This window comes from Streptomyces sp. NPDC002386, from assembly GCF_053593175.1.
The window spans coordinates 1-112183 of sequence record NZ_JBSFBX010000019.1; the positions used below are offsets into that span (position 1 = coordinate 1).

General features: G+C 68.4%; 96 protein-coding genes and 19 pseudogenes (1 of these 115 cut by a window edge). 71 read left to right on the top strand and 44 right to left on the bottom strand.

Annotated features, from left to right (window positions below; genetic code table 11):
• A pseudogene (locus ACWCPN_RS30495) lies at positions 1-141 on the top strand (DNA-directed RNA polymerase subunit alpha); the annotation flags it as partial.
• A gap of 757 nt (positions 142-898) precedes the next feature.
• Here the strand turns inward: ACWCPN_RS30495 and ACWCPN_RS30500 are convergent.
• Positions 899-1657: a DUF899 family protein gene (locus ACWCPN_RS30500; RefSeq protein WP_451212630.1), complete on the bottom strand. Its 759-nt coding sequence runs from the start codon at positions 1655-1657 to the stop codon at positions 899-901.
• A gap of 167 nt (positions 1658-1824) precedes the next feature.
• Between ACWCPN_RS30500 and ACWCPN_RS30505 the strand changes: the two are divergent.
• The 6 genes and pseudogenes from ACWCPN_RS30505 to ACWCPN_RS30530 all read left to right on the top strand — a co-directional run.
• A pseudogene (locus ACWCPN_RS30505) lies at positions 1825-2297 on the top strand (amino acid permease); the annotation flags it as partial.
• A gap of 74 nt (positions 2298-2371) precedes the next feature.
• Positions 2372-2557: a hypothetical protein gene (locus tag ACWCPN_RS30510; protein ID WP_451212633.1), complete on the top strand. Its 186-nt coding sequence runs from the start codon at positions 2372-2374 to the stop codon at positions 2555-2557.
• Positions 2554-2643, top strand: coding sequence for a K(+)-transporting ATPase subunit F (gene kdpF / locus ACWCPN_RS30515; RefSeq protein WP_016434100.1), 90 nt, complete (start codon positions 2554-2556; stop codon positions 2641-2643). The genes ACWCPN_RS30510 and kdpF overlap by 4 nt, the downstream gene beginning before the upstream one ends.
• Positions 2644-2651: 8 nt before the next feature.
• Positions 2652-4313 carry a potassium-transporting ATPase subunit KdpA gene (gene kdpA, locus ACWCPN_RS30520; RefSeq protein WP_451212636.1) on the top strand — a complete coding sequence of 554 codons (1662 nt, stop codon included), beginning with the start codon at positions 2652-2654 and terminating at the stop codon, positions 4311-4313.
• Positions 4313-6454 carry a potassium-transporting ATPase subunit KdpB gene (kdpB, locus tag ACWCPN_RS30525; RefSeq protein ID WP_451212639.1) on the top strand — a complete coding sequence of 714 codons (2142 nt, stop codon included), beginning with the start codon at positions 4313-4315 and terminating at the stop codon, positions 6452-6454. The genes kdpA and kdpB overlap by 1 nt, the downstream gene beginning before the upstream one ends.
• 5 nt (positions 6455-6459) lie before the next feature.
• The gene (locus tag ACWCPN_RS30530) at positions 6460-7167 is read left to right on the top strand and encodes a potassium-transporting ATPase subunit C (RefSeq protein WP_451212642.1); all 708 of its coding nucleotides are present in this window, start codon (positions 6460-6462) and stop codon (positions 7165-7167) included.
• 538 nt (positions 7168-7705) lie between these two features.
• On the opposite strand, the gene ACWCPN_RS30535 is transcribed toward ACWCPN_RS30530, so the two are convergent.
• Together ACWCPN_RS30535 and ACWCPN_RS30540 are read right to left on the bottom strand one after the other, a co-directional pair.
• Positions 7706-7975: a hypothetical protein gene (locus tag ACWCPN_RS30535; RefSeq protein ID WP_392295877.1), complete on the bottom strand. Its 270-nt coding sequence runs from the start codon at positions 7973-7975 to the stop codon at positions 7706-7708.
• A gap of 145 nt (positions 7976-8120) precedes the next feature.
• Positions 8121-8285, bottom strand: a pseudogene (locus ACWCPN_RS30540) (phosphatase); the annotation flags it as partial.
• 106 nt (positions 8286-8391) lie between these two features.
• On the opposite strand from ACWCPN_RS30540, the pseudogene ACWCPN_RS30545 reads away from it, so the two are divergent.
• A pseudogene (locus ACWCPN_RS30545) lies at positions 8392-8986 on the top strand (IS5 family transposase).
• On the opposite strand, the gene ACWCPN_RS30550 reads toward ACWCPN_RS30545, so the two are convergent.
• From ACWCPN_RS30550 to ACWCPN_RS30560, 3 genes are all read right to left on the bottom strand, one after another.
• Positions 8968-9402, bottom strand: coding sequence for a hypothetical protein (locus ACWCPN_RS30550; RefSeq protein WP_451212645.1), 435 nt, complete (start codon positions 9400-9402; stop codon positions 8968-8970). The pseudogene ACWCPN_RS30545 and the gene ACWCPN_RS30550 overlap by 19 nt on opposite strands.
• Before the next feature lie 784 nt (positions 9403-10186).
• Positions 10187-10591 carry a type II toxin-antitoxin system PemK/MazF family toxin gene (locus tag ACWCPN_RS30555; protein WP_451212647.1) on the bottom strand — a complete coding sequence of 135 codons (405 nt, stop codon included), beginning with the start codon at positions 10589-10591 and terminating at the stop codon, positions 10187-10189.
• Positions 10592-10797: 206 nt separating this feature from the next.
• Positions 10798-11940 (bottom strand): alkane 1-monooxygenase, encoded by a 1143-nt coding sequence (locus tag ACWCPN_RS30560; RefSeq protein WP_451212650.1) that lies wholly within the window; start codon positions 11938-11940, stop codon positions 10798-10800.
• Between the two features lie 213 nt (positions 11941-12153).
• On the opposite strand from ACWCPN_RS30560, the gene ACWCPN_RS30565 reads away from it, so the two are divergent.
• Together ACWCPN_RS30565 and ACWCPN_RS30570 are read left to right on the top strand one after the other, a co-directional pair.
• Entirely contained in the window at positions 12154-12789 is a 636-nt protein-coding gene (locus ACWCPN_RS30565; RefSeq protein WP_451212653.1) for a TetR family transcriptional regulator, read from the top strand.
• Positions 12790-13220: 431 nt separating this feature from the next.
• A complete protein-coding gene (locus ACWCPN_RS30570) occupies positions 13221-13631 on the top strand; it encodes a hypothetical protein (protein ID WP_451212656.1) in 411 nt (136 codons plus the stop codon).
• 619 nt (positions 13632-14250) lie between these two features.
• Here ACWCPN_RS30570 and ACWCPN_RS30575 read toward each other — a convergent pair.
• Together ACWCPN_RS30575 and ACWCPN_RS30580 are read right to left on the bottom strand one after the other, a co-directional pair.
• Positions 14251-15087, bottom strand: a complete 837-nt coding sequence (locus ACWCPN_RS30575; protein WP_451212659.1) for an oxidoreductase — start codon at positions 15085-15087, stop codon at positions 14251-14253.
• Positions 15084-15677: a TetR/AcrR family transcriptional regulator gene (locus ACWCPN_RS30580; protein WP_451212662.1), complete on the bottom strand. Its 594-nt coding sequence runs from the start codon at positions 15675-15677 to the stop codon at positions 15084-15086. The genes ACWCPN_RS30575 and ACWCPN_RS30580 overlap by 4 nt, the downstream gene beginning before the upstream one ends.
• Positions 15678-16558: 881 nt before the next feature.
• On the opposite strand from ACWCPN_RS30580, the gene ACWCPN_RS30585 reads away from it, so the two are divergent.
• Complete coding sequence (locus tag ACWCPN_RS30585) at positions 16559-17011, top strand: OsmC family protein (protein ID WP_451212665.1); 453 nt, start codon at positions 16559-16561, stop codon at positions 17009-17011.
• A gap of 980 nt (positions 17012-17991) precedes the next feature.
• A complete protein-coding gene (locus ACWCPN_RS30590) occupies positions 17992-18231 on the top strand; it encodes a peptidoglycan-binding domain-containing protein (RefSeq protein WP_451212668.1) in 240 nt (79 codons plus the stop codon).
• Positions 18232-18239: 8 nt separating this feature from the next.
• Here ACWCPN_RS30590 and ACWCPN_RS30595 read toward each other — a convergent pair whose 3' ends face one another.
• From ACWCPN_RS30595 to ACWCPN_RS30605, 3 genes are all read right to left on the bottom strand, one after another.
• On the bottom strand, positions 18240-19643 hold the full coding sequence (locus ACWCPN_RS30595; protein WP_451212671.1) for a sensor histidine kinase: 1404 nt from the start codon (positions 19641-19643) through the stop codon (positions 18240-18242).
• Positions 19640-20317, bottom strand: coding sequence for a response regulator transcription factor (locus tag ACWCPN_RS30600; RefSeq protein ID WP_451212674.1), 678 nt, complete (start codon positions 20315-20317; stop codon positions 19640-19642). The genes ACWCPN_RS30595 and ACWCPN_RS30600 overlap by 4 nt, the downstream gene beginning before the upstream one ends.
• A 324-nt stretch (positions 20318-20641) precedes the next feature.
• Entirely contained in the window at positions 20642-21181 is a 540-nt protein-coding gene (locus ACWCPN_RS30605; RefSeq protein ID WP_451212677.1) for a sigma-70 family RNA polymerase sigma factor, read from the bottom strand.
• 1032 nt (positions 21182-22213) lie between these two features.
• Between ACWCPN_RS30605 and ACWCPN_RS30610 the strand changes: the two genes are divergently transcribed.
• The 6 genes from ACWCPN_RS30610 (at position 22214) to ACWCPN_RS30635 (ending at position 27537) form a co-directional block, all read left to right on the top strand.
• Positions 22214-23038, top strand: a complete 825-nt coding sequence (locus ACWCPN_RS30610; protein ID WP_451212680.1) for a hypothetical protein — start codon at positions 22214-22216, stop codon at positions 23036-23038.
• Positions 23039-23228: 190 nt separating this feature from the next.
• On the top strand, positions 23229-23942 hold the full coding sequence (locus ACWCPN_RS30615) for a FadR/GntR family transcriptional regulator (RefSeq protein WP_451212683.1): 714 nt from the start codon (positions 23229-23231) through the stop codon (positions 23940-23942).
• Position 23943: 1 nt separating this feature from the next.
• Positions 23944-24777, top strand: a complete 834-nt coding sequence (locus ACWCPN_RS30620; protein ID WP_451212686.1) for a sterol desaturase family protein — start codon at positions 23944-23946, stop codon at positions 24775-24777.
• 1 nt (position 24778) lies between these two features.
• Entirely contained in the window at positions 24779-25483 is a 705-nt protein-coding gene (locus ACWCPN_RS30625; protein ID WP_451212689.1) for a lysoplasmalogenase family protein, read from the top strand.
• 779 nt (positions 25484-26262) lie between these two features.
• Entirely contained in the window at positions 26263-26388 is a 126-nt protein-coding gene (locus ACWCPN_RS30630) for a hypothetical protein (RefSeq protein ID WP_451212692.1), read from the top strand.
• A gap of 165 nt (positions 26389-26553) precedes the next feature.
• Entirely contained in the window at positions 26554-27537 is a 984-nt protein-coding gene (locus tag ACWCPN_RS30635; protein WP_451212695.1) for a hypothetical protein, read from the top strand.
• A 505-nt stretch (positions 27538-28042) separates the two neighbouring features.
• On the opposite strand, the gene ACWCPN_RS30640 is transcribed toward ACWCPN_RS30635, so the two are convergent.
• A complete protein-coding gene (locus ACWCPN_RS30640) occupies positions 28043-28522 on the bottom strand; it encodes a hypothetical protein (RefSeq protein WP_451212698.1) in 480 nt (159 codons plus the stop codon).
• Positions 28523-28614: 92 nt separating this feature from the next.
• Here ACWCPN_RS30640 and ACWCPN_RS30645 point away from each other — a divergent pair, with 92 nt between their 5' ends.
• The 3 genes and pseudogenes from ACWCPN_RS30645 to ACWCPN_RS30655 form a co-directional block, all read left to right on the top strand.
• Positions 28615-29007, top strand: coding sequence for a MerR family transcriptional regulator (locus tag ACWCPN_RS30645; protein ID WP_451212701.1), 393 nt, complete (start codon positions 28615-28617; stop codon positions 29005-29007).
• A 554-nt stretch (positions 29008-29561) separates the two neighbouring features.
• Positions 29562-29948, top strand: coding sequence for a hypothetical protein (locus tag ACWCPN_RS30650; protein WP_451212704.1), 387 nt, complete (start codon positions 29562-29564; stop codon positions 29946-29948).
• A gap of 1086 nt (positions 29949-31034) precedes the next feature.
• Positions 31035-31255 (top strand): annotated as a pseudogene (locus ACWCPN_RS30655) (IS630 family transposase); the annotation flags it as partial.
• Positions 31256-31330: 75 nt separating this feature from the next.
• Here ACWCPN_RS30655 and ACWCPN_RS30660 read toward each other — a convergent pair.
• Together ACWCPN_RS30660 and ACWCPN_RS30665 are read right to left on the bottom strand one after the other, a co-directional pair.
• Complete coding sequence (locus ACWCPN_RS30660) at positions 31331-31978, bottom strand: LysE family translocator (RefSeq protein ID WP_451212707.1); 648 nt, start codon at positions 31976-31978, stop codon at positions 31331-31333.
• Between the two features lie 656 nt (positions 31979-32634).
• Positions 32635-33225, bottom strand: coding sequence for a TetR/AcrR family transcriptional regulator (locus ACWCPN_RS30665; protein WP_451212709.1), 591 nt, complete (start codon positions 33223-33225; stop codon positions 32635-32637).
• Positions 33226-33387: 162 nt separating this feature from the next.
• On the opposite strand from ACWCPN_RS30665, the gene ACWCPN_RS30670 reads away from it, so the two are divergent.
• Together ACWCPN_RS30670 and ACWCPN_RS30675 are read left to right on the top strand one after the other, a co-directional pair.
• Positions 33388-33840: an iron chaperone gene (locus ACWCPN_RS30670; RefSeq protein WP_451212712.1), complete on the top strand. Its 453-nt coding sequence runs from the start codon at positions 33388-33390 to the stop codon at positions 33838-33840.
• Positions 33841-34054: 214 nt separating this feature from the next.
• Positions 34055-34528, top strand: a pseudogene (locus tag ACWCPN_RS30675) (helix-turn-helix domain-containing protein); the annotation flags it as partial.
• Positions 34529-34867: 339 nt separating this feature from the next.
• Here ACWCPN_RS30675 and ACWCPN_RS30680 read toward each other — a convergent pair.
• Complete coding sequence (locus tag ACWCPN_RS30680) at positions 34868-35425, bottom strand: MarR family winged helix-turn-helix transcriptional regulator (RefSeq protein ID WP_451212715.1); 558 nt, start codon at positions 35423-35425, stop codon at positions 34868-34870.
• Between the two features lie 224 nt (positions 35426-35649).
• On the opposite strand from ACWCPN_RS30680, the gene ACWCPN_RS30685 reads away from it, so the two are divergent.
• The 3 genes from ACWCPN_RS30685 (at position 35650) to ACWCPN_RS30695 (ending at position 38981) form a co-directional block, all read left to right on the top strand.
• A complete protein-coding gene (locus tag ACWCPN_RS30685) occupies positions 35650-36720 on the top strand; it encodes an alkene reductase (protein ID WP_451212718.1) in 1071 nt (356 codons plus the stop codon).
• Positions 36721-36809: 89 nt separating this feature from the next.
• Complete coding sequence (locus ACWCPN_RS30690) at positions 36810-37712, top strand: NADP-dependent oxidoreductase (protein ID WP_451212721.1); 903 nt, start codon at positions 36810-36812, stop codon at positions 37710-37712.
• Between the two features lie 1056 nt (positions 37713-38768).
• Positions 38769-38981 (top strand): hypothetical protein, encoded by a 213-nt coding sequence (locus tag ACWCPN_RS30695; protein WP_451212724.1) that lies wholly within the window; start codon positions 38769-38771, stop codon positions 38979-38981.
• Positions 38982-39811: 830 nt separating this feature from the next.
• Here ACWCPN_RS30695 and ACWCPN_RS30700 read toward each other — a convergent pair.
• On the bottom strand, positions 39812-40612 hold the full coding sequence (locus ACWCPN_RS30700; protein WP_451212727.1) for a maleylpyruvate isomerase family mycothiol-dependent enzyme: 801 nt from the start codon (positions 40610-40612) through the stop codon (positions 39812-39814).
• Positions 40613-40671: 59 nt separating this feature from the next.
• Between ACWCPN_RS30700 and ACWCPN_RS30705 the strand changes: the two genes are divergently transcribed.
• The gene (locus ACWCPN_RS30705; protein WP_451212730.1) at positions 40672-40857 is read left to right on the top strand and encodes a hypothetical protein; all 186 of its coding nucleotides are present in this window, start codon (positions 40672-40674) and stop codon (positions 40855-40857) included.
• A gap of 168 nt (positions 40858-41025) precedes the next feature.
• On the opposite strand, the gene ACWCPN_RS30710 is transcribed toward ACWCPN_RS30705, so the two are convergent.
• Complete coding sequence (locus tag ACWCPN_RS30710) at positions 41026-41424, bottom strand: hypothetical protein (RefSeq protein WP_451212733.1); 399 nt, start codon at positions 41422-41424, stop codon at positions 41026-41028.
• Entirely contained in the window at positions 41424-41699 is a 276-nt protein-coding gene (locus ACWCPN_RS30715) for a hypothetical protein (protein ID WP_451212736.1), read from the bottom strand. Before ACWCPN_RS30715 ends, ACWCPN_RS30710 begins: the two co-directional genes overlap by 1 nt.
• Positions 41700-42075: 376 nt before the next feature.
• On the opposite strand from ACWCPN_RS30715, the gene ACWCPN_RS30720 reads away from it, so the two are divergent.
• The 12 genes and pseudogenes from ACWCPN_RS30720 (at position 42076) to ACWCPN_RS30775 (ending at position 58394) form a co-directional block, all read left to right on the top strand.
• Positions 42076-42705 (top strand): phosphatidylserine decarboxylase, encoded by a 630-nt coding sequence (locus ACWCPN_RS30720; protein WP_451212739.1) that lies wholly within the window; start codon positions 42076-42078, stop codon positions 42703-42705.
• A 560-nt stretch (positions 42706-43265) separates the two neighbouring features.
• Positions 43266-43985, top strand: a pseudogene (locus ACWCPN_RS30725) (2-phosphosulfolactate phosphatase).
• An 852-nt stretch (positions 43986-44837) separates the two neighbouring features.
• Positions 44838-46517, top strand: a complete 1680-nt coding sequence (locus tag ACWCPN_RS30730; RefSeq protein WP_451212742.1) for an NAD-dependent malic enzyme — start codon at positions 44838-44840, stop codon at positions 46515-46517.
• Complete coding sequence (gene fumC / locus ACWCPN_RS30735; protein WP_451212745.1) at positions 46514-47980, top strand: class II fumarate hydratase; 1467 nt, start codon at positions 46514-46516, stop codon at positions 47978-47980. Before ACWCPN_RS30730 ends, fumC begins: the two co-directional genes overlap by 4 nt.
• 472 nt (positions 47981-48452) lie before the next feature.
• Entirely contained in the window at positions 48453-50570 is a 2118-nt protein-coding gene (locus tag ACWCPN_RS30740; protein WP_451212748.1) for a SpoIIE family protein phosphatase, read from the top strand.
• Between the two features lie 431 nt (positions 50571-51001).
• A complete protein-coding gene (locus tag ACWCPN_RS30745; RefSeq protein ID WP_451212751.1) occupies positions 51002-51832 on the top strand; it encodes an alpha/beta fold hydrolase in 831 nt (276 codons plus the stop codon).
• 250 nt (positions 51833-52082) lie between these two features.
• Positions 52083-53582, top strand: coding sequence for a CoA transferase (locus ACWCPN_RS30750; protein ID WP_451212754.1), 1500 nt, complete (start codon positions 52083-52085; stop codon positions 53580-53582).
• Positions 53583-53636: 54 nt separating this feature from the next.
• A complete protein-coding gene (locus ACWCPN_RS30755) occupies positions 53637-54527 on the top strand; it encodes a 3-hydroxyacyl-CoA dehydrogenase NAD-binding domain-containing protein (RefSeq protein WP_451212757.1) in 891 nt (296 codons plus the stop codon).
• Between the two features lie 40 nt (positions 54528-54567).
• Complete coding sequence (locus tag ACWCPN_RS30760; RefSeq protein ID WP_451212760.1) at positions 54568-55473, top strand: hypothetical protein; 906 nt, start codon at positions 54568-54570, stop codon at positions 55471-55473.
• Positions 55474-55513: 40 nt separating this feature from the next.
• Entirely contained in the window at positions 55514-56257 is a 744-nt protein-coding gene (locus ACWCPN_RS30765; protein ID WP_451212763.1) for a DUF1275 family protein, read from the top strand.
• 218 nt (positions 56258-56475) lie between these two features.
• The gene (locus tag ACWCPN_RS30770) at positions 56476-57336 is read left to right on the top strand and encodes an alpha/beta fold hydrolase (protein ID WP_451212766.1); all 861 of its coding nucleotides are present in this window, start codon (positions 56476-56478) and stop codon (positions 57334-57336) included.
• A 296-nt stretch (positions 57337-57632) separates the two neighbouring features.
• A complete protein-coding gene (locus ACWCPN_RS30775) occupies positions 57633-58394 on the top strand; it encodes a ZIP family metal transporter (RefSeq protein ID WP_451212768.1) in 762 nt (253 codons plus the stop codon).
• Between the two features lie 538 nt (positions 58395-58932).
• Here the strand turns inward: ACWCPN_RS30775 and ACWCPN_RS30780 are convergent.
• The 4 genes from ACWCPN_RS30780 to ACWCPN_RS30795 form a co-directional block, all read right to left on the bottom strand.
• A complete protein-coding gene (locus ACWCPN_RS30780; RefSeq protein WP_451212771.1) occupies positions 58933-59763 on the bottom strand; it encodes an alpha/beta fold hydrolase in 831 nt (276 codons plus the stop codon).
• 941 nt (positions 59764-60704) lie between these two features.
• Positions 60705-61640: an alpha/beta hydrolase family protein gene (locus tag ACWCPN_RS30785; RefSeq protein WP_451212774.1), complete on the bottom strand. Its 936-nt coding sequence runs from the start codon at positions 61638-61640 to the stop codon at positions 60705-60707.
• Positions 61641-62400: 760 nt separating this feature from the next.
• Entirely contained in the window at positions 62401-63051 is a 651-nt protein-coding gene (locus ACWCPN_RS30790; protein ID WP_451212777.1) for a TetR/AcrR family transcriptional regulator, read from the bottom strand.
• 220 nt (positions 63052-63271) lie between these two features.
• The gene (locus tag ACWCPN_RS30795; RefSeq protein WP_451212780.1) at positions 63272-63409 is read right to left on the bottom strand and encodes a hypothetical protein; all 138 of its coding nucleotides are present in this window, start codon (positions 63407-63409) and stop codon (positions 63272-63274) included.
• A gap of 112 nt (positions 63410-63521) precedes the next feature.
• On the opposite strand from ACWCPN_RS30795, the gene ACWCPN_RS30800 reads away from it, so the two are divergent.
• The 5 genes and pseudogenes from ACWCPN_RS30800 to ACWCPN_RS30820 all read left to right on the top strand — a co-directional run bounded on the left by ACWCPN_RS30800 (position 63522) and on the right by ACWCPN_RS30820 (position 67752).
• Positions 63522-64058: an SMI1/KNR4 family protein gene (locus ACWCPN_RS30800; protein WP_451212783.1), complete on the top strand. Its 537-nt coding sequence runs from the start codon at positions 63522-63524 to the stop codon at positions 64056-64058.
• A 98-nt stretch (positions 64059-64156) separates the two neighbouring features.
• Positions 64157-64459 (top strand): annotated as a pseudogene (locus tag ACWCPN_RS30805) (IS5/IS1182 family transposase); the annotation flags it as partial.
• Between the two features lie 25 nt (positions 64460-64484).
• Positions 64485-65288, top strand: coding sequence for a tetratricopeptide repeat protein (locus tag ACWCPN_RS30810; RefSeq protein WP_451212786.1), 804 nt, complete (start codon positions 64485-64487; stop codon positions 65286-65288).
• A 621-nt stretch (positions 65289-65909) separates the two neighbouring features.
• Positions 65910-66718, top strand: a protein-coding gene (locus ACWCPN_RS30815; protein WP_451212789.1) for an IS5 family transposase whose coding sequence is annotated in 2 segments (ribosomal slippage) — positions 65910-66257 and positions 66260-66718 — 807 coding nt in all. Because the reading frame shifts where the segments join, the coding sequence is not laid out codon by codon here.
• A gap of 113 nt (positions 66719-66831) precedes the next feature.
• Positions 66832-67752, top strand: a complete 921-nt coding sequence (locus ACWCPN_RS30820; protein WP_451212792.1) for a serine hydrolase — start codon at positions 66832-66834, stop codon at positions 67750-67752.
• Positions 67753-67933: 181 nt separating this feature from the next.
• Here ACWCPN_RS30820 and ACWCPN_RS30825 read toward each other — a convergent pair whose 3' ends face one another.
• Both ACWCPN_RS30825 and ACWCPN_RS30830 read right to left on the bottom strand, forming a co-directional pair.
• The gene (locus tag ACWCPN_RS30825; protein WP_451212795.1) at positions 67934-68386 is read right to left on the bottom strand and encodes an SMI1/KNR4 family protein; all 453 of its coding nucleotides are present in this window, start codon (positions 68384-68386) and stop codon (positions 67934-67936) included.
• A gap of 129 nt (positions 68387-68515) precedes the next feature.
• Positions 68516-68827: pseudogene (locus ACWCPN_RS30830) on the bottom strand (IS5/IS1182 family transposase); the annotation flags it as partial.
• Positions 68828-68862: 35 nt separating this feature from the next.
• Between ACWCPN_RS30830 and ACWCPN_RS30835 the strand changes: the two are divergent.
• Positions 68863-68946: pseudogene (locus ACWCPN_RS30835) on the top strand (IS5 family transposase); the annotation flags it as partial.
• A gap of 843 nt (positions 68947-69789) precedes the next feature.
• Positions 69790-70089, top strand: a complete 300-nt coding sequence (locus tag ACWCPN_RS30840; RefSeq protein ID WP_451212798.1) for a WhiB family transcriptional regulator — start codon at positions 69790-69792, stop codon at positions 70087-70089.
• Between the two features lie 289 nt (positions 70090-70378).
• Here the strand turns inward: ACWCPN_RS30840 and ACWCPN_RS30845 are convergent.
• Positions 70379-70582: pseudogene (locus ACWCPN_RS30845) on the bottom strand (nucleotidyltransferase domain-containing protein); the annotation flags it as partial.
• A 359-nt stretch (positions 70583-70941) separates the two neighbouring features.
• Here ACWCPN_RS30845 and ACWCPN_RS30850 point away from each other — a divergent pair.
• From ACWCPN_RS30850 to ACWCPN_RS30860, 3 genes are all read left to right on the top strand, one after another.
• Positions 70942-72909 carry an acyl-CoA dehydrogenase family protein gene (locus ACWCPN_RS30850; protein ID WP_451212801.1) on the top strand — a complete coding sequence of 656 codons (1968 nt, stop codon included), beginning with the start codon at positions 70942-70944 and terminating at the stop codon, positions 72907-72909.
• Positions 72910-73191: 282 nt separating this feature from the next.
• The gene (locus ACWCPN_RS30855; protein ID WP_451212804.1) at positions 73192-73746 is read left to right on the top strand and encodes a PadR family transcriptional regulator; all 555 of its coding nucleotides are present in this window, start codon (positions 73192-73194) and stop codon (positions 73744-73746) included.
• Positions 73747-73824: 78 nt separating this feature from the next.
• On the top strand, positions 73825-75549 hold the full coding sequence (locus ACWCPN_RS30860; protein ID WP_451212807.1) for an acyl-CoA dehydrogenase family protein: 1725 nt from the start codon (positions 73825-73827) through the stop codon (positions 75547-75549).
• 142 nt (positions 75550-75691) lie between these two features.
• Here the strand turns inward: ACWCPN_RS30860 and ACWCPN_RS30865 are convergent, their stop codons facing one another.
• Entirely contained in the window at positions 75692-76279 is a 588-nt protein-coding gene (locus ACWCPN_RS30865) for a TetR family transcriptional regulator (protein WP_451212810.1), read from the bottom strand.
• Between the two features lie 145 nt (positions 76280-76424).
• On the opposite strand from ACWCPN_RS30865, the gene ACWCPN_RS30870 reads away from it, so the two are divergent.
• The 3 genes from ACWCPN_RS30870 to ACWCPN_RS30880 are packed head-to-tail and all read left to right on the top strand — an operon-like array spanning position 76425 to position 78061.
• Complete coding sequence (locus ACWCPN_RS30870; RefSeq protein WP_451212813.1) at positions 76425-77117, top strand: NAD(P)-dependent oxidoreductase; 693 nt, start codon at positions 76425-76427, stop codon at positions 77115-77117.
• Positions 77114-77362 (top strand): pyridoxamine 5'-phosphate oxidase family protein, encoded by a 249-nt coding sequence (locus tag ACWCPN_RS30875; protein ID WP_451212816.1) that lies wholly within the window; start codon positions 77114-77116, stop codon positions 77360-77362. Before ACWCPN_RS30870 ends, ACWCPN_RS30875 begins: the two co-directional genes overlap by 4 nt.
• 42 nt (positions 77363-77404) lie before the next feature.
• A complete protein-coding gene (locus ACWCPN_RS30880) occupies positions 77405-78061 on the top strand; it encodes a hypothetical protein (protein WP_451212819.1) in 657 nt (218 codons plus the stop codon).
• A gap of 516 nt (positions 78062-78577) precedes the next feature.
• On the opposite strand, the gene ACWCPN_RS30885 is transcribed toward ACWCPN_RS30880, so the two are convergent.
• From ACWCPN_RS30885 to ACWCPN_RS30895, 3 genes and pseudogenes are all read right to left on the bottom strand, one after another.
• A complete protein-coding gene (locus ACWCPN_RS30885) occupies positions 78578-80320 on the bottom strand; it encodes an endo-1,4-beta-xylanase (protein WP_451212822.1) in 1743 nt (580 codons plus the stop codon).
• Positions 80321-81300: 980 nt separating this feature from the next.
• Positions 81301-81384: pseudogene (locus ACWCPN_RS30890) on the bottom strand (hypothetical protein); the annotation flags it as partial.
• Between the two features lie 163 nt (positions 81385-81547).
• Positions 81548-82461 (bottom strand): annotated as a pseudogene (locus ACWCPN_RS30895) (alpha/beta hydrolase).
• Between the two features lie 108 nt (positions 82462-82569).
• On the opposite strand from ACWCPN_RS30895, the gene ACWCPN_RS30900 reads away from it, so the two are divergent.
• On the top strand, positions 82570-83004 hold the full coding sequence (locus ACWCPN_RS30900; RefSeq protein ID WP_451212825.1) for a MarR family winged helix-turn-helix transcriptional regulator: 435 nt from the start codon (positions 82570-82572) through the stop codon (positions 83002-83004).
• Between the two features lie 63 nt (positions 83005-83067).
• On the opposite strand, the pseudogene ACWCPN_RS30905 reads toward ACWCPN_RS30900, so the two are convergent.
• From ACWCPN_RS30905 to ACWCPN_RS30925, 5 genes and pseudogenes are all read right to left on the bottom strand, one after another.
• Positions 83068-83679: pseudogene (locus tag ACWCPN_RS30905) on the bottom strand (hypothetical protein); the annotation flags it as partial.
• A gap of 198 nt (positions 83680-83877) precedes the next feature.
• A complete protein-coding gene (locus tag ACWCPN_RS30910) occupies positions 83878-85269 on the bottom strand; it encodes a Fic family protein (protein ID WP_451212828.1) in 1392 nt (463 codons plus the stop codon).
• Between the two features lie 138 nt (positions 85270-85407).
• Positions 85408-86208: an 8-oxoguanine DNA glycosylase OGG fold protein gene (locus ACWCPN_RS30915; protein WP_451212831.1), complete on the bottom strand. Its 801-nt coding sequence runs from the start codon at positions 86206-86208 to the stop codon at positions 85408-85410.
• Positions 86209-86928: 720 nt separating this feature from the next.
• Positions 86929-87462 (bottom strand): CbrC family protein, encoded by a 534-nt coding sequence (locus ACWCPN_RS30920; protein ID WP_451212834.1) that lies wholly within the window; start codon positions 87460-87462, stop codon positions 86929-86931.
• Positions 87459-88022 carry a DUF4240 domain-containing protein gene (locus ACWCPN_RS30925; protein WP_451212837.1) on the bottom strand — a complete coding sequence of 188 codons (564 nt, stop codon included), beginning with the start codon at positions 88020-88022 and terminating at the stop codon, positions 87459-87461. The genes ACWCPN_RS30920 and ACWCPN_RS30925 overlap by 4 nt, the downstream gene beginning before the upstream one ends.
• Before the next feature lie 223 nt (positions 88023-88245).
• Between ACWCPN_RS30925 and ACWCPN_RS30930 the strand changes: the two genes are divergently transcribed.
• Complete coding sequence (locus tag ACWCPN_RS30930; RefSeq protein ID WP_451212840.1) at positions 88246-88713, top strand: hypothetical protein; 468 nt, start codon at positions 88246-88248, stop codon at positions 88711-88713.
• An 84-nt stretch (positions 88714-88797) separates the two neighbouring features.
• On the opposite strand, the pseudogene ACWCPN_RS30935 reads toward ACWCPN_RS30930, so the two are convergent.
• The 4 genes and pseudogenes from ACWCPN_RS30935 to ACWCPN_RS30950 all read right to left on the bottom strand — a co-directional run bounded on the left by ACWCPN_RS30935 (position 88798) and on the right by ACWCPN_RS30950 (position 91542).
• Positions 88798-89532: pseudogene (locus ACWCPN_RS30935) on the bottom strand (transposase).
• A 42-nt stretch (positions 89533-89574) separates the two neighbouring features.
• Entirely contained in the window at positions 89575-89913 is a 339-nt protein-coding gene (locus ACWCPN_RS30940; RefSeq protein WP_451212843.1) for a hypothetical protein, read from the bottom strand.
• 258 nt (positions 89914-90171) lie between these two features.
• Positions 90172-90585 carry a hypothetical protein gene (locus ACWCPN_RS30945; RefSeq protein WP_451212845.1) on the bottom strand — a complete coding sequence of 138 codons (414 nt, stop codon included), beginning with the start codon at positions 90583-90585 and terminating at the stop codon, positions 90172-90174.
• Positions 90586-91137: 552 nt separating this feature from the next.
• The gene (locus ACWCPN_RS30950; protein ID WP_451212848.1) at positions 91138-91542 is read right to left on the bottom strand and encodes a peptidoglycan-binding domain-containing protein; all 405 of its coding nucleotides are present in this window, start codon (positions 91540-91542) and stop codon (positions 91138-91140) included.
• A 528-nt stretch (positions 91543-92070) separates the two neighbouring features.
• Between ACWCPN_RS30950 and ACWCPN_RS30955 the strand changes: the two genes are divergently transcribed.
• The gene (locus ACWCPN_RS30955) at positions 92071-92712 is read left to right on the top strand and encodes a carbonic anhydrase (protein WP_451212851.1); all 642 of its coding nucleotides are present in this window, start codon (positions 92071-92073) and stop codon (positions 92710-92712) included.
• An 825-nt stretch (positions 92713-93537) separates the two neighbouring features.
• On the opposite strand, the gene ACWCPN_RS30960 is transcribed toward ACWCPN_RS30955, so the two are convergent.
• A complete protein-coding gene (locus ACWCPN_RS30960; RefSeq protein ID WP_451212961.1) occupies positions 93538-94605 on the bottom strand; it encodes a pentapeptide repeat-containing protein in 1068 nt (355 codons plus the stop codon).
• A gap of 268 nt (positions 94606-94873) precedes the next feature.
• Here ACWCPN_RS30960 and ACWCPN_RS30965 point away from each other — a divergent pair, with 268 nt between their 5' ends.
• From ACWCPN_RS30965 to ACWCPN_RS30980, 4 genes are all read left to right on the top strand, one after another.
• Positions 94874-96100 (top strand): serine/threonine-protein kinase, encoded by a 1227-nt coding sequence (locus ACWCPN_RS30965; protein WP_451212853.1) that lies wholly within the window; start codon positions 94874-94876, stop codon positions 96098-96100.
• Positions 96101-97013: 913 nt separating this feature from the next.
• Complete coding sequence (locus ACWCPN_RS30970) at positions 97014-97454, top strand: WhiB family transcriptional regulator (RefSeq protein ID WP_451212856.1); 441 nt, start codon at positions 97014-97016, stop codon at positions 97452-97454.
• 521 nt (positions 97455-97975) lie between these two features.
• Positions 97976-98527, top strand: a complete 552-nt coding sequence (locus tag ACWCPN_RS30975) for a SigE family RNA polymerase sigma factor (protein ID WP_451212859.1) — start codon at positions 97976-97978, stop codon at positions 98525-98527.
• Positions 98524-99744 (top strand): WD40 repeat domain-containing protein, encoded by a 1221-nt coding sequence (locus ACWCPN_RS30980; RefSeq protein WP_451212862.1) that lies wholly within the window; start codon positions 98524-98526, stop codon positions 99742-99744. Before ACWCPN_RS30975 ends, ACWCPN_RS30980 begins: the two co-directional genes overlap by 4 nt.
• 87 nt (positions 99745-99831) lie before the next feature.
• Here the strand turns inward: ACWCPN_RS30980 and ACWCPN_RS30985 are convergent.
• Positions 99832-100044: pseudogene (locus ACWCPN_RS30985) on the bottom strand (SpoIIE family protein phosphatase); the annotation flags it as partial.
• A gap of 320 nt (positions 100045-100364) precedes the next feature.
• Here ACWCPN_RS30985 and ACWCPN_RS30990 point away from each other — a divergent pair.
• Entirely contained in the window at positions 100365-100886 is a 522-nt protein-coding gene (locus ACWCPN_RS30990) for an Imm50 family immunity protein (protein ID WP_451212865.1), read from the top strand.
• Positions 100876-101274, top strand: a complete 399-nt coding sequence (locus ACWCPN_RS30995; protein WP_451212868.1) for an Imm50 family immunity protein — start codon at positions 100876-100878, stop codon at positions 101272-101274. The genes ACWCPN_RS30990 and ACWCPN_RS30995 overlap by 11 nt, the downstream gene beginning before the upstream one ends.
• A 751-nt stretch (positions 101275-102025) precedes the next feature.
• On the opposite strand, the gene ACWCPN_RS31000 is transcribed toward ACWCPN_RS30995, so the two are convergent.
• A complete protein-coding gene (locus tag ACWCPN_RS31000; RefSeq protein WP_451212871.1) occupies positions 102026-102484 on the bottom strand; it encodes a nucleotidyltransferase domain-containing protein in 459 nt (152 codons plus the stop codon).
• A 556-nt stretch (positions 102485-103040) separates the two neighbouring features.
• On the opposite strand from ACWCPN_RS31000, the gene ACWCPN_RS31005 reads away from it, so the two are divergent.
• A complete protein-coding gene (locus ACWCPN_RS31005) occupies positions 103041-103205 on the top strand; it encodes a hypothetical protein (RefSeq protein ID WP_451212873.1) in 165 nt (54 codons plus the stop codon).
• Between the two features lie 112 nt (positions 103206-103317).
• Here ACWCPN_RS31005 and ACWCPN_RS31010 read toward each other — a convergent pair whose 3' ends face one another.
• The gene (locus tag ACWCPN_RS31010; RefSeq protein WP_451212876.1) at positions 103318-103590 is read right to left on the bottom strand and encodes a hypothetical protein; all 273 of its coding nucleotides are present in this window, start codon (positions 103588-103590) and stop codon (positions 103318-103320) included.
• A gap of 595 nt (positions 103591-104185) precedes the next feature.
• Here ACWCPN_RS31010 and ACWCPN_RS31015 point away from each other — a divergent pair.
• The 8 genes and pseudogenes from ACWCPN_RS31015 (at position 104186) to ACWCPN_RS31050 (ending at position 110443) form a co-directional block, all read left to right on the top strand.
• Positions 104186-104839 carry a hypothetical protein gene (locus ACWCPN_RS31015; RefSeq protein ID WP_451212879.1) on the top strand — a complete coding sequence of 218 codons (654 nt, stop codon included), beginning with the start codon at positions 104186-104188 and terminating at the stop codon, positions 104837-104839.
• Positions 104778-105113 (top strand): hypothetical protein, encoded by a 336-nt coding sequence (locus tag ACWCPN_RS31020; protein WP_451212970.1) that lies wholly within the window; start codon positions 104778-104780, stop codon positions 105111-105113. Before ACWCPN_RS31015 ends, ACWCPN_RS31020 begins: the two co-directional genes overlap by 62 nt.
• Positions 105114-105358: 245 nt before the next feature.
• A pseudogene (locus tag ACWCPN_RS31025) lies at positions 105359-105469 on the top strand (IS21-like element helper ATPase IstB); the annotation flags it as partial.
• A 139-nt stretch (positions 105470-105608) separates the two neighbouring features.
• Positions 105609-105737: a hypothetical protein gene (locus tag ACWCPN_RS31030; RefSeq protein WP_451212882.1), complete on the top strand. Its 129-nt coding sequence runs from the start codon at positions 105609-105611 to the stop codon at positions 105735-105737.
• A 37-nt stretch (positions 105738-105774) separates the two neighbouring features.
• Entirely contained in the window at positions 105775-106536 is a 762-nt protein-coding gene (locus tag ACWCPN_RS31035; protein ID WP_451212885.1) for a hypothetical protein, read from the top strand.
• Between the two features lie 626 nt (positions 106537-107162).
• Positions 107163-107423: a hypothetical protein gene (locus ACWCPN_RS31040; protein ID WP_451212888.1), complete on the top strand. Its 261-nt coding sequence runs from the start codon at positions 107163-107165 to the stop codon at positions 107421-107423.
• Between the two features lie 442 nt (positions 107424-107865).
• Positions 107866-108279: a hypothetical protein gene (locus ACWCPN_RS31045; protein ID WP_451212891.1), complete on the top strand. Its 414-nt coding sequence runs from the start codon at positions 107866-107868 to the stop codon at positions 108277-108279.
• 385 nt (positions 108280-108664) lie between these two features.
• Entirely contained in the window at positions 108665-110443 is a 1779-nt protein-coding gene (locus tag ACWCPN_RS31050) for a PA14 domain-containing protein (RefSeq protein ID WP_451212894.1), read from the top strand.
• A 52-nt stretch (positions 110444-110495) separates the two neighbouring features.
• Here ACWCPN_RS31050 and ACWCPN_RS31055 read toward each other — a convergent pair.
• Positions 110496-110680 (bottom strand): annotated as a pseudogene (locus ACWCPN_RS31055) (IS5/IS1182 family transposase); the annotation flags it as partial.
• A gap of 261 nt (positions 110681-110941) precedes the next feature.
• Here ACWCPN_RS31055 and ACWCPN_RS31060 point away from each other — a divergent pair.
• Complete coding sequence (locus ACWCPN_RS31060; protein ID WP_451212897.1) at positions 110942-111727, top strand: class I SAM-dependent methyltransferase; 786 nt, start codon at positions 110942-110944, stop codon at positions 111725-111727.
• On the opposite strand, the pseudogene ACWCPN_RS31065 reads toward ACWCPN_RS31060, so the two are convergent.
• Positions 111692-112183 (bottom strand): annotated as a pseudogene (locus ACWCPN_RS31065) (IS630 family transposase) (it continues 642 nt past the right edge of the window). The gene ACWCPN_RS31060 and the pseudogene ACWCPN_RS31065 sit on opposite strands and share 36 nt — an antisense overlap.

Genomic DNA, 112183 nt, shown 5'->3' on the forward strand with positions numbered 1-112183 from the left:
GACGAGGTCAAGGCGAAGCTGGCCGGTATGGGCCTGGCCCTCAAGGACAGCCCGCCCGGATTCGACCCGACCGCCGCCGCCGACGCCTTCGGCGCGGACGAGGGCGGGAGCACGGGCTTTATGGAGACCGAGCAGTACTGATCGTTGCGCCGGGCTGTGGGAGGAACCTAGGCGAAGTTGGCCCTTGCAGCGCGCCGCACGCGGGGGCCGACTGCTCGGCCGATGGGCGCCGGCCGGCCGTGCACGTGCCTGCCGCAGCGGTCCCGTTCCGGCCGGCCGGTTCGTCGGCACGGCCGGAACGTGGCTGAAACGCTGTCGGAGACGAGGGCGACGCGGTGCGGGACATCGCGGCAGTCTCGCCACGGACCAGTCAGCATCTACGCCCGCACTCGCGATGCCCTCGGGTGGCAGCCGGTGCAGTCCCGCCTCGCCCCAAGGGTCAGGCGGGTACGCCGGGGTGGTGGCAGCGTCCGCTCGCGAGTCGGCAGGCTGCGGGCCGTGGTCAGATGGGCTGTGCCGTCAGGAGGTAGGACGTGCCCACCACTGCGGGGTCATCCGTCGTCGACCCGGGCGACGAGGATCCGGGAGCGTTCGAGTAACAGGACGGATCGTGCGCCCGCCGGTCAGGCCGTGTTCCTCCCACTCCGCATCAGCGGCGAGCCGGTCCCACCCTGGATCCTCGAGCACCTGCCTCTACCTCGGCGCGATTGTGGTGGTCCTGCCAGGCCCGGGAGGGCCCCGCCCGGCTCTTTCCGGTCGGCGCAGTGTCACCGCTTCACCAAATGCGACGACCTCTCCCGGAGAACTGGCAGTGCGTCATATCGAAAGGGCTGCCACCTGCGCTGCTGGCCCAGACGGGGTCGCGACCGCGTAGCCGGCACCGCCGACGGGTTCCAGTTCAGGAGCAGCAGCCTGAGCCGTCCGTGACGGGCTGTCCGCTGTGGAGACTGTCGTCGTGGCCTGTGGTGATCCGCGCCCATTGCGCGGTCGGCCGTCCGTCCTTGCGGAACTGCTGACCGCGGGTTTCGTAGGGCTGCGGCCGGCCTGGCGGGGAGTCCTCCCAGGTTTCCTGCCGTCCGTGGACGGTCATGTCGAGGATGCCGTAGGAGGGCGCCATGGGTTCGACACCGCGGCCGGTGGTCCAGTACGTCTCGTAGACGCGATCTCCGTCGCGGAGGTAGCTTGCCTTCATCCCGAAGTGGCGGCCTGCCAGAAGCGGTTCGCGTGATTCGGCGGGCACGGAGTACCAGGGCATGTCCCAGCCCATGAAGCGGCGGTAGCGTTCGGACTCGTCGAACGGGCCCTGGCAGAAGACGGCGAAGGTGACGTCACGCTGGTGCAGATAGGACAGCTCGCGGACCTGGCCGGTGAAGAAGGTGCAACCCTCACACTGGTCGGCTGCGGGGCGGCCGTCGTGCCACATGTGATACGAGACGAACAGTTGGGTGCGGCCCTCGAAGACATCGATCAGGGGGACGTCTCCGTTGCCTCCGACGACCGGGGTTGATGCGTCCACCTCCGTCATGGGAAGCCGTCGCCGCGCGGCGGCGATCGCATCGCCCTCCCGGGTGTGCGCCTTCTCCCGGGCACGCAGGGTGTCGACGGCGGTCAGCCACTCCCGGCGGGAGGCGACCGGTGGTTTGTTCACAGCAGTCATGTCCGTACTGACCCGACCGCACACGAGAACTCATCGGTGCGCGGGCTTCCGCCTGATGTGGGACCAGACCTTGCCAGTGAATCCGGCATCATGATGGCTGCCTCGCCCGCATCGCCCGTCCCGGTTGCACGGGCCGGTCCGACTCGCAGGCTTTATGAGACAGCGCACGTGCCTACAACCGGATCGGCGACAGGCTCGGACTCGGCCGCGTGCCCGAGGCGCCCCACCCAGACCGCTCCCTGGTTGTCGTGCCGGTCTCCTCGCTCTCCCGGCTGACCTCGGATGCGCTGACGGCGGCGGTCTCGCTCGGTGACGAGGTCCGTGCGGTGACCGTCTGCTACTCGGACACCGAGGACCGGGCACGGACGCACGCCTTCGAGCGGTCCTGGGCGGAGTGGAACCCGGGCGTGGATCTGGTGCGGCCGGCGTGCGAGCGGCGTGGCCTGGGCCGTCCCATAGCCGCGTGCGTCCGCGAGAGGTGGCCGCGCCCGGCACCCGGGGGACCGTGCTGATCCCGGAGGCCGAACCGGAGCGGCTGTGGCAGCGCCTGCTGCAGAACCAGCTGGGTGCCGTGGTCGCCCACGCGGTGCGGCGCGAGACGGACGCTGTGATCTGCCGGCTGCGCCGCTTGCTCCTGTGAGGTGGGTCACCGACGGTGACGGCGGCCTGCTCACCGGCACGGGTCGACGGCCGTAAGGGTCGCGTCAAGGCCGAATGGCTCGCCGTAAGAGAGCCGTCAACGGCGACGGATTTCGGCCAGAGGCGCGGTTTCCTCTAATCGTCCGTTTCAACCGCACCTCACTCCAGGAGTTCGCGATGGCCGATCTGGCCTTCGTCGTCACCGTGCTCGCGGCGTTCGCGCTGGTGGCCCTCGTCGCCAAGGGGGTGACGAAGCTGTGACCGCCGAGAACATCGTCGGCCTCGTCGTGGCCGTCGCCCTGCTGGGCTACCTCGTCCTCGCTCTGATCTTCCCGGAGAGGTTCTGAGACAGGCGATGAGTCCCGTAACCGCAAGCGTCCTCCAGCTACTGGCCCTCATAGGTGCGCTGGCGCTCGTCTACATCCCGTTCGGCAATTACATGGCCCGGGTCTACTCCTCCGCGAAGCACCTGCGGGTGGAGAAGTGGATCTACAAGGGCATCGGTGCCGATCCCGACACCGAGATGACCTGGCCCGCCTATCTGCGCGCGGTCCTCGCCTTTTCGGTCGTCGGTGTCCTGTTCCTCTACCTGCTCCAGCGGCTCCAGGGTGTGCTGCCCGGCTCGATGGGCTTCTCGTCGGTGAACCCGGCGCAGTCGTTCAACACGGCCGTGTCGTTCGTGACGAACACCAACTGGCAGTCGTACTACGGCGAGCAGACCATGGGGCACGTCGTGCAGACGGCCGGTCTGGCCGTGCAGAACTTCGTGTCCGCCGCCGTCGGCATGGCCGTCGCCGTTGCGTTGGTGCGTGGCTTCGCCCGCTCGCGTACCGGTGAGCTGGGCAACTTCTGGTCCGATCTGGTGCGCGGCACCCTGCGGATCCTGCTGCCCGTCGCCGCGGTGGCCGCGGTGGTCCTGGTGGCCTGCGGTGCGATCCAGAACTTCTCCGGCATCCACGAGGTCGGGCAGTTCATGGGCGGTCCGCAGCAGTGGAACGGCGGCGCGGTCGCCTCCCAGGAGGCCATCAAGGAACTGGGCACCAACGGCGGCGGCTACTTCAACGCCAACAGCGCTCATCCCTTCGAGAACCCCACCCCGTTCACCAACCTCTTCGAGATCTTCCTGATCCTGGTCATCCCGTTCTCGCTGACCCGCACCTTCGGCGTGCTGGTCGGCAGCGTCAAGCAGGGCTACGCGATCCTCGCCACGATGTTCACCATCTGGCTGGGCTTCGCGGCTCTGATGATGGCGACCGAGTTCGCCCACCACGGCGCGGCGCTGCAGGCCGCGGGCGGCGCGATGGAGGGCAAGGAGACCCGGTTCGGAGTCGGTGCTTCCTCGATCTTCGCCGTGTCCACGACGCTGACTTCGACCGGTGCGGTGGACTCCTTCCACTCCTCCTTCACCGGCCTCGGCGGCGGTATCACCATGCTGGGCATGATGCTGGGCGAGATCGCGCCCGGTGGCACCGGCTCCGGGCTGTACGGCATGCTGATCATGGCGGTCATCGCGGTGTTCATCGCCGGTCTGATGGTGGGCCGCACGCCCGAGTACCTGGGCAAGAAGATCGGCGGCCGGGAGATGAAGCTCGCCGCGGCCTACATCCTGATCACCCCCGCGCTCGTGCTGGTCTTCACGGCCGCCTCGATGGCGCTGCCGACTCCGCCGAATTCGATGCTCAACTCGGGTGCGCACGGGTTCTCCGAGGTGCTGTACGCCTTCACCTCGGCGGCGAACAACAACGGTTCGGCCTTCGCCGGCCTGAACGCGAACACGGACTGGTTCAACACCATGACCGGACTCGCGATGCTGCTCGGCCGCTTCCTGCCCATGGTGTTCGTGCTTGCGCTGGCCGGCTCCCTCGCAGAGCAGCAGCCGGTGCCGGTGACCGCCGGCACCCTGCGCACGGAGAAGCCGCTGTTCACCGGCCTGCTGGTCGGCGCGATCCTCATCATCACCGGTCTCACCTACTTCCCGGCCCTCGCGCTGGGCCCGCTCGCGGAAGGGCTCGCGTGATGACCACCCGTACAGAGAAGTCAGAGGACTCGATGTCCACAGCCACAGCCCCAGGCACCCGGGCACCGCACAGCGACGTCCCCACCGGGCACAAGCCTTCCGAAGGAAGGGTCGGTGCGGGTCTGTTCGACCCCAAGCAGCTGATCAAGTCGCTGCCGGAGGCGCTGCGCAAGCTGGACCCGCGGGTGATGGTCAAGTCGCCCGTGATGTTCGTGGTGTGGATCGGCTCGGTCCTGACCACGGTGTTCTCCTTCAAGGACCCCGGCGACTGGTTCGGCTGGACGATCAGCGCCTGGCTGTGGCTGACCGTCATCTTCGCCAACCTGGCGGAGGCGGTCGCCGAGGGCCGTGGCAAGGCCCAGGCCGACACCCTGCGCAAGGCCAAGACGGACACGGTCGCGCGCCGACTGCTTAGGGACGGCTCCGAGGAACAGGTGCCGGGAACCGAGCTTCGGATCGGTGACCTGGTCGTCTGCGAGACCGGTGACGTCATCCCCGGCGACGGTGACGTCGTCGAGGGCGTCGCCTCCGTGGACGAGTCGGCCATCACGGGTGAGTCCGCTCCGGTCATCCGCGAGTCCGGCGGCGACCGGTCGGCCGTCACCGGCGGCACGAAGGTGCTCTCCGACCGCATCGTCATCCAGATCACGGCGAAGCCCGGCGAGACCTTCATCGACCGGATGATCAACCTGGTCGAGGGCGCCGCCCGGCAGAAGACGCCGAACGAGATCGCCCTGAACATTTTGCTGGCCTCGCTGACGATCGTCTTCCTGCTCGCGGTGGCGACCCTGCCGCCGTTCGCCGACTACGCGGGTACCCACCTGACCATGGTGGTGCTGGTGGCCCTGCTGGTCTGCCTCATCCCCACCACCATCGGCGCGCTGCTCTCCGCGATCGGCATCGCCGGCATGGACCGCCTCGTCCAGCGCAACGTCCTCGCGATGTCCGGGCGTGCGGTCGAGGCCGCCGGTGACGTCTCCACGCTGCTGCTGGACAAGACCGGCACCATCACCCTCGGCAACCGGCAGGCGGCGGAGTTCGTCCCGGTGAGCGGCACGACGGAGGCCGAGGTCGCCGACGCAGCCCAGCTGTCCTCGCTGGCCGACGAGACCCCCGAGGGCCGCTCGATCGTCGTCCTGGCGAAGGAGCGGTACGGGCTGCGCGAACGCCACCAGGGCGAGCTGGCACACGCCGAGTGGATCGCGTTCACCGCCCAGACCCGCATGTCGGGCGTGGACGTCGACGGCCGCAGGATCCGTAAGGGCGCCGCCGCCTCGGTCATCGCCTGGGTGAAGGAGCAGGGCGGTGAAGTCGCCGAGGACGCCGACGCCATGGCCAACCGCATCTCCGGGGCCGGCGGCACCCCGCTGCTCGTCGCGGTCAGGGACGAGCGGGGCGCCCGCGTCCTGGGTGTCATCCACCTCAAGGACGTGGTGAAGCACGGCATGCGGGAGCGGTTCGACGAACTGCGCCGCATGGGCATCAAGACGGTCATGATCACCGGTGACAACCCGCTGACCGCCAAGGCGATAGCCGAGGAGGCGGGCGTCGACGACTTCCTCGCCGAGGCCACTCCCGAGGACAAGATGGCCCTGATCAAGCGGGAGCAGGCCGGCGGCAAACTGGTCGCGATGACCGGCGACGGCACCAACGACGCGCCGGCCCTGGCGCAGGCGGACGTCGGCGTGGCCATGAACACCGGTACGTCGGCCGCCAAGGAGGCCGGCAACATGGTCGACCTCGACTCCAACCCGACCAAGCTGATCGAGATCGTCGAGATCGGCAAGCAACTCCTCATCACCCGGGGCGCGTTGACCACCTTCTCCATCGCCAACGACGTCGCGAAATACTTCGCGATCATCCCGGCGCTGTTCGCCGCCGTCTACCCGGGCCTGAACAAGCTGAACATCATGGGCCTGTCCTCGCCCGACTCCGCGATCCTGTCCGCGGTCGTCTTCAACGCGCTGATCATCATCGCGCTGGTGCCGCTGTCCCTCAAGGGCGTGCAGTACCGGCCGGTCAGCGCGGACAAGATGCTCCGCCGCAACCTCGGCATCTACGGCATCGGCGGCCTGATCGCCCCGTTCATCGGCATCAAGCTCATCGACCTGCTCATCTCCCTCATCCCCGGAATCGGCTGAAGGCCATGAACAACTCCGCAACGAACACCGCCCGGTTGCTCGGGGCGGGCCTGCGCGCCCTCCTCGTGCTGACCCTGGTCACCGGCGTCCTCTACCCGCTGGCCGTCACCGGCATCGCCCAGGGGCTGTTCCGCGACAAGGCGAACGGCTCCGAGATCAAGGCGGACGGCAAGGTCGTCGGCTCGTCCCTGATCGGGCAGCAGTACAGCCTGCCGCTGAAGAAGGGCCAGGAGACCCCGGACCCGGACCTGAAGTGGTTCCAGGGCCGCCCCGCCAACAGCCTCGGCAGCAACAGCATCAACACGCAGTACAAGCTGATCCTCTCGGGCGCCACCAACCTGGCCGCCGACAGCGGCGCGGTCAGGGGCACGTGCCCGGCCGAGCCCACGGACGGCACGCTCTGCGCCCAGGTGCTCGCTGCCAAGGCTGCGGTCATCAAGGACAACTCGGTCGCCGGTTACACGGTCAAGCCGTCCGACGTCCCCGCCGACGCCATCACCTCCTCCGGCTCCGGCCTGGACCCGGCCGTCTCTCCGCAGTACGCCGAACTCCAGGTCCACCGGGTCGCCGCGAGGAACGGCCTGCCCGTCGAGCGGGTCGAGAAGCTGGTCGAGGACCACACACAGTCCCGCACCCTCGGCTTCATCGGTGAGCCTCGCGTGAACGTCCTGGAACTCAACATCGCGCTCAAGGCCCTCACAGCGAAGCAGTGATGGTCTTATGCGACCCGAACGGGAGTCGGCGGTCCGGGAGATGTCCCGGACCGCCGGCTCCCGCTGCCATGAAGCCGGCCTCCCCGCCCCCGGCGCCCTCGGTGCCCCGGCCCGGCACACGACCGGAAAGGCAGAGCTCAGACGCAGCCCTGTTTCCCTTGACCAAAGACGTAGGGGCACTCCCCTAGTTGTTCATGATCCGGAGGGAGGGGTCACCGCGTCCGGAGGCAAGCTCGGTGCCGTAGCAGGGCGGGAGGGAAGTGTGATTGGGGGGCCTGCACGTGATCGACACCGGCGACATCGACGTCTTCCTTGCCTTGGACGTGCCGACTGCAGGGGAGCGAGGTGACCTCGAGCGGGCGACGGGCCGGCGGGGAGGCGCGCTCCGCTACCAGCATGCCCCGCGACAGCATCCGCGACGCGCAAGACCCGTCCACCTCGTGCCGACGCCGCTCCCCGGCGGGGGGCCGAGAGGCGGCGCAGGTGCGTGGATGCCCTGGCGGCGCACAGAGTCCGTATCGTCGCCAGGGCGTCCGGGTCAGCCGATGTGCCAGGTGAAGCTGCCGCCGTTGTTGGCGGCGACGACGAACATCACGACCATGAGAAGGATGTCGAGCACCCCGAGCCCGATGTCCCACTTCGCCATCACGGAGCCCGTCCGGTGCAGTGCCACGGCTCCGAAGACGACGGCCAGCGGCCCCAGGATGATGGGCAGGATGAACAGGCCGAGGATGCCGCAGACCAGTCCCGCGATCGCCAGTCCGCTCGTCCGGCTCGTCTTGTGCGTACCCGTGCTGTAGGACGACATCGACATCTCCCAACCTGTTGCGATGAGGTTCTTTTCTCTCCTTTTGGTTTCCTTCTGATTGCCCGACACGGGCGGGTCATGCCTTCGAAGTCACGAGCAAATCCTGGCCTGCGAGGCAGAGTTGGGACCGGGCACCGCAACGTTTACGCGTCCTCAGCGCCACTTGATAGACCGCGGCAGGGTCGAGTCCGTAGCGCGCCGCCCACATTTCCCAGACGCGACGCTGGTTGGCCACAGCGTCAATCAACGTTCCGTCGACATCAAAGAGGACATATTTCGAGGAACCTGAGGGCGCACACTCGGTGGTCACGCTGAGATCATGCCATCAGCTCATCAGGCTGGCCGTTCCGGGATCGCCTCCAGGTGCTGTCCGGCGGATCATGTGATCGCCCAATTCGGGGTTCACCGTTTCGGTCGTGGGGCGGGGTAATCTGACAGGCGACGAGTCGGTGCGGATTCGCCGTATCTGCCGAAGTCCGGTCGCCGGGGCGGGCGATGGCGAGACCACAGAGCGGTGATCAACGGGATCCTGTTCAGGGTCCGCACCGGCATCCCGTGGAGGGATCTGCCGGAGCGGTTCGGGAGCTGGAAGACCGTCCATGAGCGCCATCGCCGGTGGTCCCAGACGGCACCGAGGACCGGATGCTCCAGGCCGTTCTCGCGGATGCCGACGCCGAGGGGTCGATCGACTGGAGCATGGTGAGTGTGGACTTCACGTCGTGCCGGGCCCACCAGCACGCAGCCGGGGCGCCGCGCAGAGCACCACAGATCCCGAAGAGGAGTTCATTACCTCAGCGGCCCCGCCCGACGAGGGACTCGGCCGTTCCCGGGGCGGTCTGACCTGAGCTGTACGAGCGCCGCAACGAAGTCGAGCGGACGAGCAATCGGCTCAAGCAGTCCCAAGCCGCTACCACGCGTTACGACAAGCGCGCATATGTCTTTCACCGCACGATCACCCTCGCCTCGATCGGGCTGTGGTGCCTCCCAGACCACTACCGCACGGAGCAGTAGAGCCGGGCTCCCTGGCCAGTGGCAGTGCGGGCCAGAGATGCCAGCTCGGCAAGGTGGCTGACAGCGTCACCTTCCTCGACGAACTCCCCATCAGCCCGACGCAGGTGCGACCACCTGCGAGCTACATCTTCGAGTCGCAGCGGATCCTCAGTCGCGAGCAGGGCCTGGAGCCGCTCCGAAATCACGAAGACGTAGTAGCCATCGTTGGTGATCTCAGTTAGTACGTGCGGTTCGCCGGCCCGCATGAGCTCTTGCGGACTGTCTCCAGTGAAGAGGCTCTCCCACTCGACTGCGGCGTCCGCAGGATCGTAGATACCCACAGGAACGATCTTGAACGCTGGGCGCGGGCTGATGCCCTTGACCGCAGTCGCCGACTCGTCATCAGGCGCGACGAAGAAATCTGCCCACTCATCCACTCCAGCATCATGCCCGGTGCCCGGACCACGTGACCGGCAAGATCGGCTGGACAGGTCCTAGCACCGTCCAAGACGGCTTAGGGCCGACACGGGCAGCTGTTGGCCAGTGCCGCAGTGGGGGAGGGGCCGGAGCCAGAGGCTGGATAGCCCGCGACGAGCTTCCGCCTGACGCGCCGTGCAGGCTTTAGCCGTGAGCGGCGGGGCACGCTGAACTTCACGGCGACCGGAGCCCACACTCGATGTGGGATGAGCCCTGAAGGAGAGGGAGGGGATCGACATGAACGGCGTGCTTGGTGTACTCCTGATTATCGCTGTCGCCGCCGCAGCGGGATTCACCATGTGGGCTCAATCGGCGAGCGCGCGGGACTTCTGGCGCCGTCGCCGAGGGCAGTAGGAGAACCAACACTGCGCCCTTCGTCCAGATGAATTCGGGGGCCGCTCTTGCAGACGCTGCGCGGACCACGCCGTCTCGGGTGCCCGCCGTGTCGTCTACCTTGTACCCGACGCTCGCGCCAACAGCTACAACCCTCGTCTCGGTCGTGCCCGCGTGAGCACAGCCGCTGCAGGCCCAGCCGCTCACCGTAAGGGGCGTTAGGGGCGTTAGGGGCGGTGGGGGCGGCGCGGAGGTGGCCGGGTAGGCCGCTCGTGGAGCGCCGGGTCTGCTCAGTACTCCAGCCGTAGATCGTGATCTCGATGGTGAAGGGCGTCGAGGCGCCAGGTGTCCAGCGTGGATCATCTAGGCCGAGGTCGCCCCTACCGTCGCGGGCGTTGGCTCCTTTACCGTCTACCCGAGTTCACCGCGACGGAAGGCGTCCCTTATCGCGCTGAGCTTCGCGGTCGTTGCCGGGGTCCGCTCCTGGGCTTGTTCGGCGACTCGGAGGGCGTCGTCGATCTCGCTGAGCTTCCTGGAGGACAGGACGGCCGCCCGCTCTATCAGGTCGTCCCGGGCCACGGTGGTGAGCCACGTGCACGGGGTGAAGCCTGGATACGGGAACGCGAGCCGCAGCACTCCTTCGAGTGGCAGCCCCTCACCGGTGCCGACCGTCACCTCGATGCCCAGACCGCTGATGTCGAGGCCCGCCGGTGCGACGACCTGCATCGCCTGGAACCCGGACGCGTCGTCTCCTGACAGCAGTACGACCAACCTCCGCTCGTCGAACTGGACCCACCAGACTTCGCCACGTTGCACAAGCCCTCCGATACACAGGACGGCAAGCAGACGCTGCGCGACCTGACGCGGTGTGGAGACGGGTGCGGCCACCGTTGATCATCGGTGTGAAGACAAACGATCATGCGGTGGCCGTAGGTCACAGCGTAGACCTTGCCTGTTGGCAGGAGGCACCGAGTAGCCGAGCCCGCCGGAGATCGGCGCTCATCCTGTCGGCCCGTGCCGCGTCAGGCGGTCACCCGGCGCCGCAGGGGCGGATGGAGGTTGGTCCGCGTGAGGTCACCGTCGTAGTGGGCCAGCAGCCGGTGGTCCATGACCGCGCGCCACAGCGGCGGGAACCAGGCGAGCACGATCATGGTGGCGTAACCCGAGGGGAGTTGGGGCGACTCGTCGAAGTGGCGCAGGGTCTGGTAGCGGCGCAGCGGGTTGGCGTGATGGTCGGAGTGCCGCTGCAGCTGGAAGAGGAAGACGTTGCTGACCGTGTTGTCGCTGTTCCAGCTGTGGCGGGGAGCCACCCGCTCGTAGCGCCCGTCCGGCCGCCGCTGCCGCAGCAGACCGTAATGCTCCAGGTAGTTGACCGTTTCCAGCAGGCAGAAGCCGAGCACCGCCTGGAGCAGCAGGAAGGGCAGGACCCGCAGCCCGAACACCGCGGTGAGGGCCGTGAACAGCGCGGCCGAGAGCGCCCACGCAGTAAGGATCTCGTTGTGCGGGCCGAACACCGCGCGGTTCCGCCGGGTCAGTCGGCGTCGTTCCAGTTCCCAGGCCGAGCGCAGACTGCCCCACACCGTGCGCGGCAGGAACCGCCAGAAGCTCTCCCCCATGCGGCTGCTCGCCGGGTCCTCCGGCGTGGCGACCCGCACGTGGTGGCCGTGGTTGTGTTCGACGTAGAAGTGCCCGTACCAGGTCTGCGCCAGCGCTGCACGGCTCAGCCGCCGCTCCAGCTGCTCTCGCTTGTGCCCGAGTTCGTGGGCGGTGTTGATGGCGACGCCCGCCACGACTCCCGTCGTGACGGCGAGGCCGAGGCTGTCGGCGACCGGCAGCCCGCCGTCCGCCCACCGGTCGCAGGCCCAGACCAGAGCGCCGAACTGGAGCGGCAGGTACAGGTAGGTGCACCAGCGGTAGTAGCGGTCAGCCTCGAGGAGCGGCACGGCCTCGTCCGGGGGGTTGGTGCCGTCCGCGCCGCTCAGCCAGTCGGCGAGCGGGACGAGCACGAAGGCGAAGAACGGGCCCCACCACCAGAACACGTGCAGGTCGGTGAGGGTGACGAGGCCGCCCGCCTGGAAGGGCAGGGTCGGTACGGCGAGGGCGAGCAGCCACAGGGGGCGCTTGGGATCCCGCCAGGCGTGGGGATGATCAGGCGCTGGCTTCATGAGGACTCCTTGACGAGGACGTGCGCTTCCCCCGCACCCGTCGGGGCGGGGGAAGCGCACGTGCGGGGGGTGGAGTGACAGTGCCATGGCAGGAGAGCGCTGACAAAGGGGGCGCCGTGTCAATTATCTGATGGAGCGTCATATTCTGGTGGTCGCCGGCGGCCGGGCTGGGTGGAGGGTCGCGCCGGCCGCGGGTGGTGGGACACTGCCGGTGTGCGCAACCACCGTCCGCCCGTCCCGCCCGGGCCCCGCCCCGATCCGCCCCGGGTGGCGTGGCGCAGGCAGATGCGCGAGCGGGTGCTCGCCGAGGCCCGCGCGCTGGCCGCTGAGAGCGGCTGGGACCGGGTGCGGGTGGCTGACCTCGCGCTACGAGCGGAGGTCTCCCGGCCCTCGATCTACAAGGAGTTCGGTGACCGGGCCGGCATCGGGCGGGCGCTGGTGCTGCGCGAGACGGAGGAGTTCCTGACGGGTCTGGCCGCGGTGCTGGACGAGCACCGCGACGAGCTCGCCGTCGCCCTGCGCGCCGCCGTCGCCCACGCCTTGGCCGAGGCGGGCGGCAACCCGTTCATCGGTGCGGTGCTGACGGCGGCCCGCGGGGGCACGGACGCGCTGCTGCCGTTCCTTACGAGCAGACCCGAACCCGTCTTCACCAGCGCCTGGCATCTGCTGGCGCAGTGGCTGGGCGGGGTGGCGCCGGGAGTGCCGGAGGAACGCCGGGTGGAGGCGGCCGACCTCGCCGTACGGCTGACTCTCAGCCACATGCTGCTGCCGGCCCCGCCCACCGCGGACGCACCCGAGCGTGTCGCGCGCGCTGCCTGCGCAGTGCTGGGCGTGCCGTTCCACCTCTGACGGACCGGGCCGCCGGCCCGTCCGCCGGTTGTGGAGGTGTGCCGACGCCGAAATGTTCCTCGTCCTACGACGCTGTGGGCTGGCGTCGGTCGTCCGTCCGGTGGAAGCTTTCGGCTTGCGACAGAGCCGCGCCCCGACCGGTGGCCGACGGGGCGCTCCCGGCAGTGGTGCGCGGGGCCGGTGCCGCGAGCACGACGACCGCCTCGGCGCCGTGTGCGGTCGAACCCGGCCGGTGGCGCGGATCCACTCGACTCGACAGGCGTCCCACCCGACTCGTGCAATATGACAAGCACATGACCGATATTGCCCCTGCGGCTGGGGGTGTCCCGCAGCATCCTGTGGTTGCGGTGCGGGGGCCGAAGTCATGGGCCCCTGGACCACTGGCGCCAGGGGGACCGACCGGGGAACCCGGCACTTCACGAGGGGGAGACATGAGCATCAGGAAGGCTGTCACCGCGTCCTTATTCTCGGCGGTGCTGCTCGGCGGCGTCCTCGCCGCCGCGCCGGCCGCCCAGGCCCAGACCAGCGGGGAGACGGGGGCGCTCTCCTGCTACGGCAGTGCGAAGTCGTACTCCAAGCCCGCAGGGAACCGCTGGTACCCGCAAGGTGGCCCGTACCTGACGGCCACCACCAACTGCGGCGATATCAACATCAAACCCAACACGACCACGAGCATCGCGGTGTGCTGGCTGCCCAGCTCTGGCGGCTCGTACTGCCAGGGCTCGTACAAGACCGCCCCGGCGGGCCAGTGGACCGTCGTCGCGACGGACGTCAAGGACGGCACGCACTTCTACTTCGACTTCGGTACGACGGCGGCGAACTCGGGAGTCTGGGCGGCCTGATCACCGCTCGAAGCGCGTTCGCGCAGGTGCCTGCAGGGAGGCCGACGCAACCCGGCCGGGAGCTCGTCGGACGCAGCACGCTGTACCGGTTGGTTGATGACCTTGAGGCGCTGCTTGCCCTGCTACTCGCCTACTTGAGCGCCGAGGCGTGGCAGACGGTATTGGCGGGTAGCGCCGGCGGGGGAGTGCCGGTAGCGCTCGCCGGTATCCGCCGATTCATATAGGTAACGTCGGATTACGGGCCGCTGCGCCGAACAGACGCCTACGGTCGCCCTGCGGGTGCTCATGGCCGAGGGCGTGGGGCGGGCGACAGCTGCCCGGCGGGCTCGCCCCGGTGGCCGCGTGCGCCGAAACTCTCGGCGCAGGCGACCGGGTCAGGGTCGGTGAACCGGATGCGGCTGTGGCCCGCCCGTCATGGCCGGCACACGCCGGTCCGGGCGGCCCGGTGCGCCCGCGAGCGCGCCCGGCAGCGCGAAGCCCGTCGTCGACAGGCCGTTGCAGACCGGGCAGGTGTCCGGTGCACCGGCCGGACAGGGCCGGGATACCCGCATTTTCACGGCCCGGTCAGGTCAAAGCACGTCGAAGTACGGGACTGGGTGTCGAGCCGGACGGCTTCCGCTCACCCGGCCGCCCTGAACTGCACCCGCAGGTAGGCGTCGAAGACGCGTGCGCCGAGCAGGCGCCGGGCGTGGACGAGAGCCTTCGCCGCGGGGGTGACCACATAGCGGGTCTTGGGCCGGGAGGCGATGACGGCGTGCTCGATGGCCTTGGCGACGGTCTCGGGCGGCGCGGACAGCGCCTTCGAGTCGTATGACTGGGCCATCTGCCGCTCCGCGGCCGTGTTCAGTGCGCTGTAGGGGCCGGTCGGGGCGGCGGATCCGGCCAGCGTGTGGGCCGCGGTGTCGCCGAAGGAGGTGCGGATGAGGCCGGGTTCGATCAGGCTCACCTTGACGCCGAAGGGTGCGGCCTCGAAGCGCAGGGCGTCGGTGAGGGCCTCCACCGCGTACTTGCTGGCGTGGTAGTAGCCGCCGACGGGAAAGACGATCCGCCCGCCCATCGAACCGACGTTGACGATCCTTCCCCGGCCCGCCCGGCGCATACCCGGCAGGACGAGCTGCGTCATCCGGGAGAGGCCGAAGACGTTGGTCTCGAACTGCCGGCGCACGCCGTCCAGTCCGGTCTCCTCGATGGTGCCGTACTCGCCGTAACCGGCGTTGTTGACCAGGACACCCACCGAGCCGTGCTCGGCCTCCACCGCCGCTACGGCCTCGGCCATGGACGTCTCGTCGGTCACGTCCAGAGGCAGGACGCGGGCTCCGGTGTCGGCCAGGTCGGTCAGTGTCTCGGGGCGGCGGGCGGTGGCGTAGACGGTCAGCTCCGGGCGGCGCGCCAGGCGCAGGGCCGTCGCGCGGCCTATGCCCGAAGAGGTTCCGGTGATCAGTACGGAAGTGGTCATGACTGCTCCTTGACGGGTGGGTGAGGGTGGTCATCGGTGCGGCCCAGGCCGGCGGTGAACAGCGCCACCCCGTGGCGCAGGCGGCGGGCCGGGGCTTCGGCGTCGGTGAGGTCCGCCTCCAGGCCGCGGGTGAAGGCGAGCAGGAGCTCGGCCACTTCGACGGCGTCGGTATCCGGGTGGTCCGCCGCGACGGCATTGGCGAGCAGGTCGCGCATGGCGGTGTCGTAGGCCTCGACCTGCTCGGCCGAGAGGCGGGTGTCGACACCCAGCAGTTCGGCGGCGTGTGCGGGACTGTCGTGCCACAGCCGCACCGCGAGCCCCAGTTTCACCTCCAGCGCCGCGGTCAACCGCGTGCGCAGGTCTCCCTGGGTGTCGATGGCGCCGCGGGCGTCTTCCAGGGCGTCGCCGAGCAGTCGCGCGGCCAGCCGTCGGAACGCGTCCTCCTTGTTGCGCACGTACTGGTAGACCCCTGGGCGTGACATGTCCGCCTCGCGTGCGATGTCGTCCATGGTCGTGCGCTTGACCCCGTGCCGGGTGAAACACGTGTACGCCGCGTCCAGGATCAGCTTGAGCCGCTCGTCCTCCAACATGCTGACAATCATTGCATGGAATGTCAGAATGTCGAAGTCGGGCGGATCGATGCGCTGCCCGCGCGCTCACGAAGCCCTGCGTCGCCGCGACCTACGGCCACGCGCGTGCGCCGGCACGGGCCGAGCGGCTCGGGTCAACGGGTGGTCGGGCCGGAACGTGAACGTCGTCGCCCGGCGTGACCGCGGCGGGAACCCCCATCGCGGCCCGGAAGAGATCCGCCCGAGATGGCGTGGAGCGGCGGGGGATGTGGCCGCGCCTGGGAACAATCTCGGCCCGTCGTGCGCTCTCACTTATACCCCGGCGGGTACTCGGCCAGGCCGGGGCGGGACGATCGGCGAAGGAGCGTGGGACCCATGACACAGGCAGGAAGTGGTCCGTCCGGCTCGACCGAGGAGATCTCTCTCGTGACGACGTGCGGACGCAGAATCGCGGTACGTCGCCTTCGGTTCGGGTCCGCGGACCGGCCCGTCAGCCGGATCGCCCTGGACGTGGGGGAGGACCGGGGCGGCGACCCGGGGGTCTGGGCGGCACTCACCCCCGACGAGGCGCGCTCCCTGGCCGGTTTGCTTGTCCAGCAGAGCGCCACCGCCCCACCCGCCGATGGGGAAAGCCGGCGGAGCACCTTCCCGACGGCGTGAGTTCACGGCCGGCCGGGGCGCTCGGCGGCTTGGGAGAGGGGGTTCTCCTGATCGGCGCGTGCGGCGGAGCCCGACGCCGGCTCGATCGCAGCCCGGAAGACGTCCACCGGAGGCGCGGCGGAGCGCGGGGGTGCTGGGGCTGATCGGCCCCCACGGGATCCCGTTGGGCCCTCGCTCCGCCACCCCGTCCGCGGTCGACTGGACAGTGGCAAGAGGTGTCGTGGACGACTAGGAGCCCTGTCATGACCGAGACCGCACCCCACCGCATCGGCGCGGAACAGATGCGCGGTTCTGCCGCGAACCGACTCGACGTGACCCACGTCGGCGGCGACGCCTACGCCGTCGAGGTTCGCGGGCACCACATCCAGGTCGACCAGCCTGTCGACTCGGGCGGCACGGACGCCGCGCCGACGCCCACGGAACTGTTCGTCGCTTCCCTGGCCACCTGCGTCGCCTTCTACGCCGGCCGCTACCTGCACCGGCATGGTCTGTCCCGTGCCGGGCTGCGCGTGCGCGCCGAGTTCGTCATGGCCACTGACCGTCCGGCCCGGATCTCCTCCGTGCGCGTCGTGGTGGTCCCGCCGCCAGAACTGCCTGAGCGGCGTCGCGCGGCCCTTCTGGCCGTCGCCTCGCACTGCACCGTCCACAACACGCTCGAACATCCACCGGAGACCGATATAGAGCTGGCGCTGTGAGCGGGTCCGTCGTGGCGGTGATCAGCCGGGGCACCGTGTGGAGGGCCCGTCCCGGAAGACGGCCGCGAAGGGTGACGCCCTCTGCGATGACGATCTTCTTCCAGGACGACGGCACGGACAGGTGTCCGATGGTCGCGTCGGATCGGTAGGTCGCCACTCCGCCGGCCACCACCAGTCGACCGGCCGCGTGCTGAGTGGGGGTGCCGGCGAGGGCCACCGTACCGACGGCGACCACGCCGGCGGCGGCCACGAAGGCGCCCGCCGTCTTCAGGCGGCGGCGGGAACCGGGTTGTGTCGTGTCACGGGAAAGCTTCCGTTCGGACGGGCGATACAGCGGGCGGACGCAGTGCCGACCGCCTTAGCGGACGACACTCCGCTACGATCCGGCCGGGTTTCGCCTCGTTGTTGGTTGCGGCCCACGGCCTCCGGGCGGCGGCGGATTCGCCTGGCGTCCCGTCGCGGTCGGACACACGGAGCTAGACTCGCCGGAAAGTCTGTTCGACCGGCCGCACGGCGTCATCGATCGGCCGGACAGGGCGGTGACGCTTTCTCAGGCCGGTATGAGGGAGCATCGGGCCGTCGCCTACGGGGGGGGAGGTGGCGCGCCCATGGCGCAGCACCGAATGAGCGGGGCACCCACTCGCCGACTTCGCCTGAGCGGCAGTCGCCTGTGGATGGCCGCCGCGGTCGGCACACTCGGCCTGCTCGCCGTGGCCCTGGTAGGCCTCTTCGGTCGCTCGGTCGGTCCTCCGCAGCCGCCCTCGCTGGTCGCACCGGAGCCGGTTGTGCCGACGGTTGTCTCTCCGCCCGGCGACGGCGAGTCTCCAACGGGCAGCGGGACGCCGTCCGGCGGAGAGACCGGTGAACCCTCCCATCCGGCAGCAACCACGAAGCGGCCGTCACCAACCCTTCCCGCTCCGGGCGATACCGTCCGAGCCCCCGCCACCTCCCCGACGGCCACCGCGAAAGGCGGAGTCCAGGTGGAGGGCGAGGCCGACGGGCAGTCCCAGGTGCTCGGCCGGGGCGATCAGGGGACCCAAGTGCTCGACCTGCAGCAGCGCTTGCGGAAGGCTGGCATCGACACGGCACCACTCAACGGCGTGTACGACCAGCCGACCGAAGCCGCCGTCCAGAACTACCAGGCCCTCCGGCACATCCGGACCGATCCGCAAGGGGTGTACGGCTCCGCGACCAGGCAGTCCCTGGAATCGGAGACCTGACGCGCGGTCTACCAGGCTTCGTGCGGCGAGGCGGCGTCACCCCGTGCCTCGGACCTCGGGTGGCGACCGGTCATGCCCGAACGCCGACGGTCCTCGGGGCTCCTCCGTCGATGCGCGGGTTCCGGCTGGCCGAGCCGCATCTCCACGCGCGCGCCGCCGTGCCGAGAGGTGCCGATCAGCAGCCGCCCTCCTGCGTTCTCGGCCGCCCGCGCCGCGATGTCCAGTCCCAGCCCGCTCGACTCGCCCCCGCTCAGACCACGCACCCGCACGGTCTCGGAGCCTGTGATTCCCGGCCCGGCATCCTCCACCACCAGGGACGGGACACCGTCCAGCACACCTGCGTACACCTCGCACCCGCAGCCCGGCGGAGTGTGCTGGAAGACGTTGCCCAGAAGGGCGTCCAGCGCCGCCACGAGGTCCTCCTCGGAAAGCCCGATGCCGAGTGGACCGGGTGCGACCGTCACCGCGCACGGTCTGTCCTGGGCGTGCGCCAGCGCCTCCCAGAAGGGCATCCGGGCTCCGACGACCGCGGTCAGATCGCTCTTCTGCGGCATCGACGCCGCAGCGTCCACGGATCCCGCGCGCGTGCGGCCGATGAGGTCCGTCACCTCGTGATCGAGCGCGGTCACCGCAGCGCGCAGCCGGTCGGCCTCCCGTCCCTCGAACAGGTCCAGGTCCAGCTTCAGAGCGGTCAGCGGAGTGCGCAGCCGGTGCGAGAGGTCGGCCGCGAACTCCCGTTCCGCCTGCACCAGCCCGATGATCCGGTCGGTCATCGTGTTGAAAGCGGCGGCGACCTCCCGCACCTCGCGGGGTCCACCGACCCGTACCCGGACCCCCAGCTCGCCCCGGCCGACGGCGACCGCCGCCCGCACCAGGTCGGCGGACGACCGGACCAGGCGGCGGGAGATGCGGTCCGCTCCCATGACCGCGATCAGGGTCAGCGCGGCGACAGCCGCCGCCAGTACGACCCACGCGGCCGCGACACCGTCCGTCCGCTCGTCCACCCGCACGAGCGACTCCACCACTGCGGTGCGCCCCTCGGGCAGCCCGACCGGCAGCAGCAGCACCTCCTGCCCGTGCGTTGTCCGGGCACGGAACGCCCGGGACCTCTTGACGGCTTCGCGAACGGAGGATTCCGGAGCCGGGCAGCGCCCCACCACATCACCGTCCGGCAGCCGGACGCACGTGGAGGCCGAGTCGTCACCGGTACTCCGCCAGGCGGCCCGTACCGCGCCGGGGTCGCGGGTCGCCGCCAGGACGGCCACCAGCACCGCGGCCCTGCGCTCGGACAGCTGCTGGGCGCGGTCCACGGCCTGCTGCCGTGCCGCATAGGCCAGCGGAAGGGCGAAGGCGAGCGTGGTGAGCAGCGCGATCCCGAGGGAGAGGCGTACCTGCCAGGTCCGAAGCGTCATGCCGACAGCGCCACCAGTCTCAGCCCGACACCGCGGACAGTCTGCAGACAGTCGGGAGAACCACCGCTCTCCGCGAGCTTCCGGCGCAGCCAGTAGACGTGGACGTCTATGGCGCGGTCGTAGACGTCGCTCCCGCGCCAGACCTCGGTGAGCAGCTCGCGGCGGGTGACCACGGCACCCGGGCGCCGGGCGAGATAGGCGAGCAGGTCGAACTCCCGCCGATTGAGTTCCAGCGGTGAGTCGCCGAACCGCACCTGTCGTTGTGTCATGTCGATGACGAGGTCGCCGACGTGCAGAGTGTCCGGAGGGGCCTGTCCCGAGCGGCGGAGGACAGCGAGCACGCGCGCGGCGAGTTGCTCTCCGGAGAACGGTTTCACCAGGTAGTCGTCGGCGCCGTCACGCAGCAGCCGGACGATGTCCTCCTCGTCCCCGCGCGCCGTGGCGATGATGACCGGCACCCGGCTGACCGCGCGCACCATCTTCAGCACCTGTCCGCCGTCGAGGTCGGGCAGCCCCAGGTCCAGGACGACGAGGTCGGGATACTGGGGGACGAGCCGGCGCATCAGATCCATCGCGGTACCGACCGCGGTCACGGAGTAGCCGGCCGCCGTCAGGGATCGGGTGAGCGCGTCACGGACGAGCGTGTCGTCCTCGACGATCAGAACCGTGGGCATGCGGTCACCGTAGGCCAGACGTGCGGCGCGGGGAGTGTGCTGCCGGAATTGCTCAACACCTGTCCCGCCAGGCGTAGACGAGTACGCGACGGACTTCGAGCTCGGCGTTTCTCCGACGTTGGAGGGCCTGCGGGGCCATGGCCCGGCCCAGCGCCATACGCCTGGCCTCACCGGGACGACTCGCAGGCAGCACCCAGATCTGACAGCCCCTCACCGTACGGTCGGCATCTAGGCGCAGCGTCGGGATGCAGACCTCCCACAGCGGGAGGGCGAGCACGCCGTCATGCCGCATCGGCTGCTCACCCACCGATCGTGCCGCTCGGGTCATCTGTTGCCTCTCACCGTCGCGCCGAGCGGCACTTCGCCGTTGACTTCGCTTCGCGGCACGCCGTCCTGGACGAGTACGTCGGCAAGACGGCGCCGACCTCGCGCCAGCCGGGTCTTCACCGTCGCATCGGGGACACCGAGCCGGTCGGCGATGTCGCGCACGGGGAGGTCGAGCAGGTGGTGCATGACAAGGACCTGACGGTATTTCACCGGCAGGGCGCGTATCCCCTGCACGACGAGGACTGTGTGCTCGTCGGCCGGCGGTTGGGACGCCGGAGGCCCCAGCCGCGCCATGGCGGCCCTGGCACGCCGGGCCTGACGCATCCGGGTGCAGGCCAGGTTGTGGGCGACACGGCGCACCCAGGCGTAGGGGATGTCGTACGCCCGGATCCGGTCCCAGCGTACGACGGCGCGGGAGAACGCCTCCTGGGTGCAGTCCTCGGCTGCGTGGGTGTCGCCGGTGATGAGGTACACGTGCCCGACGACCCGTCGGAATGTGGTGGCGTAGAAATGCTCGAACTGCGCTGTGTCGCTCACCGGGGCTCCTTACGTACGGCCTTTCCCGGGGCGGTGGATCGCCACGAGCCGTTGTGGCGGCCCGGTCCCTTTCTGGGGGCTGAGGGGCGAAGGGACCGGGCCGTCGGGCCCTCCACGGTGAGCGAGGCGTCAGGCGCTGCTCGGGCACCGTGGAGGGGATCTGCGGACGATCACCGTCCGAGGCAGATCCTGTCGAGCCGAGCGACCGAAAACCATGCCTTCCTAAGCCGGGAACGCCGCGCAGTGCCTCAGAAAACGCTCAGTTAACGAAACCCGCCGGCGATGCCGTCCTCGGCGGCCGGTTCCGGCGGAAGCGGGCGGGAACGAGGCATCCCGGTTCTGGTTCGCAGCGGAGAGGGCCCGCGCGGGTGCCTGTGACGGGCAGCAGGCAGGTCCCGGCGACACGGCCGCCAGGGTCACCAGGAAGGCGGCGGCCACAGCGCCCGCCGCCGAGGATCGGATCCATCTGTGGGTGCGGGCATCGGGCAGGACGGACTCCTTCGCGATTCCCGGTGATCTCCCTCGGAGAGCCTCACGCGTCCGCTGAGCGGTCGTGCCCGGCGCTGCGTCAAGCCCGGCTTTCGACAGCGGCAACGGGGCGTTGGGCGGCCGCGGCGCTGTTGCCGGACCGGCAGTCGGCCCTCGATGATCGGCCGACGTGGGCGCAGGCGCGTCATTGAAGCGGTGCGCGTGCCTCACGCGCGTGCCGCGACCCGCGGCGAGGGGATGCCTAGGGTCGCGGTACGCCGGTACTTCGTGCGGACAAGGTCCTTGTGACGACGCTTTCCGCGGCTGCGCAAGCGGCTTTCCGCGGCTGCGCAAGCGCGGGTTGTGGCCGGCCGACGTGTCCGTACACGCCGACTGCTCTTCAAGGGAACGCCGGAACCGATTGAACATCCTCGGTCCGGCCCGCGTACTCGTGGGGGACAGGCTGGTAGGGGTTTCTGGGGGCACCGGTACCCGTAGCGGCCGGCACGAGGACTCTTCCACGGACGAGGTCCTGGCGGCCGGTCGCGCTAGCCAGAGGACGTCATGACAGGCAAGCGAGTCAAAGGCAAGTACCGCAAGTACCGGATCGCCGGTGCGGGCCTCGTCGGCGCCGGCTTGATCGCCGGCTCCTTGGCCGCGGCGGGCGCGTTCGCGGGCGAGAGCAGCGACAAGGCAGCCGTCGGCCACGTGGATGCGGCGCAGACCATCGTGTGCCCTTCCGTCCAGGGCAAGCTGCCGGAGGTTCCGGCGCAGGCCCAGAGCGAGGTCACGAGGAATCTCCAGCTTCTCGACAAGCAGCTCGGCGAGGCCAACGACCGGCTGGCGCGGTCCCAGGGCGAGGGTGGCCCCAACTTCGTGCGCAACGCGATCCTGGGACCCCTCGAGAGCAAGCGCACCGCGGCCATCAACCGCATCGAGACCGCCATCGGCCGTGTGGCCACGAAGCCGGAGGGGCTCGAGAAGTTCGCGCCTTGCAGCCTCAGTGGTGAGGGCGGGGCCGGCGGGGCCGGCGAGGCCGCTGGAGGCACCGGTGAAGCCGGTGGTGCGGGTGCGACTGCCGCCGGAGCCGCGCCGACCGTCAACTGCCCGGACGTGGCCGGCAAGGTGCCGAGCGACATCCCTGCGGCCGCGCGGGACGGCGTCAGCCGCGAACTCACCAATCTCGACCGGGAGATCACCGAGGCCAACGACCGGCTGGCGCGCTCCAAGGGCGAAGGCGGCCCGAATTTCATCTCCAATGCCATCCTCAACCCCCTGAAGAACAAGCGGAAGTCGGTCATCGACCGGATCGAGATCGACATCCGGCGCGAGGGCGGTACACCACCGGCCGGGCTGGAGGAACTGGCGGAGTGCCAGTTGAGCAGCTGACGGGCGGCACCTTCGGTCGGCCTCCGCAGACGGAGGGGCGCCTGGGCCCGCCCTGACCGACAGGTGCGGCTCCCCACGCCGGCGATCACCGGTGTGGGGAGCGGCTGTCCTGACCGAAGGTTGCAACGCACGCGAGAAATACTGGTCCAACCAGTTGACCAGTGCTGTGCGTGAGTGCACGCTGTGCGCCATGGCAGAGGAACGCATTCGGCGGGAAGCGGTCTCCGACCAGCTCTTCTCGCTGCTCAGGGACCGCATTCTGAGCGGTGCCCTGGCCGCCGGTTCCGCCCTGACGGCGGAGCGGGAGCTGGCCGCGGAGTTCGGGGTCAACCGGCACGCGGTGCGCGAGGCGATGAAGCGCCTGCAGCAGGCCCGGCTGGTCGAGGTGAGCCACGGAGGCCGCACCATGGTGCTGGACTGGCGGCGCACCGCGGGACTGGACCTGGCCGTGCAACTGGCGGAAGCCGGTGAGCCGCTGGACTCCTACGACCTGAGGCGTGACGCCCTGGAGATGCGGGCGTGCATCGGTGCGGACGCCGCGCGTCTCTGCGCGGCACGCCGCTCGCGGGAGCAGGCGGCGGCCATCGGGGCGGCGGCGGCCAGGTACGCGGACACTGGTCCGGACCTCGCCGCACTCGGGGCGGCGGACGTCGCGTGGTGGCGGCTGATCGTGGAGGGTTCCGGCAATCTCGCCTATCTGCTGGCCTTCAACAGCTTGGTGGGTGGCACGCTCGCCGCCGGTGAGGTGCCGCCCGACCGCCGCGCCGAGGAACTGCTCGACGTGGCGGCTCATCTGCGGCTCGCCGAGCTGATCGCGGCGCGGGACGACGAGGGTGCCGAGCACCTGGCCCGGCGGTTGCTCTCGCGCAGCGTCCCGGCCGTGACGGAGAGGAGGGCGGGCTGAGATGATCCCCGCCATCGTGTACGCGATACCGTTCTTCGTCCTGCTGGTCGTCGTGGAGGCGGTGTCGTACCGTTTCCTCCCCGATGACGATGAGCGCGGCTACGAGTTGCGCGACACGGTCACCAGCATGTCGATGGGCGCGGGCAGCCAGGTGATCGGACTGCCGTGGAAGGTGCTCGCGGTCCTGGCGTACGCCGCGGTCTGGAGCCTGGCTCCCTGGCAGCTGCCGGTCTCCTCGGCGTGGACGTGGTTCCTGCTGTTCTTCGCCGACGACCTGGCGTACTACGCCTTCCACCGCGCGCACCACCGTGTCCGCGTCCTGTGGGCGAGCCACGTGGTCCACCACTCCAGTGTGCGTTTCAACCTGTCCACGGCACTCCGCCAGAGCTGGACGCCGATGACCTCGCTGCCGTTCTGGCTGCCGCTGGCCCTGCTCGGCATCCCGCCGTGGATGATCCTGCTGCAGCAGTCGATCAGCCTCGTCTACCAGTTCTTCCTCCACACCGAACGAGTGGACAGGCTCTGGCGGCCCGTCGAGTGGGTCTTCAACACCCCGTCGCACCACCGTGTGCACCACGGCTCCAACAACGTGTACCTGGACCGCAACTACGGGGGCATCCTCATCGTGTGGGACCGTCTCTTCCGCACCTTCGAGCCGGAAGGCGAGAGGGTGATGTACGGGCTGACGAAGAACATCGACACCTACAACCCGCTGCGCGTCGCCTTCCACGAGTACGCGTCCGCCTGGCGCGACGTACGCCGTGCCCGGCGCTGGCGCGACAAGGCGGGGTACCTGTTCGGCCCTCCCGGGTGGTCGCCCAGAGCGGGGGTGTGAGATGCCGCCGCTGCTCGTGGCCTACGCGGGACTCGTCCTGCTGAACCTGCTGGGCGTCGGTCTTCACCAGGAGCCGCTGGAGTGGCTCACCAAGCCGCTGCTCGCTCCCGTGCTCGCCCTGTACCTGTGGCGGCTCACGCGCCGAGGTCATCCCCTCGTGCTGGCCGCACTGGCCTTCGCGACCGCCGGTGACGTGGCCCTGCTGCTGTCGGGCGCGGGCGCCTTCGCGGTGGGTACCGCCTGTTTCCTCGGAACCCAAGTCTGTTATCTGGTCGCCTTCTTCCGGCAAGGCGCTGCCGCATATCTGCGAGCGCGACCACTGTTGGTCATGGGCTGCCTCGCCCTGTGGGCCGCGGCCAACGCGGTTCTGCTGCCCCAGCTGGGCGCCTTGGCCTGGGCCGTAGCGCCCTACAGCGGAGCGTTGCTGACCATGGCGGCGAGCGCCTGGGTCATGGGCCCGCGGGCGGCCTGGGGAGGAGCGGTGTTCGTGAGCTCCGACCTGCTGGTCGGACTCGGTGCAGCGGGAGTGGAGTTCCCCGGCCGTCCGGTCCTGGTCATGGCCGCCTACGCGGCGGCTCAGCTCCTCTTGACCGGGGCCTTCGTCCACACGCGGACAGCGCAGGAGGTGGAGAACCCCACGGGGTGGGACGCCCACCGATCCGCCGCTCCCGCGGCCGGAGCCGCAGGCGAGGCCGCCGGGCACTGACTCCGTCCGACGCCGGGCACCGGTCCGACGGGACGTCGCCCCTACTGCTCGTGGTGGTCTGGTCAGGGCTCCCCGGACGTCCGCGGAGCCCTGACCGTGTGGTCACGTCCTGAGCGCCAAAGCTGTACAGGACGGCTCGTCGTTGCGGTTGCGTTCCTCCGGGCCGGAGACAGGGACACGGGACCGGGACCCTGAAACCCCGTACACGGCTGCGGAGTGTGCTCACCAGGGTGGTCCGGGCTTCCAGTAGCGCCCAACCCACCCCGTGACCCCTTCGACCGACCGGAACGGAACCGCCATGAACGGACGCCCTCACCGTCTTCGCCGTCACCGGCTGTCCCTGACTCTGGCGGGTGGGATCGCCCTCGCGGCCGCCGGCGCCGGCACCTGTGCGATGGCCGCGCGACCGACCTCACCCTCCTCCGGGGCCGCCGACTCGCCCGTGCGGGTCTTCGACGCGTGCGGCTACGGCTCGGGCACCCAGTGGGCGCCCCGGCGACTCGCGGAGGGTGCCCACGACCTGGCCGGCACTCCGGCCGAACGTGACGTCTCCGGCGTGACAGTCGCCGCCGGATACCGTGCGCTGCTGTTCGACAGCGCTGCCGCCACCCGCCCCGCCCTCACACTCACCGCCGACCGCGACCGCTGCGGCACCCCGCTCAACGACCGCATACGCCGCATCGTCGTCCAGCGCGCCGACGCGCCCACGTCTCCTCCGCCGACCCCGGCGCGCGTCCGACGGGACACCGGACTTCTCCGACGGCTCCACCTTCCTGCTGATGGAGATCGGTGGCCTCGCCGGCTACACCACCGACGGGTCCGCCGGCTCCAACTTCCCCAAGGCCTACGACCAGCTCTGCCGCGGTGGCGCGGCCGTCTTCGACCACTTCCGCGCCAATCTCTAGAAGCGCTTCGCCTCCCTCGTTCCGGCGCCTGAGGGACGTAACCCGCCGGCGCCGCGCAGCGTGCGCCCTCCGGGTGAGCCGGCCGCCCGGAGACCGCGGAGGACTCCCCAATTCCCCGGATTGCGCAGAACCGTACGACCCGCGAGTGAGAGTGGTGTGAGAATCATGGAGAACGCCGGCCGCTACCGCATGCTGACGCGGACCGGGACAGAGCCCGACCTGCTGCACTGGCTGGCGCATGACGCAGAGACCCGTCGGCCGTTGTGCGCGGTGCAGGTGGAGGTGGGGGAGGGTACCGACGGGGCGGTCACCGACGCGCTGGCGGAGCGGTGCTTCACCCGCAGCACCGCTCTGTTGTCCCCGATGGCCTGCGCGGTCGCCCGAACCGTGGCGGTGGTGAGGAAGGGGCGGTCGCTCTGTCTCGTGGAGGAGCGGCCCCCAGGTTGCCATCTCGCGGACTTCCTCAGCCGGCACAGGCCGTCGGGGCCTGAGATCGCCGGCCTCGCGCTGGCCCTGCTGGGTGTGCTGTCCGACGTGCACGCCAAGGGGTTCGCGTGGGGATACATAGCCGCCCAGCAGGTGTGGGTGCAGGCGGACCTGTCGGTGGTCCTCTCGGGATCCGGTGTCGCGGATCTCGTCGCTCTCGGATGGGTTGCCCAGCATCCCTCCCGGCTCAGGTTCGCACCCGAACTGAACCCGCTGACGGATGCCGCACCGTCGGCGGACATGTGGGCCCTCGGCAACGTGATGGCCGGCATGCTGGCCGGCGGCCCCAACCCGCTGCCCGGCCGGGCAGCGGACGGTGATGTTCCTTCGGCGGACCTCGATCGTCTCCTCACGGGACGCGCACGCGCCTTCTCTCCGCTGATCCACGGACTCCTGCGTCGCGACACGGCGATACGGCTCACGGAGCCGATCGTCCGTCGTGCGCTGATCCGCATGTCCGGTCGGCGACCGGCCGCAGGTCACATCTCCGACGACTGGGCGGAGACAGCGCGTATGCCTGGCGCACCGGTACCTCTGCCACCTCCTCCGGACTACCCGCCGGACTCGCCCTTGATCGCCCGAGCCCGGCAGGACTCGCGGGGAGGAAGACACCGCCTGCGGAGTCCGCTCCACCCTGTGCTTGCCCGGCTTCCTCACTGGTGAGCACGTTCCCCGCTCATGCTCGGCACGGTCCTGACCCGGCTCGACGAGTCCCGCACCGCGGGGAGTCAGCGCCGTGCCGTCGTCCGCTCTACTTCCGGTACGTGGACGCGTCCAGACCACTCGGGGTCGCGTCGTGTCCTACCTCGCCGACGTGGTGCACGGACGTCATGCAGCGGCTACCGGCTGACCGACGTCCTACGGGAACACGACATCCACGAGCGTGACTAGCAGCGTGACCCGCAGGCGGGACCCAACGACGCCGAATCCACCATGCTCGCCGGCTTCAAGCGCGGCCGCCGAGTCCCGGACTTGGCCGACACGACGGCATCCCGATGTCGGGGGCCCGCGAGGGCCGTTTCCTGACGGTGTGACATCGGCACCGCGCGACATGCGGGGCAGCATGCCGCTTTCGCGAGTATTTCCGGCGGCTGGAAGGCGGTGAGAAGGAGAGGGCAGGCACGCACACTCGTGCGGGCAGCCGGCTGCAGCGCCCCCTTCCTGAGCGTCACCGACTCGCCGTGTCGAACGAGCGTCCATCGGTCGGGCTTGCATCGTTGGTTACTGAGCCTGCGTTCCGGCCCCACCTCCACGGCACGAGCTGGAGGACACCGAACGCCACCTCGATACCGAAGAACAGCCACAGGAGGCGCGACGCACCATGGGCGAGTGCGTACGCCTGCCACGTCGCGAACAGAGTACGCGCGATGCCGTCGAACAGTCCGTGCTCTGGCAGTGGCCTGACGATTCGCAGAACGGCCCAGACGACTACCACCGAGCCCATCAGGTTGGCGAACAAGATCTGCCAGGTGTCGAGTTCGGGCAAGGCCTCAAACCCCAGCGCTTGACCGCCCGATGACAGCGCGTCGTGCACAAGGGCGTAGGTCCAGGGAGTTGCGAATCCGGCCGTTACGACCAGGTCGTACCAGGCGCTCGCGCGTACGACGCGAAAGTAGGTGGGGTGCGTGGGGGTGCGAAGACGGCTCACGATGGCGCTCCCTTGGGGTCTCGTGACAGCGATGCCTCACGCTAAACAGTGAAGTACGCTCCAAGGTCAAGTCCGACATTTTATGGAGGGGCATGCGCATCGGTGAGCTTGCCGCGCAGGTAGGCATGACCAGAGACACGATCCGGTTCTACGAGAAGGTCGGCCTCGTTACAGGTCGGCGGTTGCCCAATGGGTATCGCGACTTCCCGCCCGAGGCGGTGACCTGGCTTCAATACATCCGCACTGCGCAAGCGCTTGGGTTCTCCCTGGCGGAGATCGCGCGCAACGGCGAGAAGCTGCGCGGGGAACCGGACGTCGCGATAGGGCTGTCCGCTCTCTTCGAGGAGAAGATTCGGGTCATCGACGCCCGAATCACCGAACTAACCGCTTTACGTGCCGACCTGGCCACGCGCGTAGGCACTGGCTGCCCTCTACGGACGGCCGGACAGCCCGCCGGAGCGACCGCCGGTGAGAAGGCGGACTGAGCGGGCTTGACGACACCATGGAGTGTCAGCGCCACATCGCACAGCTCACCAGCCCGACTTCAACCGCCAGCGCGCCCGCCGTCAGGTTGACCGCCATTACGGCACCGTCGACAACTGGGCTTCGGCGTGTCCCCGCACTGATGTCTGTTCCCTGCGCTGCGCGTGGTGGACTGGTCGACCACGTAGTGGACCTGCGGAGGTCTGCGCTCCGGAGCCGTCACCTGGACTGCTGACCGTTGCGGAGGCTTGGGCAATGACGTCAAGGACCCCTAGCTGGACGACATCCCGGCTCGGCGGAGGAGGGTCTCGCCCTTCAGTGTGATGAAGGGGGTGCGGGTACCAACAATGGTCTCCCGTCCGGTGGCGAGACAGGCCTGGGCCGTCCCGCGACCACATCCCTTCGAACCTCATCGAATCGTGGCACCGGCCGTCGCGGTGGTGCGCCTGATGAGCGCAGGCTGTTGGCTCACAGTCTAGTGGCCGATGGAGCCACCCATGGTGATGCGGAAACCAACGGGAAGACCTGCTCACTTCCGCATGTCAGAAAGGGAGACGTGAAGTTGCGCAAGCACTTGACCGTAGGCCTGCTCTCCGCTGCGTTTATTGGCAGCACTCTGATAGTCGCGCCGACCGCCCAGGCCGCAGCCACTTCCTGCTTCGGCAGCGCGAAGTCGTACACGAAACCGACAGGTGCCAGGTGGTATCCCACCACAGGCCGACTCACAACGACGAGCAACTGCGCCGACATCAACATCAAGACCAACCAGTCCGCATACGTGCAGGTGTGCTTCTACCCGACGTCAGGGGGCAGCACGTGCGGCGCCTACAAGTACGCATCGGCAGGTCAGTGGACCGTTATAGCCACCGGTGTCAAGGACGGCACTCAGTTCCAGTTCCTCTTCGCCTCGGACGCCTATAACTCCGGCGTTTGGGCCGGCTAACGGTCCCAACGTGTTGGCAGCAGACAGCCGTCGGGCAACGGCTGTCTGCTGCTCCGCGCGTGGTGGTTTGCCCACCTGAGGGCCGGTTCCGGCGTCGGACTGCTCATGCGTCTGTATGTCGCCGTCAGCCACGTCCTCGCCGAACGCCCCATCTCCCCGCGGTTGTCAAAGCCCTCAATCCGGCCGCCCCCTCGGACAGCGCACCGCACCGGGCGGTCAGAACGGGCCGCTGAGGCTGCCGAGCGGGTGGGTCAGGCGCAGGTTCTGGGAGTAGTCGATCAAGGACGCAGGCCCCGCCCGCAGGCGTCCAAGCAGCTCCAGCCCAAAGCCGCTCCGTGAGGTGTTTGGCGGTCCGGAAAAGTGGGGTGTGGCTCTCAAGTCGCTTGCCCCCAGGTGGCTCCGGTGGAGTGGCCACCGCGCGAAGCGTGCGACCCCGAGACGGTCGCCGCCACCACCCTAACTGCCGCATATGCAAGGCCGCCTGTGATCAGTTGTGGCGCTGTGCAGATCACGCAGCGCCGAGCTGAGCGGCCAAGAACCCGTAAAGATCCGCCAGGACACCGCGTGTCGAATCCGTATCGAAGTTCTACCGGCGACCTCCGCAGCTGCGGAAGAGCTACAGGTCAAGAGGAGGGGGCGCAGCCACAAAACGCCTTCTAACAGCGGCTAGCACAATGAAGTGCTGAGGATCCAGCTACAGGCATCCCGGCTCGCTGTTGGCGACGAACCGTGTCAGGGATCGCTCCAGCAGCTCGAGAACCTGCCGCAGGACATCAGCCACACGGTCGAGCTCGGGTTCGTCCAGCGACGCCGTTCGTGTCCGGTAGACCGTTCCGCCAGGCTAGCGACATAAGACAGGCCGCGCCGTTCGAGCCGATGACAAGTCCACCGGCCTTCTTGTCCGCGCTGACAGCAACAGGGCCGTGCTGCTTGAACCGTAGAAGGACATCACCCGCCGGGGCGACATAGTAGCCGTTGCCGAACCGGGTGCCGGTGGTCGCGAAGCTGGTGCAGGCCGACGAGGACACCGTCCGGAATGTGATCCACCGGTTCAACGAGATCGGCCTGGCCTGCCTGGACCCTCGATGGGCGTTCGAGGCCCACTTCGGACCACTGTGGTAGTTCACCGTCGCCAACTCCAACCACCGCAACCACACCGCTCAGACGCGCGCCCTGCACGCCTATTGCGCTGGCGGAACAAGAACGCCCGCCATCCCGACGTGCTGGCCGCCCAACGGCGCGAGCGCGCCCGCATCCGTAGTGAGAAGGGCATCCGCTGGGGCGGGCGACCGGCGGAAGCCGCGTGACCTGCAAACAGCACCGGTGACACTGTGACGCCTGACGTACACGGCCGGCGAGCGGGATCATGGCAGGGGATGGCGCTATGGACTTTCGATCGCGAGCCTACTGGCAAATGCGATCATGGCAACTCCGCCGCTGGCCTTGAGTACCCGGATACGGTGTCTTCTGCCCAGAAACCAAGTCCGCATCGATCCGGCGGCACAGACCCAGATGGTCTCGATCAGCGCTTGGACCGTGCCTCCGGCGAGGCCGATGAGCAGCATCTGGAGGACGGGATTTCCGCGCGAGTGGTCAACGAACTGAGGTAGGACGGCCATCAGCGACACGATGCTCTTCGGGTTGGCGACACCGACCAGGAAGCCCTGCCGTACCGATCGAGCCCACGACGTCCTGCCCGGGACATCGGCTGTGGCGAAGGGCTCGTTCACGGAGTTGGACCGGGCGGAGCGCAGCGCACTGACGCCCAGCCAGAACAGGTAGCACGCGCCGACGGCCTTGACCACCATGAAGAGCTTGGCCGATGCCGCGACGATTGCTCCGAGGCCAGCGAGCACGAGCGCCAGGAGTACAAGACCGCCTAGGGCATTCCCCAGCACGATCCACATCGCAGATCGACGCCCCAGGGTGATGGCACGGCTGGTCTCGAGCAAGACAGATGGCCCCGGGATCGCTGACAGCACCGCCGAAAGGGTCAGGAAACCGACGATCAGGCTCGGGTTCACGGGCACAGGACGGACGATAACCGAGGGTGGATTCATCAGGGAAGAGCAGTGACCAGTCCGGGACGCGGTCCAAAACGCCTCCAGCGGTCAGATGAGACGTCACTGTCCATCCAGCGACGCGCCCCGCCGGTCGGCCCGGCGAACCTTTCCGGTCACAGTACTAGACTAGGCCGCCCCCCCCGGAGCGTTCCCCAGTCCATGCAAGCACCTCCGGTTCGCCGGTTCCGACGTTCGCCCATCACTTCGCCAGCTCCGTCCAGCACGGGGACGTGAAGCCGGCGGACTGGTCGAGGTGGAACGCGGGGTCATAACGGTCAGAGTCCGCCCTTCACACGGGACAGCCCAACAGCCGCAGGGACACCGGACGGTAGGGCAGGCTCAGCCTTGCGACCGATCCAGTTGCTCGGATGCGGCTGGCTGGCGGTGTCCCCGAGCGTCGTGCCTGGCGTGTCCGCGTGTTCGACCGCGAATGTGCAGACGCTCGAATGCCAGCCGTCCCGGATCCCAGACGACGAGTTCACCGTCGAGCGCGGTGCGGTCGGGAAGTCGGATGTCGGCGGCCGCGATCCTGTGCCGGATCAGACAGCCTTCGCCCTGTTGCGCAGTTGCGACCTGTACGGTCCTCGGATCGGGAGACTAAGTCCGACTTGTGCGGGCGAGTTCTAATTGCTGGTTCCGTAGGCGGCCATGAACATGTCCAGCAGTCCGTCGACCGCGTCCTCGTCAATGGGGCGGGTTGACAGCAGGCTGCGGTAGTACAGCGTGCCGCACAGCACCTCGGCGGCGAATTCCAGATTCACTTCCGCGGTCAGTTCACCGGTGCGCTGGGCGCGGGTGATTCGGTCGAGGGTGCTCTGCTCGACGGTGACCAGGAATCGTTCGTGCAAGGTCGCCCGCAGCATTGGATCGGCCTGCGCCTCGGCGATGACTGCCCGGTAGACGGGGCCGATCGGCGGGCTCGAGAGGGCGAGGCCCGAGCGTAGGAACTGTTCACGCAAATCCGCGCGGACGTCCCCGGTGTCGCGGTAGTCCAGGTCGCTGGTCCACACACGGCTGAGCGCGTCGAGCAGCAGCGCCGGCATGGACGGCCAGCGCCGGTAGATCGTGTGTTTTCCGACCCCGGCCCTTCGGCCGACCGCCTCGATGCTCAGGCCCGCGTATCCGACCTCGGCGGCCAGATCGAGGGTTACCTGCAGCAGCTCTTCGGTGCGCGCGGCGCCTCGGCGCCTCGGCGTGGCGGGCATGTCGGTCATACCGCCAGCCTAACGGCACACGGCGTGCCGTTGACAAAGTCGAGGGCTCCGCGCAGTATGCAGACTCGATCGGCACGCTGCGTGCCGATGTCGGATGTGGCGGCACGTCGCCACTCGCGCGCCCAAGATCCAGCACATCAGACCCTCAAAGGGAGATCTGCCATGAGCAGCACCGAAAGCAGCACGCACGAGGGATTCACGGCCGAGGAGCGGGCCGCGATGAAGGACCACGCCCTAGAGCTCAAGACGGCAGCCCGCCGCGGCTCGCGCGCGGACAAGGCGGCGGAGGAGAAGCGGGACGTGCTCGCGAAGATCGCCGAGATGCAGGACTCGGACCGGATCATGGCTGAACGGATCCACGCCGTCATCACCGCCAGCGCCCCGGCCCTCGCGCCGAAGCTCTGGTACGGGATGCCCGCCTATGCGCTGGACGGCAAGGTCGTGTGCTTCTTCCAGAGCGCGGAGAAGTTCAAGGCGCGCTACGCGACGCTCGGGTTCAGCGACCAGGCGAAGCTGGACGAGGGCACGATGTGGGCGGCCGGTTTCGCCCTGACCGAGGTGACGGACGAGGTGGAGGCGCGGATCCGTGCGCTCGTGAAGCAGGCGGTGAGCTAAGGCGCACCCGGTGAACGGGCTGGGCCCGGAGCGCCTCAGCGTGCTCGGCGGCCTGGCGCCGCCGGTACAGCAGCTGCTGCGCGCCTTCACTGACGACGTCGAGGCGCCAGGCTGACCACAGCAACTGGGAAGCCTGCCGACTATCTGCTCAGTGGCAGATGTGACGCGCAGGCAGGGTGCCGCTTCGGAACGGCGTGCGCGCCAGGCTGGGCCAATGGCAGAGCGAGCGCGGGTCCGCGAGATCGATGACGTCAAAAACAGACGGCTCCTGCGGATCATCCGCAGGAGCACCGGGTCGGCGGTGACCTGGCGGCGGGCCCAGATGGTGCTGCTGTCCGCCCAGGGCATGACCGTGGCACAGATCGCCGAGGCCACGTTCACCAGCGCGGACCGGATCCGGGACGTGATCCACAACTTCAACACCGATGGTTTCGACTCGCTCTACCCCAAGTACAAGGGCGGGCGGCCCAAGACACTCACCCTCTCGGAACGCCTCGAGATCAAGAAGATCGCCAAGGCCAAAGCCCCGGCCGAACACGGCCTGCCGTTCTCGACCTGGAGCCTGGCCAAGCTGGCCGACTTCCCAGTCGCCGAGGAGGTGGTCGACGACATCAGTCACGAGGGCCTTCGGGTCCGGCTTCGTGAGGACGGCGTCTCGTTTCAACGCGTGAAGACCTGGAAGACCTCCTCCGGGTGCGGACCCACCGGAACTCCTGCCGCGGATGCGGACGCCACGCGGTGGGGTCGGCATCACGCGGCGGGAGGCGGCGGCGCCGTAACCCTCACGCGTGCCGTGCTCCGGCCGGACGGCTTCCCGGCCGGAGCACAGCCGATCAGTGCGACCGTAGGGTGCGGGCGTGACCGCCCCGCTCCCCGGCCGCCTGGCCGACCGGCTCATCACCGCCCTGCGGCACGGCCAGGCCCTCGACGCAGCGGCCGCCGAACAGGGCATCGACTTGCGCGCGGTCTGGGTCCGGGCCTGCCTGCGTGCCCGCGCCCGCAGGAGTCCTGGTGGGCGCGCGGTTTGTCACCCCGCCGGGCGGCTCTGCGTGACGGTGGGGCAGGCCGCGGGGTCGGCGGTGGCCCGTACGAGGTTGTACTCCAGGCGTTCCAGCGTGTGAAGGGCATCGGCCCGTCCACGGGCGTCGAGGTCCGCGGCGACGAGGTCCTCGAGCTGGGCCCAGACCTGTTCGACCTCGCGGCGCAGGGCGTGGCTGGCCGCGGTGGGTTCGATTAGGGAGGCGCGTCTGTCGGTGGCGCAGGGGCGGCGGCGCACGAAGCCGGCCTGCTCCAGGCGCCGGACGGTGCGAGTCATGGTGGCGGCGTCGGAGTCCATCAGGCGCACCAGGTCGGCCTGACGCTGGGGGCCGAGCTCCCACAGGTGCATCATGACCAGTTCCTGACCCGGATGAAGGCCGATACGGCGCAGCAGCTGCCCCGCGAACATGCGGTGCAGGCGTGCCAGGCGGAAGATCGCGTGACTGATCGGGCCGCTGCCGGCCGCGGACGGCACCGGGACGGTGGCCTCCTGTCCCGCCCCCGCGAGACCCCCTCCGGAACCGGCTTCCGGTGCGGACTGCGCCATCTCTTCCTCACTTTCCTGCCCGATCAGCTTCACCCTATCGTCCGGTCGCCCCCTGCGGGCCCGCCCGCGCCGCATCGGGAAGACATCCACGTCAGAGCACGTGACGGCCGTCACTCACCCCTCCGGGAATGCATCCGTGAGATTTACCTGTTCGGACAGGTGATTTACTTGTTCGGACAGGTAAACCCGGAGACCCCGGAGATGGAAGATATGAGGAAGAGGCCATGACCACTGCTTTCGATCCGATCGACATGGGCGGCAAGCGCCTGGCCAACCGCATCGTGATGGCGCCGATGACCCGCAGTCGCGCCTTCGGCCCCGGTGCCGAGCCGACCGATCTGATGGCGACGTACTACGCGCAGCGCGCCGGCGCCGGGCTGATCGTCACCGAGGGCGTGCAGCCCTCGCCGGTCGGCCAGGGCTACCCCGACACCCCCGGCCTGCACACGAGCGGGCAGGTGCGGGCCTGGAGGGCCGTGACCGACGCCGTGCACCGCGAAGGCGGGGTGATCTTCGCCCAGCTGATGCACACCGGCCGGATCGGTCACCCGAGCCTGCTGCCCGACGGCCTGGTGCCGGTGGCCCCCTCGGCGGTGGCCGCCCGGGGCCAAGTCTTCACCCACGAGGGCCCGAAGGACTACGTCACCCCGAAGGAACTGAGCGAGGCGGACATCCACCGCACGATCGCCGACTTCGCCGCCGCGGCCCGCAACGCCATCGAGGCCGGGTTCGACGGCGTGGAGATCCACGGCGCCAACGGCTACCTCATCCACCAGTTCCTCGCGCCCAACACCAACCGGCGTACCGACAACTGGGGCGCCACCACCGAGGGCCGGATCCGTTTCGCCGCGGAGGTCGTCACGGCCGTGGCCGAGGCGATCGGCGGCCACCGGGTGGGCCTGCGGATCTCACCCGCGAACCCCTACAACGACATCGCCGAAGACGCCCCGGGCGAGGTGTATCCCGCCCTGCTGGACCGGCTCGCCGACTTGGACCTGGCCTACCTGCACCTTATGGAGGGCCCGGACCGGGACCTGACCCTGCGGCTGCGCAAGGCCTGGGCCGGCACGTTCGTCCTCAACCCCTTCACCCACCCCGACGTCACCGGCCCCGACGCGCTGACGCTGCTCGACGACGTTGGCGCGGACATGATCGCCTACGGGGCACTGTTCCTGGCCAACCCCGACCTGCCCCGCCGCCTGGCCGACGGCGGCCCGTTCAACACCCCCGACCAGGCCACCTTCTACGGCGGCGACCACCGCGGCTACACCGACTACCCCGCCCTCACCGCCTAGCTGCTGCGGCCCCGCCGCCGTGGCCGCACAGTGGGTTACGGCGTCTAGGGCCGTCCCTTCCCGAAACTGCTTCGACCAGGGAGTTCCCGATGTCCAAAGCGATCACATTCTCCGAGTACGGCGCGCCCGAGGTACTGCGGTTGTCGGAGGTCACCGTGCCGGAGCCCGGCCCGGGCCAGGCCCGCATCCGCGTGCGGGCCGCCTCCGTCAACCCCCTCGACCTGAAGATCCGCGCCGGTCTGATGGCCGGCACCGCCCCGGCCCGCTTCCCCGTGACCCCCGGCCTCGATGCCGCCGGTGTCGTCGACGCGGTCGGCGAGGGCGCTGGCGTGGTCGTGGGGGAGGAGGTTCTGGGATCCGCCGTAGGCGGCAGCTACGGCGAGTACGCCTTGCTCGACGGGCCGGTCGCCAAGCCCGGATCCCTGTCGTGGGAGGCGGCCGCCTCGCTGGTCACGGTCGCCCGGACCGCCTCCCGTGTCCTTGCGCAGCTGGGGGTGCAGCCGGGGCAGACCCTGCTCGTCCACGGCGCCGGCGGCAGTGTCGGTACCGTCGCGGTGCAACTGGCCACTGCCCGGGGCATCACCGTCGTCGGAACGGCTGGTGAACGCGACATCGAGCGCGTCACCGCGCTGGGATCCACCGCGGTCCGCTACGGCGACGGCTGGCCCGAGCGAGTACGGGCCGCCGCCCCCCAGGGCGTTGACTTCGTCCTGGACGCCTCCGGCGCCGGGGTGCTCGCCGACTCCGTCGCTCTGACCGGTGACAGCGCGCGGGTCATCACGATCGCCGACATGTCCGCCGCCCGGCACGGGGTCCGCTTCAGTGCCGGCGGTGACCAGGCCGGACAGTCCCTGCGGGAGCTGGCGGACCTGGCCGCCGCCGGCGGGATCGACGTGCCGGTCTGGCGCACCTACCCCCTCGCGCAGGCCCCACAGGCCCACGCAGATCTGGAGGCCCACCGCAACAACGGCAAGGCCGTCCTGCTTCCCTGACCCGCGGCCGGGGCGCTGGACGGGCCGGGGTCCGCGCGGTGGCACCACCTGGACGGCGAAGGCGGACCGTTGGCGCTGGGACCGACGAGGCGGCACCGCTGCGGCGGTCCCGGCGGCCGTCCGCCCGGCGGGCCTGGGTGAGCACGGTCGCGCTCCCCGCCGTTGGGGCGCAAGTACGGCTCTTCCGGCGTGCCTGCCCGGCACCGGCCTCGTGACGGCGCGGACAGCCGTCCGGGCGCCTCGAACCCGGCCGGGCCCGCCGCGGCAGCGCCGCTCCGGAAGCGGGCGCCCCGGCCCGGATACGGGCCCCGGCCGACGCACCGGCCTGCGCCCTGCCCCTGGCGGCGGGCCGGCCGTCAACGCCGTCGTCCTGGCCGTGAGCGGCCCCGGTTTTGCCCTGCTGCCGAGACGAAGAGCCGAACAAGGACGCGCATCTTCGAACGCTCTCGACATCTACGGCTACTTGAGTAGGGCGAAGCTGCGTGTGGAGGGGACCGAACAGCAGGCGCGGACCGGTCCAGCGCCGAGGAGATCGTCCGGTGACCGACCGCCGCCATCGCTGACCCTCCGGTAGAGGCCGCGCCGCGTTGGCAGGCAGCGGGCCGGTGGGGGCTGCCCCCGATCGGGTGAATCCCTCAAGCGGGAAGACGTCCGTGATCGGAGATCGAGATGCCATCTCCCCGCGCAGCACAGGCGTGCGTCTCGAGGGTGACGTTGCTGCAGGCCACCGGCCGGACCACTAGCCGACAGCATCGACGCGTACCGACGTGCGCGCTCCAGCCGTTCAATTACGCCCGCTGTGGCGGGTGTTCCCCCAGCTCAGAGGGCTAGCCGCCGGTCGTGGAGATCGCGCCACGCGGGGTTCTTCGGCACGCTGCGATCCGGTGTCCGCGGCGAGTTGCGGCCGCTCCGAGGGGCGCGTGACCTGCGGGCATCATCTGCTCCGCCAGCAGCCGAACCGGCCGCGGGCATGGAGACGGGGGCGCCCCACGGCCGGGGCGACCTCTGAAGTCTCCGCGTGCCGCCCAACCCAGCGAAACGAGGAGGTCCCCCATAGTGGCGGGACATCTGAAGATCACCAGCTCCGAGGAACCGAAGGAGCCGGACCTGTTTGCCCGGCGGCCCACCGGTGACCGGGTGGCGCTGTACGGCCTCGCCCTGGTGCAGTCGGCCCAGCTCGCCCAGGAACAGCCGGGCGCGGCGGCCGCGACCGCCGTGGTGGCGGCCGTGCTTATGGTGAAGGGCTGCGTCTGGCGCCGGAAGCGGTGAGCCAGGCCCGGCGGGGCTCCTCTGCGCGGGGTGGCCGCCGGGCGGCCGGGCTACCGGTACGCCTGCAGGTCGGCGGCCGGGACGTCGCCGTGGCCGGGCAGCGGGGTGTCGGTTAGGAGCACGGTCGTCCGCCACTTGGTCGCCGGCCGCCTGGTCCGCGGGCGTGAGGCTCATGGGACCCGGGAAGCAGGGTCGCGTCGGCGAGGGCTGCTCCCGGCATGATTGGTAGGCGCGGGTGCACGCATGTCGCGGAGAAATCGCACTGCCGCCCGGCCATATGATCACCTCGGACGAAGGCGGCGGCGACCTACAGCCACTGTGGCTGAGCGATGCCTCCGCGGCAGCCGATCTGGGGCCGAGGCTGCGGGCCGAACACCCCACCTCAGGGCTCTGGTCTCTCCTGCTCGACGCCTTGGACCCGCATCACGCGGACTTCCGCCCCTGGGGCTGTGGCGAACTATGGCCCGAGCGTATGTCCTCGCCTGCAGACCCACAGTGCCGAGGACCTACTTGCCCGCTGGTGGCAGGACTACAGCACCGTCGACGAAGATGACGACCAGCTCACCGCCGACGAACGCCTGGCCGTCACCGCCCCCTTCGGCCAGGCCTCGCCCGGCCGAGGACCCACGCTGACACCCTCGCCGCATGCCGATGAGATCGCCGAGCAGTACGCGCGAGCTTTCCTGACGCAGAATCCGCACGCACGCCTCGGACTCGTCTCCGCACCCCGCGGCGCCGACGCCCTGGCCACGGCCGGCTGGATGGGGCCCGCTAACTACGACAATCGTGTCCTACCGGCTCGAGGCGCGGCCAACAAACCCCGCTACGTCCTACTTCTCCTCCGGCTCCCAGGCGCGAAGCAGGTCGAGCAGCCCTGCGTCTCCGTCAACGTGCAAGGAGTCGGCCTGGATCCGGTCGTACAGGTAGAGGACCAGCTCACTGGCCGTGCCATGGACGGAGGCGCCGGCTGCGTCCGAGTCCTCACCGGTCGCGGCGGTGGGCGCGGGGAGGCGGGTGGTACGTGCGCCGTCGCCGTCGACGGTGAGACGCCAGGAGCGGCCCTCGGCGGCGTGGAAGTCGAAGGCCGTGGGCTTGTGCGGCCAGGCACTCGGCGTTGCGCAGACGGTGAACAGGAACTCCTCCACACCGTCGAGTGCCAGCTCGACCGGCAGCGGCTGCGGTGCGCCCCCGGCGAGCTGGGCGTCGTAGGTGTGCACCGCGGTCTCCTGGACCCGGTGCCGGGCGGTGCCGCCGGCGGTCTGCGGTGACTGCGACGCGGGCCACCACGTCCAGCAACCGCTCTCCGGTCCCGCCGCGCGCAGGGCGCCCAGCAGAAGCTGCGTCGACGCGTCCAGCCAGGCCAGCAGGGCCTCACGCTCCTGCGGCACTTCCAGCGCGGCGCGCGCGGCGACGGCCTCGGCCGGGGGCGCGTCGGCGGGCCCCGCGCCGACGATGGCGGCCCAGAAGCGGTCTCCCCCGCCCAGGTGCTTCACCAGATCGAACAGCGTCCACCCAGGGCAGGTCGGCACCTGGGCTTCGAGACCGGGCGCGGCGGCGACCGCGGCGCGGAAAGCGGTCGACCGTTCATCGATCAGTCGCAACAGGTCTGGAAACTCAAGATTCTCTTCCACGCCGGATGTCTATCACCGTGCTCCGGTGATCGGACAGCGATTTTCACAGTCGCCGCCGGTTGGCCATTGCGGACGTCCTCGCCTCCCACCGCTCGGGTGACAAGCTGCGCACTGCTGCGAGGACGCTGGTGATCGCGGTAGGCCAGGCGTCGTACCTGTGGGCGCTCTGGCCTCGCCGCGCGGTCTGGCACCTCGGCGACCTGACGTCCACCCGGTGCGCGCAGTCATGCTGCCGCTCGATGTGATGGACGCGGAGGTCACGACGGCGGGGAGGGACCGCTCGGGCTGGGAGTTCAGGTGACTCCCGTTCGACCAGCACTCCTCAAGTTCGAGTACCTGGCCGGCGACGGCCTCACCCACGGCCTCGACATGCACACCGCCGCAAAGGGCGCTTTTGCCGGGTCGGTCGACGGTTACAGGTTGGGGTGGACGGCTCGGATGCCGGTGCCGGCGTAGGCCTTGGGTGTGAGGGTGAGGAGGTAACGCCCGGTGGGGTGGGCGGGGGAGGGGCGGGCGGAGTGGATGGCGTGGACGGCGGCCCAGGAGTGCCCGAACCGCAGGAGTTCGGTGGCGGTGACCGCGGCGTCGGTGTCGAACGCCTCGATCCGGATGAACCGCAGCCCCTTGATGTAGCCGAGCAGGCCGGGCCGTTCGGTGTCGCCGGCCGTCAAGGAGAGCACCGGCGCGTAGAGGTCGCCGAGTCCGCCGGAGGCCTGGACGTAGAACGCGGCGACGGCCTCGTTGAACGGGTCCTTCGGGTCGTACAGCGCTCCTGCGGTCGTGTGGTCCAGGACGACCGCGATTCCCGCCACTACGCGGCCGCCCGCGGACCGTGCGCGGCGCCGCCCAGACGCTCCAGCAGGGCCTTCGCCTTCGCCTCCGCCTCCGGGCTCGGCGCGCTGCCGAGGGCGGAGGCGAGCTCGGCGCGGGCCAGTTCGGCCCGCTCGGCATACTCGGCCTGCGTCGGCGTGCTCTGCGCGAGGTTCTCCACCAGGCTGCGGATCGTGGTGCCGTGCTCGGCCGCCAGCTGGGCGAGCCGGTCCCGCGCGGCCGTACTCACCTTGATGCTCGTCTCGTCTGCTGCCATATCGTTTACTCTATCGCGTCCCTCTACTGCAGGTAGAGGAAGCGTGCGGCGGCAGGTTCCCGTCGGCTAACCGCGGCACGCCCCCGATCGGTACGCGAGGCTGCTGATCGTGGCAACGTCGGTGGGAACGGGGCCAGGGACCTGGGACGGCAGCGGCCGTCCGCGCCCAGCGAGTGAAGTATGTGGTCGTTCATCGCCGTGATCATCGTCGTACCGCCGCTGACGTACGTCGTTATCGGCTTGAGGGATGACCTGACGCCTGTTGATCATCCTTCGCGTGGGGTTCGCTTTCACCTTGTGGTGGCACTGCCGGGCCAGTGATGCCTGCCAGCATGGAAAGGAAAGGCCCCTCGTAGAGCTGTTGTCTGGAGTACGCATGCCTGTTTCTTCCTCTGCTCGCCTCGCCCGCGGTTCCTCGCCCTGGCTTGCGCCGACCGTGGCCACGGCGATCGCCAGTCTGGTCCGCGCCCCCCGTTCGAAGCGCGCCCGGGCCATCGCAGTGCCGACCACCGCGCTCGCGGCCGGCATGCTGTGGTTCTTCCGCGACCCCGATCGCGAGATCGCTCAGGGCCGGGTTATCTCCCCTGCCGACGGCGTGGTGCAGAGCATCATGCCGTGGAAGGACGGGCGGACCCGGGTCGCCATCTTCATGAGCCCGCTCAACGTGCACGTCAACCGTGCGCCGCTGGCCGGCACGGTGACCTCGGTCGAGCACGTCCCGGGCGGCTACGTCCCGGCGTTCAATAAGGAGAGCGAGAACAACGAGCGCGTCGTCTGGCACTTCGACACCGAGCTCGGCGACATCGAGATGGTCCAGATCGCGGGCACCGTCGCCCGGCGCATCGTGCCGTACATCCCCCAGGGGACCAAGGTGGAACAGGGGGACCGCATCGGACTGATCCGCTTCGGCTCGCGCGTCGACATCTACCTCCCCGAGGGCGTCGAGGCCGCGGTCGAGGTAGGGCAGAAGACCGTCGCGGGCATCACACGTCTCGACCGCTCCTGAAGTGCGCCCCAGCCCGGCGCAGGAAGAAACCGTGCACACCACCTGCGCCACGGCAGGCGTAAGGCTGGGACTTCTGGCAGTGGTTATGGCGGGCACCGCGGTCGTGCTGATCTTGACAGCACCGGCCCGCCTGCTCACCCCGAGTGACAAGACAAAAGGAGGCAGCCCCACCACACTCGCTTTCATCGGCATGTACGCCCCGGAGGGAGTGCGTCTTCATTCCCAAGCCCGCACTGAGCGCTGTCGCCGGCAATCTCTTCGGCCTGACGGTCGGACTGCTCGTTGCTGTCCTGGGAAACACGGCCGGAGCCCTGCTCGGGTACGGCGCCGCCTGGCTTCTAGGCAGCGACGCCCTGCACCTGCTGAGCACTCGCAACCGTCACGTTGGCTTCGTTGATCTCTGGAAACCGCGTTTGTCGACTGGTTACGGAGGCAGTTCGTGATCAGCGGAGGTGCGGATGTCGATGTCGAACAGCGGCACCGCCGTGTCCCAAGACTCGGTAACGGGCGTTGGAGAGTCCGATGGCGGGTGGGATGCGGGTCTCGGTGAGAGTGGCGAGATGGATCATCGTTTCGTCGGGATTCCAGAGCTGACCGGTGTTCTGCGCAATACGGTCGTGGTCGACATGATGCGGGCCTTCACCGTCGCCGCCTGGGCGTTCTCGCGTGGTGCCGAGAAGATCGTCCTGGCCTCGTCCGATGGTGAGGCACTGGCCCTGAAGGAGAGCCGTCCCGGTTGGCTGGCTCTGAAGGACGGTGCCCCGGCGGCAGGCTTCGACACGGTGAACTCACCCGGTCTGATCGGGCCGCTCAATCTGACCGGCCGCACGGTGGTGCAGAAGACGACGGCCGGAACCGTCGGCGCGCCGGCCGTCGCGAGCGCGCCACTCGTCTTGTGCGCGAGTTTCCGTAGTGGCCGGCGCGACAGTGCTGTTTTTGAAGGCTGATGGTTCCGGGCCGGTGACGTTCGTGGTCACCGGCGACGATGGCAGGGCCGCCGAGGACCTGGCCTGCGCCGAATACGTCGGTCAGCATCTCGCTGAAGGCGATGCCGAGGTGGCCCCACATCTCGACCGTGCGCGAACTTCTCGGGCAGCTGCTGACCTCGCCGATGGCGTGCGACGCGGACATCAGGGTGTTCATCCCGACGATGTCGACCTGTGCCTGGAGGTGGACAGGTTCTCCTTCGCGATGTGGTCGCTTGCCGGGAAGACTCTCTGACCGTGCTGCGTCCTGCCGTGGTGCTTGAGGGGTCGAGCCGAGGCTCGCTGACCTGGTGACCGTGTGAGGGGCATCCCGCTTTGGCGCGAGGTCCTCGGCGACCGCACCCGAGAGGTCGCTCGGCGAGGAGGCGGGATGCTGTGGGCTGAAGGACATGCCCCCCTTATGGCGGCAGGGCACTGGCGACGGTGCGTCCGGTCCTGGTCGGCTAGCAGGATGAGGCCGCCGTTGAGGTCGGTGCGGGCCTGTTGGCGGTACCTGAATGGCAGGGATGGCAGGACACCAGGCGAGGATTTTGACGTCAGTAGCCGGCACGCGAAAAAGCGCGATGTAAGCAAGGCTGTGGCAGATCCTTAGACGGATGTCGATCTTCCGCCTGCTCGGCACAGATCACCGGAACGGCTCGTGGCCGTGCGCAACCGATAGAGGCCTTGACGCCGAAGAACGATTGCCAGTGGTTTTGTAAACGGTCGCCGTCGTCCTGATGAGGGGCTGGGTCTTGGCTCCGAAAGGATCAGACATGAAGGCTCACGACGAGTACCCGGAAGACCACAAGCTCACATCCGTCACCAGTACGGCGCCGGCGTGTCTGGCGACATCCTCCTCACCCTCGGCTGCTCTGGCTTCGCCAATCCACGTCCCTTCGACGCCCAAGGCACCCACATCACCGCGATGTCGACCAACGGCCGGCCGAGCCTGGTTTCCAGTGACTTCGGGACCGCTCCTGGTCTGCGGAGGGGTGCTTGGCGGGAACCTTGCCTCGACCCTAAGGATGGTCGCTGGGTTCCCTGGCGCCCTCTGCATCCTGAGCGGCTTGATTCACCTCCTAACACGGACTGCCTCGTCGGCTGGTGTGGTGCGGATGGCCCACTAGTTCCTGGACTCGTCGGCAGTCAGACAAGGAGTCCCCCATGGCACACAACAGCGATACCACACCGACCATCCCTGACGTCTTGACGAACCCGCTCCTCAATCACGGCGTGGCGTTCACCCAGGACGAACGCGACGCGCTCGGCCTGACCGGCCGCCTGCCCGCCGCGGTACTCACCCTGGAGCAGCAGGCCGGCCGCGCGTTCTGGCAGATGGAGGCTCAAGGCGACAATCTCGCCAAGAATGTCTACCTGGAGGAACTGCACGACAGGAACGAAACCCTTTACTTCAAGGTCCTTCGCGACCACCTGGCCGAATTGCTGCCCATCGTCTACGACCCCACGGTCGGTGAGGCCATCGAGCAGTACTCCAACGAGTACCGAAGCCCGCGCGGACTGTTCCTGTCCATCGACCGTCCCGAAGACATGGACCGAGCGTTCGACACCCTTGGTTTCGCCCCCGGTGACGTCGACCTGATCGTCTGCTCGGACGCCGAGGAGATTCTCGGCATCGGTGACTGGGGCGTGGGCGGCGTGCAGATTGCCGTCGGGAAGCTGGCCGTCTACACCGCCGCCGCCGGCATCGACCCGAGCCGAGTGATCGCCGTTTCCCTGGACGTCGGCACGGACCGCGAGTCGCTGCTACAGGACCCGCTCTATCTGGGCAACCGCTTCCCGCGCGTGCGCGGCGCGAAGTACGACGCCTTCATCGAGCAGTATCTACGCACCGCCTCCGCCCGCTTCCCCAGCGCCCTCCTGCACTTCGAGGACTTCGGTCCGAGCAACGCCCGCCGCATCCTGGAGAAGTATCGCGATCGGTATCGCATCTTCAATGACGACGTTCAGGGGACCGGGGCCATCAGCCTGGCCGCCGCCCTCTCCGCCGTGAAGGTGAGCGGCGTTCCGATGCGCGAGCAGAAGCTGGTGGTCTTCGGTTCCGGCTCCGCCGGAGTGGGGATCGCCGACCAGCTTCGCGATGCCATGGTCCGCGACGGTGCCGGCCAGGAGGACGCCGTCTCCCGGATCTGGCTGATCGACCGACAGGGCCTGCTCACCAGTGACATGACCGACCTGCGCGACTTCCAGCGGCGCTACGCCCGCGACCCTTCCGAAATAGACGGCTGGGCCGGGGATGACGACGGCATCTCCCTGCTGGAGACGGTGCGCCGGGTCGCGCCCACCATCCTGCTGGGGACCTCCACCGTATCCGGTGCCTTCACCCGGGACGTCATAGAAGCGATGGCCGCCGGCACTGAGCGCCCGATCGTCCTGCCACTGTCCAACCCGACCTCGCAGATCGAGGCCATGCCCGCCGACATCATCTCCTGGACCGGCGGCAAGGCCCTGGTCGCGACGGGCATCCCGGTCGACCCCGTCGAGTACCAGGGTGTCCACTACCGCATCGGCCAGGCCAACAACGCCCTGCTCTATCCGGGGCTCGGTCTCGGCACCATTGTCGCAGGAGCGGAGCGGGTGACCGATGGCATGCTGCGCGCAGCCGCCCAGGCGGTAGCCGATCAGGTCGATCCTTCCGCACCCGGTGCCGCACTGCTGCCGCCGGTCGAGGACCTGTGGGAGTCGTCCGCCCGCACCGCGACCGCCGTCGTGGAGGCGGCCATGGCCGAGGGCGTCGCCACACATCGCCCCACCGACCCGGCACGCGCCGTTCGCGACCGGATGTGGGAGCCCGATTACTCACACGCGGAGGGGGTAAGCCCATGACCTCGCGTGACAGCAACGGCACCGAGCCGGAGATACACGACGTGCCCATCGGGCTGGTGGCCGGTGGCACGCGCCGTGAGACGGACTCCATGGGCGCTGTCGACGTGCCTGCGGACCGCTACTGGGGTGCCCAGACCCAGCGTTCCCTGATCCACTTCTCCATCGGCGACGACCACATGCCGAAGGCCGTTTACCACGCCTACGGCCAGGTAAAGCGGGCTGCAGCCATCGTCAATGGCCGCGCTGGGCGGATGCCGGCCTGGAAGGCCGGTCTCATCGAGCGGGTGGCGGACGAGGTCATCACAGGTGACCTGGACGACCACTTCCCGCTCTACGTCTGGCAGACGGGCTCGGGTACGCAGTCCAACATGAACACCAACGAGGTCATCAGCAACCGCGCGATCCAACTCGTGGGCGGCGAGCTCGGCAGCAAGACGCCGGTGCATCCCAACGATCACGTCAACATGGGGCAGTCCTCGAATGACACCTTCCCCACCGCTATGCACATCGCCGCGGTCAGGGCGGTTCACGAGGGCCTGCTACCGAGCGTGCGAGCGCTCCAGCAGACCATCGCCCAGAAGGCAGAGCGCTGGCGCGACGTCGTGAAGATCGGCCGCACCCACCTGGAAGATGCCGTACCCCTCACCGTGGGCGAGGAATGGTCCGGCTACGCAACCCAGTTGGAGCAGGCATGTCACCGTGCGGAACGGGCCGCCGAGGGACTGCTGGAGATCGCCATGGGCGGCACCGCGGTTGGCACCGGCCTGAACGCGCCGGAAGGCTTCGCCGACCAGGTCGCGGACGAAATCGCCCGCAGCACCGGTTACTCCTTCGTCACCGCGCGGAACAAGTTCGCCGCCCAGGGCGGACTCGACGCCATGGTGGGAGCATCCGCCGGCGTGCGCGCGCTGGCCGTGCCTCTGATGAAGATCGCCAACGACATTCGCTGGCTGGCGTCCGGGCCCCGTTGCGGCCTTGGCGAACTGGTCCTGCCAGCCAATGAGCCGGGCTCCTCGATCATGCCCGGCAAAGTCAACCCGACTCAGTGCGAAGCCATGGTGATGGTGTGTATCCAGGTCCTCTCGGAGGATCAGGCCATCGCCTTCGCGGGCTCGCAGGGCAACTTCGAACTGAACGCCATGCGTCCGGTCATCATCAACAACTTCCTGCACATGACGGGCATCCTCGCCGACGCCTGCGAGAAGTTCCGGGAGTTCTGCATGGAGGGTGTCGAACTCGACCACGACCGGGTCGGAGAGTACGTGGAGCGGTCGCTCATGCTGGTGACCGCGCTCTCGCCGGCGATCGGCTACGACAAGGCGTCCGCCATCGCACACAAGGCCAACAATGAAGGGACCACCCTCCGTGAAGCCGCGCTGGCCACCGGATACGTCAGTGCAGAGGACTTCGACCGGATCGTCGACCCCACGACCATGGTCGGCCTGGCCGCGGACCGCGCATGAAAGCCTGACTCGGGAGGTAGGCGCATGCATCCCCTGCAGCAGTGGCAGCTTCCGTCGCGGAGCTGACGTGCAGCGCTGGCCAGGAGCGGGCGGATGCCCAGCCAGACGCGCCCACCTGCGATAGGCGCGCATTCACGAAGCCGAAGTGTTCGCGACGGCAGGCGCATCGAGTCCGCGCTAATCCCATGGCCCCGCCATCCTGGGCGTCCCAGCGGCAGGAAGAGCAGCCGTGGGACCACGCCGGGACGATGCATTGTGGCATGGACTGCACAGGAGGTATGTGCCCATGACCCCCAGCGGCGTTCTCATGTGTGTCGACGAGAGTGGTCACGTGGTCGAGTGGACTCGGCTCGCCGAAGATCTCCTGCATCGATCACCGGGGGATGCCCTTGGCCGTGTGGTGGGCGCCCTCCTGTCCGACCCCGCCGGCCCGGGTCAAGAAGGTGGCTTTCGGTCCGCTCCTTGGCCCTCCGTGCGCATCCGTCCCATATCCCGCGGCAAGCACACGACATTCGAGGTGCTTATCAGCGAGGACAACACACCCTCCCAGGCCGATTACGCGGTCCTCAAGGCTGCCTTCGCCCAGCAGGCCGTCGGTCTGCACGTGCTCGACGACCAGTTGCGCGTGGTCACCGTGAGCACGGGCGCTTCCGCCATGCGGGAAACCCCCCTCGAGCGTGTGATCGGCAGACGCTTCGTTGACGTCTTCGATCTGGAAAATCCGGACGCGGAGGAGGCGACCGCGCACGAGGTCCTCGCCACAGGGGTGCCAGTGACGAACCGACTCATCCGCAGCGAAGCAGAAGGCGGGCGCACGCGGCGCATCTACTCCGTGACGACGATGCGCCTGGAGAACGAAGGCGGGGAGATCTTGGGGCTTCTGGCCTCTGTCGTGGACGTCACGGAGCGGGAGCGGACACGCCGGGCGGTGGACATTCTCGGCGCTGTCCGTGAACGGGTGGGGCAGCGGCTGGACGTCATCGCCGTCTGCCGAGAGTTCGTCGACGCGGTCGCACCGGCCTTCACCCGGATTGTCGTGGTGGAGGTGGTCGATGCCGTCGTGCGCGGTGAGGATCCTCCGCTGGCCCCTGTGGATCCTCAACTACCCTTGCGCAGGGCCGCCTTCAGGGGACAGCTGTCGGCACATCCAGTCGGCGACATCCGGCATCTGCCGTATGGCACCCCGTTCACCCGGGTCCTCGCCGACCTCCAGCCGCGCCTTGTCCCCGTCGACGAGGCCAGCCCTTGGCTCTGCGCCGACCCACAACGTGCCGAGGCCATCCGCCTCTCCGCCGTGCACTCCCTCCTCATAGTCCCCTTGGAGCTGCGCGGCGAGGTTTTTGGCGTGGTCAGCTTCTACCGGCAAGAGGGAGAAGACCCCTTCGCCGAGGACGACACCGTACTGGCGAGCGAAATCTGCGCTCACACGACTCTGTGCATCGACAACGCCCGCCGCTACGCCCGCGAGCGAGCGATCGCGGCGACAGTACAGCGCAGATCGCTTCCGCAGCGGCCCGCCGACCTGTCGACGGTGGAGATCTCGCCGCTGTTCCTGTCGGGGCCGAAAGGCGGAGGAGCATGGTACGACGCCATCCCCCTGCCGAGCGCGAGGACCGCGCTCATCGTTGGAGACGTCGCCGGACAGGGCATGGCCGCCACGACCGCCATGGGCCAACTTCGCACAGCGCTCTACTCGCTCACCGCGCTGGACCTGGGCGCAGATGAACTGATGGCACGGCTGAACGACACGGTAGTCCGCCTCGCCGCCGAGCGAGCCTGGCTCCCTGTCGGGGATCCATTGCAACACGAACCGCTGACCGCCCGATGCGTGATCGCCATCTACGATCCCGTCGGCCTTACCTGCGCGATCGCTCGCGCCGGGCTCCCCGAACCCTTGCTCGTCGACCCACACGGCTCCTCGCGCCTCCTCGCCACTCCAGAGGGACCGCTCCTGGCAGGTTCGGACGACGCGCCCTTCGCCACCGCGACGATGCCTCTGCCTGATGGCAGCATCCTCGCCATGGGGACGTCATCGCTGACAGACCCGGCCCTGGCTCCGGCGGGCCTCTTGCGGGGTGTTCTGGAGCGCGGCACCGGGCGTGACCTGAGGGAATTGTGCGACGCCATGACCTATGCCCTGCATGGGGGGAACTTCCATGATGAGGCCTTGCTGCTGCTGGCTCGGATGAAGCCGATGCCACCGGACAGCGTGCTCGAGCGCGACTTGCCCGCCGCCACGGAAGCAGCACCGATGGCCCGTGACACCGTCAGACACCAAATGAAGCGCTGGCACATCGACGATGAGACCGCCTACACCGCTGAGCTGCTCGTCAGTGAGCTGGTGGGCAACGCTGTTCGCTACGGAGAACCACCTCTGAGCTTGCGCTTGATACTTGACAGGGTTCTGACCTGCGAAGTCAGCGACGCGGCTATGAGCGCACCGCACGTGCGGCATGCTCGCACGGTCGATGAGACGGGTCGCGGTCTCTTCATCATCACCAGCCTCGCCCGAAACTGGGGCACGCGATATCACGAAGACGGCAAGACCGTGTGGGCTGAACTGCCCGCGGATCCCATCAGCGGAAAGTGATCTGATTCGGCTCCTCGCAAAGCAGCGCTGGCACGCCCGGCACTTGCCCTGGTCCACTGCAAGGAGGCCGCGGCAAGCTTGCGTTGCCGGCACCTGACTATCGCCCAATGGCCACGTTGTGCTGCCGAGCCAGGCACTGTGTGACATCAGGCCAGGACGTGGTGCCGGTAGTTCCGGCGTGGAGAGGTGCCCGGCCGCTCGCCAGTCATGAACGGCACAGTGGTGCGGTTAAAAGAGCGCTATGTGGTGCATCCGGTGCGCGAGCGCAGGTGGAAAAAGGGTCAGCAGGACGTGCTGCCGGGCCTGTGCGGCCCCCATCGGCGGAAGGCTCACGGCCGGCGGCGGCCGGGCCTCAACGGGATCCGCCCGCGATCCAGCCCTTGAGCCGTGTCTAGAAACAGTCGCTGCATCCACCTCAGCGAGGTCTCCACATGAGCACCGTGACTACTCCCGACGGCACCACCATCTTCTACAAGGACTGGGGGCCGCGGGACCGTCAGCCCGTCGTCTTCCACCACGGATGGCCACTCAGTTCCGATGACTGGGACGCTCAGCTGCTCTTCTTCTCCGCCGAGGGCTTCCGCGTGATCGCTCATGACAGACGAGGGCATGGACGCTCAAGCCAGCCGGCCCATGGCCACGACATGGACACCTACGTCGCTGACGTTAATGCACTCACCGACGCGCTTGACTTGCGGAACGCGGTGCACGTCGGGCACTCAACGGGCGGAGGCGAGGTGGCACGTTACGTAGCGCAGGCTAAGCCGGGCCGCGTAGCCAAGGCAGTTCTAGTCGCCGCTGTCCCACCGGTCATGGTCAAGAAGGATACTAACCCCGAAGGCACCCCCCTCGAGGTCTTCGACGGATTCCGTGCGTCTCTCGCAGCAAACAGGGCCGACTTCTTCATCGACTTGCCCACCGGCCCCTTCTACGGCTTCAACCGGCCAGGGGCGGAAGTCTCCCAGGGACTGATCGATCGATGGTGGCTTCAAGGGATGATGGGTGCGGCCAACGCGCACTATGAATGCATAAAGGCATTCTCCGAAACAGACTTCACGGAAGATCTAAAAAAGATCACTGTGCCGGTACTGGTCATGCATGGGACGGACGACCAGGTCGTGCCGTACGCCGATTCCGGCCCTAAGTCCGTAGATCTACTAGCTCACGGCACGCTCAGGAGCTATGAGGGGTACCCGCACGGCATGCTGTCCGTGCATCCGAACGTCCTTAATCCGGACATACTGTCCTTCATTCGCTCCTAACGGGGATCGCAGAGGGCGGGCTCGGTGAATGATGTTGCAACTCGCTGCCTCACCAACAAGGGCGGAGTCGCGCCTCGCAGGTGACTGCTTGAGGGGAATTGTTGGACGTCTGCTTTCCGCGCCCAGCGCACTGCCGACGATCCTGGGCGGCGTGCGGCAGGGGCGGCTGATCCCTCCCTCGTTGCTTCGCGGCATCGTAAGGGGTCGCGCTGACCGTACGTAGCCGAATCTTCAGGGAGAAGGTGCAGCAATGAATCTAACCGAACGCCTGCGCCGTGCAGTAGAGCACCCGATCTCTTCGGACGATTTCGATTTTGAGGCGCATCTGCACGAAGTCCTGTATGGAGCAGCGTTGGTGGCGGATGACTGCGGGGGTGCGGTGGCGATCATCGCGGGGGCCGACCCTCTGGTGCCGGCTCGGTTCCGGTTCGGGTCTGCTGCCGCCCTGGCACTGGCGGGCAAGGGGGTGGCAGCGTCGGCGATCTGGCGGGACCGGGGCGGAAAGCCGCAAGACATCACAATCGATGTCCGCAAGGCCTTCCGGCGGTTCGCCGGATTCGCTGACGGCAGATGGGAACTGGTCAACGGGCGTCCGCCGTCGAACAAATGGAATAAGCGCAACCCGTTCATCGAAATGCCGTTCTTCCGTCGCACAAGGGACGGGCGGAGCGTCGTGCCGCTGAATGTCTATCCCGGCCTGCGCAGCAAGGCACTCGACCTGCTGAATTGTCCGGACAGGCCCGAGGCAGTGAACGCGGCCATCGCCACGTGGGACGCGGACGAGCTTGAGGAAGCTGCGGGGGAGGCGGCTATCGTCATGGGCAAGGTGCGTTCCCTGGAGGAGTTCCTCGTCGAGCCGCAATACACCGAGGTGCTCGCCGATCTCCCGCTGATCGATATCGAAAAGATCGCGGACAGCGAGCCGGTGCCGTTCACGACGGGAGCACGGCAACCGCTTGACGGGGTCAGGGCGCTGGGTATGGCGCACGTCATCGCGGGTGCGGGGATCGGGCGTGACCTCGCCTCTTTTGGTGCGGACGTACTGAATATATGGCGGCCTGACAACGTCGAGATCGAGTCCTTCTACTGGGACACCCAGGTCGGCATGCGGTCGGCCTACCTGAACGAGTCCGGCCCGGACCGACTCCGTCTTGAGCAGCTTCTCGCAGAGGCCGACATCTTCTTCTCCAACCGCCACCCCGGCTACCTGGCACAGCAGGGCCTAGCGGCGGACGAACTGTGCTCCCGCCATCCGGGACTGATCCAGGCCGAGGTGTTGATGCACGGCCCGGCGGGCCCCTGGAAGCTGCGGCCCGGCTTCGACGAGATCGGTGCGTGCGTGTCGGGGATTTTCGCGCTCGAAGGAACCCTGGACCATCCGAGGCAACCGCCGATGCTTCCCATTGTCGACAACGTCGTCGGCTGGCTAGGAACGATCGGTACGTTGGCGGCCCTGAGACGGCGAGCCGCCGAGGGAGGCTCCTACCGGGTCAGGGTCTCGCTCACGAAGACCTGCCTGTGGCTGACGTCCCTCGGAGTGTTCGACCGCGAGTTCGCGAACAGCACGGCAGGCTCCACGCCGGAGCACACCCTGATCGACCCCGACCTGTTCACCGCCCGAACTCCGCTCGGCACCTATCAGGGGATGACCGACCAGCTGCAGTTCTCGTCCCTGCGCCAAGGGCACTTCACGACCGTTCTTAGCCCCATGGGGGCGGACGTACCCACATGGCGCACCACAGAGCGCTGACCTTCCTGCGCAAGAGCGCGAGCCCCCTGCTTTCCTGAAGTGGAGTGGTCTGTTATGGCAGTGGTGACAGTCGTCGGAGCCGGGGTGATCGGAATCTCCTGGGCCCGCCTTTTCAACACAGCGGGATGGGAAGTGCGTATCAACGACCCTAGGCCGGATCTGAAAGACATCGTGGATCGCCAACTCGGCGGACTACCCGTCACGCTGAGCGCCGACCTTGCGGCCGCCGCCGACGGGGCCGACTTCGTGCAGGAATCCGGACCCGAGCGGATCGAGGTGAAAGAGGAGTTGTTCGCGGTTCTCGCTGCGCACAGCCGTAGCGACGTGGTGCTGGCCTCCTCATCGTCATCACTGCTTCCCTCCGCCATCGCAGACGGAAACCCGGCAGCCGACCGGATCGTGATCGGTCATCCGTTCAACCCGCCCGAACTCATGCCGCTCGTGGAAGTAGTGCCCGGGCCTCGGACATCCCCGCAGACCCTTGAGCGGGCGGTCGACGTGTATCGCTCGCTCGGCAAACTGCCGATCCGACTGAAAAAGGAGATTCCGGGCTTTATCGGCAACCGTCTGCAAAAGGTCTTCGATGACCAGTCCGCCTACCTGATTCAGCAGGGAGTGATCGACGTAGCGGACCTCGACGACCTGGTGAGGGCCTCACTGGGATTGCGCTGGGCGACCATCGGGCCGTTCCAGAGCGGAACCCTGGGCGGCGGACCTGGAGGCATGCGCCATCTCGTGACACACGTCGGCTCCCAGATGACATTCGAAGTCGGCGAGCCGGACCCGGCTCGGATGGGCGAGGTCCTGGACGCCGTCGAAGAGGCCTACGGCACGGGCGAGAACGCCTACGAGCACTTGGTCGACCTGCGGGACGGCCGCACACGCGCCGTCCTCGGTCCCCTGGGCTGGCCGCAGCCACCCAGCACGGACGCCCCGGAGCACTGACAGAGACGCAGTCTCTCCTCGATCGATAAGGACGATCTCCGTGTGGAAGGAATTGCTAGCACTCCAAGTGGCCCCCGGAAAGATACTCCGTATCAGCCTCCCCGGCGGCGAGGCGCACACTCTAGTTGAGACGGCTGGAGCGGCCCCCGACGGTATCGTTGTGGAATCGGGCACCGTCTACTGGACCACCATGGGCGTTCCCGTCTCCGTCCCTGGCGTCCCCGGTGAGGCCGGTCAAGACTTCTCCCGGCGCAATGGCGGCATCCATGCCCTGAACACTTTCAGTGGAGACCAATGGGACATTGTGCCGCCCGGCGCGATCACCACTGGTAAGCAACTCACTTCAGACGGCGCGGGCACGCTCTACTGGGGAGACCGCGAGGGCCACCGAGTCAGCCGGGTCCATACCGACGGCAGCGGCCTGTCCGACCTAGTGGTGACCTCAAGAGAGACAGGCATTCTCGGCGAATGCGTCGGCGTCGCCGTCGACCCCGCCCGAAAACACCTGTACTGGACGCAAAAGGGCCCTTCGAAGGGCGGTCAGGGACAGATCCTGAGGTCCGGCCTCGAACTTCCTCCCGGAGAAAGACCCGATAACCGTACCGACATCGAAGTACTCTGGAGCGAATTGCCCGAGCCCATCGACCTGCACTGCGACGGCGCCTGGCTGTACTGGACGGACCGCGGCGCACCCCCGGCTGGCAACACACTCAATCGGGCACCCATACCGGCGACCGGAGAACAGGGCGAAACACCCCAGATCCTGGCTCACGAGTTCCAAGAAGCGATCGGCCTCGCCATCGACAGCGAGGCGGGCATCGCCTACGTCTCCGATCTCTCCGGCAGTATCCGCGCCGTCCCCCTGCCCGATGGACCCGCGAACGACCATCCACCATATGAAGTCGCTCATCTGCAGCCGCTGACCGGCCTTGCCGGTCCTTACTGACGGCCAGCATGCGACCGACCTGCTCAACGAGTATGCGGCCATGAGCGACGAAAACCCGGTCTCGACCGTCCCGTCTAATGCGCCTCCACTGAAGACGGCGCCCGGCCGCGCGCTGCGCTTCGCCGTCGTGCTGCTTGTCGCGGCCTCCGGCGGCGTGGAAGCAGTCTCCTTCCTTGGCCTCAGTCACGTCTTCGCCGGAGTCATGACCAGCAACCTCGCACTGCTGGGCATGGCCGCCGGACGCGGCGAGCCGCTTGACATCACCGCAGCGTCGCTGGCACTGAGCGGTTTCGGAACGGGCACCGCGGTCGTCGCCCACTACACCCGGAGGACAGGAGCATCGACCACCCGATGGAGCCGCCGGGTGCTGATCGTTCTCACGGCAGAGGCGATACTGCTGGCCCTGGGCGCTCTAGCGTGGGCACTTACTGAAGGGCAACCGGACAACAGACTCCGATACGTCCTGCAGTTCGGCGCTGCGCTGGCCATGGGAGCTCAGTCCACGGCGATGGTCGCAGCCGGCAAAGCTGCCGCCCCCACCACGTACCTCACGGGCACCCTGGCCTCCTACATCGTTAAGGGAATCGGCACTGGCCGTCCTGGCGTATGGGTGCCTCTCCGCTTGGTCGCCCTCATCGCCGGTGCAGCACTCTGCGCCCTCCTGCTTCACGCCGGCCGGACCTGGGCCCTTCTGCCGCCAGCTCTCCTCGTGACGTCCGCACTGATCACGGCTGGACTGTCACCGCTCACCCGCCGACACGACACAGCGAGCGAGATTGTGTGATCGCATGACCTGGCGATGATGGCAAATGCGAACAACGCCAGCGGTGGCGGGCGCGAGCGCCCGGCACCCCGACACTTGCCATGTGCATCCCCTCGCGACTTGCCTGCTCCGCCGATGAGCATTCACCCGGATGCCCGGCGCGGAGAGCGTCGGTGGCGCAAAAACTCGATTCTGGTCTCTCAGGCGTCGCCCGACGCCCTAGGACTCAAGGAATCGCAATGGGCATAATCGACAAGCCGCGCCACGCAGCCGCCTTTCGGTGGGGTGCGGCGTTCCTGGCGATATCGGGAACCGCTACCGTGCTGGCCACCGTGTCGGCGGAGGCTGGCGGCCCGAGCGGCCAGTCCGACAGCGGGAAACCGACCATCGTGCTGGTGCACGGTGCCTTCGCCGACGCGTCCAGCTGGAGCGGTGTGGTCGAACGTCTGCAAAGGAGCGGCTACAGGGTCATCGCAGCCGCCAACCCTCTGCGAGGCGTCCCGCAGGACTCGGCCTACATCGCCAGCCTGCTGAAGTCGGTCAAGGGGCCGATCGTGCTGGCCGGACACTCCTACGGAGGCGCGGTCATCTCGCAGGCCGCGGCCAAGAACAACAACGTCAAAGCCCTGGTCTTCATCAACGCGATCATGCCGGATGTCGGAGAGTCCTTCACCAGCCTCTCCGCAAAGTTTGCACCCCCGCTCCTCTCCCAGGCCCTCAGGCAAGTGCCGTTTCGCAACGGCGACGGCAGCACCGGCACGGACAACTACGTTCAGACCGACAAGTTCCACAAGGTCTTCGCCGCGGATCTCCCCACCAGCCGGACCGACGTGTTCGCCGCCTCTCAGCGGCCAATCGCAGCGTCAGCTTTCACAGACAAGCTCACCGGCGCCGCCTGGCGTGACAAGCCCGTCTACGTGCTCGTCGGCAAACAGGACCGGGCCATCAACCCCGACCTGGAGCGCTACGAAGCCAAGCGGGCCAAAGCCCGCAAGACGGTGGAAATCGACGCCTCACACGTCTCCCTCATCTCGCAGCCAAAGGCCGTAGAAAATCTTATCGTCGACGCTGCCGAAGACTACGAATGGCACCGAAATTAGTCGGGCGTGAGCGGTGGTCAATCCAGAGGCCCCGTTCCGCGAGCAGCTCACCCCAGCGTGCGAGCAGGTGGCGATGTCACCACCAACGCCCCCGCCCCGGCTCCGAACGTGCCGCAGTCGGACCCGTCCGCCGCTCTGATCCGGGACACTCCCGCAGTCGGCAGGAACCCGGGGCCTGGGTGTCATCGAGCCCGGTCGATGTCCGTGGCTTTGCCGATGGTGTCGCGGTTGGCGGTGGACTGTCCAGGTAGCTCGCCGGAGGCGACGGTCGAAGGAGCGGGGCTGATAATCGCGTTATGGCTGCGATCGTCGCTGTGGGCGCGTTCTTGATGACGCTGATCGGCGGTGTCGTGGCGCAGCGTATCGGTGACCGCCGCCACCTTGTGCTGGGGCTGGCCGCTGGGCTGATGCTCGGCGTGGTCGTCTTCGACCTGCTGCCCGAGGCGCTGAGCGCCCAGCCGCACCGGATCTTCCACGTGCCGGTCGTACTGGTCCTCTTGGCCGCAGGCTTCCTCGCCATCCATGTCGTGGAGCGGTCGGTTGCGATACACCGTGCGCACGAGGGCGAGTACGCCAGCCACGAGCACCCTCACGCCGGCGGCCACCGCCACGGCCATGACGCGCCCAGCCTCGGCGTAGCGGCGGCCGGCGCGCTGATCGTGCACAGCCTGCTCGACGGCTTCGCCATCGGCGCCGCCTTCCAGGCCGGCTCCGGCGTCGGCGCGGTGGTAGCCGTCGCGATCATCGCGCACGACTTCGCGGACGGCTTCAACACGTACACCCTCACCAGGCTGTACGGGAACGAGCGCCGCAAGGCGATCGCCCTGCTGGCCTGCGATGCCGTCGCGCCGGTGGTCGGTGCGGCGCTCACTTTGACTTTCACCATCCCCGCCAGGCTGCTGGGCCTCTACCTGGGGTTCTTCGCCGGCTTCCTGCTCTACCTGGCGACTTCCGACATCTTGCCGGAGGCTCACAGTTCGCATCCGTCGCGCGCCACGTTGCTGTTCACGGTGGCAGGGGCGGCGTTCATGTTGCTGGTGGTCGGCCTAACCGGCTGACAGCAGGCCAGTATGCCCCGGGATCAGATGTGGTTGTTGAGTGTCCCGTCGACGTACCGTTCACTCCCGGGGACGTGGCTGTTCTCTTCCAGGCGAGGCACAGGGCCGGGGCAGCCGCTTTCGGCGTGGGGGCAAGGCCGGTGATGCTGGCGGTGTCCGCTACGCCCGGGAAAAGGGTGTGGTCCCCTAGGTCTTTGAGCGGTGTTGAGGCTGGTCAGGATTTGGGTGGTGAAGAGCCGGGCACATCTCGCCGACTGCGCTGTTCGCGCTGTTCAGCGTCGCCTGACGGCGGGCCCTGTTGAACTCCTCGCGCCTTCGGTTGCGGACCGCTTGGCCGTAGCCAGCCCGATCCCGCTGGTGCCGGCGGACACGACGTCCGTCTTGTCTTCGAGCTGTTCCGTGATCGCCTGATCCAGGTCGGAACGGACGGCGTGAGTTGCCGGTGCGAGCGGGATCGAGGGACGGGTGGGCCGGGACCGCCACGGGGAGCATTGAGCGACGATGCGGCCGCACAGTCTGTCCTGCGGTCACCTGCCGGCTATGCCTTGAGGAACTCGAGGATCACGGGATTGAGGACGTCCGGGTGGACGGACAGCATTCCGTGCGGGTACCCCTCGTAGGTCTTCAAGGTCGCGTTTCGCAGGATCTCAGCGCTCTTCGGTCCCGCGTCCGCATAGGGTACGACCTGGTCGTCGGTGCCGTGCATGACGAGCACCGGTACATCGATCTTCTTCAGGTCCTCAGTGAAGTCCGTCTCGGAGAACGCCTTGATGCACTCATAGTGCGCGTTCGCGGCGCCCATCATCCCCTGCGCCCACCACCGGTCGATGAGCCCCTGGTTCACCTCCGCGCCGGGCCGGTTGTAGCCGTAGAAGGGCCCGGACGCCACGTCGATGTAGAACTGGGCGCGGTTGGCGGCGAGTCCGGCGCGCAGCTCGTCGAAGTTCTCAATGGGGGTCCCCTCGGGGTTGCTCTCCTTCTTGACCATGACGGGCGGCACAGCCGACACGATCACTGCCTTGGAGACGCGGCCGGGCTCGGCCCGCGCCACGTAGTGGACCACTTCTCCGCCTCCGGTGGAGTGTCCGATGTGGACGGCGTCCCGCAGATCCAGCGCATCGGTCACAGCGGCCACGTCCGCGGCGTAGGTGTCCATCTCGTGGCCAGACGACGGCTGGCTGGAGCGCCCGTGGCCACGACGGTCGTGCGCGATGACTCGGTAGCCCTGGGAGAGGAAGTACAGCAGCTGGTTGTCCCAGTCCACGTAGCTCAGGGGCCAGCCGTGGTGGAAGACGAGTGGTGTCGCATCCCTCGGCCCCCAGTCAACGTAGAAGATGCTCGTGCCGTCCGCGGTGGTGACCGTGTTCATGGGATATCCCTTAGGGGTGATTGGTTGAACCCCGCCCACGTTTCGTTACTCGCGTGAGTTGAGTTGTCGGCGGGTTTTTCGCTGTGCCGCCGCGAGGGCCCGTTCGCCCCACCGAGCGGTCCCACGGGCGGCCTCACGGACCCGCGGAGCGTTCACGGCGCGGAGGTCAGCTGACCAGGCTCGCGCCTTCCTGGAAGACGTTGCTGAAGTTGTGTGGTGCCTTGGGGGCGATCGGCTTGATGTGAGCGTGGGGAGAGCGGCAAGAGCTCGGCCAGCTTGTGACACATCGCTACCTCTCGACGGACGCATCCATATCGCTGACCGTCGTGGGGATGTTGTGCAAGGTGAACGAGAAACGATCAGAGGCCCTCATGGGATCGTCAGTTTCCGTGTCGTTGACGACGTGAACTCGCTGTGTTGAGGCTGGTCACTTCGCGCAGCGGCAGCACACGCACGGTGCCCGCCGTGCCAGGCTCCTTTCAGGGTGCGTCTGCCCAAGAGGGGCGGCAACTCCGCAGGCAGGACCCGCGAGCCGATGAGACCGCGGACGGGGGCGGTCGGGGCGGACGGCTTGACGCCCTCCGATGTGACGATTGTGGTTACGTTCAAGGAGGTGGTCATCGTGGCGGGCAACAGCCAGCTCACCGTGGCGGCGCACGCGAACACCTGGCCAGGAGCGGGTCAAAGGCAGGGAAGCACACGCCGGACAAGGGCGGAAGCCGAGGAAAGTCACACCGGTAGCGCCATGAGGGAGGCTCATTGCCTTCGACCGCTGCTATGCGCCGCGCGCTACCCCGAGGTCAATGTTGCCGATGGTCGGGTCGAGGGTCGGTCACGTTCCGCTGGTCGTTGACGCGGACGTTGTGACGTGCGGCGCTGACCGTCATGGAGCGGGGCCGCTCGGCCCGGTGAGCGCCGAGCGACCCCGTCGGTTCGTGTGCTTACGGCTTGGCGCTGTACACCACCCCTGGGAGCTTCTGAGCTGCGGATCCCCAGACCAGGTCATACGTCGACGAGTCACCGCCGAGTGTGTAGAGCAACCAGGCGGTCGTCACGCCCTGCGTGAGCTTCTGCTGCGCGGCGCGGGTGATGGTTCCGCTGTCGCAGCCGAACCCTGAGCTGTCCTCGAAGCCGCAGTGGAAGCCTCCCGTGATGACGCGAAGCTGGGTGGGAGCCGGCTTCGCGTCGTACATCTTCTGCTGGTTGTCCGCCACTCCGGCGACGGAATCAGCGCTGCCACCGAGAAATTGGGCTGGGGCGGTCAGCGTTCCGGCCGCTGCCACTGCGGACGGGTTGGTTTCCGCCGCAGCCATGGTGGAGACGCTTTTGACGGCCGGGTTTCGGCTCGCAGCTAGCAGGGCTGCACCACCGCCCATGGAGTGGCCCAGGACGCCGAGTCTGTCGGTCCGCACCGCTCCCGCGAAGCGCGAGCCGCTGGTGGTGTTCTGAACGGTGAGCCAGGTGAGTGCCGCGTTCAAGTCGTCGGCGAACGCCGAATGGCTCGGGAACAGGCCGCCCTGGGACTTGGGCGTCACGGTGATGAAGCCCCAGGACGCATAGTGCTTGAGCAGGGACTCGTACTGGTTGATGCCTTGGAAGAAGCCGTGTCCGAACGCGAGTCCGGGGTGGGTTCCTGGAGCGACCGGGGTATTGGCGCCGGCCGTAGAGCTCGGGTACCAGACGCGGGCGCTGTACGACCTACCTGAGGCCGATACGGTCAGATCGGTGTAGCCGATAGCGAAGGATCCGGTGGCGGAGGGGTCCACTGCGACAGACGTGTCCGTCACGGGGGAGGCGCTTACGGCGGGCGCGGCGGTGAGAGCCGCTGCCACGACCAGCATGAGTGCTGCCAGGGATCGCGGAATGACACGGCGCACGAGATCACCTTTTCTGTGGGGGTGAAACAGTGATTCCGGACTGCTCAGCCGCCGAAGGCCGGCTTGAAGTCCCGCGGTGGGAAGCCGATCAGCGGCGGACGTTGTGTTAGGGAATCCGGTCGGCTGCGCGCGGGCGCGGACTCGCGGGCCGGGACGGCGTCAGCGCTTGGGACCGGTCTTGAGCCAGCTGCTCAGGGTCTGCGTGATCCGCCCGGTGAGGGGAGGGGCCGTCGGCGGATGAGGCCCCGATCTCGGCTACCCGGCTCTACGGCAGGTGCCCCTGAGCGGTGTCGGAGATCTGGGCTTCACCCGTGTGTCCGCCGACTAGGGCGGCCGCCTCCTTCGGGATTCCCTGCAGGGCCCGGCTGTCGGCCGCGGAAGCCTCGCTATCGACCCAGAGGTCGGTGATGCGCACCTTAGACCGTGTGCAGCCTTTTCGATGACCGTGCACAGCAGTTCTCGGTAGTGCAGGACACTGCCGTTCGCGTGGGCGGTCCGGTCGGCTCTCATGACTCCTCGCCCTGACAGACAGGACTGGTGCTTGGGGCCACCGTGGGCAGTTCCGGCCTCGACGAGCCACAGCGACACGTGTTCTGTCCGGTGAGCCGCCCTGGCGCTCCGGGATAGACAGTCACTCTGCGTCCAATTCGTCCGATGGCGGCGGGCCTAGGCCGCTCGGTGCGGTGCGGCGAGGCAAACGGCCGTGAGGCGTCCCGTACGGGACTGCCGATGAGATCCCCCCGGGTGTCGAAGTCCGTCATCAGTCGTCCCGCTGGATGAAGTCGGAGAGCAGTGCGGTGACGAGGCGTTCGACGTTCTGGCGGCGCTGCTGTGGGCGAACGCCGGTGAGACGGACGGCACCGTCCAGTCCTGGCGTGTGCGAAACGAGGGCCAGGTGGGGCAGCAGGACGAGCAGCAAGGACAGCAGAGTGTCCAGGTCGCAGTCCTTGCGCAGGTCTCCGGTGCTGGTGGCGCGCTCCACCAGTGGGGTCAGACCGGCCAGGTAGATCTCGTTCACCGGGCCGCGAACCGCGCCGCGAATCGCGGGGTCCATCTCCATGTTGGTGGCCGCAGCGACACCCCGTTCGAGTGGGTGCTTTGCGAAGTAGTCGAGCCAAGCCTCCAAGGCGTCCACGAGGTGAGTGGCGAAGTCGACGGCTCCGTCGTATCCCTCCAGCCAGGGGCGCATGTGCTCGTAGACGCGCAGCGAGGTCTGCTCGGCCACGTAGGTGAAGAGGTCGAGTTTTCCCGCGAAGTACTGGAAGAGAGATCCCTTGGCGACGCCGGCCTGGCGAGCGATGACGTTCAGGCTGCCCGTCGAGTAGCCGTGGGTGCCGAATTCGTCCATGGCGGCGACCAGAACGCGCTCGCGCCGTGCGGGGGACAGTCGGCTCCACGTGGGGGTCGGCATGGGCACTCCTCCATGTGACCGGGCGGTCACCTGACCGCCCGGTCATGTTCCGGCGCTGCCGTTGGAATGTCAACACCCTTGTCACGGACCCAAGTTGGGGCAGGAGCGCTCATGTCCAGGCTGCACGGTTCCGTCATTCTGTGACCAGCCGGTCAACAGAGGCGGTCACGCGCGGGGAGTGTGCAATTGGCGCTGGATCCTCGAGGCTCGCGGTCAGTGGTCACGGACCGCTGGATGACCGTCCCACCGCGGTCTGCGCGTCGGCTGCTGCGAGCACGGTGTCAGCCAGTTCTGTGGCGGACTGTCCGCCACCCGCGTCGATGCGATCCAGGCCCAGCCTGTCGATGGCATCGATCATGAGGGTCTGGTAGCGCTCAGTGCGGGCCAGATGTAGCCGCACGGCAGCAACGGCGATGGCACCAACATCTTCACCATCCGGATCCGCAAGCGGTGACGAAAGGGGCCCTCACGTGACTCCCGACCTGACCCGACTCACGGAATTGCTCGCCTCCTCTGAGGGCACCGCTCCTGTACCGGACTGGGCCGCCGCGGAGACCGCTCTTCGCACCGCCCTGCCCGCGGACTACAAGGAGCTCATCGAGACGTACGGAGGTGGCTTCATCGACGGCTACCTCCTACTCATGGAGCCGAACTGCCCCAACGATGTCTACGACCTCCTCAAGATCTCCGCGGAGCGCGAGGAAGCCAATGACTCGTTGTGGCAGTTCGAAGACAAGCCCGAAGAGCTGGAGGACCCGGGCGGTCGCCTGATCTGCTGGGCCACCACGGACAACGGTGAGTACCTGTACTGGCTCGTGCAGGCGAACGACGACCCCGACACCCGCACCATCATGATCAACAGCGAATCGGGAGAAGACTGGGAGCGATACGACATGACGGTGACCCGCTTTCTGGCAGCCGTCCTCGCCGGGGAGATCCGCTCAGAAGTCCTTTGGGACAAGTTCCCGCTGCCGGAGCACCAGTTCCGTCCAGCGCGCGAGATGTAGGCCGACAGCTCGTAACAAGTACTTGGTAGTCGTCATCGAGGGATGGCGATCGTCGAATCTTCGCTGGCCGCTTCGGCGAAGGGAGCGTGGCGCCCGGGGTCGAGGTCCTCAATCGCATCCCTGTTGCCCGCCCGCAGGGCTGCCACCCGCGCACCCGGCCGGACCATGTCAGCGGTGACAAGGCACACAGCTCACGCCGCAATCGTCGTTACCAGCGAAGACGCCAGATCAAGCACATGACCCCCGAGCCGAAGGATCAGCGGGCCAACCGCAAACGCCGCGGCAGTAATGGCGGCCGACCTGCTGGCTTCGACAGCGACATCTACGAGTGCCACAACGAGGTCGAGCGCAAGATCAACCGGCACGAGAACTTTCGGGCCGTCGCCACCCGCTATGACCGTCCTGACGATGGCATAAGGTTCCCGCATGCAACTGGACGAGGGCCGAAGGGCAGCCGAGGTCGGGGACTGGGTAGCTGCGGGGCACGCTTTCGTCCGGGCCGCAATGGAGGGCAGCGCGGAGGGTGCCAAGCTGGCGGTCCGAGCGACCGTCGAGCTCGTACCGCTGGCGGATGAAGGGTCGGCGGAGGCCGCCGCGCTGCTCGCCGGCATCTACTTGGAGTACTTCGACGAGTCGGCCCTCCCCATGGCCGCGCGTTATGCCCGTGCGGCGGCCGAGGCCGGGCTTCCGTCCGGGCAACGCACCTATGGGCACATGTTGGTGATGGGGCTGGGCGTCGCAGAGGACCGCGCGCGTGCCGCCGAGCTATTCCGGGCGGCTTCCGAGGGCGGGGACGCCTACGGCGTGTTCAACCTCGCCCAGCTGGTCGATGACCCTGACGAGTCCCTGCGGCTGCTGGAGGCCGCCGCACGCGAAGGAGTCGTCGCCGCCGGTGCCGTCCTCGCCGACCGGCTATCCGCTCTGGACCGGGACGAGGAGGCGCTGGGCTGGTACGTCTGGGCAGCCGAGCGCGGGCATACGGGGGCGATGAACGCTGCCGCCTGCTGGTACCGCGACGGGTTCGGCACCACGCCGGACCCGGTGCAGGCAGTGCGCTGGTTCTTCGTCATGCTCGCCCACGGCGACGGAAACGGCATCCACGAGGCGATCCAGCTTGTGAAGGCCAGGGCACTGGACGAGGAGCAGATCCGCGACGCCGGGCGGCTCGCCGGCGATCCTGGGGCGGCGGAGGCCCTGATCGGCGCGTCTCTGGGCGGCAGCCGAACCTAAGGAAGTGTTCAGCCAGCCATGCCTTGATCCGCCGCACACGACTCAGCGGGCACCGCGCTCTCTCGATCTGGTTGAGGGAAGCATCGGCGCCGTGGACCTGCACTCCGTAGGTGCGAGTCAGGTGGGCGGCGTGCCGAACCGGGCAGCAGCCGATGGCCAAGACCCGTAGGCCCTCGGTGTCCCGGAGGATGGCGTCCCCGGCCCCGTCTGCAGCAGGACCCCAGTTGATCTGTTCTGCTTTCGGCAGGGGAGTGGCGGCGCGCTTCAGGTGGTGCTTTCGGTAGCAGTTCCAGGCAATGCCGGTGTGATGTTCGACGTCCAAGATGTCGACCTCCGTGCTGAGCTCAGGGGTGGAGTGCATAACAGCGCAGCACGTCGAGTTCGGCGAGCTGAACCGTGCCGGAGTGCGTAGAGCCCTCGCGCCCTACCGGCGGTTCCTCACGGTCAGCGCGGTCACGAGCACCGGCAGGACAGTGAGGGTGTCAGTCGTGGTGGCGGAAGAGACCACCCGGCAGTGCTACCGGATTACGCGTGACGGTTCACAAGTCTTCTCCACACCCGCACAGACCTGTCAGGGCTAAGACATCGTTTCCTTTGAGCTGCCGAGTCGTTGTTCTATACATGCCGAGCTTGGTGGAGCGGCTTGTGCCGGATGAGTTATGGATCCTGTTTCGGCGGGTGGTGCCGGAGAAACTGGTGGTGCGTCCGCAGGGCGGTGGACGTCGGCGGGCCGGCGACCGGGAGTGTCTGGCCGCGATCCTGTTCGTGGCGACGACCGGCTGCACCTGGCGGCAGCTGCCGCCGGTGTTCGGCCCGGCCTGGCCGACGGTCTACCGCAGGTTCGCCCAGTGGTCCCAAGTCCGCGTCTGGGCCCGGCTGCACCGCGTGATCCTTGACGAGCTCGGCGCCGTCGGCGAGCTGGACTGGTCACGGTGCGCGATCGACTCCGTCAGTGTCAGGGCGCTCAAAGGGGGCCACTGACGGGACCGAATCCGACCGACCGAGGCAAAAACGGATCGAAAATCCACCTCATCGTGGACCTCAACGGTCTGCCGATCTCGGTCGCAATCACTGCCGCCAACACTCACGACAGCCTCGCACTCCAGCCCCTGGTCCAGGGCATCCCACCGGTCCGCAGCCCGCGCGGACCACGCCGCCGCCGACCGCACAAGCTCCACGCCGACAAGGGCTACGACTACGACTACCTGCGCCGATGGCTCCGGGGCCGGAACATCGTCCCGCGCATCGCCCGCCGCGGTACCGACTCATCCCAACGCCTCGGTCGGCACCGGTGGGTAGTCGAGCGCAGCATGTCCTGGCTGTCCGGCTGCCGACGGCTGCACCGACGCTACGAACGCAGGGCCGAGCACTTCCTCGGCTTCACCGCGATCGCCACAAGTCTGATCAACTACCGTCGCCTCACCAAGTGAAGCGACGTCTCAGCATCACGCACCTCCTCCCCGACAGCCCATGACGCCGACCTCAGACACGCTGATGGTGAACAACCCTGCCCGGCGCGACCGCCAGGTACCACCGTGGGCGGATGATTGAAGAGACGATTGGCGAGGTGTTCGCAGCCGCCGACTGCTGGGGAAGCCTGAGTGCGCTGGAGATCGACGGACCGGGGCGACTGTCGGTGGCGGGTGGAGAGCTCGCGGTGGCGGCCTCCACGTTCAAAATTGCCATCGGCCTTGAGTTCTTCTGCCAGGCGGTGGAGGGAGAACTGGACGCCACCGAGCGAGTGATGGTCTCGCCGGCCGAAGCGACGCTGGGCGGTCAGGGGCTCTGCATCACCGAGGACCCGGTGGAGATCTCGCTGCGGGATGTTGCCCGGCTGATGCTGACCATCAGCGACAACACCGCGACCGACGTGCTGATCCGCAGAGTCGGCATCGAACGGGTCAAGGCCCGCCTCGCCAGGCTCGGCTTCATCGGCTTCCACCTGCCGGGCACGATCCAGCACGAGTTCGACACCGCGGCCCGCGACGCCGGGTTCACCAGCTGGGAGGCGATGGCCGACGCGGTCCGGGACGTCACACCGTCGGAGGAGGGCGAGGCGATGTGGCAGCGGGTGCTGACGTCGCCGGGGATGCGGCCGGGACGGATCAGCAGTGCGACCGCCGATGACCTGGCCGGCCTGGTCCGCGCGGTCTGGCGGGACGAGGCCGGTCCCGTCGAGGCGTGCTCGAACCTGCGCCGGGTGATCGGACAGCAGCGGCTCACCCGGAAGATCGCCACGGGCTTCGGGCCGGAAGTGCTGGTCGCGTCCAAGTCGGGCACCGTTCCGGGTGGCGTCAGCAACGACGTCGGCGTGGTCGCCTTTCTCGACGGGCGGCGGTACGCGATCGCTGTCCTCACCCGGTCACTGACGCCCGGGGTACCCACCCGCGAAGACGTCCTCGGCACGGCGGCCCGGCTGGCCCTGGACCACCTGCGCGCAGATCGGGCGCCCCACTCCGAGTGAGGATCGTGCGGCCGGGCCTGGGAGACGGGGGCGCGTTCGGTGGGGAACCTCACCGTGACTCGGCGTCCCACGGCGCCCACCTCACCGCAGACGGGGTGCTGCAACGGAGAGCGGAATACCGCCTCGCCAAGTGAAACGGCGTCTAACAATGCCTGCCAGGATGGGCGCTTGGTGCCTGCGGTTACAGGTTTCCCGGCTCGCCGTCGGCGATGAACCGTGTCAGGGAGTGCTCCAGCAGCTCCAGGAACTGCCGTAGGTCATCGGCCACCTTGTCGAGCTCCGGTTCGTCCAGCGACGCCGTCCGTGTCCGATAGACCTCCCCACCAGGGCCTGTGAGGTAGGCCAGGCCGCCGCCGTTCGAGCCGATGACCAGGCCATGAATCCTTCGGTCTGTACCGGCATCGCCGTCCGCCTGGAGCCGCTGCAGGACGTGACTGGCTGGCTCGAGGAAGTAGCCGTTGCCGACGTCCGCCCAGGTGACATCGCCGGTGTTCTCGTAGAAGGTGACCAGGTCAACCGGCGTAGGTCTGACTTCGGCAAGGCTGCGAGCCGCGGCTTGATCATCGTGGTCAGCCGGCCGGACCTCGTTGGTCCCAGGGGGGAAGCCGTGCCGATCCTCGAACTCGCCTGTCATGGCCGTGAGAGTCCTGGAGACTCTGTCTGTCCACGAGGCCAGCCAGGCGGGCGGAAGCGATCGGTCACTCATGAGGCCGGATCATGGCATGAGCCACGGACATCCACGGCGTGACCAGCGGTCCCAGGATCAGCGCAATGCCCTGAGTTGTCGATGAGTGATGAGACAGCAGGCGAGTTCGAGGAACGCTTCATGGATGTCGGCCCTGCGTTCCCAGATGTCGGCCTGCGTTCCCAGCGGATGCGCAGACGTCGGGAAGCCGTGCAGCCACGGGAGAATCCTCTCCACGACCCAGCGGCAGGTGCCCCGTCCGGTGCCGTGCAGGGTGCTGCGGCGGGCGATGGCCGGCAGGATGCCGCGGGCGCGGACCTGGTCGGGGTAGATGTCATGGTCGTAGCCGCGGTCGGCGAAGAGGGATCCCGGCCGGCGGCGGGGACGCCCGGCGGCAGTTGAGCAGGACCCGGCTCACTGCTTAGAGCGTTCCCGCCTCGAGCCAGGGCATCGACGCGGGCAAGAAGATCGTAGGTCGGAAGCGGAGCATCATCACCGACAGCATCGGCGGGGACAACGGAGGTGGCGACCAGTTCGCCTTCGTACAGAAGCCCGACCGTCCCGACATCTTCGTCTGGGAGTACGAGAGCGACAGTCGCCGATGGGTCGCCAACAACCTGCACAACTACCTCAGCCGTTCGCTCCAAGCTGGCGGCGGCGACTGGTCTCAGCTGTAACGCGGCAGGCCCCCGACCACGAGCCGACACCCATCAAGACATCGTCCTAGGCTCCGCCGCCCAGCTACGGGGGGGACGGCGGCGAGCATGGGCTCCCGTAGCGTCCAGTCACGGGCCATGCCTCCCACAGCAGCCACCGGCCGACCCGGCGTACGGCTGTGCACCACCCGCTCACATCCCGTGCCCCACGCTGAGAACGGCCTACCAGGCCCTCCCGCCCAGCTGCCAGATGCGACCTATGGAGAGCTAAGCGCTGCGTGTTATTACATTCCGACATGCTCCACGCCGAAAGATTTGAAGCCGCTGATCTGCTCACAGTTGCCCTCCTGCTGTTCGCCCTCTTGACACTTGTGTGGCAATTGGACCGTCACGGTCGAGGGCGGAGCATCAGGACGCCCTGGCTTGCCGCCGCAGTGGCAGCGTTGGTCCTCCAAAGGTTCATCCCGCACTACGGGTGAGCGGCAACCCCTGACCCCAGCTCCACGCACCGCATAACGCAGCTATGCCCGATCGGTCGGCGGGCCCGGTCGCTGGCCGCCGCCCGCACCGAGACGGCTGACTGCCTGCTGTGCGACGGCCTCGCCGACTGCAGTGTCTGCTCGACCGTGCTGTACCCGCTCTGACCAGCGCCGCAAGGTGTAACTACCACTGGCCGCGACGGGGGAAGGGGTAGTCATGGCGAATGCCCAGGGCCACTGGAGTGAGTACGCCACCTGCCGCAGTTCCGACCCGGACGAGTTGTTCGTCGACGGCAACCCGAGCCAGCGACAAGCCAAGGCGCGCTGCACAGAATGCGAAGTGCGCATCGAGTGTCTGGCCGAAGCCCTCGACCACCGCATCGAGTTCGGTATCTGGGGCGGTATGACCGAGCGGGAACGCAGAGCACTGCTGCGCCGCAAGCCGAACGTCTCCTCGTGGCGGAAGGTTCTGGATGGCACCCGCCCTGCTCTCGCAGGCCCGCTTCCAGCCGGATGATGTCCTCGGTGTCCTTCCTGCGGCGGGGCCGACCCGGAACCCAGACCGGCATCATCTGCTTGATCTCGATCTGCGCGCGCGGACTGATGATCCGGCACCGCAACGCCCCGATATGGCTAACAGGGCCATCGAGCATGCCCGCCGGCCACACCTCCCCAGCCCAGGGACCGCCAGCGACCACAACGCGCCCGAACCGGTCCTTGCTCAAGAGAGCGAAGCTGCTCTCCACGCCCTGCTTGCAGAAATCGCGCTGCTGATCGGCAGGCGGCCCGGACAGCCGCTCATAGCCGGAACGCAGCAGGCCCTCGGCCAGAGCAGGACCATCCTCCGCCCAGGCGAACCAGTCGATATCCACATGGTCACGGGTGACCTCGCCGATGAAGAAGTCCATGGCCCAACCCCCGCGGAGCCACACCTCCACACCGAGGGCCTTCGAGATCTCCACCGTCTCGCCGATCAGCCGAAGCTGCCGAGCACTGCGCTCACCGTCCACAGCCGAGCAGGCTATGCGGCAATCCCGGCCGCAGCAGCTCGATTTCCGGCTTCAAGAGCGGGCGAACGTTGCCTGATACGGCACTGGATTACGCCGCGCCTGCAGCTCCGGCAGGCGTTGCTCGTCAACGGACTCGGCAGTGCCGGCCTCCTCTGCGAACGCGTCGCCACTGCGGGCCATCAAGGCCCGGAATGCGTCGAGGAAGCGCTCCTCCACGGAGGTGGCCCGGGCGTAGGCCGCCGACAGGATGTACTCCTGCAGGCTGACACCTTCCTGCCGCGGTCCCGCGCCCCGCGCCGACCGCGCTTGGCGCCACGGTCGCGTCGGTTGATCGTCGCGGCTCGGGGTAGCGAAGCGGCATGGCAACCGAGAACAGCTCCGCCCCTGCCGGCGGCCGGCTTCAGCCCGAGATCGACGTCCCGGCCCTCGCCGCCGTCCTCGACGGCGAGTACGCCGGGATCCGGGACCTCGTCCGGACCAACCTGGTCACCCATGCCGCCGTCCTCGACGAGGCCGACGCGTTCGGCATCGACGCGTTCCGTGAGAGGGTCCGCGATGTCGTCGTCCAGTTGGCCGCGACCGGTCAGACCGGCATGGGCTTCCCCGGCCGGTACGGCGGCGGCGACGACGTCGGCGCGTCGATCGCCGCCTTCGAGACCCTGGCATTCGGCGACCTCTCCGTCCTCGTGAAGGTCGGCGTCCAGTTCGGGCTCTTCGGCGGAGCCATCCTGCATCTCGGCACCGACCACCACCACAAGACCTACCTGCCCCGCCTGGTCACCGGAGAGCTGATGGGCTGCTTCGCCATGACCGAGGTGGGTCACGGTTCCAACGTCCAGGCGCTCGGCACCATCGCCCGATACGACCCCGAGAACCGGGAGTTCGTCCTCACCACTCCCGACGACCAAGCCCGCAAGGACTACATAGGCAACGCCGCCCGCCACGCCGAACTCGCCGTCGTCTTCGCCCAGCTGGAGGTGGACGGCCGGACCGAGGGAGTCCACGCCTTCGTCGTTCCCCTACGGTCGGACGGCCGGGTCCTGCCCGGTGTCGCCATAGAGGACGACGGCCGGAAGATGGGCCTCAACGGCGTCGACAACGGACGCATCCGCTTCGACGGGGTACGCGTCCCCCGCGAGGCGCTCCTCGACCGCTTCGCCCAGGTCACCCCCGAAGGTCGCTATGAGAGCGCCATCGAGAACCCTGACCGACGCTTCTTCACCATGCTCGGCACCCTCGTGCAGGGCCGAGTCAGCGTTGCCGGAGCCGGAGTCAGCGTCGCCAAGGTCGCACTTGCGGTCGCCACCAAGTATGCCGACCGGCGGCGCCAGTTCACATCGTCCCGGGACACCGAGGAACAGGTACTCCTCGACTACGGTCTCCACCAGCGCCGGCTGCTCCCCCTCGTCGCCCGCACCTACGCGCTGCACTTCGCCCAGGACGTCGTACGAGCCCAGTTGCACGAGGTCTTCTCCAGCATCGAATACGACCCGCAGGCACGGCGCCGCCTTGAGTCGCGAGCCGCCGGCATCAAGGCACTCGCCACCTGGCACGCCACCCGCGTCGTCCAGGAGTGCCGCGAGGCGTGCGGCGGCGCGGGCTACCTTGCCCGGAACCGCTTCGCCGCCCTCAAACGGGACAGCGACGTCTTCACCACCTTCGAGGGCGACAACCACGTGCTCCTCCAGCTCGTGGCCAAGGGCCTGCTCACCGACCACGCGACCGAGTTCGAGGACCTCGACCAGCTCGGTATGGTCCGCTACGTCACCGGCCTCGCCGTCGAGACCGTCATCGAGCGGACCTCGGCGCACAAACTCCTCGAACGTGTCCGCGACCTGCTGCCCGGGGGTGACGCATGGGACCGGGAAGCTGGACTCCTCGACTCGGAGTACCACCTCGCCATGGTCCGCTTCCGGGAGGAGCACATGCTCGCCGGCCTCGCCCGCCGCATGAAGCGCGGCATCCAGCAGGACGAGCCCGGCGAGGTCTTCTCGCTGATCCAGGACCACGTCATCGCCCTCGCCCGGGCCCACGTCGAACGGCTGGTCACGGAAGCCTTCGTCGACAAGGTGCGGGCTCTTCCCGAAGGCACGGAGAAGGATGCCCTGGGCCTGCTGTGCGACCTGTTCGCGCTCTCGACCATCGAAGCCGACCGCGCCTGGTTCATGGAACACGGCCGGCTGACCGTCCAGCGGTCCAAGGCGATCAGCCGCGAGGTGAACGACCTCTGCCGCAAGGTGCGCCCCCTCGCCGTCGACCTCGTCGACGCCTGGGGCATCCCGGCTCCTGTCCTGCGAGCACCGGACCTGGTCGGCCCCGTCGACTGACGGCAGGGACGAGCAGCGCGGCGACGACGAAGGCCGCGGATCACCTGGACGGCCGGGTCTACGGCCCCAGCTGCACGACATTTTCGGCGGACCGTTCCTGACCCGCCGGGCGGGTCCACCGGGGCGAGCCCTCGCGCACGGCGGCCACCGGCGGTTACGGGTCGGGCTTCCCCGGCCTCGGCACGCTGCCGTCGGCAATGATCTGCGCGACCTGGCCCGGGTGAGCCGTGTCTCACCGGGGTAGCGTTGCTATGCAACGAGGTGCATAGGAGGATCGGGCGCATGGCGCTCGAGCACGCGATCCTCGTCTCCCTGCTGGAGAAGCCGGGTTCCGGCTATGAGCTGGCCCGGCGGTTCGAGCGGTCCATCGGGTACTTCTGGACCGCCACCCACCAGCAGATCTACCGCGTGCTCAAGCGGATGGAGAGCGACCGCTGGATCGACGTCCGGGACGTCCCGCAACACGGTCGTCCTGACAAGAAGGAATACTCCGTCGCCCAGCCCGGACGGGAAGCGCTCTCTGCGTGGCTGAGCGAACCGACCGAGCCGGAGAGCGTGCGGCACGACCTGGCGGTGAAGATCCGGGGCGCCGCCTTCGACGATCCGGCCGCCCTGATCAACGAGGTCGAGCGTCACCGGCAGGCACACACCGACCGCCTCGCCCACTACCTCGCGGGCGAGACCCGCGACTTCGGGGAACCGCCGGCGGACGGTCCACTCGACGCCGAACGGGAACTCCAGCACGTCGTACTGCGCGGCGGCATCGCGTACGAACGCATGATGATCGCCTGGCTCGACGACGTCCTCGCCACACTCGCCCGCTTCGACGATCACTGACCGGCCGAGCAGGCCCTCACCGGGACCGTGACCGTGCCCGGACCCACCCTCATCCATCCCAGCCGAAAGGCGGCACCCGTGACCGACGCGCTGCTCTTCAACCCGCGCACCTACGACCCCGCGCACTTCGACCCCGAGACCCGCAGGCTGCTGCGCGCCACCGTCGACTGGTTCGAAGAGCGAGGCAAGCGCCGGCTGATCGAGGACTACCGGACCCGCGCCTGGCTCGGTGACTTCCTCGCTTTCGCCGCCAAGGAGGGCCTCTTCGCGACCTTCCTCACCCCTGCCTCCGCCGCCGCAAAGGGCGAGGGCGACAAGCGCTGGGACACCGCCCGCATCGCCGCCCTCAACGAAATCCTCGGCTTCTACGGCCTCGACTACTGGTACGCCTGGCAGGTCACCATCCTCGGCCTCGGCCCCGTCTGGCAGAGCGACAACCCCGCCGCCCGCGCCCGCGCCGCCGAACTGCTCTCCCAGGGGGAGGTCTTCGCCTTCGGCCTGTCCGAGAAGGCCCACGGCGCCGACATCTACTCCACCGACATGCTCCTGGAACCGGACGGCAGGGGCGGCTTCCGGGCCACCGGCTCCAAGTACTACATCGGCAACGGCAACGCCGCCGGGCTCGTCTCCGTCTTCGGCCGCCGCACCGATGTCGAGGGCCCCGACGGCTACGTCTTCTTCGCCGCCGACAGCCGCCACCCGGCTTACCACCTGGTCAAGAACGTCGTCGATTCCTCGAAGTACGTCAGCGAGTTCCGCCTCGAGGACTACCCCGTAGCTCCGGAAGACGTCCTGCACACCGGCCGAGCAGCCTTCGACGCCGCCCTGAACAGCGTCAACGTAGGCAAGTTCAACCTGTGCACCGCCTCGATAGGCATCTGCGAGCACGCCATGTACGAGGCCGTCACCCACGCGCGAAACCGCATCCTCTACGGCCGCCCCGTCACCGCCTTCCCGCACGTGCGCCGCGAGCTGGCCGACGCGTACGTCCGGCTCGTCGGCATGAAGCTGTTCAGCGACCGCGCCGTCGACTACTTCCGCACCGCGGGCCCCGACGACCGCCGCTACCTCCTCTTCAACCCGATGACGAAGATGAAGGTGACCACCGAGGGCGAGAAGGTCATCGACCTGATGTGGGACGTCATCGCCGCCAAGGGCTTCGAGAGGGACAACTACTTCGCCCAGGCCGCCGTCGAGATCCGCAGCCTGCCGAAGCTGGAGGGCACCGTCCACGTCAACCTGGCACTGATCCTCAAGTTCATGCGGAACCACCTCCTCGACCCGGTCGCCTACGAGCCCGTCCCGACCCGCCTCGACGCGGCCGACGACGACTTCCTCTTCCGTCAGGGCCCGGCCCGCGGCCTCGGCTCGGTGCGCTTCCACGACTGGCGGCCGGCCTTCGACACCTATGCCCACCTGCCCAACGTTGCCCGGTTCCGTGAACAGGCCGATGCGCTGTGCGAGTTCGTACGCACGGCCGCTCCCGGCGAGGAGCAGAGCCGGGACCTCGACCTCCTCCTCGCCGTCGGGCAGCTCTTCGCGCTCGTCGTCCACGGGCAGCTGGTCCTGGAGCAGGCGGCCCTGGCCGGCGTCGAGGAGGATGTCCTCGACGAACTGTTCGCCGTCCTCGTACGCGACTTCTCCGCGCACGCTGTCGAGTTGCACGGCAAGGACTCCGCAACCGAGGAGCAGCAGCTCTGGGCACTCGGTGCCGTCCGGCGCCCGGCGGTCGACGAGGCGCGTTCGGAGCGCGTCTGGCAGCGCGTCGAGGCACTGTCCGGGGCGTACGAGATGATGCCCTGAGGCCTCGGCACGGCTGCGGGGTGCGGCGGCCGCCGCCGCACCCCGCGAGGAGTTCGCCGGTGAGCGTGGAGCGTTTGGCGAAGGCCGACGAGGCACTGGACTACGGTCTCGTGCCGCCCCCGCATCGCAGGTGCACAGGTGGTCAATGCCGCACAGCTCCTCCAGCGGAGGTCGGTGAGCCTCGACGGCCTGCTCTGGCGGTTGTCGGGGTGCGCAGCCTCGGGGCCAGAGCAGTGCGCAGTGCCGGGGTAAGGATGTGGCGGGTCTCGGACGGGGTGAGGGCGGCGAGGGTAGGCAAGGGGTTGAGGTAGCGGGTGTAGATGAGGCCGCCGAGGATCGTCACCACGGCTGTGGCGCGGGCGGTTGCGTCCCGGCCACCGAGAAATTCAACAAGCCGGTTCAGCAGTTCGTGTTCCAGGTATTCGCGGATCACTTCGGCGGCCTCGTCGCCCTGGGTGGTGAGCTGCTGGAAGTCGTCGTCCTCCCATAGATCCGTGACCGCGTCGATCAGGCGGTCGGGGAGGGTGGCCGGGTCGCCGTCGAGGACGTCGTCCACCGCCAGTGCGTTGGCGCACTGGAACTGCATCACCTCTGCGAACAGGCCCTTCTTTGAGCCGAAGTGGTAGGCGATCAGCGCCGGATCGACCCCGGCCGCCCTGGCCACCGCACGCACGGTGGTGCGCCGATACCCGTGCTCCAGGAACAACCCGCGGGCCGCCGAGACGATCACCTGGCGGGTCGGCGGGTTGCCGCGAGGGCGGCCTCGGGTGCGGGCGGGTGCGAGGGCGGCGTTATTCATCAACGTTGAGCTTGTGCTTCGTGATCAGCACAGTCAAGGGCGTTCCGGGAAGCACACGAAGGGGTGACCCGACATCATGCGTATCGCAGTCTTCGGCGCCAATGGACCGACCGGCCGCCACCTCACCGAGCAGGCCCTCGCCGCCGGCCACCAGGTCGTTGCCGTGACCCGCCGCCCCGGCTCCCTGCCCGCGCGGCCCGGCCTCACCGTGGCCGTCGCCGACGCCACCGACCCGGTGGCCGTCGATGCCGCGCTCGGCGGGACGGACGCCGTCCTGTCCGCGCTGGGCGCACGCTTCAGCAAGGAGACCATCACCACGTACTCGGCGAGCGCCACGGCCATCACCGGGGCTATGGCCCGCCACGGCATCAAGCGACTTCTCGCCGTCAGCTCCAGCATCGCCGACCCGAACTGGCGTCCCACCGGCGCGCACTTCTTCAACCATGTGCTCGACCCGCTGGTGAACCGGCGCCTGGGCCGCACCCTTCACGAGGACATGCGCCGCATGGAGGACGTGATCCGTCAGAGCAGCCTCGACTGGACCCTCGTGCGACCCTCGGGCCTGTTCGAGAACCCCGTCGTCACGGAATTCCACACCGCCGAGACCAGCGCCGACGGCGTCTTCACCGCCCGCGCCGACCTCGCCGCGAGCATGCTGCGCGAGCTGAAGGAACGGCGGTACGTCCGGACAGCCATGGGCGTCATCACCACGGCCGTGAAGCCGAATATCGCCAAGCTGATCTGGAATGAGGGCGTGAAGAAGAAGTGAGCCGGGCGACCGCCGAACTCCCGGTCAGCGCACCGGCGTTCCTCACTCGCCCATACCCGGCCACCTTCACCACCCTCCGCCGCGACGGCACCCCGCACGTCACCCCAGTCCGCTTCACCTTCGACGCGTCCACCGGCCTGGCCCAGGTCACCACCCGGGCCAAGGCCCGGAAGGCCCGGAATGTGGCGGCGGGCTGCCCGGCGGTCCGGGGGACACCAGCAGGCCCGGCAGGACGGCGGCCGTGATGGGGTCGAGGCGCTCTTGCGGACCGGTCCTACGCTGGATGCATGGCCACCGATCCCTTGCTCAGACAAGGTCCCGACTCGACGGATCTGATCCTGCGCGGCGGCTCGCCGGCCGGGCCGGCGCGGATCGCGCTGACCTCGGCGGGGCCGGCGCTGTTCACTCCGCTCGCCCTGGTCGTGCCGACCCTGCTCGTCGCCTTCTGGATGGCGCTGGCCGGGGCGCGGGCGTCGACCGTGTTCGTGGTGGTGGGGGTGATCGCCGGGCTGGAGTACCTGCTCGGCTGGCCGGCGGTGGCCTATTCCCGGGCCCGGCGCATCCTGCGGGTGGAGTTCGCGCCGGCTGGGGTGCCCGCGTCCCTGCGGTTGGTCCGGGCCGCCAGGCCGGACGAGTGGCTGCCCGTCGACACCCTGCGCGAGGTGCGGCTGACGCACGAGGTGGTGGAGCCGTACGAGGGGGACCGCAAGCCGACCGTCTCCACGCTCGCGCTGGAATTCGTCCTGCGGGGCGGCAGGGAGCGGCTCGCCCCGCTCCCGTTCGGCGGCGACCCGCAGCGGCTCGCCGACGCGCTGGAGGCCCTGCTCGGTCCGGCAGGGGTCGTGGTGGAGCTGCGCACCGAGCGCAGCACGCGCTCTCGGCCGCTGTCCAACTCCGGCTGGACCTCCGGCGGTTCGGCCTCGGTCGGCTCGGCTGGCGGCTGACCCCGGGCTGCCCGTGGCGCTCTCCGGCCGGGGAGCGCCCGTGGATGCAGCCGGCGGAAGGCGGTGCGGGGCGGCCTGCCGCTGCTTGGGCGCGTTGAGCCGCCGGGTCGGCTCGGCCCCGGCGTGGGCCTGCTCGACGGCCTCCGCGTACGCCTCGCGCTTGGCGTGCTCGGCGAGCGCCCGGTGGATGCTGGCCACCGAAGGGTTGTGTCCCTTGCGTTTGCCGGTGGGGATGATCAGGTCGGGCTGGATCTGCTCGACGGACTCGCCGCTCGCGCGGCGCCGGAGCACGGTGTGCAGCATGTCGTCGGTGATGACCGGCGGCCGGCCGCCGTGCTTGCCCTTGCGGGCCGCGGTGTCGAGCCCTCCAGCGTCGACTCGCAGATGTTCTCCCGCTCGGTCTCCGCCGTCGCCGCGAAAAACGCGAACAGCAGCTTCCTCGGACCGGTGGGGTCGTGGATGCCGGGCAGGGGCCCCGGCGAGTATCTCCAAACCGAGAGATCGCACCTTGATTCCTCACGCCTCGTCAAAGGTCTCGAGCAGGCGCTCGTACGCCGGCTTCGGCCGCAGGGCTGCGTCCCATGGCAGGGAATCGGCCGTGCGCGGAGGATAGATCTTGGTGTCGGCGGTGGAACCGTACCGGTCGGTGATTCCCCATGTGGAGAACGATGTGCAGTTCGGCTCCTCCAGGCAGACCCGCAGCTTGCCCGCCATCTCATCAGCCTGGGTCTGCCGCCCGTCCTCCTCGTCCTCACCTATGGGGACGTCCATCTCCGACACCCGCGCCTGAACCCCGAGCTCCGCCAGATCCCGCACATGGCTGCGGAAGGTCTCCGGGTCGATGCGGTCGCCGGGTGCGTACTCATGGTTCTGGAAACCCACGCCGTCGATCGGTACGCCGCGTTCCTTGAGCCGCTCGACCAGATCGTAAAGGGCGTCCCACCGCTCGCCTTCCTCCTCGATCCCGTACTCGTTGAGGAACAGCCGTGCCTTCGGATCGGCCCGGTGGGCGGCCCTGAACGCCTCGTCGATGTACTTCTCGCCCATGGCCTCGAACCACGGGCTCTGCTCGGAGCGCAGACCGAGATCCCCGCTGGTGTAGCTCTTCTCGTCGTCGGACATGGGCTCGTTGACCACATCCCATTCCGCGACCTTTCCCTTGAAGTGCCCGGCGACCATGGCGATGTGCCGGAGCATGGTCCGGCGCACCTCCTCGGGGTCGTCGTTCTCCCGCATCCAGTTGGGCAGAGCCTCGTGCCAGACGAGGGTGTGCGCGTGCACCTTCATGTCGTTTGCGCGGGCGAAGCGTACGAGTAGGTCCGCGTCGCGGAAGTCGTAGACGCCCCGGCGTGGGTGGAGGAACTGTGGCTTGAACGCGTTCTCCGGAGTGAGCATGGAGAACTGGCTCCCCGCGAGCGCCCGGTAGCGTGAGTCGGTGAGCAGCGGGTTCTCGGCCAGGGCGGCGCCGACGTCGAACGGCCGCCCCACGTCTGCGGCCCGCGCACGCAGCGAGTCGTCGGACTGCTCCTGGCGTAGCTGCGGCGCCTTGATCACGCGGAGCGAGTCACCGCTCTCCGCCCGCGCGGTCAGCTGCGTCAGACGCCATCCCTCGCGGCGCTCGTCTTCGCCCGCGTCCGCCTCCAGACCGAACCAGACAGTGCCCTCGGCGAACACCCCCGGGTCCTGCACGGTTCCCAGCCGCCGCCCGTCGGCTTTCACGTGGAAGGTGTCACCGATGCTCGACACGGCGAGCGTCACCGTCCCGGAGCAGCCGCAGTCGAAATCCTTGGAGGTGGCTGGCTCATCTCCCTCGCCGTCCCATATCTGTACCTTCACTTGTCCGTCAGCGGTCACGCCGACGCGGAGTGAGGGCCGCTCCTGCCGCCACTCGTCGTAGATGACCGGTACACGTCCGTACAGCCGCAGCCATGAGTCGCCGTCATCGTCACCCACTCCGGACATGCGCGCGGTGACGGTGAAGTCGCCATCGGACCTGAGATGCGGGCCGGCCAGATTCAGCGGGGGGTTGGGCTGGCCGCCGGAGGAGTCCTGCTCCACGATGTGCCGATCCAATGCGCTGACCCGCAGGATGTCGTTCCGCGCGGTGGTGCCCGGCATCTGCGTCCAGTCGTGGTTCCGCAGCAGGTCTTCGTCGTTTCCGCCGCCCGCGCCTTCGCCCTGCCCCGTACACCCGGCCGCCACCGCCATGACGAGCACCACGGCGGTCAGTCGCTGCCACGTCCCCCCAGCAAGGTCCACGGTCCATCCCACTCTCTTGTTCGAGACGAGATCAACGTCTCGAAACCGGTCCACAGTTCATCACACGTGAGGTACGGCGGCCTTGTGTGGCACGTCCCAGCTCGTGTGGTGGACCGGGCCCGGATCGGCTACACCGCACCCGACCGCCACCGCCTGCTCCTCTTCCCGCTCCTGCTCGGCACGGGCAAGAGGCTCTTCACCACCACGGACAGCCGCTCTGATGCGGGCCCGGCATCCAGGACCGCCGTGATGCTCTCGGGTGATGACCTGGGACGACGGTGGTTGTCGTGGCGGGCAGACTGGTGGCATGGCTTGCCTCGTCCAGCCCTCGCGCCGATGCGCCGGCTGCCTCCGCGGGCGCAGAGCGTCGGCGGTTCGTCCGTAAGGTGCTCGACGGGGCGGCCCCCGACGTACTGGACACCGCGCAGCTGCTGGTCAAGTCAGGGCGCCGGGCGGCCAGAGCGCTGACGCGCGGATCGAGGTCGAGGGACATCACGTGCAGCCGCATCGCCGCGGATCCGTAGTGCACAAGCCTTCCGGTGGTGGCCGATCACCACCACCCCGGGGCCAGCCGCTTGCCCCTACGGACTGGGAACGGCTTCAGCGGCGGACAGCTTTCGAAGACCACCTCGGCGGCGGCCGACGACCACCTCGAACACTCCGTCGCCCCGCCGACAACCCGGAACAGCACATCCACCGAACCGACCTCGGACCGCCATGCCCCCGCTCTGTCCCTCCCGGCATCCTGCACACAGAGCCCAACGGCTCGTCGGCCCATCCGGTATTGGGCGTGCGCGGCCGTCCGCTGCCGGCCTCGGCTGGAAGACCTTGCGGTGGCTGCCAGAGCGTGGCTGCGATCTGTCGATGTCGGGAGCGTCTGCTAGGAGCCGGTCGTGACCGCGCTTCGTACGCTGAATCTACGCTTCACGAGCGGCAAGGCGGCGCACCAGTTGCGCCTGGGCGGCCGAGCGTGGTGGCGGTCAGGTCCAGCGCATGCCGATGTTGGAGAGTTGCTCGATCCGCTCCGGCGACAGGGTGGCGGTTCTGGGGCGCTGGTTGCTGACCCATGCTCCTAGCTAGTGGGCAGTATGGCTTGCGCGGGCTTGATTGATGGCCAGGGCGGCAGGCTTCACCGTCTCGTTCAGCGTCATCGTCGCTCCACGGTCACTGTGCGGGCACGCTGTCCGGGAGGTGCTGTGACCGCATAGGCGGACCGGTTCGGGTGCCTTACAGGTTGTTCGCATAGAAGCTGGTGAGTCGTTCGACGGCGGCGTCGACGTATGCGGGTTCGTCGTACATCTCGTAGTGGCCGGCGCCGTCGATCACCATGAGGTCGACGGGGTGGGAGCCAGCTTCCACAGCTGCATGCCCATGTCGTAGGAGCCGGTGTTGCCGATGCGTCCGGCGAGGATGACCTGGAGGGGCTGGGTCATGAGCTGATCGACCAGGTGGAAGGCGTCGTAGCCCAGCAGGAGGGAGTCGCTGCGCAGGAGGCGCCGGTTCGTGGAGTGTTCGTTGCCGCCGCGCTCGGTGCGGTAGTAGGTGACGGCCTCGGTGGTGTCGATGTCGGTCAGGCCCGCTGCCGCGGCGTCCTCAAGGGTGTCGGGCAGCCAGTTCACACGGGTCATCTCGCCGGAGCGGGCCTCTTCGGTCCGTGCGTCCGCGAGGGCGTCGAGTGCTGCGGCCGGACCGTCGGGGGAGAAGCTGCGGAACGCGTTGCCGATGTTGACGGGGACGACCGTGCCGACCGCTTTGATGCGGTGGTCCGTGCGGGCGGTGTGCACGGCGTAGCCGCCACCGGCGCAGATGCCGAGGGCGCCGATGCGCTGTGGGTCGATGCCGGGGGTCGTGGTGAGCGCGTCGATGGCGTAGGAGAGGTCCTCACCGCGGCGGTAGGGGTCTTCGAGGTCGCGGGGCTCACCCTCGCTCTGTCCCTGATGGGCGGGGTCGAGGACGAGCGCCGCGATGCCGCGGGCGGCGAGTCGGGAGGCGTAGTTGGCGCCGATCTGCTCCTTGACGCTGCTGCCTGGGGTGGAGAGCACCACGGCGGGCAGCGGTGCGCTGCTGTCGGCGTTGTCGGGCAGGTGGAGGTCTGTGGCGAGGTTGATGGGACCGCGCGGGATCGTGAGGTGCTGGATCATGCCTGGCTTCCTCCGTGACATTGTTGTTCCATAGGAGTCCAGTACAATACAATATCTTGTACGATATAAAACTAGTACGAAACTGTATCATGTGAAACGGAGGATCGCATGTCGGTCGACGGGGCGCAGCTGTGGACGCTGAACCAGCGGCTGCTGGCAGTCGTGATGGATGCCTGCACGGAGGAGCTGGCCGAGCTCGGGTTGGAGACGAAGGAGTTCTTCGTCCTGGCCGAGGTGGAGGCATCGCCGTACCCGGCCGAGATCGCGACGGCGCTGCTGCTGCCCAAGGCGAGCGTGACGGTCTACGTGCGCAACCTCGTCGCCAAGGGCTTTATTCGCCGCGAGATCGACGAGGCGGACCTGCGGCGTCACCGGCTCGTACTGACCGCCGAGGGCACGCAGGCGCGCGATCGAGCACTTGCAGCCCTCGCGGCGGAATACGACCGCAGGTTGGCGATGGTTACCCCCCAGGACCGCGTTGAGCTGCAACGCATCCTCAACGCGATGCTCGCCTCGCCCGCGTCAGGCCGTGGGCGCGAGTGATCGTCTGATGAGCCTGTGTGCCGTGGTCTTTCCGATCTTCGCCACCCGTCCGGTCGTCGCCAAGGCTAGCTCGGTGCGGTAGGTGTCGTAGGTGATGTGCAGACCGAAGGCGTTCAGCTCGTTGTGGGGGCCGGTGTCGTCTCCGTAGGGGATGCGGTCGAGGGGACAGTCGTCGCCCTACTGGAACAGGGTGTCCGACCCGGCGCCGCAGGCGTGTTCCCACTCGTCGGAGCTTGGTATCCGCAGACCACGGACGGAGAGGGCAGCCGGCATCTCGGCCGGAGGTTCGGTCAGGTTCTCGTCCTCCACGGCCATGAGGACAGTGTCCAAGTGAACGCTGCGGCGAGCGCTGAGGATCTGCGCGAGGTGGGCCTGCAGATCGGGCCCGTAACCGTAGCCCTGCTTCAGGCTCTCGGCGTAGTCGGCGGCCTGCTGCGCGGTCGGCTTCCAGGTGTTGAGGTCGAAGCCCAGGGACACCTGGCCTCCAGGTATCAGGGCGAACTCCTGCCCGTCCCGCTCAATCCGGACGCGGTGCAGCCGGGCACCGCAGTATTCCGTGGCCTCGACGAGTGACACCCGGCCGCCCACGTGGTCAGCGGCTTTTTGGGCGATCCGCCGGGCGGTGACCTCGTCGAAGGTCCGCCACAGGTCGAGAGTGAGATCAGTGAGCGACATGGCCGGCAGTGTGGGACGCGGCACTGACACAGCAGGTAGAGACGGCTCCGCGAGCAACTGACCCTGCCCCGGCGCGGCGACAGGTTCCAGAGCGTCGAGCACGACGAGGAACTCCAGCGGGTCGGCCGCATCCTCATCACCCGGCTCGATCCTCCAAGGCCCGGAGCCCCCGTTCCGCGAACAGCTTGAGGCTGCGCGCTACCCCTCCGCCACCGGCTCGTCGGACTCGGACATGCTTTGTCGTCGGGTTTCGCGCAGGTGAAAGTCGATGTACCGGGCGAGGATCAGTGCGTCTTGTGGGTCGTCGGCGTGGAAGGAGACACGGCGTAGCAGTTGCACGCTGTCGAGTGCGACGTCTTCGCGGGCGAGGACGAAAAGGAGGGTAAGGAGGGCACAGCGGGCGTTGCCGTCGTCGAAGGGGTGGAAGAAGCAGACGTCGAGGAAGGCGCGTGCGACCCGGGCGGTCAGCGGCAAGGGCCGGGCTGTGTCCTTGGCGCTTTCGGCGAGGCAGGCATCGAGGCGGGCGCGGGTGTCCGGGGCGATGCCGTAGCGTTCCCGGCCGCCTTTGGCGAAAGCGGGCAGGCTGCGCAACGGTGGCAGCTCGATTGTGGTCAGGACGTGTTGTTGCCAGCGCTGGATGAGGGCGAAGTCCAGCCGGGCGCCGCTCGCGGCATCGGCACGCATCAGCTCAAGGGCGGTGAGCAGGCCTTGCCCGCGGGCGGGGTCCAGGATGGCGTCGAAGGTGCGGATCTCCTCCGCCATTCCGTCGCGCACGGGTGTCACCGGTGCGTCCCCGGTGCTGTCGGCAGCCTCATGCCACGGCACCGCGTCCCGCACGGCGAGCCAGCGCTTGAGATGGTCGGGCAGCGGCGACTGGGCGGCTCGGGCGTCCGCGTCCGGCCGCACGGCGGCCGCGATGCGTTCGGCGATGTCCTCGACCAGCGCCGGGTCGGGGCCGGTCCAGCTTTCGAACCGGCCGCCGATCGCCTGCTCCACCAGGTGCTCGGCGTCGTCGGCCGGGATGCCCCAGCGGCTGAGGAACCAGCCGAGGACCTGGTGGCAGTGTGCGTACCAGCCGCTGCCGCAGCCCGTGCGGTCGGTGACGTGCAGGATGAGGTTGCGGGCGGTGCGGTCCCACAGGATCCGCTGGTCGTCGACGCTGGCCAGGTCCAGTGGGTAGGCCTCGAACCGTGCGGCCAGGCTCTCCAGCCAGTCCCGCCACTCCCGCAGCGATGCGGTGACCCGGTCGAGGGTTTCGTCCGGGGTGGTGACCGAGTCCTGGGGGCGGGACCAGCTGCCGACCGGCCCTCCGTCGAAGTCCCCTTCATCGTGTGCCCACCGCCAGCCGGCGACCCAGCGGCCGTAGTGCTCGGCCAGTGCGTGCGTCATGGCATCGGCCCAGGGTCTGGCCTCCTCCCAGCCCCAGTCGTGCACGGCCCGGTCACCCGGCGGTAGGTCGGGGCGTCGGGGCACCCGCCCGGCCGGCCCGAGCGATCTGACCACCCGCGCCGCCGACTGACTGTCGAAAGGATGACGGGCGGGGTCCACCTCGTCCCAGCTCAGGATGCGGGGTGACAGCTCTACGAACACCGCGCAAGTCTCATGCCTCACCGGTACCGGTTCAACCCCATTACCGAACCACGCCGGAACACCGGCGAGGTCGCACCGGGAACGTCTGCCGTACGCCGATGCTCGCCGGGATGCGGCAGGCGTGCCTCACCCGGTTGCTCACCACGCAGCGTTGAACAGTGCGTATTCGAGCAAGTCGGGTGAGGCGTCGGACGGCCAGCCGTCGGTGGACGCCGCCTGGTGGGCGGCGGCGTGCAGGAACGAGAGATAGACCTGGTAGCGGTGGGGCGACCAGTCCCAATCCCTCCAGACCCAGGCGGCGATCGAGCCGTCGGGGTCGTGGCCCGTCTCCCGGCCGACCGCCGCGGCCAGGGACCGCATACGCCGGGCCAGGACGCGGTCGAGGACGAGCGGCTGGGGGCCGTTCGCCGGCGGGACTGTCTTGCCGGTGAAGTAGAGGAACTTGGTGAAGAAGGACGGCCCTAGCCAGGAAACGCGACCGCGCAGCGCCGCATAGGCCGCTTGCGCGTTGTGCTCGCTCAGCGCGGTGACCGCACCGGCCAGTGCCGCTTCCAGGTCGTCGACGGTCAGGATCCTTCGCAGTGTGGCCGGTCCGCTGCCGCCGGGGGAGCCGCCCTTGCCCTTCCCCCACACATACGTGGCCACCAGGGCCTCTGAGAAGGCTTCGCGCCGCAGTGCGTCCTCGACGATCGATGTCACCTGCGCCCGGCTCACCGCGGCGTCATCGTTGCCCGAAGAGGAGGCCAGGGCTGCGGGCCAGGGCGTGATCTGAGCCCACCGGCTGGGCGTGTAACGGACCGTGTGCGCGCCGGGCGTCTTGTCGGGCAGCCGTGCAGCGTTCTCGCTCCACCACCGGACCAGCGCCCGTAGAGCCTCGTCGGGTAGCAGGCGCTTGGCCATCTCCCGGTCCACCGCATCCGCCCGGTCCTGTCTGCTCACAGCCCGCCCCCATGGATCCTGCTCCCACCTGTGCCCCCCTGCACTAGCTCGCGCGGGGCAAGGACTTGAAGATACGGGCCCCCACCGCGCCCCGCGCCCCAAACACCTGGACGCCGTGTGCTGCATCCCCACGGAAGCGGCGCCGGGCGTCCGGCGTTCGAAGGCACCGACTCGGGTGCGTCACGTCGATGTCCGTGCGGAACGCGGTGCGGCCGGCTGGGGGCTGTCATCGTGCGGTGCCGTGCGGCAGAACTGACCTGGTAGGACGGTGCGGTGCTCAACTGGTTACGCACAGCAGCCATGTTGTGCTACTTATGGGATCTTGCTTGTCCAGCGGGGGGCTGGGGAGGGGGCAGATCGGGTGGCGGATTCCGGGGCGCGTCGGGCGTCGCGCGCGCAGGATGCGGTGCGGCCGCTGTTCCGGCTGGATCGCTGTGGTGCGCCGTGCTGGCGCCGAAGGCGGCCCGGGTACCGAGGCCTTTGCTGATCCTGCGCCGCGCGTACAGCGTGTTCGGCTCCGTCGATGTCCTGGTCGATGGCAAGCCGCACAAGCTGCACGGCTCGAAGCTGGACCCGACGGGGGAGCTGCTCGGCACGGCCGGGCTGCTGCCCTCCGACTCGCCGTTGCGCCCCCGCCGCGGCAGGCGGTATCCGGGATACCAGCCACTTGATCCCCTGCACTACGCCGTGGGACATGACCATGGTCCGGGTGTGGCCCTTTCAGGAGGCGTCGGTGTAGGCGAGGTGGGTGCCGCACACGGTGCATTTGAAGAGCATGGCGGTGGCGCCGTGGCCGAGACCTTGCAGGAACTGGTCGAGGTGTTGTGCGTCGTGCCAGCCGGCCAGACGCATCTTGGTGCGGAGCTGGTCGAGTGCTTCCGGGTGAGCGGTCAGTTCGGTGTAGCCGACCTCGCCGATGAATGCGGCGGCGTCCTGGCAGTGGACGAGCCAGTGCGGGTCTTGCCAGGCGTGGAAGCCGGGGGTGCGCTGGGTGACTTCGCGGAGGATGTCCTCATGGACGCCGTCGAGTCCGTACGTGTCGATGAATTCGCCCGCGAAGCGTCTGGCGGCGCTGCCGTCGGCGATGCACCAGGGGCACAGGCGACCGTCCAGGGTCCGGGCTGTGTAGAACGACGCGGTGTAGATCCATCCGGTGCTGCGGTCGCAGCAGACGCATGACTCATGGCTTTGGCGAAGGGATCCGGTGGCGACGGGGTCGGGGTGGTAGCGGAAGAAGGGCAGCGGGCGGCTCACCGCGGTGTCTCTTCGAGGTAGAGGGCGGCCAAGCGGGGAAGCCGCTGGTGCATCTCCCGGGTGTTGTCGAAGTCCAAGTTCTCGCCCATGTCATGGGTTGGGCCGTCGCTTTCGCCGCGCTGGGCGCGGTAGTGGTCGAAAGCCGGGTAGAAACCGTCTTCGTCACCGGTGATCCGCGCATAGGCGGCCACGGCCACATACCCCATCTCCTCGTAGAACACGACGTCTTCGTTGCCAGTGGCCAGAGCGTGACGGATGGCGGGGTGTTCGGCGAGGGTGTCGGGGGAGTCGGCGGCTCGTTCGTACCAGGGGCGGCCTAGGGCGATCAGGCCTGCCTTGAAGTCCATGAACCGGTCGTCCGAGCAGCCCCCGCCGATCAGGTAGGCGGCCGCCCAGATGTCCCACCGGTCTATGGCCGTGTCCCGCGCGCCGAAGTGGACGTGGAAGGCGAAGACCTCGTCCGTTCCCCGTGCGGCCAGTAGGCGGATCAAGGCTTCGTGGAGCGGCGTGTCGGCCGCCCGTGCTGTATCGATGAGGTGCCAGAACGTGTGGCTGTCCATGCTGGGAGAGTGCCATAGGCCTCTGACAGCATCCTTCCTTCTGGCTGGCCGGGTGGATGAGGTTCAGCTTGGCCGCCGGAGGCAGCGCGGGAGGTGATGGCTCGCAATGATCACAGCTTTCGTAGAGCCAGTTGGCGGTTGACTTGCTTGCTGTTGAGGCTGCGGGTGTGTGTCTAGATCGCTTGTGATGACCAGTCGTCTGCGATCCTTTGGGGGCCACTTCATGGCACAGCTTGTCCGTAAGCAGCAGATCGACGTGTTCGTCGGTTACCACGCGTTCGGGCTGCAGGAATCCGATGATGCAGTGCTGGACCTGCTGTTTCCCGACGACTTCGACTTCGGGACGTTCCTGAGCACGCTTCCCGGTCGCCTGGACATCACCAGCGCCGGGCATACCCACACCGCTGCGCTCACGGTCGAGGTGTGGGACGGGTCTCCGCCAGCGCAGGACCCGGGCCGCTGGGAGGAGCAGGCGGAGGCGGAGTTCGAGTCGGTCAGCGGCCAGGTGGCCGTGTGGTCGATGAGCCTGGGCCGGTTGGACGATCTGATCACGCTCGCGGAATCGGGCGGGTCGTGGCGCGTGCGGGTCGGCTCCTCGGGCCGCGCAGCAGTCAAGGCTCTGGCGGAGAGCGAGGAGAGCATCGAGGGAGTGGAGCACTACCTCGTGCAGTTCTGGCCTGCCGGCTCGTAGCACACGGCCGCGGCGGGAGCGGGCCCAGCCGCTCCCGCCGCAAGGCCATCTACGGTGTGCTGGCTGACCTGCTCATCTTCTCGGTCACCTGGCGAGGGCGAGGTTGTGCAGGCGGGCGATGCCGAGCATGGCGTGGTGGACGCCGTCGCCTTTGAGGCGGCAGTCGCGGAGGATCTTTCAGGTCTTCATGCGGGCGAAGGCGTGGTCGACGCGGGCGCGGACTTTGCGGTGGGAGGCGTTGTGTTCCTCCTTCCAGGACGGGAGTTCGCTCTGGCCTTTCTCTCGGCGGTGTGGGATGACCAGGCCGGTGCCCCGGTAGCCGCCGTCCGCGATGACGGTCGTCGTGCCGACGGCGGCTTTCGCCCCGGACAGCTCCCATGCCTTGCAGTCGCTGCGGTTGCCGGGCAGCGGTCGACCGACGGCGACGACCAGGCGGGTGTCGGCGTCGATGACGACCTGGTGGTTGGTGGAGTACCTGTAGTTCTTCGACTGCTCGGCGATGCTGTGGTCCCGGGTGGGGACCAGGGTTCCGTCGACGATCAGGACGGTGTCCTTGCGGAACCGCTCGCGCTGTTGGAGGGCGAGCGTGGGCCCGAGGTGGTCGATGATGCGGTCGGCGGCCGACTTCGATACCCCGAACAACGGTGCCTGCTGCCGCAGCGTGAGGTTGGTGCGCCAGTACGCGGCGACCAGCAGGACACGGTCCTCCAGCGGCAGGCTCCACGGCCGGCCCTTGCGAACGGGGTCCGCACCCTCGCGTCGTAACGCCTTGATCAGCTTGCCGAACTGTCGCGGGCTCAGTCCGCTGAACGGGGCTATCCAGGAAGGATCCGACGCCGTGACACACCAGTCACTGCCTGATCATTCCATCGCTTCAGGAGCTCCCTGCTCGAACGCGAGGCGGCAGCGTTCGACCTGCTCGGCCACGTGCTCCATGAACCAGCGCATGATCTCGTAGGGGATGGCGTGCTCGTCGTGGCTGTGGATGTGGACGGCCGGCTCCAAGCTCGGGTCCTCGTCGGGTATCACCGCTACCATGAAGGCGCTTCCGGGCAGGTGGGTCTCTGCGTTGGGAATCTCAGCCCATGCAGCTGGCGCCGCTACGGCCTCGCTCAGCTCCACACACCAGGCGTCGTCCGGCAAGGAGTAGTGGAACCGGACGGCGTAGTGGCGGCCTGCATGAACGCGCAGCTGTGGCATGCCCGCAGGCTGCCACAGCTGCCACGCCGGAGTCTCGCGAGTATCCGCTCAGCACCTGGTTTCGCCGCCCCACCGACCAGCTGCGGGACAGCTCTTAGGGGGGCGGTCGGTCCAGGCCTTCCCGGTTTCTCGCCGGTGATCGCCGTCGGCTCGCCGTCGATCGGTCCCTCTGGTCGTCCTGGTTCCATCTGCCCCGCATACTCCGTCAGCCACTGAAGGGTGGTCCGCCGACACGGCGGCGGACCGATGCGCCCGGGGTTACGGGATCACCACGTAGGGGCTGAAGTAGTAGGCACCCGAATTGACGTCCCTCATGCGCACCCTGCAGGAGCCCTGGTCCCCGACGGAGAAGACGAAGCTCCTCCGCTGGTTCTTCGAGATGGTGAAGGCGCCGTTGTCGTCCCTCTGGAATCCGTTGATGCACATGAGTGTGAACCGCACTGTCACGGGGGCACCGTCAAGTTTGGCGTAGGCGGCGTCGTAGCCGTCTGGGGAGCCGGAAATGCCGGTGGCACAGAGGTTGCCGTTGGTGAGATACGAGCACTTCGTCTGGCCGAAGCCGAGGGTGCCCGTCGTTGCCGCCTGGGCTTCACCTGCGGACAGGGCAGTCAGCGGAACGGCTGCGCAAACCGCTGCGAGCACCAGAGAGTTGATCTTACGACGCAGTGTCACTTGTCGATCCTTTCGTGGAAGGTTGGTTGTGCAGGCCAGCGGGGGGTCGCGCTCAGGGCCTGAGGCCGGACCGCCGGCTTCTACTGCGGCTGACCGCGGACGAAGATGGGCAAGTGTTCTGTGGATTGGGCGCTACGTGTTCTGGGCCGCTCTTGTTTCATCGCCGGCAAAGCCCTTCGCAGCCTCGTCGTCAGGCAGCCTTCGGTGCCGGTCTGGTGCTTTGCGGCGACTGGGTGCCCGGCTCTTCCGAGCAGTCACCGCGGAAAGAGCGTGGGACGGGAGACGCCGAGTGCCGATCAGTCAGCAACATCGTTCGGGTCTTCACCCGCAACCCGCCCACCGAACACGGTCAAGCCCAGCTCGCGTTACGCGAGAAGGGGAAGGTGGCGCTCAGCTGTTGCGGGCCGGGTGGGAGTCAAGTGTGTGCGCCTCGCCGTTTGTCCGGGAGACTCGTGGCGCCTGGATCGGCCTCACCAGAGCTGCTGTCAGCAGGTTGCCGCATCGCCACGTTGCTTGATCAAAAGGGCCCGAGTTGCGGACGATGGTGACTTCCTAGGCGTTGTACACGGCGTACCACCGCAGGGCAGGCCATGTCTCGCTGCCGACGATGCCGTCGACTGTGATGTTGTAGCCGAACGCGTTGTTCATCAGAGTCTGGAACTTTCTGGTGGCGGCCCGGGAATTCGTACCGAAGACTCCGTCGATCGTGCCGGGGTCGAACTTGGCTCTCTTCAGGAGGCACTGAGCCTCGATGCCGGCACTCGACACTCCCGTGGAGCTGGGGATGACGGTGTTGCCGCTGTAGTAGCCGGCGTACGCTCTGCCTGCCGAGACCGTGTAATGGCAGGTGTAGGCCTGGGCCGTAGTGGTGCCCGCCAAGGCCGCGGGGGCGAAAAGAGTGCCCACGATCAGTGTCGCGGCGGGCAGGGCCAGCGTGATGCTTTTGCGTAGAACCACAGTGTCTTCCTCGTCTGATGATCGGTGGCGAATTCGGAGATCACAATGCGGCAAGCACGCATGCAGGCGCGACCGTTTCTGCCACGATTCGAGCACGTTCGAACGATGGCGTAGAACGACAGAAGATATGGGCGGAAGGAGCCCGATCTGCTTCACCTGAGACCCGCTGCACCGTCTCGCCCCTTCGCCAGGCCGCCGCCGGCTGGCGGCCCGCCGCGGTGACCCAGCCCAGCTCCTGCCCCGCGCTGTTGCCACGCCGCGCCGGTATACCAGCTCGAGGCGCCGCGCAATTTGAGTACGGCGGCTGTCGCAGCACGCCTTCACTGTCGGCCGGCCGGGCCAGCAGCCCCTCCCGGCACGCCGGAAATGGTAGGGGAGCATCACAGAAGACGTTTCCTGGTGAGCGCGGTCCGCGAGTTCGTACTCGCGGACCGCGGGTAGGCGCCGGGTGCGGTCGGGGTGGCCGCAAGGAAACTCAGCGTCACGCCAGGCGGTGCGAGGGCTGGTGCTGACTCTTAAGCTGCGGACATGACAGAGATCCGCACCCTGACTCCCCGCGACGCCTTCGAACTGCTGCAGGCTGGTAACCAGCGCTTCGTCGCCGGCACCCCCGAGCACCCGAACCAGGACGCCATCCGCCGCACCGAGATCGCACCGTCCCAGAAGCCCTTCGCCGTGCTGTTCGGATGCTCTGACTCCCGGCTGGCCGCCGAGATCATTTTCGACCGGGGCTTGGGCGACCTGTTCGTCGTCCGAACCGCCGGGCATGTCGCCGGTACAGAGGTGCTCGGATCCATCGAGTTCGGCGTGGATGTACTCAATGCGCCGCTCGTCGTCGTCCTCGGCCACGACTCGTGCGGCGCCGTCGCCGCGGCCTGCTCGGCTCTGGAGAGCGGGCAGACGCCGGGCGGCTTCGTCCGGGACGTAGTCGAACGGGTGACCCCAAGCGTGCTGGCCGCCCGCGCCGCCGGACGCGAGACGGCCGAAGAGATCCTGGCCGAGCACATCGAGCACACCGTGGACCTCCTGCTGGAGCGCTCCCGCGTCCTGGCCGAGGCGGTGGCCGACGGCCGGACCGCCATCGTGGGGCTGTCCTACCGCCTAGCCGACGGCAGCGCCCAGCCCGTCGCCACCCGCGGCCTCGATACGGCGGTGCCCACCGCACCCTGACCGACCGGGCCGTGGCCGCAGCGCAGGACCCGCAGCACGACGAAACCGCTTGGCGAACGCCAGCCCACGCAGGCCGAATACGCCGAGCGGGCCGATCTCGCAAGCGCCGAGCTCGCCTCCGCTCTCGGCAGCGCGCCGAGCCCGGAGGCCGAGGCCAAGGCCCTGCTCGAGAGCCCCGCGGTGACGGTGGAGCCATGGGGGGGCGTTCCCTGCGACTGAGGGGCGCAGGCTCAGCACCTTTCGGTGTGTGCTGACAGCACACACCGCGTCGCAGGACGAGTGACACATTGGCTGGGTACTGAATTAGGGCTGGAGGCGCCGGGTACGGCTTGCGCACCCTTCGGGGTCGGTGCCGGGCTTCGGGGCCTCTGCGGGCCGGGGCTTGCGACGTCAGGGCCGCGCACAAGCTGCCGCCCCCGAGGCGCCGCCCCAGCTCCTCACTGCCGCCCGCCGGCGACGCGCCCGCCGTCCTTGAGCCCCCCCCGCTCATGGGTCGACCGCCGTAGTCTCGGAGCACTTCCGCTCCGCCTACGTCTGCGGTGCCCGCCTGGTGGCTGGCCTGGGTGCGCCTGCCTGGCGCCGATCCGTTCGCCGTCCGCGTTACCGACACCGACGATTACGTCGCCGACGTCCGCACCGCGGTCCTGACCAAGTGCCGGCTCGCCATCGCCTCCCCTGGTGCCGCTGCTGACGACCGGGGAGCGATACCAGCTCTGGGGTCTGTCTGGCGGTCTGGGGCTTTGCGCGATCAGCGTGCCGTTGAAGAGGAGCGACGCCGTTCGGGCGGATTGCGGTGTCGCCGCGGACTTGACCGACGCGTCTTGGTCAGGGAGTGGACCGCAGCGGCGGTGCCTGCCACGTCATACCGGGCGGCTGGAGGAGGGGTGAGGGCTCGAGTCCGGGGTCATCGGTGTCGACGACTCCGGCGGCCGTGTGGTCGAAGTCGGCGGGCCAGTGGGTGTGCTCACTGGCAAGGGCGCCGGTCAGGCGTGCTTCGACAAGGTTGGCGGTGCTCAAGTCGGTGCCGCGCAAGTCGGCCAAGCGGAGGTCGGCGCGATGGAAGACCGCCCCGTGGGCGGCGGCCTTGCGCAGGTTTGCCTCGCGCAGGTCGGTCTGGGTGAAGTCGGCGTCACGCAAGTCGGTTTGGACCAGCTTCGCGGCCCGTAGGTCGGCCAGAACGCAGCGAGCCCGGCGGAGAATCGCAGTCGTGAGGTCGGCGTGCCGCAGGTTGACCGAGACCAGGGACGCCTGGGTCAGATTGGCGTGGTACAGGCCCGCCGCTTCCATGCAAGCGCGGTCGAAGTTGACCTCGGGGAACCACAGTCCGTCGCAGTCGGCCCGGCGCAAGTCGGTGACGCTGAGATTGACCCAGGACTGCTCCCGGTGCTGGCACAGCACGCCGAGCGCGGTCAGCGCCACCTGGGCATCGGCGGCCCGGGTCTCCAGGGGTGCGATGTTGTTGATGGGCACGTCTGCCGCTGGTGATTCCGGCCCTGCGGGTGGCCAGGGCTGGTGTGTACGCAGATACGCGGCCTGGATGGAGATGATGGCCTCCCGGTCGCGGGCGGACTGCTCCGCGATCCGCCACAGCGCGTGCAACCCGCCGATGCGCACATCCAGCTTGTCGCTGCCGAGCTGGTCGACGGCCCGGCTGAAGCGGTCGGTGACGTAGCCCTCCTGGGTGGCGCGCAAACCGTCCTGACTCACCCGCAGTTGCCGCCAGGTGGCGTACGCGCCGAAAAGCACGACCAGGCCGCCGACCACCTGCAGCAGCGTCGTACGGACATCGTTCACCGCCTTCAGCCGATCCTGCGCGGCGACGCTCGCCCCGCCGAGATCGTGGTCGACCACCACCCCCGGCGGTACGACGAACACTGTGCCCAAAATGACCAGCCCTGCCACGGCCAGCAAACCTGCGGCCACACGACGCCTGGCCAGCCCGTCGAGCCGTCGCCGTCCGGGATCTGGTTCCCCCATCTCCATAGGCATGAGAGCCTAGGCGCCGCTCAGAAGACGATCAAGAGTGCTGCGTCAATGGCCCGTGACATAAGAACGGCCTCATGTGTTGCATGAGTTGTAAGGCTCACTTGGGCCCATACGGCCTGTGTCGGGCCGGTCGTCGGGTGGCGGAGCACAGTGGATCTGCCGCCATACTGTGCGCATGGAGCGGATAGGGGGGTACCTCGTCGAGCGCAAGCTGGGTGAGGGCGGGATGGGGACCGTGTTCCTGGCCCGGACACGGGGTGGGCGCGCGGTCGCGCTGAAGGTGGCCAAGCCGGAGCTGGCGGCGGACCCGGTCTTCCGGGAGCGATTCCGCAGCGAGGTCGAGGCGGCCCGCACGGTCGGTGGCTTCCACACCGCCTCCGTGGTCGACGCCGACGTCGACGGCGACCCGCCGTGGCTGGCGACTGCCTACATCCCCGGGCTGACCCTCGCGGCCCGGCTCGCCGCCGAGGGCCCGATGGACGAGCCGCAGCTACGGGCGCTGGCCGCCGCCCTCGCCGAGGCGCTGGAGTCCATCCACGCCCGTGGCCTGGTGCACCGCGACCTCAAGCCCGGCAACATCATCATGGCCGAGGACGGGCCCCGGGTGCTGGACTTCGGGATCGCCCGGGCCGTGGAGTCCACCCGTTTCACCGCCACCGGCACCGCCTTCGGCACTCCCGGCTTCCTCGCCCCCGAGCAGGCCCTCGGCCACGACGTGACCGGCGCCGCCGACGTGTTCGCCCTCGGTGCCGTCCTGGTCGCCGCAGCCGGTGGCAGCGCCTGGGGCGAGGGCACACCCATGGGGCTGATGTACCGCTCCGTCCACGAGACGCCCGACCTGGCCGCCGTGCCCGCCGGGCTGACGGACCTGGTCTCGGCCTGCCTGGCCAAGGACCCCGCGGCCCGGCCGACGCCCTCCCGGCTGCTCGACTCGGTCACGGGAGAGTCCCGGGAGCCGGGTCCGCCGGCGTACTCCCCGACCGTCGCCGTTCCCCCGGCGCCCTCCCCGTACGCCCCGCCCGCCCCGCAGCCCTTCGCGCCAGCCCCCCCGGCGTACCGGCAGCCGCCGTCGCTTCCCGCGACCCCGCCGGGGAGCCCGTACGGGTTCGGACCGCCCGTCCCGCTGGGCGCGCCCGAGGTGGTGCTCACCGACCGGGACAGCCGTGTCGTCGTGAACGCGACCGGGATCATCCTCGAAGTCGGGGGCGCAGCGGCGGACTTCGAGTGGGCGGAGATCGCCGGGGTGGTGCGCACCCCGCGGGGCAACCGGCTGACGGTGACGGTCCGGCTGTGGGACGGCAGCGTGTTCGAGTGCGAGCTGAACGCCCGCCGGACGGCCCGGCTGACCGAGTGGCTCACTTGGCTCGACCCCGTGCTCGGCGCGTACCTGGCCGGGCGGTAGGGGACCGGACAGACCGGGCGAGTTCGCCAAGCCGTTTCGCCAACAGCTGTGACGACGTCATGACTTGTGCCCTCCTTGGCTTGGCCGCCCTTGCGCGGGCCACGGACCTCCTACCGGGAAGCCGCCACCGGGCGGCGCCGGCAGGAGGAGGGACGGCATTCCAAACAAGCCGTAAGTAGTCCACCTTGCTTCTCCGCCCGGGCCACCGAAGAGGGTCCGGGCGGAGCCCATGAAAGGGTAGGACAGAGATGCAACTCCCGTTGCGGGAAAAGATCAGTGCGGCGATGGCGGACTATGAGTCCACAGCGATGGACCTCGGTGCTCTGTCGGAGCGCGTTCTCGCCGGCGAGGTACGCGGCGAGAAGAGTCCGGCCCAGCTCATCCTGTAGCGCGGCGCGCCTCCGACCACGAGCCGACGCCCATCACGACGTCGTCCCGGGCTCCGCCGCTCCTACGGGGGCGCGGCGGCGAGCAATTCACAGCGTCCAGTCATGGGCGATGCCTCCCACAGCAGCCGCCGACCGACCAGTGTGACCTGTGGACAGTTGAGCGCCACGTGTAATTACATTCCGTCATGCTCCACGCCGAAGGATTCGAAGCCGCTGATCTGCTCACAGGTGCCCTCCTGCTGTTCGCCCTGTTGACGCTTGTGTGGCAATTGGACCGTCACGGTCGGGGACGGAGCATCAGGACACCCTGCCTCGCCGCCGCAGTGGCAGCATTGATCCTCTATCGCTTCATCCCGCCCTACGGGTGAGCGGCAATCCCTGACACCCCAGCTCCACCACATATCGCAGCTCTGCCCCATCGGTCGCCGGCCGCACCGAGACGGCTGGGTGCCTGCTGAGCGACGGCCTCGTCGACTGATGTGTCCGCTGGACCGTGCTGTACCCGCTCTGACCAGAGCCGTAAGGTGGAGCTGCCGCCAGCCGCAGTGGGGGAAGGGGTAGCCATGGTGAGTGCCCGGGGCCACTGGAGTGAGTACGCCGCCTGCCGCAGTTCCGACCCGGACGAGTTGTTCGTGGACGGCAACCCGAGCCAGCGGCGGGCCAAGGCGCTCTGCGCAGATTGCGAAGTGCGCATCGAGTGTCTGGCCGAAGCCCTCGACCACCGCATCGAGTTCGGTATCTGGGGCGGTATGACCGAGCGGGAACGCGACGCGACAGGGACCTCCGCGCGGTCGAATCGCAGACCCGGATCCCATGCTCGACCCTGCAGAGCTTTGATCAACGCGTCGTCCGCTTCTTGGCTGGGCTCAGGGCGGAGTGACGCAGGTACGCCGTGGGGAGCAGAGGTCACGCGTCAGCCTACCGCTGCGCTTGGAGTGCCTTCAGAAGCCGTCGGAGACAGATGATTCCGCAGACGGGTTCGAGTATGCCTTGATGGAGGTCGGCGCTCAGTATGCGCGACTGCGCCCGCTGCCGTCCGTGCTCAGCGCAATGCTGCGAGCGGCCGGTGCGGTCACCAGTCCTCGAGCCGGCGGTCCCAGTCGTGGCTGTTACTCACGCGCAACGACGGCGGCCGCTACGGCGGACACCGTCGCTGACCCCTACCGGTGGCGGTAGCAGACGTCGCCGCTCCCGAGCAGGGCCAGCGCTGCGCCTTGGCCGGCAGGCAGTGGTACTCGCCGTATGACGACCGACGTCACGATCTGCCGCCGAGCTGCAAGCAGTTGCGGCGTCGTTCACCGTCGAGCGCCCTTCCACGGCCCCCGGGCCGGTCCGGGGAGGGAGTTCGTGCGTGAGCACCCCATCGGCCATGGGCCGGCAGCGGCAACTTTTTTCCGGCGGCAGGCATAGCGGGCCGCCTCTCCGGGCGTCATTTGGGTGGCAGGGGGCGGACAGCGGGTCGGCCCCGGGGGCGGGGAAGGTGACGATGGATGCCCAGGCGGAGGAGAGCTTCCGGGAGTTCGTGGCGGGGCGGTCGACGGCGCTGCTGAGGACGGCCGTCCTGCTGACCGGCGGGGATCGCCACGCTGCCGAGGACCTGCTGCAGACGGCGCTGGTCAAGGCGGCCGGGCGGTGGTCGCGTATCGACGAACCGGAGGCCTATGTCCGGCGCGTCCTGTACCGGCAGCAGATCAGCCGCTGGCGGTCGGCGTGGCGTCGGCGGGAGGTCGTGGTCGCCGAGCCGCCAGAGGCCGGTGCGGCCGCGGACGGCTCGGGCGCCGCCGAGCTGCGGCTCGTGCTGCGGACCGCTCTGTCCCGGCTCACCCCGCGCCAGCGCACCGTTTTGGTGCTGCGCTACTTCGAGGACCTGCCGGAGGCCGACGTGGCCCGGCTCCTGGGCTGCTCCGTCGGCACCGTGCGGTCCACCACCCACCGCTCCCTGGCCCGGCTGCGCGCCCTCGCGCCCGAACTCGCCTCGCTCGGCGGCACCGGCCGGGGGCCGTCCCCTGACTTTTCGACCGTGGAGGTGCAGCCGTGAACGCCGAGGAACTCGTCCGCGAGGCACTGCGCGAACAGGCCGCCGAGCAGGGGCCGCCCGCACCTGGGTTCGCCGACCGGGTGCTGGCGGTCCAGCGCCGCCGCCGGGCCCGTCGGCTGGTGTCCGCCGCAGTGGGCGCCGCCGCCGTGGTCGCCGTGGCCGCCGGGGTGCCGCTGCTGGACGAGGGCGGCAAGCACGACGTACGGCCCGCGGGAGTGCTCAACTCCGGTGACGTGAAGGCCCACCCGGACCAGTCGCCGCCGCGGGACCTGATCTCGGCCGGACGGAGCACGCTGGCCGCCTACTACACGACGGGGATCGTCAGGCGGAGCGCGGACCAGGCGGTCGGCCTGCGCACCTACTGGCTGCTGAACCCGGGCACCGGCAGGTACGAGAAGGACACCCGGTGGTCGTACGTCGCCGTCGCCCCCGGTCTGCGCACCGCCGCCGTGCTGGAGCGTACGCTGCCCGCCGCCCGGATCGGGCTGCTCGACCTCGCGACGGGGGAGGTCGAGCGGTGGATCCCGGTGGACCGGGGCGTCGGAGGGCTTGCGTTCTCGAGTGACGGCCGCAAGCTGGTCGCCACGACCTACGACGACAGCCCCGACCAGTACGAATCGCGCGTCGGCCCCAAACCTGGCACCAGCACGTGGTTCCCGCGTACCGGCGTCCGGATCAGGACCGGCTTCGAGGTCGTGGACGTGGCCTCCGGCAAGGGCTCCTGGGCCGGTGTGTCCGCGGACCGCGTCGAGAACTCCCGTGAGGACTTTGCCTTCAGCCGCGACGGCACCCTGGTGTTCGCGAGGATCGTGGGGGAGCGCGACGGGACGGAGCAGTTCTACGACCTCCGGGGCCGGGAGGCCGCCGCGCCCGCGAACGAGCGGTACCTGCGCTGGGACGTCGGCGCCCGGCTGTCCCCGGACGGCAGGCTCGCCGCCTGGGGGCTTGTGAGGGAGCGGCACAACGTCTCGTACTCCGCGATCCGCGACCCCTTGACCGGCAGGCGCCTGGCCGAGGTGCGCGGCGCCGAGCTGCTCGCCTGGGTGGACGACAAGCGGCTGATCGCCTGGGAGCGGGCGCCCGGCTCGACCAGCTACCGGCCCCGGCTGGTGCTGGTCACCATCGGCAGCGACGAGGCCGTACCGCTCAGCGGCGTCCGCGAGCAGCCCGCCGAGATGTTCCGGCAGCCCTGGACGCCTGTCTTCGCCGAACGCTGATTCAGGCCGCGACGAGCCGCTCCTACACCTCCTGCTGCCCGTCGGCCGTCTCCCGGCCGGCGGGCAGCAGGGGCAGGCGTACCGGGGGACCTGGACCGCGGTGGCGGCCAGCGCGCCCTCAATGGAGCGCGCATACAACCCCAGGACCTCCAAAGCTTGGGCCGGGCCGTAAACGGTGTGGGTGGCGGAGCTCAGCGCGCTGCGGAGCCTGCCCATGACGGTGGCGGCCATCAGCCCGTGGCCGACCACGTCGCCGACCGTGACAGTGAAGCGGTCCATGGGCAGGTCGACCGCGTCGTACCCGGGATCGTGCACCGCCTGCGGCTTTGGCCACGGCGCGAGGGCCGCAGACACTGCGGTGTCCAGACCGGTCCGACGGACGGTCTCCACCAGCAGCACCCCGCCGGCCAACGAGACCACTCCCGAGCCGCCCTCCGCAATCCGCACGCGTGATAGGACACCTTGCGCTTCATCTGGAACGTGCCTCGTCGTGGGCAATGAAACCTGGCAGTGGACAGGCAGTATCATCCCAGCTCAAGTACTTTTTGTTGTTCTCCGACTGCACTATGGGCAAGGATCGGACACCAGGGCGCGAAGCATGCAGAGCGGGGGACGCACCTATGTCGGCCGGCAAGTGGCCGGAGCTCTTGGTCGACTCCGAGCGGTTGACCGCGCTCTACTCTGAGCTGCCGCCCTTAGAGCAACTGGTTCTCAGATCAGTGCAGCTGAGTCCGTACGGTGCCGCTGTGAAGTTGCGGGTCGAACTCCAACGCTTCCCGGACCTCGCTCCTGCGGCGTGGACCGAAGCCGAATGCGACCGGTTCGAGGCACAGATCGAGTTCATCGGCGTGGGCGAAGACCTGCGGATGCGGGGTGTTCCCAATCGCACCGTCGTCGACATCGAGCTCGCCCTCTTCCTCGAGAGCCGGGCGCGTCGGATCACAGTGGCGGTGAGCGGGTCGGGGCTCTCGCTGGACTTCACTGCGCATGCGGCGCTCAGGGCCAGCCATCTCAACGCCTACCGCTCCAACAGCGCCGATCCCTACCAGGCTCGGCGGTGGTTCGAGAGCCAGCTCGACCAGCGTCTACACCCGGACCAGGTACTGCCTCCCACGACAGCGAAGGCGTTCTATGAGCGGTGACCAGGACTGGTCTGCCGAGTTGGCCAACCCCGAGACGGTCCGCGTAGTCCTTGGTTCCCCGCCGCCACCACTGAGCGACTACGAGTTAACCTCCGTCCTGATCGACGAACGCGAAGCGTCGGTCACCTTGAGGTTCTTCGCCTTTGATGTCCCTGCCGGTGCCGCGCAGCTGTGGCAGGCGCGAGGCCACAACGCGGTCGGGTTCGCCCTGGTCTGCCTGGGCGTGACGAACTTCGAGGTGGACGCGTGGTCCGGCTGGCCCATAAACACTGGCACCGTCGCAGGGATGAAAGTCGTACTCGGTGGCCAGGGCAAGCACCTCTCCTTCCAGACCGCTGAAATCCGCGCCGAGTCCCCAACTGGATGGCTGGCCAGCCGAGCGCAGTGACGTCATCCGAAGGCCGACAACGGATTGGCGTCCGCATGGAGCGTCACCTCATAGGTGCAGGCCGGGATTCCGGACAGGGGTCCGAGCATGAGTCAAAACTGCAGGGCAACACCGTTCTTCTCCCCGCGTTCCATCCGGACCTGGAAGAGGCGTTCGGCGCCATGGCGGCCTGTGAAACTAAACCTGCTCTTGGTACACCCTACTGGCTGCTGACCTCGAAATCTTCCGCCCTGTGCCCGTCCACTGGAGTGGTCGTCGACTCCGTGCTTGCCGACCTTCTGCTCGCCCCGTTGTCCTCTCCCGGTGTCGGCCCGGCGGGCGGGCTGTGCGATGCGGGGGTGAGGCGCCCGCTCAAGGCAGCTGTGCCCTAACCGGGCACAGGACTGGGAACGTCTGAACTCCGTTGTGCAGACGCTGGTCTCGGGCGACAACAGTTCCGCCGCCATGAACCTGGCGCAGACCCACCAACGGGTCATGGCTGAGGCGACTGGCAGCACAGAGAGCCGGGTAGAACTGGCGCGCGCCCTGATGTCCAGCCGTCCCGCGGGGCCGAAGGTCTCCTACGGGCCGCGATGGAGGGTACCGGGCCGCGGGGGCCTCTTCCCAGGCGCTCAAGGTTGGGTTCATCCTGGCCGGAGTGTTGCGGTTCATGGGCCGCGTTGCGGAGGCCTTCGTCCTGCACGCGGAGCTGACACACCTCGCCGCCGAAGGGCTCGGCTCGTAGCCTCACTGGGGCTCGCCCGGACAAGTCCTAGCAGGCGGCGAGAAGGTTGGTAAGAATGCCTGCCGGGTCGTGCAACACCCGGGCGCCGTCGGTGACGACACGATGCGTCCCGTGATCGACGGGATCTGTGTTTGCCCAGGTCGGAGAACCGATGCCCAGCTCGACTTCCAAGCCGGAGGTCGTGGCATAGCGTCGTTCTGTGATCGGTCCCCACGACTGGGTGCGGATCAGTTCGCCCAGCCCGAGTTCCGCGGCCCAGGCATCCTCACGGAGATACTGCGACTCCTCCGTGGTGAGCAGGACAACATCGATGTCGGAGTCCGGCCGCGCGGCGTTGCGGGCGCAAGACCCCACCAAGAGCAGGCCAACAATGTCTTCGCGGCCCCTCGCCCAGCGTGTGATCTGGTCGAGGACCTCGTTGATCTCAGCGACTCGCTCTTGCGACAGCGCGGTCGGAAGATTGACTGGCTGATCGTCGCGATGCACCTCGAATGTCCCCCGCTAACTAGCCCGTGCCAGCTAGGACAGCTTCTCAGGCCGCTGCCGCGACAGCCACCACCGGGGACGGCAGGGGCCACGATGGCGCGGCCACAAGCACGCGGACTCGCTCCACATCATGCAACGCGACGGCCCACTACCTGGGGAATATCGTGACCGTCGACGCAGCCCGGCCACGGTACGGATCACCGCCCCAACGAGGGGGCGGTGATCCAACCGCCCCGCCGCTGCCGGCATGCATAGGTGTCCCGGCAGGTGCTAACCCTGAAGGAAACAGAGCATGGGAGACCGGATCCATCCCAGCGCCGACCACATCAACGAGAGGCGACATACTGCCTCGGAGCCGGGCCGGAAATGACGAGAGGCAGCACCGGAGACTCGCGGAGATGATCGCCAGAGAGTAGTCGTCCCGGCGCCCGCAGGGTCCCGCGTCCTTCTCCGCGCCGGTGGCCGGAGCGCCGTGCTCCCCGCGCCCGCGGCGATGGTCCTGATGGGTTCCCGGCCCCCACTACGGCACCCGGCTGTGCTCCACGGACGGCATACTGTGGAGATCCAGCGCGATCGGCTGCTGGAGCACGCCGGCCTCCAGCCAGACAGCGAGTGCGTCATCGTGGTGCCGGTTGCCCGGCCGATGGAGGTGCCGCGCGGCCAAATCCTCGCCAGGGTGGTCCTGTTCACCGTCCTGCTCGCCTGGGCGTTCCTGCGCTGAGGCTGCTCGTGGACACGGCAAAGGTCCGCACACAGTGGGTGCGGACCCCGCGACGCCCGCGTGGCGTCAGGCACCAGGCCGGTCCGGCTAGTGCTCGGTAAGCCGTGGGCTGTCAGCAGTGCCCAACGCGTGTCTGGTTGGAGACCTGGGTGGCGATCATGTAGCCCGTTCCGTACACCGTGTTGACCTTGAACCAGCGATTCGTGCCGTTCCACCACTGGTTGTCGGTCCAGCAGAGCATGGTGACCGGGGTGAGCCGGGGCATCTCGAAGTAGATGCCCCCGGTGCTGGGCGAGTTGGACAGGCTGCATGTGGAGCTGTTGCAGTAGGACGGTCCGTAGGCCGATGCCGTGGGCGCTGTAGCCAGCAGTGTGGCGCCTCCCATCGCGCAAACGGTCAGGAGTGACTGAAGCAGTCGTCTCATTCCTCTTCCACCCTCCCCATTCTGTTGGAGCACGCCCTAAGGCGCACCGAACACAGCGGACCGTACTGACGGAGCATCCACCTTTGCGGCGTTTCACCGCTAATGACTCCTTGTGTTTGTTTCTGATCCGACGCCGCCCATGGCTGGAGGCTCACGCCCCGCATCATCGTGGCGCCGACGGTGGTGCGTGCCACCGCTCGGTGCTGCGATCTGTCGGCTCGGACTTGGGTACGCGCACAATGACGATGAGGTCGAACATCACTCCTCCTGGGGGTGGGGTAGGCCGGCCGGGCCGGCGAGGGCGCCACAGGCGACCGCAAGGAGTTGTTATCTGCCGCTCCGCTCTCGTACGGGCCCGCATCTTCCAAAGGTTGCGGACCCTAGTCGTACGCGGCCGCACACTTCTGCCGATGGCGGGGGTGTAGCGGTTGAGCTCGACGACGGGCTCGTGCCCTTCTCTGAGCGGCCCTTCGCGATGTCGGCGACACCCGTGTTCCGGTACGTCTCGTAGATCGTCTCCTTTGGGTGCCCCTGTGCGCGGCCGAGGAAGTCCGACATGGCAGTCTCCACGTCGTTGCCGCTGGGCCGGCCGGCGGCAACGGCCCAGGTGATGACGCGGGCCTTGGACGCGGCAGCGGAGCAGGCGGTGGCCTGCACGCCGAGCGTGGGTGTGTGGGTGGCAGCGGCCGGGCCGCTGCTGCCACAGCCGACGGTGGTGAGTGTGGAGGCGGTCAGCAGGCCGATGGTGTGTGCGGCCGCGCGGCGGCCGCACCCCCCCTGGTGCCATGGGGGTCACCTTATAGCCCATTCAATTGGCGATCAGAGGCTGGAAGAGGTGCTGGCCGGGCTGGTGCAGCAACGGTTGAATGCTGCCGTGGAGAACATCTGGACACCGGCCCACCAGGCGGTGGAGGACGAGGACGCAGAGGCTCTGGCGCAGATGCTGGCCAAGGGCGTCGACCCCGATGAGGTATGCGGCAGCATGACGCTCCTGACGCACGCCATTGACGCGGAAGGCGATGGCGCCTTGCAGAGCGGCTGTCCGCTGACCGTGCATACCACCGCAGTACTCCTGGCCTTCGGCGCTGACCCACAGTTCCCAGGGTCCGACGGGCGAACGCCCATGGACCTCGCCGTTCAGTACGGCCATGACCTGGCAGTCAAGGTGTTGGAGCGGCACATCAGCCGGTCAGGCGGCGCAGCTAGATGACGATGCTCGTGAAGGCGAGGAAGTGTTTGGCCTTGCGTTCGTATCGGCGATGGAGGCGGCGGCAGCCGGCCAGCACACATGCGTACGCAAGGCCGAAGAGCGGATCACCGGCATCGCGGCGGACGGCACGCTGCGACGCTCGGTGTTCGCACTGGGCGACCTGGCGGCCCATCACCTGGCGGTCCTGAATTTCTACCTCGCCATCCCCGACACCCCCGAACGGCTCACCGGCCTGACGTGGCTGGCAAAACGCGCACCCAAGCTCACGGCCTGACCACCCCAACGGACCCGGAATCTCCCGGCCCCTCTGGCCCCCGCTCACTACGCGGGTGCCAGAGGGGCCGCTGGCATGCCAGGCCGCGCGGCGTGGAGCCCGGGCTGTGGCCACTGCGGGGACGGCAGGCACTCGGCGGCCCGACTCGATTGAGCGCCTGACGGGCCTCGACGATCGCCCCCAGCTCTCCGGGTCGGGGCGCAACTCGGTAGCGATCACCACGTAGTGACCTTAGCGAGCACGCCGAACGCCTCACCTTCAACGGCACCATCATCGAAACTGGCCCCGACTTCTACTGCCTCGCCAGCACCCGAGCCCGAACCGAGGAACGGCGAAGGCCAGCTGCCGCTGCCTGACGGGCGGCCACCACAGTGAGTAACGGCCTGCCGCCTGACGGGCGGCTGCCGGTTCCGTTCCCGTTGTCCCGTTTCAGCGGAGCATGCGGCTACGGGTTGCGCAGCCTACGGAACAGAAAGCATCGTCCAGAATCGAGGCATGGACGTTCCCAAGCTGCTGGAAGCTGCCTCACTACTGGTCGGCGGGGATGATCTGATGCCCCATTGTGATTCGCAGGTGTACAACCCCGCGCGGGTGCCGGCTGTCTGTAAGGCGCTGGAGGGATGAGCCTTCTGTGCCTTCGCGTAAGAGGATTGGGGATCAGGTGGGGAAGCAGGTCTGGAGAGTCGTCGTAGCCGGTGGTGCGGCGGCGGTGTTCACGGCCGTGGCCGCGGCGCCGGCCGGGGCGGCCGAGGGTGGGGTCTCGTTCACCCGTGTCCAGGTGAACGGGGGCAAGCCGATTGTGATCGGGGTGTCGGAGGTTGCGGTGCCCGCCTCCTTCCGAATGGCGACCACCCACAACTGGAAGTGGCCAGCGGTGTTCCTGTATCGCGATGGTGCGGATGATCGGCTGTGGCACGCCATCGAGACAAGCGACTGCATCACCGTGAGCTCGGGCGTCTGCGACTTCGACGAGACGATGTACTTCGACCCGAGCGTGTGGGACATGCGTAACAGCGAGGCCGGGGCTTGGAAGGTCGGAGCCGAGGTGTCCTTCAAGGGCGGCGGCGGTGACACCGACGACAAGGGTCTGACGGTCCACGTCAAGCGCAACTCCCGCCTGACCGTCAACGCCTCGCCCGAACCGGTGTCCAAGGACGGGACCATCACCGTGACCGGCAAGGTCACACGGGCCAACTGGGAGACCAAGAAGTACGCCTCCTACGGAGGCCGCCTGGTGAACCTGCAGTTCAAGCCTGCCGGCACCACCTCCTACACCACGGTGAAGAAGGTGTACGCGAACGGCTCGGGGGATCTCAGGACGACCGTGAAGGCCTCCAAGACGGGCACGTGGCGCTGGCTGTACCACGGCAACACCACCACCGGCCCGTCAGCGTCGTCCGGGGACAACGTCGTGGTGAAGTGATGTCCGCGATGTCGACGGGCTGTTGGGGCCGAGCCGGTAAGACGGCTGCGACGGTGAAGCCGCTGGGTCCGCCACGATCGCGAGAAACACGACGCCTGGCGCTGGCCGACTGCGAGCGACGAGGTCGTGCCAGGTCTGTGCCAGATCGTGCGGGGAACCACGGGACACACCAGGGAATCAAACGGCCTCGCACCAAGCATCCATAGCGCTCAGCAGCAGGCATGCCTCAGATCACCTCAGCTTCCCAAGCGGAGGTGATCTGAGCGCCGGATCCAAGAAAAGGACTGTTGCGGGGATGCCGATCGAGTCAGTACCGACCTGGCCCCAGTGCGGTGGCCCGTTGAGGGCCGGCGCGATGGTGCTTTGTCACCGCGAGGAGGACGACCGCCGCACATGTCGAGTGGTCTGGGGCTGCCCCGACCAACACGTCTGGTGGAAGTGGGCCGACCGTCCCACCGCCCCGCTAGAGCTCTGCCCCTACCCGGATCTGATGGACGGCTGACATCAATACCGTGGCGTGATCTGCGGTGCCCTTCCTTCTTCCGGAGCAGCTTCGTCGGCCTTCACGTGGTCAGTGAGACGAGTTCAACATAGCCGGAACAGTTTGTGAGTCGCGTCATCACGGGATGACCGTCATGACACCTCCCATGGTGCGCATGGATCATGAGCGTATGCATCCTCGATTAAGCCGCATCGCTGGCGTAGCGCTCCTTCTGATTGGTATCGCTGGCGTGTTCTGGAGGGTCTTCGGCAGCCCTCAGGACTGGGAGGGCGACATGAAATGGCTTCGTGCCGGCCTCATGCTGGGAGCTTTGGGGGCGATCGGCCTCAGCGCACGACTGATTTTCCCCGGCACCAAGGGCGATGCACCGGATGAGAGGCCATGACTGGTCCGTTGTTCAGCGCCCTTACCCACTACTCACCCCAGCTTGCGCGCATGCCGGTAGTTCTGCCCTATCAGTGGGCCCCGGACCTCACCGTGACAGTTCCGGAGCTACGTGGCCGAGGCTCTGGGCGGCGGGGTTTCCGACCGGGAGCGGGCCTGGGCATTCATACGCAGCTTTGCTGGTGCCTGGGTTGATCCGTTGACCGAGAACGACGGCACGCCCCGGGCGGAACTGGCGCAGGCAGAGGCGGCTCTCGGCTGCTCGCTACCGACTGCGCTGCACGAGTTCTATACGCTCGCCGGAGCCCGGACCGACCTGGTCGCCAACCAGGACCCCCTGCTGCCGCCTCACGAGATGTTCGTGCATGACGAGTGCGGCGGTGTCCTCGTATTCCGCAGCGAGAACCAGGGCTGCGCCTTCTGGGGCGTACGCCTTACCGACCTTGACCAAGAGGATCCCCCGGGTCTTCATCCAGGCGCGGCAAGGCTGGGTGCCGTTCATGGACCGGGTGTCCTTGGCCTGCGTCGAGCTCGCACTGAGCGAGACGCTGTTCAGCGACGGAGGACGCCTCTACAACGCATGCGAGCTGCCGGCGGACCTACTTGATGCGGTGCCCGAACACGTTCAGCGGATCCAACTGCCGGACTACCCGATGTGGACCGGTCCGGAAGAGTGCCCCGTGCGTTCGTTCTCGGCCCCCGGCAAGCTGCAGCGCCAAGACGGCCTCGACGTCCACAGCTGGCTTCACGTCCGGGGCCGGACACGCGCCGATTTGGATGCGATCTGCGCGACCATTCCGGGACGGTGGTCCCTGGGATACACCGATTCACTCAGCTCCGAGCCGCCGCCCTTCTGATCCGCTACCGACCAGCGCCAGCCGAGGAGCCGGGCGGGGACCAGCGCGACGTTCCTAAGCGTGTCGCAGGTTCGAATCCTGCCGGGGCACAGAGAAACACCTCGGACAGAGGCCCTTCCGTGGTAGGGACGGCGCTGCTCTGCGCTGTGCGGGATGTCTGCCGAGGACGAGTCGACTCTGGCCGGAACGAGAACCTTGTGACCCGCCTGGAGGCGCGGAGGTGTCTCGGACGACCCGAGCCGGAACGAATCGACGCCCGCGTCCGAGGAGGCTCGTCAGCAGCGGCGATCAGACATCCTTGGCCGTACAACCTAAAGCCGCTCTCATGAATCCCACTTCTCGTACGACTGCCCATGGGGCGGTCACGCGTGCAAAAGGGGATGCAGTGAGCAGTGTTCGGAAGTCCCGCTTGGCGGCCGCGACCGCGGCGGTGGCCGCGATGACGGGCGGTCTTGTCTCGGTCACCAGTTCGCCGGCGTCGGCGGCAAACTGCACCGCGAGTACCTACACCCGTCAGTTCTTCGCGAACACCTCCTTCTCCGGCACTCCGAAGCGCACGGATTGTGACACCGCGATCAGCGAGAACTGGGGCACCAACTCGCCTGGCGTCTCCGGCATCGCCACGAACAACTTCGGCGTCCGCTGGCAGATCACCCGCGACTTCGGCTCCGGCGGACCCTTCACGTTCACCGCCTCCGGCCAGGACGGCATCCGCGTATACCTCGACGGCACACGCAAGATCGACCTCTGGAAGAACGGGTCCAGCACCGTCTCCCGGACCGTGAACCTGACCATCCCCCGCGGCACTCACACCCTCCGTATCGACTACGTGAACTGGACCGGCGCCGCCGCCGTCAAGTTCGCCTACACCCCCCGAACCGACGCATCCGTGGACCGTGTCGCGCCGCTCACACCCACTGCGGCAAAGGTCGTGTACGACAAGGACTCCGACTCCGCCACCTTCTCCTGGGCGCCCAACAAGGAGATGGACCTCGCCTACTACCGGGTCTACCGGCAGACCGCAGTCGGTGACTGGTCTCCCATGGTCCTGACCGACAAGACCACCTGGACCGACACCGGACTGCGCCGCGACGGCGAGCCCCTCCGCTACTACATCGCCGTCACCGACCGCGCCGGGAACCTGTCCGACGGCACCCCCGTCCTGACGGTCAACCCGATCGACACCGTCGCGCCGACGGCGCCCGTCATCGCCGTGTCTCACATGTCGAACACCCCCAGCTCGCTGAAGATCAACTGGGACGCCCGGACCGAGGAGGAGATGAGGAACGGCGGCACCATGAGCATCTACCGCTCCACCGGCGACACCCTCGGCGACAGCCCCGAACTCATCGCCACCACGTCGATGGAGTCGATGCCGACATCGGTCTACGTGTACGTGGACGAACTCCCGGCGTTCGACGGCACCACCTACACCTACGGCGCCGTGGTGACCGACGCCGCCGGCAACGCGTCCCCGATGTCCACGCCGGATTCGGTGACCCCCGAGAGCGTTCCCCCGGCCCCGCTCACCGGCCTGACCGCCACGCCCCGCGCCGACGGCGTCCTGCTCAGCTGGGACGCCCCCGCCGAGAGCGGCGTCCGCTACAGCGCCACCCGGGTCGTACGGCGACCGGACGGCAGCACCGGTTACAACAGCGCCGGGTGCTCCGACGCCGTCGACCCCAGCAGGCCCACCGCCCTGCCGAACGCGATGCTGTGCGCCGGAGCGGCGGACGGCGAGACGGTGACCTTCCTCGTCGTGGCGGTCGACGAGTGGGCCAACCACATCGCCCTCGACCAGGCCCCCACCGTCACCACCACCGAACTCGACAACAGGCCCGACGACGCCCGCGGCAACGACACCGGCCCGCTCACTGTCCTCGACACCGCCAACATGGCCGCTAGCGGCGGCCGCCTGGAGTGGTCCTGCTCCGACGAGACGGCCTGCGCCGGCATCACCACGTACCGCGTGGAGAGCTGGAACGCGGCCACCAGGGCATACGAACCGGTCGCCTCCGTCACGGCGGTCCCAGGCCGCATCCACCGCACATACGTGCCCATGCAGCTCGGCCAGACGTCGTACTTCCGGATCACCGGCCTCCTGGCTGACGGCACATCGGCCGCCGTGGTCCACGCCGCGGCGGCCAGGGGCGCCTTCGTGTGAGCACAGGGAACCGTGGTGACGAGTCGGCAAAACACCGGTCGAGAGCCTAACGCGCCTGCGAGCGGCCCGGATCTTCCGGTTCATCCCCGTCTGCGGCCCCTTTTTGCGGGCGCCGGCCGCACGCTGGTGGGGCCGGTTGGTCGTGGATTCGGCGGAGACGGTCCACTCCACCCGGCCCACCAGGTCGTCGCGGACCTGGATGTGTTCCAGCAACTTCGCCCAGGGCCCGTCCGCTTCCTAGGGCCGCATCAGACAACGTTGGCCCTGTAGCACCGCTGGAAAGATCGTCAAAATGGTGTCTCTGCCTCGGCCCTGGATCGCCCCATTCTGGCTCCTGATGGATGGCTGGGCGGACGCGGGGTCGGGGTCTGGAGTGGGTGCTTGCCGGTCACCTCCTGGGGCTCGCAGCAGCCCATTCCAGCCGCCGCAATACACCGCTTGACCTGGCCCTTTGCCATCCTCACTCCTACGATCGACCTCGGTCGAAAGGGGGGCCGGATGGACCGGACCGTACGCACCGTCGAGGAGGTTCTCGCACTCTTGGACGGGCTGTTCACATCCGAATCCGAGGCTGGTCGCTTGGGGACCGGCGACGGCAAGGACTTCTGGGACCGCTTCTACGCCGACCGGTCGAGGCCGGTCCAGTTCTTCGCGGCGAAGCCGGACGAGAATCTCGCCGCCTACCTCGACCAGGGGCTGATCGCTCCCGGCCGGGCCCTGGACCTGGGGTGCGGGGCAGGCCGCAATGCCCTGCACCTCGCGTCTCACGGCTTCGAGGTGGACGCCGTGGACCTCTCCCCGGTGGCCATCGCCTGGGCCGAGGACCGGGCTCGCCAGGCCGGGGTAGACGTCCGCTTCCTCTGCGGTGACGCCTTCACCTTCCCCACCACCGAGTTGACCGGCCCGTACGACCTGGTCGTCGACTCGGGATGCTTCCACCACCTGCCGCCGCACCGCCGGGTCAGCTACCTGGCCCTTCTCGACCGCGCCCTGGCCATCGGCGGTCATCTCGCGCTCACCAGCTTCGCCGCCGGCGAGCAGGGCATGGGGTCGGAGCTCGCCGACGCGGACCTCTACCGCGAGCGTGATCTGCAGGGTGGCCTCGCCTACACGCCCGAATCACTGCGCCGGATCTTCTCCGATCTGACAGAGGTCGAACTGCGGCGCATGCGGGAGGAGCCGCCCGAGTCCGCGCTGTTCGGCGTGTCCTTCCTGTGGACTGCGTTGTTCCGTCGGGGTGCGGCTGCCTCAGGCGACGTTCGCCCTGTTCACGACGTCACGTAGGCGCTCGTCCTGGGCGTGCTTGTTCCGCCAGATGATGTAGCGGCGGATCATGCTGCCCTGCTCCTTGTGGCTGGCGTGGTCGGTGCCGTCGAGGGTGAAGTAGCGCAGGGCGGTGAACTGGGCCTCGATGCGGTTCAGCCATGAGCTGTTGGTCGCTGTGTTGGCGAACTCGACGTTGTTGGCCGCAGCCCAGTTGCCGACCCGGCTGTCCTTCTTCGTGGTCAGGTGCGGGGAGAAGTTGTCGAGCACGATCGCGATGCGGATCTTCGGCGGGTAGAGGCTGCGTAGGTGGCGGCAGAACTCCAGGAATCTCGTCCGGTTCTTCTTCGGCTTGATGCGGCCGTAGAGCTTGTCCTTGCCCAGGTCGTAGGCGGCGAACAGATGCCGGACCCCGTGCGGGCGGGTGTAGGTCGCACGCCTGCGGCGCCTCGGCTCCCGGTCGGGGTCCTTGTGCCG

What these genes read in the sequence shown, in the direction of transcription:
- ACWCPN_RS30670 (WP_451212712.1), top strand. Translation starts at nt 33,388, where the DNA reads ATGAGCAGCACCGAAAGCAGCACGCACGAGGGATTCACGGCCGAGGAG.
- ACWCPN_RS30840 (WP_451212798.1), top strand. Translation starts at nt 69,790, where the DNA reads ATGGCGAATGCCCAGGGCCACTGGAGTGAGTACGCCACCTGCCGCAGT.
- ACWCPN_RS31060 (WP_451212897.1), top strand. Translation starts at nt 110,942, where the DNA reads ATGGACCGGACCGTACGCACCGTCGAGGAGGTTCTCGCACTCTTGGAC.
- ACWCPN_RS30690 (WP_451212721.1), top strand. Translation starts at nt 36,810, where the DNA reads ATGTCCAAAGCGATCACATTCTCCGAGTACGGCGCGCCCGAGGTACTG.
- ACWCPN_RS30990 (WP_451212865.1), top strand. Translation starts at nt 100,365, where the DNA reads ATGTCGGCCGGCAAGTGGCCGGAGCTCTTGGTCGACTCCGAGCGGTTG.
- ACWCPN_RS31015 (WP_451212879.1), top strand. Translation starts at nt 104,186, where the DNA reads ATGGCAGTCTCCACGTCGTTGCCGCTGGGCCGGCCGGCGGCAACGGCC.
- ACWCPN_RS30775 (WP_451212768.1), top strand. Translation starts at nt 57,633, where the DNA reads ATGGCTGCGATCGTCGCTGTGGGCGCGTTCTTGATGACGCTGATCGGC.
- ACWCPN_RS30765 (WP_451212763.1), top strand. Translation starts at nt 55,514, where the DNA reads ATGAGCGACGAAAACCCGGTCTCGACCGTCCCGTCTAATGCGCCTCCA.
- ACWCPN_RS30500 (WP_451212630.1), bottom strand. Translation starts at nt 1,657, where the DNA reads ATGACTGCTGTGAACAAACCACCGGTCGCCTCCCGCCGGGAGTGGCTG.
- ACWCPN_RS30930 (WP_451212840.1), top strand. Translation starts at nt 88,246, where the DNA reads ATGGCACAGCTTGTCCGTAAGCAGCAGATCGACGTGTTCGTCGGTTAC.
- ACWCPN_RS30665 (WP_451212709.1), bottom strand. Translation starts at nt 33,225, where the DNA reads ATGACCGACATGCCCGCCACGCCGAGGCGCCGAGGCGCCGCGCGCACC.
- ACWCPN_RS30575 (WP_451212659.1), bottom strand. Translation starts at nt 15,087, where the DNA reads ATGACCACTTCCGTACTGATCACCGGAACCTCTTCGGGCATAGGCCGC.
- ACWCPN_RS30630 (WP_451212692.1), top strand. Translation starts at nt 26,263, where the DNA reads ATGGAGATCGGTGGCCTCGCCGGCTACACCACCGACGGGTCCGCCGGC.
- ACWCPN_RS30610 (WP_451212680.1), top strand. Translation starts at nt 22,214, where the DNA reads ATGACAGGCAAGCGAGTCAAAGGCAAGTACCGCAAGTACCGGATCGCC.
- kdpB (WP_451212639.1), top strand. Translation starts at nt 4,313, where the DNA reads ATGACCACCCGTACAGAGAAGTCAGAGGACTCGATGTCCACAGCCACA.
- ACWCPN_RS30975 (WP_451212859.1), top strand. Translation starts at nt 97,976, where the DNA reads ATGGATGCCCAGGCGGAGGAGAGCTTCCGGGAGTTCGTGGCGGGGCGG.
- ACWCPN_RS30855 (WP_451212804.1), top strand. Translation starts at nt 73,192, where the DNA reads ATGGCGCTCGAGCACGCGATCCTCGTCTCCCTGCTGGAGAAGCCGGGT.
- ACWCPN_RS30570 (WP_451212656.1), top strand. Translation starts at nt 13,221, where the DNA reads ATGAGCATCAGGAAGGCTGTCACCGCGTCCTTATTCTCGGCGGTGCTG.
- ACWCPN_RS30645 (WP_451212701.1), top strand. Translation starts at nt 28,615, where the DNA reads ATGCGCATCGGTGAGCTTGCCGCGCAGGTAGGCATGACCAGAGACACG.
- ACWCPN_RS30750 (WP_451212754.1), top strand. Translation starts at nt 52,083, where the DNA reads ATGAATCTAACCGAACGCCTGCGCCGTGCAGTAGAGCACCCGATCTCT.
- ACWCPN_RS30925 (WP_451212837.1), bottom strand. Translation starts at nt 88,022, where the DNA reads ATGGACAGCCACACGTTCTGGCACCTCATCGATACAGCACGGGCGGCC.
- ACWCPN_RS30635 (WP_451212695.1), top strand. Translation starts at nt 26,554, where the DNA reads ATGGAGAACGCCGGCCGCTACCGCATGCTGACGCGGACCGGGACAGAG.
- ACWCPN_RS30615 (WP_451212683.1), top strand. Translation starts at nt 23,229, where the DNA reads ATGGCAGAGGAACGCATTCGGCGGGAAGCGGTCTCCGACCAGCTCTTC.
- ACWCPN_RS30810 (WP_451212786.1), top strand. Translation starts at nt 64,485, where the DNA reads ATGCAACTGGACGAGGGCCGAAGGGCAGCCGAGGTCGGGGACTGGGTA.
- ACWCPN_RS30560 (WP_451212650.1), bottom strand. Translation starts at nt 11,940, where the DNA reads ATGAAGCCAGCGCCTGATCATCCCCACGCCTGGCGGGATCCCAAGCGC.
- ACWCPN_RS30940 (WP_451212843.1), bottom strand. Translation starts at nt 89,913, where the DNA reads ATGCCACAGCTGCGCGTTCATGCAGGCCGCCACTACGCCGTCCGGTTC.
- ACWCPN_RS30620 (WP_451212686.1), top strand. Translation starts at nt 23,944, where the DNA reads ATGATCCCCGCCATCGTGTACGCGATACCGTTCTTCGTCCTGCTGGTC.
- ACWCPN_RS30510 (WP_451212633.1), top strand. Translation starts at nt 2,372, where the DNA reads ATGGCTCGCCGTAAGAGAGCCGTCAACGGCGACGGATTTCGGCCAGAG.
- ACWCPN_RS30870 (WP_451212813.1), top strand. Translation starts at nt 76,425, where the DNA reads ATGCGTATCGCAGTCTTCGGCGCCAATGGACCGACCGGCCGCCACCTC.
- ACWCPN_RS30955 (WP_451212851.1), top strand. Translation starts at nt 92,071, where the DNA reads ATGACAGAGATCCGCACCCTGACTCCCCGCGACGCCTTCGAACTGCTG.
- ACWCPN_RS30680 (WP_451212715.1), bottom strand. Translation starts at nt 35,425, where the DNA reads ATGGCGCAGTCCGCACCGGAAGCCGGTTCCGGAGGGGGTCTCGCGGGG.
- ACWCPN_RS30995 (WP_451212868.1), top strand. Translation starts at nt 100,876, where the DNA reads ATGAGCGGTGACCAGGACTGGTCTGCCGAGTTGGCCAACCCCGAGACG.
- ACWCPN_RS30745 (WP_451212751.1), top strand. Translation starts at nt 51,002, where the DNA reads ATGAGCACCGTGACTACTCCCGACGGCACCACCATCTTCTACAAGGAC.
- ACWCPN_RS31030 (WP_451212882.1), top strand. Translation starts at nt 105,609, where the DNA reads ATGGACGTTCCCAAGCTGCTGGAAGCTGCCTCACTACTGGTCGGCGGG.
- ACWCPN_RS30825 (WP_451212795.1), bottom strand. Translation starts at nt 68,386, where the DNA reads ATGACAGGCGAGTTCGAGGATCGGCACGGCTTCCCCCCTGGGACCAAC.
- fumC (WP_451212745.1), top strand. Translation starts at nt 46,514, where the DNA reads ATGACCTCGCGTGACAGCAACGGCACCGAGCCGGAGATACACGACGTG.
- ACWCPN_RS31040 (WP_451212888.1), top strand. Translation starts at nt 107,163, where the DNA reads ATGACCGTCATGACACCTCCCATGGTGCGCATGGATCATGAGCGTATG.
- ACWCPN_RS30685 (WP_451212718.1), top strand. Translation starts at nt 35,650, where the DNA reads ATGACCACTGCTTTCGATCCGATCGACATGGGCGGCAAGCGCCTGGCC.
- ACWCPN_RS30595 (WP_451212671.1), bottom strand. Translation starts at nt 19,643, where the DNA reads ATGACGCTTCGGACCTGGCAGGTACGCCTCTCCCTCGGGATCGCGCTG.
- ACWCPN_RS30780 (WP_451212771.1), bottom strand. Translation starts at nt 59,763, where the DNA reads ATGAACACGGTCACCACCGCGGACGGCACGAGCATCTTCTACGTTGAC.
- ACWCPN_RS30625 (WP_451212689.1), top strand. Translation starts at nt 24,779, where the DNA reads ATGCCGCCGCTGCTCGTGGCCTACGCGGGACTCGTCCTGCTGAACCTG.
- ACWCPN_RS30720 (WP_451212739.1), top strand. Translation starts at nt 42,076, where the DNA reads ATGCCTGTTTCTTCCTCTGCTCGCCTCGCCCGCGGTTCCTCGCCCTGG.
- ACWCPN_RS30585 (WP_451212665.1), top strand. Translation starts at nt 16,559, where the DNA reads ATGACCGAGACCGCACCCCACCGCATCGGCGCGGAACAGATGCGCGGT.
- ACWCPN_RS30770 (WP_451212766.1), top strand. Translation starts at nt 56,476, where the DNA reads ATGGGCATAATCGACAAGCCGCGCCACGCAGCCGCCTTTCGGTGGGGT.
- ACWCPN_RS30580 (WP_451212662.1), bottom strand. Translation starts at nt 15,677, where the DNA reads ATGTTGGAGGACGAGCGGCTCAAGCTGATCCTGGACGCGGCGTACACG.
- ACWCPN_RS30820 (WP_451212792.1), top strand. Translation starts at nt 66,832, where the DNA reads ATGATTGAAGAGACGATTGGCGAGGTGTTCGCAGCCGCCGACTGCTGG.
- ACWCPN_RS30535 (WP_392295877.1), bottom strand. Translation starts at nt 7,975, where the DNA reads ATGTCGTCCTACAGCACGGGTACGCACAAGACGAGCCGGACGAGCGGA.
- ACWCPN_RS31010 (WP_451212876.1), bottom strand. Translation starts at nt 103,590, where the DNA reads ATGGGAGGCGCCACACTGCTGGCTACAGCGCCCACGGCATCGGCCTAC.
- ACWCPN_RS30530 (WP_451212642.1), top strand. Translation starts at nt 6,460, where the DNA reads ATGAACAACTCCGCAACGAACACCGCCCGGTTGCTCGGGGCGGGCCTG.
- ACWCPN_RS30880 (WP_451212819.1), top strand. Translation starts at nt 77,405, where the DNA reads ATGGCCACCGATCCCTTGCTCAGACAAGGTCCCGACTCGACGGATCTG.
- ACWCPN_RS30795 (WP_451212780.1), bottom strand. Translation starts at nt 63,409, where the DNA reads ATGATCGATGCCATCGACAGGCTGGGCCTGGATCGCATCGACGCGGGT.
- ACWCPN_RS30965 (WP_451212853.1), top strand. Translation starts at nt 94,874, where the DNA reads ATGGAGCGGATAGGGGGGTACCTCGTCGAGCGCAAGCTGGGTGAGGGC.
- ACWCPN_RS30790 (WP_451212777.1), bottom strand. Translation starts at nt 63,051, where the DNA reads ATGCCGACCCCCACGTGGAGCCGACTGTCCCCCGCACGGCGCGAGCGC.
- ACWCPN_RS30600 (WP_451212674.1), bottom strand. Translation starts at nt 20,317, where the DNA reads ATGCCCACGGTTCTGATCGTCGAGGACGACACGCTCGTCCGTGACGCG.
- kdpA (WP_451212636.1), top strand. Translation starts at nt 2,652, where the DNA reads ATGAGTCCCGTAACCGCAAGCGTCCTCCAGCTACTGGCCCTCATAGGT.
- ACWCPN_RS30850 (WP_451212801.1), top strand. Translation starts at nt 70,942, where the DNA reads ATGGCAACCGAGAACAGCTCCGCCCCTGCCGGCGGCCGGCTTCAGCCC.
- ACWCPN_RS31020 (WP_451212970.1), top strand. Translation starts at nt 104,778, where the DNA reads ATGACCTGGCAGTCAAGGTGTTGGAGCGGCACATCAGCCGGTCAGGCG.
- ACWCPN_RS30715 (WP_451212736.1), bottom strand. Translation starts at nt 41,699, where the DNA reads ATGGCAGCAGACGAGACGAGCATCAAGGTGAGTACGGCCGCGCGGGAC.
- ACWCPN_RS30730 (WP_451212742.1), top strand. Translation starts at nt 44,838, where the DNA reads ATGGCACACAACAGCGATACCACACCGACCATCCCTGACGTCTTGACG.
- ACWCPN_RS30755 (WP_451212757.1), top strand. Translation starts at nt 53,637, where the DNA reads ATGGCAGTGGTGACAGTCGTCGGAGCCGGGGTGATCGGAATCTCCTGG.
- ACWCPN_RS30900 (WP_451212825.1), top strand. Translation starts at nt 82,570, where the DNA reads ATGTCGGTCGACGGGGCGCAGCTGTGGACGCTGAACCAGCGGCTGCTG.